The organism is Kumtagia ephedrae, from assembly GCF_003012745.1.
Lineage (GTDB): Bacteria > Pseudomonadota > Alphaproteobacteria > Rhizobiales > Rhizobiaceae > Kumtagia > Kumtagia ephedrae.
Genome location: NZ_PXYK01000019.1, coordinates 55908 through 140930, shown reverse-complemented (window position 1 = coordinate 140930; position 85023 = coordinate 55908). Strand labels below are relative to the sequence as shown.

The 85023-nt window shown below is 67.4% G+C and carries 78 protein-coding genes (1 of these 78 cut by a window edge); 47 read left to right on the top strand and 31 right to left on the bottom strand.

The window, feature by feature from the left end:
- Positions 1-546: 546 nt before the first annotated feature.
- Positions 547-762 carry a hypothetical protein gene (locus C7I84_RS19475; RefSeq protein ID WP_106773882.1) on the bottom strand — a complete coding sequence of 72 codons (216 nt, stop codon included), beginning with the start codon at positions 760-762 and terminating at the stop codon, positions 547-549.
- 126 nt (positions 763-888) lie between these two features.
- Between C7I84_RS19475 and C7I84_RS19470 the strand changes: the two genes are divergently transcribed.
- The 3 genes from C7I84_RS19470 (at position 889) to C7I84_RS19460 (ending at position 3920) form a co-directional block, all read left to right on the top strand.
- Complete coding sequence (locus tag C7I84_RS19470) at positions 889-1440, top strand: MaoC family dehydratase (protein WP_106773881.1); 552 nt, start codon at positions 889-891, stop codon at positions 1438-1440.
- Between the two features lies 1 nt (position 1441).
- Positions 1442-2605: a CaiB/BaiF CoA transferase family protein gene (locus tag C7I84_RS19465; protein WP_106773880.1), complete on the top strand. Its 1164-nt coding sequence runs from the start codon at positions 1442-1444 to the stop codon at positions 2603-2605.
- Positions 2606-2783: 178 nt separating this feature from the next.
- The gene (locus tag C7I84_RS19460; RefSeq protein WP_106773879.1) at positions 2784-3920 is read left to right on the top strand and encodes an extracellular solute-binding protein; all 1137 of its coding nucleotides are present in this window, start codon (positions 2784-2786) and stop codon (positions 3918-3920) included.
- A gap of 90 nt (positions 3921-4010) precedes the next feature.
- Here C7I84_RS19460 and C7I84_RS19455 read toward each other — a convergent pair whose 3' ends face one another.
- Genes C7I84_RS19455 through C7I84_RS19440 form a run of 4 tightly spaced genes read right to left on the bottom strand, consistent with a single transcriptional unit; the run spans position 4011 to position 6281 of the window.
- The gene (locus tag C7I84_RS19455) at positions 4011-4298 is read right to left on the bottom strand and encodes an addiction module antidote protein (protein WP_106773878.1); all 288 of its coding nucleotides are present in this window, start codon (positions 4296-4298) and stop codon (positions 4011-4013) included.
- On the bottom strand, positions 4299-4586 hold the full coding sequence (locus C7I84_RS19450; RefSeq protein WP_106773877.1) for a type II toxin-antitoxin system RelE/ParE family toxin: 288 nt from the start codon (positions 4584-4586) through the stop codon (positions 4299-4301).
- A gap of 34 nt (positions 4587-4620) precedes the next feature.
- Complete coding sequence (locus C7I84_RS19445) at positions 4621-5457, bottom strand: amidohydrolase family protein (RefSeq protein WP_106773876.1); 837 nt, start codon at positions 5455-5457, stop codon at positions 4621-4623.
- A gap of 38 nt (positions 5458-5495) precedes the next feature.
- Positions 5496-6281, bottom strand: coding sequence for an IclR family transcriptional regulator (locus C7I84_RS19440; RefSeq protein WP_106773875.1), 786 nt, complete (start codon positions 6279-6281; stop codon positions 5496-5498).
- A 171-nt stretch (positions 6282-6452) separates the two neighbouring features.
- Here C7I84_RS19440 and C7I84_RS19435 point away from each other — a divergent pair, with 171 nt between their 5' ends.
- The 13 genes from C7I84_RS19435 to C7I84_RS19375 all read left to right on the top strand — a co-directional run bounded on the left by C7I84_RS19435 (position 6453) and on the right by C7I84_RS19375 (position 19077).
- Positions 6453-7769 (top strand): ABC transporter substrate-binding protein, encoded by a 1317-nt coding sequence (locus tag C7I84_RS19435; RefSeq protein ID WP_106773874.1) that lies wholly within the window; start codon positions 6453-6455, stop codon positions 7767-7769.
- Between the two features lie 321 nt (positions 7770-8090).
- Complete coding sequence (locus C7I84_RS19430; RefSeq protein WP_106773873.1) at positions 8091-8987, top strand: carbohydrate ABC transporter permease; 897 nt, start codon at positions 8091-8093, stop codon at positions 8985-8987.
- Between the two features lies 1 nt (position 8988).
- Positions 8989-9855 (top strand): carbohydrate ABC transporter permease, encoded by an 867-nt coding sequence (locus tag C7I84_RS19425; protein ID WP_106773872.1) that lies wholly within the window; start codon positions 8989-8991, stop codon positions 9853-9855.
- A 161-nt stretch (positions 9856-10016) separates the two neighbouring features.
- On the top strand, positions 10017-11114 hold the full coding sequence (locus C7I84_RS19420) for an ABC transporter ATP-binding protein (protein ID WP_106773871.1): 1098 nt from the start codon (positions 10017-10019) through the stop codon (positions 11112-11114).
- 13 nt (positions 11115-11127) lie between these two features.
- Complete coding sequence (locus C7I84_RS19415; protein ID WP_106773870.1) at positions 11128-12249, top strand: mandelate racemase/muconate lactonizing enzyme family protein; 1122 nt, start codon at positions 11128-11130, stop codon at positions 12247-12249.
- A 2-nt stretch (positions 12250-12251) separates the two neighbouring features.
- On the top strand, positions 12252-12581 hold the full coding sequence (locus C7I84_RS19410) for an L-rhamnose mutarotase (RefSeq protein WP_106773869.1): 330 nt from the start codon (positions 12252-12254) through the stop codon (positions 12579-12581).
- A gap of 246 nt (positions 12582-12827) precedes the next feature.
- Positions 12828-13895 (top strand): Gfo/Idh/MocA family protein, encoded by a 1068-nt coding sequence (locus C7I84_RS19405; RefSeq protein ID WP_106773868.1) that lies wholly within the window; start codon positions 12828-12830, stop codon positions 13893-13895.
- A 1-nt stretch (position 13896) separates the two neighbouring features.
- Positions 13897-14358 carry a MaoC/PaaZ C-terminal domain-containing protein gene (locus tag C7I84_RS19400; protein WP_106773867.1) on the top strand — a complete coding sequence of 154 codons (462 nt, stop codon included), beginning with the start codon at positions 13897-13899 and terminating at the stop codon, positions 14356-14358.
- Positions 14359-14370: 12 nt separating this feature from the next.
- The gene (locus C7I84_RS19395; protein WP_106773866.1) at positions 14371-15102 is read left to right on the top strand and encodes an SDR family oxidoreductase; all 732 of its coding nucleotides are present in this window, start codon (positions 14371-14373) and stop codon (positions 15100-15102) included.
- A 91-nt stretch (positions 15103-15193) separates the two neighbouring features.
- Positions 15194-16039 carry a fumarylacetoacetate hydrolase family protein gene (locus C7I84_RS19390; protein WP_106773865.1) on the top strand — a complete coding sequence of 282 codons (846 nt, stop codon included), beginning with the start codon at positions 15194-15196 and terminating at the stop codon, positions 16037-16039.
- Positions 16040-16136: 97 nt separating this feature from the next.
- Positions 16137-17420 (top strand): L-fuconate dehydratase, encoded by a 1284-nt coding sequence (locus tag C7I84_RS19385; RefSeq protein WP_106773864.1) that lies wholly within the window; start codon positions 16137-16139, stop codon positions 17418-17420.
- Between the two features lie 157 nt (positions 17421-17577).
- Positions 17578-17973, top strand: a complete 396-nt coding sequence (locus tag C7I84_RS19380) for a DUF2314 domain-containing protein (RefSeq protein ID WP_106773863.1) — start codon at positions 17578-17580, stop codon at positions 17971-17973.
- Positions 17974-18309: 336 nt separating this feature from the next.
- A complete protein-coding gene (locus C7I84_RS19375) occupies positions 18310-19077 on the top strand; it encodes a hypothetical protein (protein WP_133170122.1) in 768 nt (255 codons plus the stop codon).
- 6 nt (positions 19078-19083) lie between these two features.
- On the opposite strand, the gene C7I84_RS19370 is transcribed toward C7I84_RS19375, so the two are convergent.
- The 5 genes from C7I84_RS19370 to C7I84_RS19350 all read right to left on the bottom strand — a co-directional run bounded on the left by C7I84_RS19370 (position 19084) and on the right by C7I84_RS19350 (position 25527).
- A complete protein-coding gene (locus tag C7I84_RS19370) occupies positions 19084-20241 on the bottom strand; it encodes a fumarylacetoacetate hydrolase family protein (RefSeq protein ID WP_106773861.1) in 1158 nt (385 codons plus the stop codon).
- A 175-nt stretch (positions 20242-20416) separates the two neighbouring features.
- The gene (locus C7I84_RS19365) at positions 20417-20965 is read right to left on the bottom strand and encodes a GNAT family N-acetyltransferase (RefSeq protein WP_106773860.1); all 549 of its coding nucleotides are present in this window, start codon (positions 20963-20965) and stop codon (positions 20417-20419) included.
- 372 nt (positions 20966-21337) lie between these two features.
- The gene (kce, locus tag C7I84_RS19360) at positions 21338-22273 is read right to left on the bottom strand and encodes a 3,5-dioxohexanoate:acetyl-CoA acetone transferase (protein WP_106773859.1); all 936 of its coding nucleotides are present in this window, start codon (positions 22271-22273) and stop codon (positions 21338-21340) included.
- A 10-nt stretch (positions 22274-22283) separates the two neighbouring features.
- Positions 22284-23654: an aminotransferase family protein gene (locus C7I84_RS19355; protein ID WP_106773858.1), complete on the bottom strand. Its 1371-nt coding sequence runs from the start codon at positions 23652-23654 to the stop codon at positions 22284-22286.
- Positions 23655-23895: 241 nt separating this feature from the next.
- Positions 23896-25527 (bottom strand): N,N-dimethylformamidase beta subunit family domain-containing protein, encoded by a 1632-nt coding sequence (locus tag C7I84_RS19350; protein ID WP_106773857.1) that lies wholly within the window; start codon positions 25525-25527, stop codon positions 23896-23898.
- A gap of 211 nt (positions 25528-25738) precedes the next feature.
- On the opposite strand from C7I84_RS19350, the gene C7I84_RS19345 reads away from it, so the two are divergent.
- From C7I84_RS19345 to C7I84_RS19335, 3 genes are all read left to right on the top strand, one after another.
- Entirely contained in the window at positions 25739-26653 is a 915-nt protein-coding gene (locus C7I84_RS19345) for a MurR/RpiR family transcriptional regulator (protein ID WP_106773856.1), read from the top strand.
- Between the two features lie 101 nt (positions 26654-26754).
- A complete protein-coding gene (locus tag C7I84_RS19340; protein ID WP_106773855.1) occupies positions 26755-28071 on the top strand; it encodes a M20 family metallopeptidase in 1317 nt (438 codons plus the stop codon).
- Between the two features lie 122 nt (positions 28072-28193).
- Entirely contained in the window at positions 28194-29405 is a 1212-nt protein-coding gene (locus tag C7I84_RS19335) for an amidohydrolase (protein ID WP_106773854.1), read from the top strand.
- 358 nt (positions 29406-29763) lie between these two features.
- Here the strand turns inward: C7I84_RS19335 and C7I84_RS19330 are convergent, their stop codons facing one another.
- The 5 genes from C7I84_RS19330 to C7I84_RS19310 are packed head-to-tail and all read right to left on the bottom strand — an operon-like array spanning position 29764 to position 34394.
- Complete coding sequence (locus C7I84_RS19330; RefSeq protein WP_106773853.1) at positions 29764-30804, bottom strand: branched-chain amino acid ABC transporter permease; 1041 nt, start codon at positions 30802-30804, stop codon at positions 29764-29766.
- Positions 30801-31679: a branched-chain amino acid ABC transporter permease gene (locus C7I84_RS19325; protein ID WP_106773852.1), complete on the bottom strand. Its 879-nt coding sequence runs from the start codon at positions 31677-31679 to the stop codon at positions 30801-30803. The genes C7I84_RS19330 and C7I84_RS19325 overlap by 4 nt, the downstream gene beginning before the upstream one ends.
- A 7-nt stretch (positions 31680-31686) precedes the next feature.
- Positions 31687-32403: an ABC transporter ATP-binding protein gene (locus C7I84_RS19320; protein ID WP_245428502.1), complete on the bottom strand. Its 717-nt coding sequence runs from the start codon at positions 32401-32403 to the stop codon at positions 31687-31689.
- Positions 32400-33137 (bottom strand): ABC transporter ATP-binding protein, encoded by a 738-nt coding sequence (locus tag C7I84_RS19315; protein ID WP_106773851.1) that lies wholly within the window; start codon positions 33135-33137, stop codon positions 32400-32402. The genes C7I84_RS19320 and C7I84_RS19315 overlap by 4 nt, the downstream gene beginning before the upstream one ends.
- Positions 33138-33140: 3 nt before the next feature.
- Positions 33141-34394: an ABC transporter substrate-binding protein gene (locus C7I84_RS19310; protein WP_106773850.1), complete on the bottom strand. Its 1254-nt coding sequence runs from the start codon at positions 34392-34394 to the stop codon at positions 33141-33143.
- 178 nt (positions 34395-34572) lie between these two features.
- Here C7I84_RS19310 and C7I84_RS19305 point away from each other — a divergent pair, with 178 nt between their 5' ends.
- From C7I84_RS19305 to C7I84_RS19255, 11 genes are all read left to right on the top strand, one after another.
- Positions 34573-35403 carry an alpha/beta fold hydrolase gene (locus tag C7I84_RS19305; protein ID WP_245428501.1) on the top strand — a complete coding sequence of 277 codons (831 nt, stop codon included), beginning with the start codon at positions 34573-34575 and terminating at the stop codon, positions 35401-35403.
- A gap of 203 nt (positions 35404-35606) precedes the next feature.
- Positions 35607-36056: a D-erythrulose-4-phosphate isomerase gene (derI, locus tag C7I84_RS19300; protein WP_106773848.1), complete on the top strand. Its 450-nt coding sequence runs from the start codon at positions 35607-35609 to the stop codon at positions 36054-36056.
- A gap of 259 nt (positions 36057-36315) precedes the next feature.
- On the top strand, positions 36316-38964 hold the full coding sequence (locus C7I84_RS19295; RefSeq protein ID WP_106773847.1) for a caspase family protein: 2649 nt from the start codon (positions 36316-36318) through the stop codon (positions 38962-38964).
- 64 nt (positions 38965-39028) lie between these two features.
- The gene (locus C7I84_RS30095) at positions 39029-39325 is read left to right on the top strand and encodes a hypothetical protein (protein WP_165816135.1); all 297 of its coding nucleotides are present in this window, start codon (positions 39029-39031) and stop codon (positions 39323-39325) included.
- A 78-nt stretch (positions 39326-39403) separates the two neighbouring features.
- Entirely contained in the window at positions 39404-39913 is a 510-nt protein-coding gene (locus C7I84_RS19285; RefSeq protein WP_207771037.1) for a PAAR domain-containing protein, read from the top strand.
- A gap of 136 nt (positions 39914-40049) precedes the next feature.
- Positions 40050-41381, top strand: coding sequence for a type VI secretion system baseplate subunit TssK (tssK, locus tag C7I84_RS19280; RefSeq protein WP_106773846.1), 1332 nt, complete (start codon positions 40050-40052; stop codon positions 41379-41381).
- Positions 41378-43003, top strand: coding sequence for a type VI secretion system protein TssL, long form (gene tssL / locus C7I84_RS19275; RefSeq protein ID WP_106773845.1), 1626 nt, complete (start codon positions 41378-41380; stop codon positions 43001-43003). The genes tssK and tssL overlap by 4 nt, the downstream gene beginning before the upstream one ends.
- Positions 43004-43243: 240 nt before the next feature.
- A complete protein-coding gene (gene tssM, locus C7I84_RS19270) occupies positions 43244-46855 on the top strand; it encodes a type VI secretion system membrane subunit TssM (RefSeq protein WP_106773844.1) in 3612 nt (1203 codons plus the stop codon).
- A gap of 1 nt (position 46856) precedes the next feature.
- Complete coding sequence (gene tagF, locus C7I84_RS19265; protein WP_106773843.1) at positions 46857-47528, top strand: type VI secretion system-associated protein TagF; 672 nt, start codon at positions 46857-46859, stop codon at positions 47526-47528.
- A 49-nt stretch (positions 47529-47577) separates the two neighbouring features.
- On the top strand, positions 47578-48366 hold the full coding sequence (locus tag C7I84_RS19260; RefSeq protein WP_106773842.1) for a PP2C family protein-serine/threonine phosphatase: 789 nt from the start codon (positions 47578-47580) through the stop codon (positions 48364-48366).
- Complete coding sequence (locus C7I84_RS19255; protein ID WP_165816134.1) at positions 48356-50608, top strand: serine/threonine-protein kinase; 2253 nt, start codon at positions 48356-48358, stop codon at positions 50606-50608. Before C7I84_RS19260 ends, C7I84_RS19255 begins: the two co-directional genes overlap by 11 nt.
- 237 nt (positions 50609-50845) lie before the next feature.
- On the opposite strand, the gene C7I84_RS19250 is transcribed toward C7I84_RS19255, so the two are convergent.
- From C7I84_RS19250 to C7I84_RS19230, 5 genes are read right to left on the bottom strand one after another with little or no spacing between them, the layout of a single operon-like run.
- Positions 50846-52456 carry a hypothetical protein gene (locus C7I84_RS19250; RefSeq protein WP_106773840.1) on the bottom strand — a complete coding sequence of 537 codons (1611 nt, stop codon included), beginning with the start codon at positions 52454-52456 and terminating at the stop codon, positions 50846-50848.
- A complete protein-coding gene (locus C7I84_RS19245; RefSeq protein WP_106773839.1) occupies positions 52453-52881 on the bottom strand; it encodes a biopolymer transporter ExbD in 429 nt (142 codons plus the stop codon). Before C7I84_RS19245 ends, C7I84_RS19250 begins: the two co-directional genes overlap by 4 nt.
- The gene (locus C7I84_RS19240) at positions 52878-53315 is read right to left on the bottom strand and encodes an ExbD/TolR family protein (RefSeq protein ID WP_106773838.1); all 438 of its coding nucleotides are present in this window, start codon (positions 53313-53315) and stop codon (positions 52878-52880) included. Before C7I84_RS19240 ends, C7I84_RS19245 begins: the two co-directional genes overlap by 4 nt.
- Before the next feature lie 3 nt (positions 53316-53318).
- Positions 53319-54026: a MotA/TolQ/ExbB proton channel family protein gene (locus C7I84_RS19235; RefSeq protein ID WP_106773837.1), complete on the bottom strand. Its 708-nt coding sequence runs from the start codon at positions 54024-54026 to the stop codon at positions 53319-53321.
- A 40-nt stretch (positions 54027-54066) separates the two neighbouring features.
- Positions 54067-54492 carry a hypothetical protein gene (locus C7I84_RS19230; RefSeq protein WP_106773836.1) on the bottom strand — a complete coding sequence of 142 codons (426 nt, stop codon included), beginning with the start codon at positions 54490-54492 and terminating at the stop codon, positions 54067-54069.
- Between the two features lie 256 nt (positions 54493-54748).
- Here C7I84_RS19230 and C7I84_RS19225 point away from each other — a divergent pair, with 256 nt between their 5' ends.
- Together C7I84_RS19225 and C7I84_RS19220 are read left to right on the top strand one after the other, a co-directional pair.
- Complete coding sequence (locus C7I84_RS19225) at positions 54749-55174, top strand: DUF1036 domain-containing protein (RefSeq protein WP_245428500.1); 426 nt, start codon at positions 54749-54751, stop codon at positions 55172-55174.
- 187 nt (positions 55175-55361) lie between these two features.
- Complete coding sequence (locus tag C7I84_RS19220; protein WP_106773835.1) at positions 55362-57707, top strand: peptidoglycan DD-metalloendopeptidase family protein; 2346 nt, start codon at positions 55362-55364, stop codon at positions 57705-57707.
- Positions 57708-57743: 36 nt separating this feature from the next.
- On the opposite strand, the gene C7I84_RS19215 is transcribed toward C7I84_RS19220, so the two are convergent.
- From C7I84_RS19215 to C7I84_RS19165, 11 genes are all read right to left on the bottom strand, one after another.
- Positions 57744-58172: a hypothetical protein gene (locus tag C7I84_RS19215; RefSeq protein ID WP_106773834.1), complete on the bottom strand. Its 429-nt coding sequence runs from the start codon at positions 58170-58172 to the stop codon at positions 57744-57746.
- 37 nt (positions 58173-58209) lie between these two features.
- The gene (locus tag C7I84_RS19210; RefSeq protein ID WP_106773833.1) at positions 58210-58686 is read right to left on the bottom strand and encodes a hypothetical protein; all 477 of its coding nucleotides are present in this window, start codon (positions 58684-58686) and stop codon (positions 58210-58212) included.
- Between the two features lie 164 nt (positions 58687-58850).
- On the bottom strand, positions 58851-61595 hold the full coding sequence (gene tssH, locus C7I84_RS19205; RefSeq protein WP_106773832.1) for a type VI secretion system ATPase TssH: 2745 nt from the start codon (positions 61593-61595) through the stop codon (positions 58851-58853).
- Positions 61592-62623: a type VI secretion system baseplate subunit TssG gene (gene tssG, locus C7I84_RS19200; protein ID WP_106773831.1), complete on the bottom strand. Its 1032-nt coding sequence runs from the start codon at positions 62621-62623 to the stop codon at positions 61592-61594. Before tssG ends, tssH begins: the two co-directional genes overlap by 4 nt.
- Positions 62620-64572 carry a type VI secretion system baseplate subunit TssF gene (gene tssF, locus C7I84_RS19195; RefSeq protein ID WP_106773830.1) on the bottom strand — a complete coding sequence of 651 codons (1953 nt, stop codon included), beginning with the start codon at positions 64570-64572 and terminating at the stop codon, positions 62620-62622. The genes tssG and tssF overlap by 4 nt, the downstream gene beginning before the upstream one ends.
- Before the next feature lie 7 nt (positions 64573-64579).
- Positions 64580-65128, bottom strand: a complete 549-nt coding sequence (gene tssE / locus C7I84_RS19190) for a type VI secretion system baseplate subunit TssE (RefSeq protein ID WP_106773829.1) — start codon at positions 65126-65128, stop codon at positions 64580-64582.
- A 104-nt stretch (positions 65129-65232) separates the two neighbouring features.
- Positions 65233-65721, bottom strand: coding sequence for an Hcp family type VI secretion system effector (locus C7I84_RS19185; RefSeq protein WP_106773828.1), 489 nt, complete (start codon positions 65719-65721; stop codon positions 65233-65235).
- An 86-nt stretch (positions 65722-65807) separates the two neighbouring features.
- Entirely contained in the window at positions 65808-67304 is a 1497-nt protein-coding gene (gene tssC, locus C7I84_RS19180; RefSeq protein ID WP_106773827.1) for a type VI secretion system contractile sheath large subunit, read from the bottom strand.
- 36 nt (positions 67305-67340) lie between these two features.
- Positions 67341-67880 carry a type VI secretion system contractile sheath small subunit gene (gene tssB / locus C7I84_RS19175; RefSeq protein WP_106773826.1) on the bottom strand — a complete coding sequence of 180 codons (540 nt, stop codon included), beginning with the start codon at positions 67878-67880 and terminating at the stop codon, positions 67341-67343.
- A 78-nt stretch (positions 67881-67958) separates the two neighbouring features.
- Positions 67959-69275, bottom strand: coding sequence for a type VI secretion system protein TssA (locus tag C7I84_RS19170; RefSeq protein ID WP_106773825.1), 1317 nt, complete (start codon positions 69273-69275; stop codon positions 67959-67961).
- Between the two features lie 100 nt (positions 69276-69375).
- Positions 69376-69900 carry an OmpA family protein gene (locus C7I84_RS19165; protein WP_106773824.1) on the bottom strand — a complete coding sequence of 175 codons (525 nt, stop codon included), beginning with the start codon at positions 69898-69900 and terminating at the stop codon, positions 69376-69378.
- Positions 69901-70207: 307 nt separating this feature from the next.
- Between C7I84_RS19165 and C7I84_RS19160 the strand changes: the two genes are divergently transcribed.
- The 15 genes from C7I84_RS19160 to dhaK form a co-directional block, all read left to right on the top strand.
- Positions 70208-72007 (top strand): type VI secretion system Vgr family protein, encoded by a 1800-nt coding sequence (locus C7I84_RS19160; RefSeq protein WP_165816133.1) that lies wholly within the window; start codon positions 70208-70210, stop codon positions 72005-72007.
- Between the two features lie 14 nt (positions 72008-72021).
- Positions 72022-72570 carry a DUF6931 family protein gene (locus C7I84_RS19155; protein WP_106773822.1) on the top strand — a complete coding sequence of 183 codons (549 nt, stop codon included), beginning with the start codon at positions 72022-72024 and terminating at the stop codon, positions 72568-72570.
- A gap of 134 nt (positions 72571-72704) precedes the next feature.
- Positions 72705-74075 carry a type VI secretion system-associated FHA domain protein TagH gene (gene tagH, locus C7I84_RS19150; RefSeq protein ID WP_106773821.1) on the top strand — a complete coding sequence of 457 codons (1371 nt, stop codon included), beginning with the start codon at positions 72705-72707 and terminating at the stop codon, positions 74073-74075.
- A 376-nt stretch (positions 74076-74451) separates the two neighbouring features.
- Entirely contained in the window at positions 74452-75783 is a 1332-nt protein-coding gene (locus tag C7I84_RS19145; protein WP_106773820.1) for an ABC transporter substrate-binding protein, read from the top strand.
- 131 nt (positions 75784-75914) lie between these two features.
- Entirely contained in the window at positions 75915-76847 is a 933-nt protein-coding gene (locus tag C7I84_RS19140) for a carbohydrate ABC transporter permease (protein WP_425351362.1), read from the top strand.
- Positions 76844-77791: a carbohydrate ABC transporter permease gene (locus C7I84_RS19135; protein ID WP_106773818.1), complete on the top strand. Its 948-nt coding sequence runs from the start codon at positions 76844-76846 to the stop codon at positions 77789-77791. The genes C7I84_RS19140 and C7I84_RS19135 overlap by 4 nt, the downstream gene beginning before the upstream one ends.
- Positions 77792-77939: 148 nt before the next feature.
- Complete coding sequence (locus C7I84_RS19130; RefSeq protein ID WP_106773817.1) at positions 77940-78143, top strand: hypothetical protein; 204 nt, start codon at positions 77940-77942, stop codon at positions 78141-78143.
- A gap of 4 nt (positions 78144-78147) precedes the next feature.
- Positions 78148-79245 (top strand): ABC transporter ATP-binding protein, encoded by a 1098-nt coding sequence (locus C7I84_RS19125; RefSeq protein WP_106773816.1) that lies wholly within the window; start codon positions 78148-78150, stop codon positions 79243-79245.
- Positions 79238-80254 (top strand): ABC transporter ATP-binding protein, encoded by a 1017-nt coding sequence (locus C7I84_RS19120; RefSeq protein WP_106773815.1) that lies wholly within the window; start codon positions 79238-79240, stop codon positions 80252-80254. The genes C7I84_RS19125 and C7I84_RS19120 overlap by 8 nt, the downstream gene beginning before the upstream one ends.
- Positions 80255-80591: 337 nt before the next feature.
- Complete coding sequence (gene dhaL / locus C7I84_RS19115; RefSeq protein WP_106773814.1) at positions 80592-81200, top strand: dihydroxyacetone kinase subunit DhaL; 609 nt, start codon at positions 80592-80594, stop codon at positions 81198-81200.
- Positions 81201-81590 (top strand): dihydroxyacetone kinase phosphoryl donor subunit DhaM, encoded by a 390-nt coding sequence (gene dhaM / locus C7I84_RS19110; RefSeq protein WP_106773813.1) that lies wholly within the window; start codon positions 81201-81203, stop codon positions 81588-81590.
- 16 nt (positions 81591-81606) lie between these two features.
- On the top strand, positions 81607-81909 hold the full coding sequence (locus tag C7I84_RS19105) for an HPr family phosphocarrier protein (RefSeq protein WP_106773812.1): 303 nt from the start codon (positions 81607-81609) through the stop codon (positions 81907-81909).
- Between the two features lie 177 nt (positions 81910-82086).
- Entirely contained in the window at positions 82087-83742 is a 1656-nt protein-coding gene (gene ptsP, locus C7I84_RS19095; protein ID WP_106773811.1) for a phosphoenolpyruvate--protein phosphotransferase, read from the top strand.
- 3 nt (positions 83743-83745) lie between these two features.
- Complete coding sequence (locus C7I84_RS19090) at positions 83746-84204, top strand: hypothetical protein (RefSeq protein WP_106773810.1); 459 nt, start codon at positions 83746-83748, stop codon at positions 84202-84204.
- A 365-nt stretch (positions 84205-84569) separates the two neighbouring features.
- Positions 84570-85023: the start of a dihydroxyacetone kinase subunit DhaK gene (gene dhaK, locus C7I84_RS19085; RefSeq protein WP_106773809.1), read on the top strand. It continues 533 nt past the right edge of the window; 454 of the gene's 987 nt are visible here — the first part of the coding sequence; its start codon is at positions 84570-84572; the stop codon falls past the right edge of the window.

The following is an 85023-nucleotide window of genomic DNA, read 5'->3' as shown; positions in this document are numbered from 1 at the left end:
AACATGGTGCGCGCCGCAAACGACAAGCACAGCCTCAAGGTCAGACGCAAAAAGGCAAACCTCAATCAGCACTACCTCGAAACCCTCCTCAGGCAGACCCAGAATTAACCTGAAGCGATTCCCCTGGCGGCGATTTCTGGACGCCAGCATACCCAGGGCGCGGTCCTCGCCACGCCCTGCTTTTGCAGTCTGGCCATTGAAGAGAAGTGCGGGAAGCGGGGCGCGGGGCCGAGCCTCTCAATTAAAGTACGTGGCGCGGTGACCCGCGCCCCGCCGGCGTTCTTGCCCGTCCGCTAGCGCTGCATTTCCGCAGGTGTCGCGGCTGGGGCCCGGGTCTCCAGCTCTCGCCAGCCGCGCTACCGATTGCGCGACCGACCCGGCGCCGACGCTCCCTCCTGATACCCGGTGCGCACCAGATTCCCGCAAGGGAGCGGCTTTCACGGACAAGTATAGGCCAAGCGAGAAGGAGGGGATAAAACGCCCGCGAAAAGCGGATTCCGTCAGCCGCGACTTCGCGGCGGGCGAGAGGTAAGTGCCGGGGACAGTTTACTTTTTTCCGCCCGCGCGAACCTTGAAGCGCCACTGCTTTTCTGCGGAAAGAAAGTAAACTGTCCCCTGTTTTCCGGTCGTCTCCATCGTCGGCGAGCCGAAATGAAGGCGCGGGGCTTCTGCTCCGCCGGAGCAGAACGGATGATGATCCGAATGCGATCCATGGCAGATGTCCGGCGCGCCTTTGCAGATATCGGCGACCGGCCGCGCCATCCCTGCGCGAGCCCTATCACCTCTTCCGCGCCGCCTTGCAAACTTCATGCATATGTGAAAAAGATATTCATGGAGAAAAGTTCGGGAGGACATGATGCCGAGCCACGCACCGGAAGGCGGGCGCCGATGACGACGTTTGCCCCCACCGTCGGCGTTTCGTCGACCAAGCCGACCGACATGCCCGCCGAGCACGCCGAGCTGCCGGTGTGGAATGCCGAAAACTGGTTCTACGAGGACTGGCCGGTCGGCCAGAAGATCCGCTCGTTGCGCCGGACCATCGCCGAGGGCGACAGCCATTTGTTCAACACGCTGGTGGTCGACATCCACCCCTATGTGCAGGACCAGATGTTCGCCGAGCGCGAGGGCGTGTTCGGCCGGCGGCTGGTCGCCGGCGCCTTCGTCTTCTCAGCCGGGCTCGGCCTGGTCGCCACCAACTGCGTAAACGCCTTCTCCTACGGCTATGACCGGCTGCGCTTCATCAAGCCGGTGTTCATCGGCGACACCATCTACACGATCCGCACCAACCTCGACAAAAGGCCGCGCTACAAGGATCTCGGCCTGATCCGCGCCAGCTACGAGGTGTTCAAGGGCGAGGGCGAGCTGGTGCTCTACTGCGAGCACCTGCAGACGGTGAAATACAAAAACCCGGCGGATTTCGCCGGCAAGACCGAGAAGTGACATGAACGAAGAAACCGGACTGCCGCTTGCCGGCCTCGTCGTCGTCGACATGAGCCAGTTCCTGTCGGGGCCCTACTGCTCGCTGCGGCTGATGGATCTCGGCGCCCGCGTCATCAAGATCGAGCGGCCCGACGGCGGCGACCTGTCGCGACGGCTCTATCTCAGCGACACCGAGATCGGCGGCGACTCCACCATCTTCCACGCCATCAACCGCGCCAAGGAGAGCTTTGCCGTCGATCTCAAGGACGAAGGCGACCTCGCCGCGCTGCGAGGATTGCTGGCGAAGGCTGACGTGCTCATCCAGAATTTCCGGCCGGGCGTGATCGAGCGCCTCGGCCTCGACTACGAACGGGTGAAGGCGATCAACCCGCGCCTGGTCTACGCCTCGATCAGCGGCTATGGCGAGGAGGGGCCGTGGGTGAAGCGGCCGGGCCAGGACCTGCTCGCGCAGTCGCGCTCCGGCATCATGTGGCTGAACGGCGACGAGGACCAGGGCCCGGTGCCCTTCGGCCTGGCGATCGCCGACATGCTGGCGGGCGCCGCCTGCGCCCAGGGCATTCTCGCCGCCCTGGTGCGGCGCGGCATTACCGGCAAGGGCGCGCATGTCGAGACCAGCCTCTTGGAGGCGCTGATCGACTTCCAGTTCGAGGTGCTGACCACGCATCTCAACGACGGCCGGCGGCCGCCGCGCCGCGCCTCCTTCCGCAGCGCCCACGCCTATCTGTCGGCACCTTACGGCGTCTACCCGGCCAGCGACGGCTACCTGGCGATCGCCATGACGCCGATCCCGAAACTCGCCGCCCTGCTCGGGCTCGAGGCCGAGCTTGCCGCCTATAGCGGCGAGCCGGCGACCTGGTTCACGGCGCGCGACGACATCAAGGCGATCATCGCCCAGCGCATCGCCACAAAATCCATCGACGACTGGCTGGCGGTGCTGGAACCGGCCGACATCTGGTGCGCCAAGGTGCTGACCTGGCCGGAGCTGATGGAGAGCGACGGCTTCAAGGTGCTGGATATGCTGCAGACGGTGACGCGCGAGGACGACGTCTCCATCCTGACGACGCGCTCGCCGCTGCGCGTCGACGGCGTGCGCGCCAGGGTGGACCGTGCCGCTCCGCTGATCGGCGAGCACAGTGCCAAGATTCGCGAGGAGTTCGGGTTGTGAGTGTCGAAGCGCCCCCTCCACCACGCTTCGCGTGGTCCCCCTCCCCCGTAAACGGGGGAGGATCCAGGGCGTGCCGGCGGCTCCGCTGCGGCTCCTCCCCTGCGAAGCGGGGGAGGGGGACCACGCGAAGCGTGGTGGAGGGGGCGGCTAGCAATGAATCCTTCTCAAGGCGCGCGTCATGACCATCCTCAAAGGCATGACCTGGAGCCATCCGCGCGGCTACGACCCGATGGTCGCCTGCTCGGCGCTGTGGAAGGACAGGACCGGCTTCGCCGTCGAATGGGACAAGCGCTCGCTGCAGGACTTCGAATCCTTCCCGGTCGAGGAGCTGGCGCGGGCCTACGACCTGATCGTCATCGACCATCCGCATGTCGGCCAGATCACCGCGGAAGGCTGTCTGGCGCCGCTCGACGTGGCGGGGCGCGAGGCCGAGCGCGACGCACTTGCGCAAGGCAGCGTCGGCCGGTCCTATCCCAGCTATATGTGGCAGGGCCGGCAATGGGCTTTTCCGATTGACGCAGCGGCGCAGGTGCAGGCCTGGCGCCCCGATGCGCTGGCCGCGGCGCCGGCCTCATGGGCGGAAGCGCTCGATCTCGCCCGGCAAGGCAGGGTGCTCCTGCCGCTCCGGCCGCCGCACACCTTGATGTGCTTCTTCACGCTGGCCGCCAATCTCGGCAGGCCGTGTGCGGCGACGGGGCCGGGCGACCTGATCGGCAGCGACGGCGGCGAACGGGTGTTCGAGCTGTTGCGCGAGATGGCGGCGCTGGTCGACCCGGCCTGCTTCGACATGGACCCGATCGTGGTGTCCGAACAGATGGCGGAGCCGGGCTCGAAAATAATCTGCGCGCCGCTGATCTACGGCTATGTCAGCTATGCCATGGATGGTTTCCGGCCGAACCGCCTGGCCTTCGCCGACATTCCCGTCGCCGGCGGCGAGGGCCCGGTCGGCTCGGCGCTAGGCGGCACCGGCATCGCCGTCTCGTCCTTTTCCACGGCAAGGGACGCGGCTATCGACTTCGCCTATTGGGTGGCGAGCGGGGAAGTGCAGCGCGGGCTCTATGCCGCATCCGGCGGCCAGCCGGGCCACGCCGCGGGCTGGGAGGACGAGGCGGTCAACGCCGCCACCGGCGGCTTCTACAAAGACACCCGCGCCACGCTGGAGGGCGCCTGGGTGCGCCCCCGCCACGACGGCTACATGGGTTTCCAGCAGGCCGCCTCCGACCGCATCAATGCAAGGCTGAAGGATAGGCATGCCGCCGGCGCGGTCGTGGATGACCTCAACCGGCTGTTCCGGGAGAGTTTTGCCAAGGGGTAGGGCCGCTTGAACGAAGCGGAACGCAACGGCGCAAGGCAATTGCGCCGAGGCAACGGCGTCAGCAGAACAAAAGTGACCTATCCAGGTCCGCTACTCGGCGGCGAGAGTGGAACTCTTGATGCCGAGCCGCTTCAATACGTCCAGCAGCGTGTTGACGTCGGGATTCTGGTCGTCGGCAAGCGCCGCATAGAGCGCTTCGCGCGGCACGCCGGCCTCTTCAGCGATGCTGGTCATGCCACGCGCGCGAGCGACAACACCGACCGCGTGGGCAATGTAGACCGCATCGCCGGTTCCCATCGCATCGGCAAGCAATTCGCGCTGCGATTGGTCGTCGCCGAGGTAGCGCGAACTGTCGAACGGATAGGTCTTGAGCGGCATTCATTTCTCCTTGGCGAGCTGAAGCGCGCGTCGGATATCACGGTGTTGCGTGGACTTGTCTCCACCGCAAAGCAGGATGATGAGTCTACTCCCGTGTCGGATGAAGTAAAGGCGGTAGCCCGGCCCGTGATCGATGCGCATCTCGCCAATGCCGTCGAAATATTTGACGTCGCCCAGCAGGCCGGCTCGCGCCCTGTCTATTCGTTGCAGAATACGCTGTCTGGCGCGAATGTCGGCGAGATCGCCCAGCCAGGCCATGAACTCGGCTGTCTGGACGATCTCGAACATCGGGAAAACCGCCTTCCTACGTTGAAACCTGCCGCTACAGCCGCCAGATCCTCCGCGCATTGCCCGAAAGCAGCTTCGCCTTCTCTTCCACGCTGGCGCCGGCGACCAGCGCGTGCGTCGCGGCCAGCCAGGTGGACAGGCCGCCGCCCAGCGTGCAGACCGGCCAATCGCTGCCCCACACCACGCGGTCCCAGCCGAACACGCCGATCGTGTGCTCGACATAGGGGCGCAGCGTCTCGACCGTCCAGCTTTCGGCATCGGCATAGGCGACGACGCCGGAGATCTTTCCGACCACGTTCGGGCGCCTGGCGATCTCGGTCATGTGCTCGCGCCAGGGATGCTCGGCGCCGTCCTTGATGTCGGGGACGCCGCAATGGTCGAGCACGAACTGCACGTCGGGCGCCAGGTCGATTAGCGCGATCGCCTTGGGTATCTGGTGCGGCAGCACGCAGAGATCGAAGGTCAGTCCGGTCCCCTTCAGCCTCCCGATGTTTTCCCGGAACAGCGCGCCCTCGGAAAGGTCGTCCGGGACGACGTGCAGCACGCGGCGAAAGCCCTTGACGAACAGCGTCTCGCGCGCCCGCTCCAGATATTCGGCGAAGCCCGGGTCTTCCGGTCTGCAGGCGGCGATGGCGCCGCGCAAAAGGCTACCGGGCTTGCGCGCTTTGCGCGCCACATAGGCCGTCTCCGCCTCGATGTCGGCCGGGTCGACGTCGACCTCCATGTGCAGCGTGTCGGAGATGCCGCCGCGCCGCGCCTCGCGGGCGTAGTCCTCGTAGGAGAAGTCGCGGTCGAGCGCCGGCGTGCTCTTCAGCCAGGGATAGCTCAGGGCCCCGCGGTCGACGATGTGCAGATGCGTGTCGATGATCATGTGGTTCCTCCCGGCGGATCGTTGACGGGTGCGCGGCGTCAGCCCGTGTGCTTCACGTCCGAGCCGGCGAGCTGCGACAGCTTCTCCGCCGTCGCCAGCACCAGCTCGATCGTCTGCGTGATATCGGGCGCCGACGGCTGGTTGACCAGCGTGATGTAGGGGATCGTCAGCGCCGCGATCGCCCGCTCGTCCGGCCCCAGCACCGGCGCCGACAGGTTGTAGACGCCGGCCGTCTGCAGGCTCGCCATCATCTCGTAGCCGCGGTCGCGGATCTGGTCGAGGCGGTCGTAGAACGCCTGCGGCTGCGCCGGCTTCTCGGTGCTGCGCAAATGCTCGGCGATCATCATCTGCCGCTCCTCCGGCGAGCGGAAGGCGAGCAGCACGTGGCCTGATCCGGTGTCGAACAGGCTGATATGCGAGCCGACGCGGATCGAGATGCCCCAGTAGCCGGGCGCCTCTTGCTGGGCGATGACGACGGCCGAGCCGCGGTCGAACACGACGAGCTGGTTGGCCTGCCGCGACGTCTCGGCCAGCTCGCGCATCAGCGGCGTGGCGTAGGAGACCAGCCGCCGCACCGGCGCGTGCAGCTGCGCCAGCCCGAACAGCTTCAGGGTCAGAGAATAGCGGTCGCCGTCCGGCTTGGTGACGTAGCCGCGCCTCACCAGCCGGTCGAGCATGCGGTAGAATTCGTTGGGGCTGCGGCCGAGCCGCTTGGCGATCTCCGCCTGGGTGAGCCCGCCGTCGACGCCGGCGAGCAGTTCGAGGATGTCCAGCCCCTTGTCCAGCGCCGGCGCGCGGTAGCGGTCCGAATCGTCTTCTTCCACGGCGGCTCTCCCTCCCCGGTGAATACTGGCCTGCATATGCGCAGAACGCAATCCGGCGGCCGACTTTGCGCTTGACCGATCCATGAAAATAATCTTTGTATATGAATGAAGCATTCGTCAACGGGTGCTTGTTGGTTTCGCGGGCTGGAGGCCCGCCTTCGGGAGGATTGGATGAAAAGACTGCTTTCCGGCGTATCCGCCGGTGTCATCGCATTGGCGTTCGGCGGCGTCGCCTTCGCTCAGGAGCTTCCGGGCAAGTTCGAGGGCGTCACCATCGACGCCAAGCTCATCGGCGGCCAGCAATACGAGGCGCTCTACGCGCGCATCGCCGAGTGGGAGAAGGCGACCGGCGCCAAGGTCAACGTCGTCTCCAAGAAGAACCATTTCGAGCTCGACAAGGAGATCAAGTCCGACATCGCCACCGGGTCGCTCTCCTGGTGCGTCGGCTCCAACCACTCGTCCTTCGCGCCGCAATATCCGGACATCTACGCCGATCTGTCGGCGCTGCTGCCGAAGGCCGAGATCGACGCCTTCGTGCCGGCCAACATCGCCGCCTCGACGCTGGGCGGCAAGCTGGTGATGCTGCCGCGCGCCCAGTTCGACGTGTCGGCGCTCTATTACCAGAAGAGCCTCTACGCCGACGAGGCGAAGAAGGCCGCCTACAAGGAGAAGACCGGCGCCGAGCTGACGCCGCCCGACACCTGGGAGGAGGTGGCCCGGCAGGCCGAGTTCTTCGCCGCGCCGCCGGATTTCTACGGCACCCAGTTCGCCGGCAAGGAAGAGGCGATCAACGGCCGCTTCTACGAAATGCTGGTGGCCGAGGGCGGCGAATATCTCGACGCCGACGGCAAGCCCGCCTTCAATTCCGAGGCCGGCGTGCGCGCGCTCGACTGGTTCGTCAACCTCTACAAGGCCAAGGCGGTGCCCGCCGGCACCACCAACTATCTGTGGGACGACCTCGGCCAGGGCTTTGCCTCCGGCACCGTCGCGATCAACCTCGACTGGCCGGGCTGGGCCGGCTTCTTCAACGACCCGAAGTCGTCCAAGGTCGCGGGCAATGTCGGCGTGAAGGTGCAGCCCAAGGGCTCGTCCGGCAAGCGCACCGGCTGGTCCGGCCATCACGGCTTCTCGGTGACCGAGAGCTGCGCCAGCAAGGAGGCGGCCGCGTCGCTCGTCTGGTGGCTCACCAACGAGGACAGCCAGAAGCTGGAGGCCGCCGCCGGCCCGCTGCCGACCCGCACCGCCGTGTGGGAGTGGGACATCGCCCAGGCGTCCGGCGACGCCTACAAGACCGAGGTGCTGAAGGCCTTCCAGGAAGCCGCGCAGAATGCCTTCCCGGTTCCGCAGACCGCCTCCTGGATCGAGATCTCCAATGCCGTCTATCCCGAGCTGCAGGCCGCCATCCTCGGCGACAAGACGTCGAAGGAAGCGCTCGACGCCGCTGCCGAAAAGGCGACCGCGATCCTGGAGGACGCGGGCGAGCTGTAAAGGAAATGGGGTGGGGCGGCTTCGCCGCCCCAAGTGGTGGAGGGTACCCCCACCCCTAGCCCCTCCCCTCAAGGGGGAGGGGACTGACTGGCATCTGCGCTTGGCGCCATCGTCGACGGTTTTACGTGGCATGGCGGCCGCAAAGTCCCCCTCCCCCTTGTGGGGAGGGGCTAGGGGTGGGGGTACGGGACGCCGGACTCCGTGCCGTGTGCCATAGGCGATAACCCCGATGGCCAAGGGGAGAGATGTCCGACAGGACAGTGAGGGGCGGTGCGGCGGCAACAGATCGCTGGGTCCCAAGGAAAGAGAAACCCGAAGCCAATGAAGTTCCCGCGGCCTTCCGCCCCGACCCTGCTCCTGCTGCCGGCCTTCATCGTGCTGGCGGCGGTGGTGGTCGTGCCGCTGCTTCTGTCGCTGTGGTCGAGCTTCACACCGTTCCGTCTGACGAAGCCTGACTCGATCTGGATCTTCGTCGGTCTGCGCAACTATGCCAACCTGCTGTCCGACTGGGAGTTCTGGGTTGCCTTCGGGCGCACCGTGCTGCTGCTCACCGTCGCACTCAACCTGGAGATGTTGCTCGGCCTCGGCTTGGCGGTGCTGGTGGAAAAGGCCTCGCGCGGCCAGCGCGTCCTGCGCACCATCATGATGTTTCCCATGATGTTCTCGCCGATCCTGGTCGGCTTCCAGTTCAAGTTCATGTTCAACGACAATATCGGCCTGGTGAACAACGCCCTGCAGGCGCTGGGGCTGACCGACCGCGCCATCCCCTGGCTGATCGACGGCAATCTCGCCTTCATCGCCATCCTCGTCGCCGAGGTCTGGCTGTCGACCGCCGTCTTCGCCATCTTCATCCTCGCCGGGCTGATGGCGATGCCGCGGGAGCCGATGGAAGCGGCGCGCGTCGACGGCTGCACGCCCTGGCAGACGTTTCGCTACGTCACCTGGCCGTTCGTCATGCCCTTCGCCTTCATCGCCATGACCATCCGCTCGCTCGACATCGCGCGCGCCTACGACATCGTCAAGATCATGACCGACGGCGGCCCGGCCAAGCGCACGGAGCTGTTGTGGACGCTGATCGCGCGCACCGGCTATGCCGATTCGCGCATGGGCATGGCCAACGCCATGTCCTATTTCGCCATCATCCTGTCGATCGTCTTCACCTTCTATTTCTTCCGCAAGCTGGCGGCCGCCCGCCAGCAGATCGGCGCGGAGTGGTGAGATGAACGAGAACGCCGCCCACCGCCTGAAGCGCCGCGCGCTTTCCATCGGCCACTCGGTCGGCCTGTTCCTGGCCATGGCGGTCATCTGCCTGCCGGGCCTGTGGATCGTGCTGTCGTCGCTAAGGCCGACCGTCGAGATCCTGGCGAAGCCGCCGGTGTGGATCCCGCAGGAGATCTCCTTCGACGCCTATGTCGCCATGTTCTCCGGCGTCGGCCAGGGCGGCATCCCGGTCCTCGACTATTTCCGCAACTCGATCGTCATCTCAGTCACCTCGACGGTGATCGCGCTCGCCATCGGCATGGCCGGCGGCTATGCCTTCGCCCGCTACCGCTTCAAGGGCAAGTCCGGCATATTCCTCGGCTTCATGCTGACCCGCACCGTGCCCGGCATCGCCCTGTCGCTGCCGCTGTTCTTCGTCTTCGCCCGGCTCGGCATCATCGACACGCATTTCGGCTTGATCCTCGCCTATGTGGCGCTCAACGTGCCCTTCACCATCTGGCTGATCGACGGCTTCTTCCGCCAGGTGCCGAAGGATTTGGCGGAAGCCGCACAGATCGACGGCTGCACGCGCTGGCAGGCGTTCTGGCAGGTCGAGTTCCCGCTGGCGCGCCCCGGCATCGCCTCGGCCGGCATCTTCGCCTTCCTCACATCCTGGAACGAGTTCGCGCTCGCCTCCCAGCTCACCCGCTCGACGGCGTCGAAGACGCTGCCGGTCGGTCTGCTCGACTACACGGCCGAGTTCACCATAGACTGGCGCGGCATGTGCGCGCTCGCGGTCGTCATGATCGTGCCGGCGCTGACGCTCACCTTCATCGTGCAGAAACACCTCGTCTCCGGCCTGACCTCGGGCGCGGTGAAGGGGTGAGCATGAGCGAGCACGTCAAATCACCCCCACCCCTTACCCCTCCCCTCAAGGGGGAGGGGGATTCTGAGGCGTCGATGCCCCCCTCCCCCTTGTGGGGAGGGGTAAGGGGTGGGGGTGGGTTCACGCTGCTCCGGCCGAACTCGGAACAATAGGGCTCGATCATGGCCACTGTCACCCTGCGAAAACTCGAAAAACGCTACGGCGCCACCCCGGTCGTGCACGGCATCGACCTGGAGGTCGCCGACCGCGAGTTCATCGCGCTGGTCGGCCCGTCCGGCTGCGGCAAGTCGACGACGCTTCGGATGATCGCCGGGCTGGAGGATATTTCCGGCGGCGAGATCAGGATCGGCGGGCGCACCGTCAACGACCTGCCGCCGCGCTCGCGCAACATCTCCATGGTGTTCCAGTCCTATGCGCTCTATCCGCACATGACGGTGCGCGAGAACATGGGGTTCTCGCTGAAGATCGCCGGGCGCTCGCAGGCCGAGATCGACAAGGCGGTCGCCGAGGCGGCTTCCATGCTGAGCCTCGAGCAGTTGCTGGAGCGCCGGCCGTCGCAGCTTTCGGGCGGCCAGCGCCAGCGCGTCGCCATGGGTCGCGCCATCGTGCGGCGGCCGGAGGTCTTCCTCTTCGACGAGCCGCTGTCGAACCTCGACGCAAAGCTGCGCAGCCAGGTGCGCACCGAGATCAAGAAGCTGCACGCCCGCATGCAGACAACCATGGTCTACGTCACCCACGACCAGGTCGAGGCGATGACGCTGTCGGACCGCATCGTCATCATGCGCGACGGCCATATCGAGCAGGTCGGCACGCCGGAAGAAGTGTTCCGCCGGCCGGCCACGCGCTTCGTCGCCGGCTTCATCGGCTCGCCGCCGATGAACCTTCAGGAAGCGCTCGTTTATGACGGTGCGCTCGCCTTCTCCGGTGGCGCGACGCTGCCGATCCCGCCGGAGTTCCGGAATCAAGTGACGGCCGGCCAGAAAGTGGTCTTCGGCCTGCGCCCGGACGACATCTTCCCGGCCGGCCACGGCCTGCATTCCGGCGATGCGGCGGCGGTGCACACCGTCGAGCTGCCGATCGCGATCACCGAGCCGCTCGGCAACGAGACGCTCGTCTTCGCCGACTTCGACGGCAGGGAATGGGTGTCGCGCATGCTGAACCCGAAGCCGCTGAAACCCGGCGAAAAAATCGCCATGAGCCTTGATCTCGGCCGGGCGCATCTGTTCGATGCCGATACCGGCAGGACGCTGCGGAAATAGGGAGGAGGAGCGGATGGCGAGGATCGAGAAGGTCGAACTGCGCATGGTGGACCTAAAGCCCAAGGTCAAGCGCACCGACGCCATCCAGAGCTTCGTTTCCCAGGAGACGCCGATCGTCACCATCACCGATTCCGACGGGGCGACCGGCACCGGTTATTCCTACACCATCGGCACCGGCGGCTCGTCGGTGATGCGGCTGCTCGCCGACCATCTCGCCCCGCGCATCATCGGCCGCGACGCCGACCAGATCGAGGCGATCTGGCACGAGCTGGAATTCGCCACCCACGCCACGACCATCGGCGCCCTCACGGCGATCGCGCTGGCGGCGATCGACACCGCGCTTTGGGACCTGCGCGCCAAAAAGCTCGGCCTGCCGCTGTGGAAGCTGGCCGGCGGCGCACGCGACCGCGTGCCGCTCTACACCACCGAAGGCGGCTGGCTGCATATCGAGCCGCAGGCGCTGGTCGACGACGCCGTGCAGGCCAAGGAAAAAGGGTTCCGCGGCTCCAAGGTGAAGATCGGCAAGCCGCACGGCGCCGAGGACTTCGCCCGGCTGTCGGCGGTGCGCAAGGCGGTCGGCGACAGCTACGAGATCATGACCGACTGCAACCAGGGTTTTGCCGTGGACGAGGCGATCCGCCGCGCCGAGCGACTGCGCGAGCTCGACCTCGCCTGGATCGAGGAGCCGCTGCCGGCCGACGACCTCGATGGCCATGTGCGGCTAAACCGCTCGACCGCGACTCCGATCGCCGTCGGCGAGTCGCTCTATTCGATCCGGCACTTCCGCGAGTACATGCAGAAGGGCGGCTGCTCGATCGTGCAGGTCGATGTCGGCCGCATCGGCGGCATCACGCCGTGGCTCAAGGTCGCGCACGCGGCGGAAGCCTTCGACATGCCGGTGTGCCCGCATTTCCTGATGGAGCTGCATGTCAGCCTGGTCTGCGCGGTGCAGAACGGCAAATATGTGGAGTACATTCCGCAGATCGATGATCTTACGGGCAGGCACATGCAGATCGTCGACGGCCAGGCGATCGCCCCCTCCGAGCCCGGCATCGGCATCGACTGGGACTGGGACGCGGTCAGGGGCATGAGCATCGCCGAGTTCACCAGAGAGATCACGGCAGGGGAGGCCTGACGATGCAGCGCATGGGTTTGGTTCTCGGCATCAAGCCGGAGCACATAGCCGAATACAAACGGCTGCACGCGGACGTATGGCCCTCGGTGCTGGCCAAGATCGCCGATTGCAACATCCGCAACTACTCGATTTTCCTGCGCGAGCCCGAGAACCTGATGTTCGCCTATTTCGAGTACCACGGCAGCGATTTCGCCGCCGATTCCGCCAGGATGGCCGCCGATCCCGAGACCCAGCGCTGGTGGGCAGTCAACATGCCGCTCCAGGCCCCGCTCGACACCCGCAAGGAGGGCGAGTGGTGGGCAGGGATGGAAGAGGTGTTTCATGTGGATTGAGCGCCGCCTCTCCCTCCCCCTTGAGGGGAGGGTGGCCGCGAAGCGGCCGGGTGGGGTCGCCGCGGCAGTGCGCGGCGCCCCTTCCTGCACCGCCGAATCAGAAGGTCGGCGCGCGGCCGCACCAACCCCCTCTGGCCGCTACGCGGCCATCTCCCCCTCAAGGGGGGAGAGGAGGTCGGCGTCCGGGCGCTCGGACCCCACCCGGCCCTTCGGGCCACCCTCCCCTCAAGGGGGAGGGAATGCGCGATGACCTTCTCCCCATCCTCCCTCGCCCAATCCTGGCCTCTTCCCGCGAGCCCGCGCCCGATCGTCACCTTCGGCGCCGGTTCGATCGTCGGCGACGCGCATTTCCCGGCCTACTGCAAGGCTGGCTTTCCGATCGCCGGTATCTACGACCCCGACATCGCCAAGGCCGAGACGCTGGCCGCCGAATGGGGTGTCAAGGCCTACCGCAACCCGGAAGAGGCGGCGTCGGTCGAAGGCGCCATCTTCGACCTTGCCACGCCGCCGCAGTTCCACGCCGCGGTGCTGAAGGCGCTCCCCGACGGCGCGCCGGCGCTGATCCAGAAGCCGATGGGCGCCGACCTCGCCGGCGCGACCGAAATCCTGAAAATTTGCCGGCAAAAGAAGCTCGTTGCCGCCGTCAATTTCCAGCTCCGCTTTGCGCCGATGATGCTGGCGCTGAAGGATGCGATCGCAAAGGGCTGGCTGGGCGAGGTGGTCGATTTCGACGCCTGGCTGGCGCTCGACACGCCGTGGCAGCTCTGGGAATTTCTCTTGAAGGCGCCGCGGGTCGAGCTGGCGCTGCATTCGATCCACTATCTCGACCTGATCCGGCAGCTGCTCGGCGATCCGAAGGGCGTGCACGCCAAGACGCTCGGGCACCCGAATCACGCGATCGCCCAGACCCGCACCAGCGCCATCCTCGACTATGGCGATACGGTGCGCTGCGCGCTGTCGATCAACCACGACCACAAGTTCGGCCGAAAGTACCAGGCCTGCGAGTTCCGCGTCTGCGGGACCGAAGGAGCCGCCTATCTGAAGCTCGGCGTCAATCTCGACTATCCCCGCGGCGAGCCGGACATTCTCGAGATCTATCCCAAGGGCGGCGACGGCTGGGTGTCGGTGCCGCTGCAGGGCGCGTGGTTCCCGGACGCCTTCGTCGGCCGCATGGCCAATCTGCAGCGTTTCGTGGCCGGCGAGGATGCCGAACTGGTGAGCTCGGTCGAGGACGCCTGGAACACCATGGCGCTGATCGAGGCCGCCTACCAATCCAGCGCCGCGCCCGCCACGCCGCTTGCCACAAGGCCCTGACATGGAACAGACCACCTATTTCGAGGAGTACGAGATCGGCTTCTCGCGCACGACCTTCGGGCGCACCATCACCGAGACCGACTTCGTCGTGCATGCCGGCCATACCGGCGACTTCTTCCCGCACCACATGGACGCCGAGTTCATGAAGGCGACGCCGTTCGGCCAGCGCATCGCCCACGGCACCATGGTGTTTTCGATCGGCGTCGGGCTGACGGCGAGCGTCGTCAACCCGGTCGCCTTCTCCTACGGCTACGACCGGCTGCGCTTCATCCGTCCGGTGTTCATCGGCGACACGATCAAGACCCGCGCCACCATCTCGGCCAAGGAGGACGATCCCCGGCGTCCGGACGCCGGCCGGGTCATCGAGCGCGTCGAGGTGCTGAACCAGCGCGACGAGGTGGTGCTGGCGGCCGATCACATCTATGTCGTCGAGCGGCGGCCGGTCGGCGCTAGCAAGGATTGAAAGGGAACTTCCATGGCAAACCTCGAAGGAAAGACCGTTCTGCTGACGGCAGCCGCGCAGGGCATCGGCAAGGCGAGCGCGCTCGCTTTCGCGCGCGCCGGCGCCATGGTCCACGCGACCGACATCAACGAGACCGCGCTGGCCGGGCTGCGCGGGCAGGAGGGCATCGCGACACGCAAGCTCGACGTGCTCGACGAGGCGGCGGTGAACGCCGCGGTGGCCGAGATCGGCCGCGTCGACGTGCTGTTCAACTGCGCCGGCTTCGTCCATGCAGGCTCGATCCTGGAGATGAAGGACGGCGACCTCGAATTCGCCTGGGACCTCAACGTCAAGGCGATGGTGCGCACCATCCGCGCCGTGCTGCCGGGCATGCTGGAGCGCGGCGACGGCGCCATCGTCAACATGGCGTCCGTTGCCTCCAGCATGAAGGGCGTGCCCAACCGCTTCGCCTACGGCGTGACCAAGGCGGCGGTGATCGGGCTGACCAAGGCGGTGGCGGCCGACTATGTCGGCAAGGGCATACGCTGCAACGCCATCTGCCCCGGCACGGTCGAAAGCCCGTCGCTGCAGGACCGGCTGCGCGCCCAGGGCGACTACGACGCGGCCCGCGCCGCCTTCATCGCCCGCCAGCCGATCGGGCGCATGGGCACGCCGGAGGAAATCGCCGATCTCGCCGTCTATCTGGCCGGCGCCACCTACACGACCGGCCAGGCCTATGCCATAGACGGCGGCTGGACGATCTGAGAGCCGGCCGGAACTCGCGAAAACGGCTCGATTTCCGTCGTCTTTTCGCGAATTTTGCACCAGTTCTGAACCGAAAACCGGGAGACAATCGATGAAATTCATTCGTTTTGGAGAGGCAGGCCGCGAAAAGCCCGGCGTGATCGACGCCGACGGCAGCATCCGCGACCTGTCCGGCCATGTGCTCGACCTCGCCGGCAGCGAGCTCGACCCGGCCTCGCTCGCGGCGCTCGGCAAGATCGATCCGGCCTCGCTGCCGCTGGTCTCCGGCAATCCGCGCATCGGCCCCTGCGTCGCCGGCACCGGAAAATTCATCTGCATCGGCCTCAATTATTCCGACCATGCCGCCGAGACCGGCGCCACCGTGCCGCCGGAGCCGATCATCTTCATGAAGGCGACTTCGGCGATCGTCGGCCCCAACGACGATGTGCTGATCCCGCGCGGCTCTGAGAAGACCGACTGGGAGGTCGAACTCGGCGTCGTCATCGGCAAGACCGCCAAATACGTCAGCGAGGACGAGGCGCTCGACTACGTCGCCGGCTACTGCACGGCCCACGATGTCTCCGAACGCGCTTTCCAGACCGAGCGGCACGGCCAGTGGACCAAGGGCAAGAGCTGCGACACCTTCGGCCCGATCGGCCCGTGGCTGGTCACCAAGGACGAGGTGCCGGACCCGCAGAACCTGCCGATGTGGCTGACGGTCAACGGCCAGACCATGCAGAACGGCTCGACCAAAACCATGGTCTACGGGGTGAAGTATCTGGTCTCCTACCTCAGCCAGTTCATGAGCCTGCAGCCCGGCGACGTCATCTCGACCGGCACGCCGCCCGGCGTCGGCATGGGCCTGAAGCCGCCGCGCTATCTCAAGGCCGGCGACGTCGTCGAGCTCGGCATCGAGGGGCTCGGCACGCAGAAGCAGACTTTCGTTGCCGATGCATAAGGCAGTCGGCAATAGGCAATAGACAGCAGGCTACCGCCTGCTGCCGCCAATTCGTTCCTACTGCCTATCTGCCTATTGCCTACTGCCTGGAGTTCCCATGACCCGCATCATCGGCCTTCGCACCCACGATCTGCGCTTTCCGACCTCGCAAAGCCTGGACGGCTCGGATGCGATGAATCCCGATCCCGACTATTCGGCCGCCTATGTGGTGCTGGAGACGGATGGCCGGCTGGAGGGGCACGGGCTCACCTTCACCATCGGGCGCGGCAACGACATCTGCTGCCGCGCCATAGAGGCGATGCGGCACCTGGTGGTCGGCCTGGAGCTGGACTGGATCCGCGAGGACCCCGGCCGGTTCTGGCGGCATGTGACCGGCGACAGCCAGCTTCGCTGGATCGGCCCCGACAAGGGCGCCATGCATCTCGCCACCGGCGCGGTGGTCAACGCGGTGTGGGACCTGCTCGCCAGGCAGGCGGGCAAGCCGGTGTGGCGGCTGGTCGCCGAGATGAGCCCGGAGGAGATCGTCAGGATCGTCGACTTCCGCTATCTCACCGACGCGATCACGCCGGAGGAGGCGCTAGAACTCCTGCGCCGCGCCGAGCCGGGCAAGGCGGAGCGCATAGCCGTGCTCGAGCGCGAGGGTTATGCCTGCTACACCACCTCGGCCGGCTGGCTCGGCTATTCCGACGAAAAACTGCGGCGGCTGTGCCAGGAGGCCGTCGACGCCGGCTTCACGCATGTGAAGATGAAGGTGGGGCGCGATCTCGACGACGACATCCGCCGGCTGACCATCGCCCGCGAGGTGCTCGGCCCGGACCGCTTCATGATGATCGACGCCAACCAGGTGTGGGAGGTCGAGCAGGCGATCGACTGGGTGAACAGGCTCGCCTTCGCAAAACCCTATTTCATCGAGGAGCCGACCAGCCCCGACGACGTCGCCGGCCACAAGAAGATCCGCGAGGCGGTGGCGCCGGTGAAGGTGGCGACTGGCGAGATGTGCCAGAACCGCATCATCTTCAAGCAGATGATCGCCGGCGGCGCGATCGACGTGGTGCAGATCGACGCCTGCCGTATGGGCGGCCTCAACGAGGTGCTGTCGGTGCTCTTGATGGCGGCCAAATACGGCCTGCCGGTGTGGCCGCATGCCGGCGGCGTCGGCCTGTGCGAATATGTCCAGCACCTGTCGATGATCGACTTTGTCGCCGTGTCGGGCAGCAAGGACGGCCGCGTCATCGAATATGTCGACCATTTGCACGAGCATTTCGTCGAGCCCTGCGTGATCGACAACGCCGCCTACATGCCGCCGAAGCTGCCGGGCTTTTCCATCGAGATGAAGGCGGAGTCGATTGCCGCGTATGAGTTCAAGCCGAAGGCGGTTTGATCCCTCGGCTCAAGGGACGTCGCTCTTCGCCCAGCACCCCTCATTCATCCAAGCAGGGTTCAGGTTTGCACTTCCGCAATTGGCGGAAAGCGGAATGTCGGCTTTCCGATAAATTGTAGCACCTTGCGGACATCCGGCGCGGAGCTAAGATCGTGTTATGCGTGAGCCAACCTTCGAAATCGACGGATGGTCCCTTGAAGATGGGGAGACTTACCACGCCGCAGCACCAGAAACCTTTTGGATACCTTCAAGGCAAAAGCGAGAAAGCCTTCAGCCCGGAGACCTTGTCAAGCTGATCTTTCGGATCAGCGTTGACGACGCCGATGAGAGTATCGCGGTGGAGCGGATGTGGGTTCTCGTCAGAGAGCGCATAGTGGGCGGGTATCTTGGTATGCTCAACAATGAACCCAGCGCTATTGCCGCGAATGAAGAATTTTGGCTCGGTACGGAGCTGCCTTTCTCGGCAAAGCACGTAATCAATATCGAGGAGAAAGACGAGAACACGGTCGCACTCGCCCGTGAGGAGCCGCGTAGGCGTTGGCCAAAGCAGTAGCTTGCGGCGTCCATGCCGCCGAAGCTCCGGGCTTTTCCATCGAGATGAAGCCGGAGTCGATCCGGGCCCATGAGTTCGGGAAGGCGGGTTGAAGGCGCGTCCTTCGCGTCTCGCCCGTCAATCAAACCGGCAAGCAGCGACGAGCGGCGGTTCTTTGTATTCACGTTTGATTATCGGAAATGCGATACGACGTTTAGGCCGTCTGTCCGAGCGATCGGCTCGGCGTGGAATGCACCTTGAGACGCCACGACCATGCAGATCTCATCGCAGCTGATCCATATCCCGCACGCCATCGTCACCAAAACTTCGTACTCCGCTTTGGCGGCGGGGCTGACCATGTCGGCGACGGACAGGGACGAGCCGGTTATCAGACCCGGCGCGCCTGTCGACCCCAGCCAGACCGAATATGACGAATTTGGAGCTTTCGGCGCCGCGGCCGCGCCGGCGAACGAGCTCGGCGCCTCGAAGACCGTCGGCGAGAAGCCCGTGGATGTCCCGATGCAAGCCGGCAAGGCCAGCTACCAAGAGCTCTATGAGGAGTATCGCAACTTCATAGGCTCCGTGGTGGAGGCCGACCGCGCGGGCGGAGATTCGACGTTCAAGCGCGGCTTCGTGCCCGCCGGCATGACGCAAGAGGCCGCGATGGCGATGGGCGACTACGACTACATGTGGGCGCTCGAAGACGAGATGAAGGCGGCGTTGCGCCGGGATCCGGAGTGGCAGGCGCAGTCGCGGCTCGCGCAGCAGGAGGCGACTTACGGCGAGACGGGACGCACGACGTCGGACGCCCTCGAGCGCTTGCAGAAAGCGTTGCCCCATCTGAATACGGGCGTCATGCTCAACGCCGCCGACTACCTGTCGGAACGGCGCGCCGCCTTGTCCGGCGATGACGCCTTCCAGGTGAGCAGCGAGCGCAACGCGCTCGAGTTGAAGCGCCAGCTCAGCTACGTCAACGACATCATTCAGGGATTGAAGGATGTCGGCCGGGTGGAGGGCGACATCCTGAAAACGAACGATGACGGCAGCTATGAGCTTGGCGTCTTCTCGATCCATTTCAGGGATCGCCTCGTCCTCACCTCGACGGATGCAGCTTCGCTCGCGTAGCGTCCCTCAGATCAGCCTCGCCTTCGCCAGATCCCGCATCAGCCGGCTGGTGCCGTAGGTCCAGGGCGGGCATTCGGTCGACAGCTTTACCCGGTTGGTGAGCGCGCCGAGCGTCTCGGTGGAGATGGTGACGATGTCGCCGGTCTTGTGGGTGAAACCCTTGCCGGCCTCGCCGCGGTCCTTGGACGGCACGAACATGGTGCCGAGATAGAGCGCCATGCCGTCGGGATACTGGTGGTGCGTGCCCATGGCGGCGGCGACCAGTTCTTCCGGCGAGCGGCTGATCTCGGCCATCGAGCTGGAGCCTGCGAGCTCGAATCCGTCCTCGCCGGTCACCGACAGGCTGACCTTGGCCTGCTTCACGTCGGCCAGCGAAAAAGTGTCGTCGAACAGCCGGATGAAGGGGCCGAGCGCGGCCGAGGCGTTGTTGTCCTTGGCCTTGCCGAGCAGCAGCGCCGAACGGCCCTCGACGTCGCGCAGATTGACGTCGTTGCCGAGCGCGGCGCCGACGATGCGGCCCCTGCTCGAGGCGATGACGGCGATCTCCGGCTCCGGATTGTTCCAGGTCGAGATCGGGTGCAGGCCGACATCGGCGCCGAAGCCGACCGAGGCCAGCGGCTGGCATTTGGTAAAAATCTCGGCGTCGGGGCCGATGCCGACCTCCAGATATTGCGACCAGGCGCCGCGCGCGATCAGCTTCATCTTGCAGGCCATCGCCTCCGGCGAGCCGGGCTTCAGCTTGGACAGATCGTCGCCGATCAGCTCGGCGATGTCGGCGCGGATGCCCGCCGCCCGCTCCGGGTTGCCGCGCGCCTGCTCCTCGATGACGCGCTCCAGCAGGCTGACCACGAAGGTGACGCCGGACGCCTTGACCGCCTGCAGGTCGACGGGCGACAGCAGATGCGGCCGGCCGGCGTCGCGCTTCGCCTGAAAGCTGTTTTCTGCGATGGCCGCGAGCGTGCCGATCGGGCGGCCTTCCGCGCGGCCGACATAGCCGGCCGGATCGTCCATCTCGCAGATGTCGCGCACGGTCGGCGCCTCGCGCGAGGTGATGTCGACGACGGCGTCGCCGCGCACGGTGACGACGAGCGGATGGGCCGTGCCCGGCGCCGCCGCCCGGCCGACAAAGGCGCCCTCGTTGGGGAGTTGCAGCAGCTCGGTCATGGGTTCCTCCGTCAGGTGCTTCGGCCGTGTTGCGCGGCGCATACCCCAGTTCGGCCGCCAAGGCGAGGGCCTGGACGAGCAATCCATGCCGCGGCGTGACCGCGGCCGGCCGCCCAGCCGGGACGTTCGGAATGGAGCGGGAGCGGCGCACAGGCGGCGCGGGCGCCGCAGGCTTTCATGTCTGCTTCCCGGTCCTCTTCAGGGTCCCGCCCGGCGGGCTGTCGGCGGCGGCGAGGTTGAGAAAGGTCTCGCCATAGGCCGCATGGATTTGTTCCGTATCCGAAACGGTGATGTCGATGCGTGTATAGAAGGCCTGCGCGGCGCTGTTCTGGACGTCGACGGAAAGCCGCAGATACGAGCCGCCACGGTCGCGGATGATCGCCGCGACCCGTCGCAGCAGCTTCGCGCCGACGCCGAGCCCGCGAAACGCATCGTCGACGAAGAGATCCTGCACATAGGCGCCGGGCCGGCCCTGCCAGGTCGAGAAGCTGCGGAAGAACAGGCACATGCCGGCATAGGCGCCGTCCACCTCGGCGATGACGGCCTCGAAATGCGGATCGGGGCCGAAACCATAGTCGATCAGGTCGGCGACCGTGCAGCGCACCTTGTCCACCCCGTCCATGACACGGGCAATTCCGAGGACGGAGGAGTGGATCCGTTCCGCATCCGCAACGGTGGCCGGACGGATGAGGATTTTGGGAATGGGGTCTTCGGTTCTGGTCATCGCCGGCGCGCCCCAGCGCTGCCCCCTTCTGTCCTGAGCTTGCTGGACGGGCCAGGCACCTCCCCCACAAGCCGGGCAATCGCATATGAGTTCACCCCCACCCCTAACCCCTCCCCACAAGGGGGAGGGGGATCTTGCTGCGTCCGCGCCGGGCGCCAATCGTCGATGGTTTCGCGTGGCATGGCGGCCGCAAAGTCCCCCTCCCCCTTGTGGGGAGGGGTTAGGGGTGGGGGTACAACGCCGCGGAACCGCTGAGCATTTCCCACATGCGATGGTCCTGCTGCCTCAAGGGGGAGATGCCCGGCCCGTTCGACAAGCGCGGGACAGTGGTAGGTAACGTGGAGCGCCGACATCGTCAGCCTGCAAGCATCATCAGAACGCCACCTTGTCGCCGCCCTTGAGCGCCAGCATCGCCCGCGCCTCCTCAGGTGTCGCCACCTCCAGCGACAGGCCTTCCAGGATGGCGCGGATGCGCTTCACCTGGTCGGCGTTGGAGCGGGCGAGGCCGCGGCCGTCGTAAAGGCTGTCCTCGAGCCCGACGCGGACGTTGCCGCCCATCGCCGCCGCCATGGTGATCAGCGGCATCTGGGCGCGGCCGGCCGCCAGCACGGAGAAGCGGTAGTCGTCGCCGAACAGCTTGTCGGCGATCCGCTTCATATGGGCGAGATTTTCGGGATCGGTGCCGATGCCGCCGAGGATGCCCAGCACGAACTGGATGAAGAAGGGCGGCTCGACCAGGCCGCGATCGCGGAAGTGTGCAAGCGAATAGAGATGGCCGACGTCGTAGCACTCGAATTCGAAGCGCGTGCCGAAGCCTTTCCCCAGCCGCTCGAGAATGGTCTCGATGTCGGCAAAAGTGTTCTTGAAGATGGTGGAGCGGGTCGCTTCCAAAAGCGTCGGTTCCCACTCGTGCTGCCATTCGCGCGGGCGGTCGAGCATCGGGAACAGCGCGAAGTTCATCGAGCCCATGTTCAGCGAGCACATTTCCGGCTGGGCTTGCGTGGCGGCGGCGAGCCGCTCGTCCAGGCTCATCAGCGAGGAGCCGCCGGTCGAGATGTTGATGACCGCGTCGGTCGCCTGCTTGATGCGCGGCAGGAACTGCATGAACACGGCCGGGTCGGCGGTCGGCCGGCCGTCCCGCGGATCGCGGGCGTGCAGGTGCAGGATCGCCGCGCCGGCTTCCGCCGCGGCGATCGCCTCGGCCGCGATCTGGTCCGGCGTCACCGGCAGGTGGGGCGACATGGACGGCGTGTGCACCGAGCCGGTGACGGCGCAGGTGATGACGACTTTTCGGGCTTGCTTCGCCATGTTTCCCTCCTCAGCCGGTTACGGGCAGGTCGAGATCGCGGGCGACCGCCTCTATGGCGTCGCCGAGGATCGACACGATCTCGGCGATGTCGGCGCGCGTGACGATCAGCGGCGGCGCGACCATGGTGTAGTCGCCCTGCACGCCGCCCTTCACCCGCCTGGAATAGACGATCAGGCCGCGCTCATAGGCGGCGTCGAGCACCCGCTGGCCGATCTTCCAGTCCGCCGGCAGCGGCGCGAAGGTCTCGCGGTCGGCATATTCGATCGCCGTCAGCAGCCCTTTTCCGCGCACGTCTGCAATGAAGGGGAAGCGCGCGGCCAGGCCGCGCAGCCCGTCCATTAGCACCTCGCCCATGGCCGCCGCGTTGTCGATCAGCCCGAGGCGGTCCATCTCGCCGATGATCGCCAGCCCGGCGGCGCAGGCGAGCGGGTTGCCTGCATAGGTATGGCCGTGCTGGAAGCCGCCCATCTTCAGCACCGGCTCGACGATGCGCCGTGGCGCGGCGAGCGCGCCGAGCGGAACGTAGCCGGAGCCGATGCCCTTCGACAGCGAGACGATGTCTGGCCGGCAGTGCCAGTGGTCGCCGCCGAGCAGCTTTCCGGTGCGGCCGATGCCGCTCATTACCTCGTCATGGATGAGCAGGATGCCGTGGCGGTCGCAGATCTCGCGGATGCGCGGATAATAGCTGTCGGGCGCCACCAGCGCGCCGGTCGCCGCGCCGCCGATCGGCTCCATGATGAAGGCGAGAACGCTTTCCGGCCCCTCGGCGACAATCCGCTCCTCCAGCATGTCGGCGTAACGCAGTCCGCGTTCCTCCATCGAAAGATTGTCGCGGTCGCGATAGGCGGTCGGCGCGGGCACGGTCGGCATCATGCGGATCTGCCCGGCGAAGCTGTCGGTCAAAAACCCATCGCCGGTGACGGCGAGCGAGCCGTAGGTGCCGCCGTGATAGGAGGGCATGCGGGCGATCACCTTCCAGCGGCCGCCCTGGCCGGTGGCGACCGCCCATTGCCTTGCCAGTTTTATGCAGCTTTCCACCGCCTCCGAGCCGCCGGAGACGAAGAAGATGCGGTCGAGCCCGGCCGGCAGCCGCTCGGCCAGGGTGGTGGCCAGTTGCTCCGCCGGCTCGTTCTCGAAATGCAGGCGGTAGGCGAAGGTGGTCTTCTCCATCTGCCGCCGCATCGCTTCCAGCACCGCGGGATTGCCGTAGCCGAGATTGACCGCCACCGGCCCGCTGGAGCCGTCGATGAAGCGGCGCCCGTCCCGTGTCCAGACATGGATGCCCTCGGCGCGGTCCACCACTGGCCGGTGCAGGCTGGCCAGGTAGAAGAGGTTGGAGGGGCGAAAGGTGATGGCTTCCTCGCGCGGGCTGATGCTCATGAACTGCGGACCTGCTTTCGATGACCCCGGTAAGCCCCCTCTCCGCCTCGCTTCGCTCGGCACCGCTCCCCCGCATGGCGGGGGCGAGGAACCGCCGCCGGAAGGCCGGTGCTCGTCCAGCTTGGGTACCTCGCCCCCACGAAGTGGGGGCGAGGTACCGAGCGAAGCGAGGCGGAGAGGGAGTTAACCGGGGCTCTCCTTGGCCAAGCTATTTCAAAGCCCTTGCTTCTGTCACTGATCGTTATTTCCCCAAATACCGGTCCAGCACGTTGCGGGTCACCTTCTCCACCATCGCATCGCTGCGCAGCAGGCCGGCGACCCACTCGCAGCTTCCGGCGTGGAACACCTCGCCATTGCCTTTGGAGAAGTTGACGATCATGCCGTTGCCGCGCTTGACCTTGTCGATGGTCTCGGGCGTCGCCTCGCCGTGCAGCGTCTCGGCGGTGAAGACCGCGTCCTCGTCGTTCAGCCAGCCGGGCGCCACGCCGGGGCTTTCCTCGACCAGGGAGGCCATGCCCATGGCGAGGATCTGCACGCCGTTGGGCGGCGAGCCGATACCGGTCGGCTCGGGCAGGCCGTTGCGCACGATGCAGTCCAGCCCGTCGACCTCGTAGCCGTAGATGTGGCTCTCGGCGCCGAGCACGTCGCCGTAGTAGAGCCCGGTGCCGGAAAAAGCCCAGTGCTCCGGGCGGTAGACGGGGAAGCCGCGCACGCCGCGCGGCAGGCAGCCGCCCCAGCCGGCATAGACGCCGGCGGTCGCGTTGAGGCCGAAGGTGAGCGCGCCGGGCCGGCCGACCTCCGGCGCTTCCCAGGCATTGGTGGTGCGGCTGGTGTCGGCGCCGCGACCGACCGGGTCCTCCTTGCGCGCCCGGTATTTGTAGCAGACCTGTCTATGCCCCTCGTCCTCCAGCCGCGTCTGCCAGAGGAAGTTGCCGGCGAAGCGCGCTGCCCGCCCACCCCGCTCGACGAAGGCGTCAACCGCGTCGCGCATCTCCCAGGTCCAGTATTCGTCATGGCCGACGAACACGGCGCAGTCGTAGCCGTCGAGGATTTCGGGCGAAAAGTGCAACTCGTGCTGGGTGGCGAGATCGACGGCGTAGCCTTGACGCTCGGCCCATCGGAAGAAAAGCCCGTCATAGCTCGCCCAGCCGGCCGAGGCATATTTCTTCGAATGCCCGGTGGCGAACGCCCATTCCATGTGCGGATAACGCGGCTCGGCCAGCGGCGGCACGATCGCCTCGACGGGCACCCGCGGCGCGCCTTCAGGCAGCACGACGAAACCCCGGCACCATGGGCGCTGCGTGCTCACATGGGTCGCGAACTGGTTGCGCGCAGGCCCGGTGATGCCCTGGTAGTGGTTGGAGCCGCCCCATGTGTTGTAGGCCGTCCACGAGCCGGTCGCCGCGATCTGCAGGATGCGTCCAGGCCTGCGGCCGAGGGGCGGACGGACGATGAAGAGATGATGCGAGGCGATGGGCCGGCCGTCCCGCCCTTCGGCCGTCAAGGTCAGCCGGTAGGCACCGGACGGCCAGCTCTCGTCGATCGTCACTTCCAAGGCCGCGCTCCAGCCGCAGCCCTCGACCGAGCACTGGTCGGGCGTGTCCTGCCAGGACGCCGCGATGCCGCGCCGCTCGAACACCTTCACCAGCCCGGCGCCGTCGCGGGCGACTTCCAGGTCGAAGCGCGGCGCGGTCGCGCTGACGAACAGGACGGCGGTCTCGCCCGGCGCATAGGAAAACCGGTCGGAATAGCACCAGATCTCGCCGCGCCCGCCGTCCATGCCCGGATATTCGTAATAGTGGCCGTACACCGCCTCGCGGCGCTGCTCGGGGGTGAGGCCGAAATCGGGATAGTCGGTCGGCAGGCTGGGCATGGCGGCTCTTCTCGGATTGGCCGGCAGAATGGGCAGACCTTGGTCCGCCGATCAAGAGCGAGGTGAATGGTGCTGGCTCGCCCGTGAGGCCGCGACCGCTCCATGCCTCGCTCCGGCTGTCGCCGGGCGATGTAGAAAAAATTCCAAAATTGACAAACCGCATCAGTCTTGTAACTTCTTCATCAACGGCACGGAGATGCAGGGAGGAGCGGTGTCGATCCGCGAAGAACTGGCGCATACGCAATTGGCCCTGACCGCGGCGGAGCAGAAGATCGTGCAGGTGCTGCTGGCCGACTACCCGATGTCGGGCCTGGGCACGGCGACGCGGCTCGCCCGCCAGGCCGGCGTCAGCGATCCGACCGTCATGCGCCTGATGATCAAGCTCGGCTACGGAAAATTCTCGGATTTCCAGTCGAAGCTGCTGGAGGAGGTCGAGTCGCGGCTGCATTCGCCGCTGCTGATGATGGAGGCGAAGCGGCCGGCCAATGCCAGCGAGGGCACGGCGCTGGGCTATTACAATTCCGTCGCCGGAAGCCTCGAGCGCACGCGCACCCAGACACCCTCGCAGGCCTATACCCGCGCGGTCTCGATGATCCTCGAGGCCAAGGGACAGGTGGTGCTGCTGGGCGGCCGCTTCAGCCGGCATGTCGCCTCGATGCTGGCCGGCTACCTCGTGCAGATGCGCAGCGGCGTCCGCGACATGGAGAAACTGTCGCCGGCGGATTTCGACATGCTGCTCGACCTGGGCAAGCGCGATCTTCTGGTGGTGTTCGACTACCGCCGCTACCAGGCGGACGTGGTCGGCTTTGCCCGGCAGGCGCATGAGCGCGGCGTCGGCATCCTCTTGTTCACCGATCCATGGCTGTCGCCTATCGCCGAATTCGCCGACCAGACCATGGTTGCAGCGATCGACGCCGATTCGCCCTTCGACACCTCGGCTTCCTGCGTGGCGCAGATCGAGGCGGTGGTGGCGCATGCGCTCGGCCTGCACGGCGCCTCGATTCGCCGCCGCATCGAGGACATCGAGACGATCCGCAGCGCCAATGCCGTGACGCTCGACGGCGGCGAGGATACGGAGCGCGGCAAAAGCCCCGGCGACCGCATCGCGACGGCGACCAGTCCGTGACGTCCGGCGGTTTCATGATCCCCGCAGCCCCGCGCCGCCAGCCGTTGCCGGGCGAACCCACACGCTAACCGGCCGCTGAGGCCTCGATCCGAAAGATACCCATGTCCGACACCGAAGCCACCATCAAGGCGCTGCAGGATTTCATCGAGAAGGACCGCGACTTCGTCGTCAATCTGACGCGCGACCTCGTCCGCATCCCGTCGGTCAATCCGAAATTCGAAACGGCGGATGGGCTGAACCGCGAGGGCGACGTGCAGGCACTGCTGGAGCCGATCCTCAAGGACGAGGGTTTTGCCACGGAAAAATTCGACGCGCTGCCAGGCCGGCCGAACCTGATCGGCGAGAAGCCCGGCACGGAGGAGAAAAGTCTGATCCTGTGCGGGCACATCGACGTGGTGCCGACCGGCGCGCTGAAGGACTGGACGGTCGACCCCTTCGGCGGCGAGATCCGCGACGGAAGACTGTATGGGCGCGGTTCGATCGACATGAAGGGCGGCGTGGCGGCCTGCGTGGCAGCCATGCGCGCCGTCAACCGCGCCGGTATAAGATTGGACGGGCGGCTCGCCTTCCACTCGGTGGTGGACGAGGAGGCGGGCGGCGGCGGCGCCATCGACAACGTCCGGCGCGGCAAGCTCGCCAAGGCGGTCCTGGTGGCCGAGCCGAGCTGGGGCGACGTGTTTCCCGCCGAAGGCGGTCTGGAATGGGCGCGCGTCACCATCCGCGGCCGCAACGGCCATTCGGCCTTCCGCTTCAACGAGATCTATCCGCAGCAGCACACGGCGGATCGGCTGGTACCGGCGGTGAACGCCATCGACATCGCCGCGCGCTTCATCGAGGCTGTTCACCTGTTCGAGCAGAACCGCGTGCGCGCCCGCTCGCATCCGCTGCTGCCGGCCGGCATGAACACCATCAACATCGGCGTCATGTGGGGCGGCACCGGGATCGGCGAGAACGGCCTGCCGACGGTGATGACCAACCCGGCGATCATCCCCGACGCGGCGGTGCTGGACCTCGACATGAAGTTTTTGCCGGACGAGACCTCGAAGCAGTACCGCAAGGATTTCGAGGAATTCGTCGCCAGCTTCTGCGCCATGGACGACTGGCTGAGGAAGAACCCGATAAAAATCGACTGGGATTTGGGCGGCCTGCATTTCCCGCCGATGAACACCGCGCCCGACCACCCGCTGGTCGTCTCGCTGATGAAGCGGGCGGCGGCCGCCGGCAAGGCGCCGACGATGAAGGGTTTCATCGCCGTCTGCGACGCGGCGCATTACGCCGGCGCCGGTGTCGACGGCGTGATCTACGGCCCCGCCGGCGACGGGTTCCATTCGACCGACGAATATGTCGACATCGAGTCGCTGGTGAGGAGCGCAAAGGTCATCGCGGCCAGCGTGATCGACTGGTGCGGGGTGAGGTAGACGCTGCGGCAAGTGCCGGGGACAGTTTACTTTTTTCTGCAGACAAGCAGTGCCGCTTCACGGTTCGCGCTGGCGGAAAAAAGTAAACTGTCCCCTGAGTTTTCCCGCCGAAGGAGGCACAAATGAGCTCATCTCCCCTCGACAACAGCCTCGTCGAAGAGGCGACAAGGTGGCGGCGGCATCTGCATGCCCATCCCGAGACGGCCTTCGACGAGCATCGCACCGCCGACTTCGTCGCCTCAAAGCTTGAGGAATTTGGCATCGAGGTGCATCGCGGGCTCGGCGGGACGGGCGTGGTCGGCACGCTGAAGCGGGGCACCAGTCCGGTCGCAGTCGGCCTGCGCGCCGACATGGACGCGCTGTTCATCCAGGAGGAGAACGCGGTCGACCATCGCTCGACCGTGGACGGCAAGATGCACGCCTGCGGCCATGACGGCCACATGGCGATGCTGCTCGGCGCGGCAAAACACCTTGCCAGGAACGGCGATTTCGATGGCACGGTGCACTTCATCTTCCAGCCGGCGGAGGAGACGGGCGACGAGCGCTGCGGCGGCAATCTCATGGTCAAGGACGGCCTGTTCGAAAAGTTTCCGGTGCAGGCGGTGTTCGGGCTGCACAATCTGCCGTCGGCGCCGCTCGGCAGCTTCATGATGCGTCCCGGCCCGATGCTGGCGTCGATCGACACGTTCGAGGTCCGCATCGGCAGCGCGCTCGCCCATCCGGCCACCCAGTATGCGGTGGCGGACCCGCTGCTGATCGCCGCCGGCATCGTGCAGGACATGCATGCCTTCAAGGCGCGCTACGTCAACCCGGCCGAGCCGGTGGTGCTGTCGATCACCCAATTCCAGAGCGGCAACCCGGCCGACCGGCAGAGCGTGCATGTGACACCGGACAGGGCGGTCGTTCGCGGCACCGTCTATACGCTGAACGACGCGGTGCGCGACCAGTTCGAGACCGGGCTGGAACGGCTGGTGCGCAACGCTGCCGAAGCCGGCGGCGCCAGGCACGAATTTTTGTTCGAGCGCGGCTATCCGGTGCTGCGCAACACGGCCGACGAAACCGAGTTCGCCGCTTCAGTTGCCCAGGAGGTTTCTGCGGCCGTGAATGCGGCGATGCAGCCGGTCATGGGCGCCGAGGATTTCGCCTTCATGCTCGGCGCGGCTCCAGGATGCTATGTTTTCCTTGGTTCCCGCAATGAACGAGAAGCGGCGCCGCGCCAGCTTCATAACCCGCGCTACGATTTCAACGACGAGGTCCTGCCGGTGGGCATCCGCTACTGGGCGACGCTCGCGGAGCGCTATCTGACCGAGGCCGGGTCTAGCGGTCGGCAATGATCTGCTGAGGCACAAGCGACGGAAATATGAATGGGCCGCCGCCACGAGTTCGAGCCTGCGCGTCACCCCTCACTGTCCTGCCGGACATCTCTCCCCGCTTGCGGCAGGCCAATCGCATATGGGATTTCAGGAACTGCCGCTCGGCCCCGTACCCCCACCCCTAGCCCCTCCCCACAAGGGGGAGGGGGACTTTGCGGCCGCTATGCAACGCATAGCCATCGACGATTAGTGCTCGGCGGAGACGCCAGCCGGTCCCCTCCCCCCTGTGTGGAGGGGTTAGAGGTGGGGGTAATCTCATATGCGATCGTCCTGCCGCTTGCGGGGAGAGATGGCAGGACAGTGAGGGGCAGCGCGGAGGTCAGGAAGGTGGAGACCAACGCCGCGAAAACACGCCCGTTGCGCTCTTCAGCATGCCGAAAATGCCGCCGGGATAGGCGAGCATGACGACGAGGATGAGCACGGCGGTGATCATCGGCCGCCAGGCGCCGAAATCGGCCATTGCCTCGGAAAACACCGTCAGCACGAAGGCGGCGATGATCGCTCCGTAGATGGTGCCGGTGCCGCCGAGCAGCACCATCGACAGGATGATGGTGGCGAGGCTCATGCCGAACACTTCCACCGAGGCGTTGCGCTGGTAGGCGGCATAGAAGGCGCCGGCGACGCCGGTGAAGAAGGCGCTGGCCGCCAGCGTGATCAGCCGCTGCCTGACCAGCGAGATGCCGCGGCTGACCGCATATTCCTCGTTGTCGCGCAGCGCCACGATGCTGATGCCGGCACGCGAGCGCACGAAGGCGCGCAGGAAGACGGTGGAGAGCACGAGCAGGCCGAGCGCGATGTAGAAATAGGCGAATTTTGCGTCGCGCACCATGTTGTGGTCGAAGACGTAGAGCGTGGGGATGCGCACCAGCCCTTGCGTGCCGCCGGTATATTCGGACTGGCTGATGATGACCTGCATGACCAGTTGGGCGAAGCCGAAGGTGACCAGGATGATGTAGATGCCCTTCAGCCTGAGGATGGGGATGGTGACGGCGACCGCCGCGACGACGGCGGACACGCCGCCCGCCGCCATGGCGATCCACGGATCCATGCCGGCGAGCTTCGTCAGCAGGCTGTAGGCGTAGACGCCGATGCCGAACAGCGCGATGTGGCCGAAGTTGAAGACGCCGCCATAGCCGAGGCTGAGATCCCAGTTGGAGGCGACGACGGCGTAGATGAACACCATGATCAGCACGTGGCGGCTGTAGCTGTCGGTGAAGACGAAGGGCAGCAGCGCCAGCACGGCGAAGCCGACGAGCATCGCCACCGCCTCGCGCCGCCACGGCAGACGGCCGGGGCCGACGGGCGCCGCGCCGGCCGGCGCGCGCCGGTCCTGCGCGTCGGTAAGCTCGGCGGCGCTCATGCGAGCCCCCGGCTGCGCCCGCTGGTGAACAGGCCCTCGGGCTTGACCATCAAGGTCAGGATCAGCGCGGCGAAGAGCAGTGCCGGCGTCCAGTAGAGGCCGAAGTAATAGCTGCATATCGCCTCGAAGAAGCCGATCACGTAGGCCGCGAAGATCGGCCCGGAAATGCTGGAGATGCCGCCGAAGACGACGACGATGAGGGCTTTCAGCAGCGGGTCGGCGCCCATCACCGGGGTCATGAAGCGGTAGCCGCCGAGGAAGATGCCGGCGAGCGCGGCAAGCGCCGCGGCGATGCCGAAGGCGAGCGCGTAGAGCATGGTGACGTTGAGGCCGACGAGCCGGCTGGCGTCCTCGTTCTGCGCCACCGCCCGCAGCGCCAGGCCGAGACGCGTGCGGGTGAGGAAGAACCACAGGGCGGCGAGGATGATCGGGGTGATGACGATGATGGCGATCTGGTGCAGCGACACGCCGATGCCGCCGAGCGCGATGTTACCTTCCAAGAGCGGCGGGACCTGTTTCGAGCGCGGCCCCCAGACGACCAGCGCGCCGTTCTCGATCAGCGAGCCGGCGGCGAGCGTGGTGATGACGACCACCAGCACCAGGTTGGCGCGGCCGATCAGCGGCCGCACCACGGTCGCCTGCAGCAGCCAGCCGGCGCCGGCCATGACGGCGACGGCGAGCGGGAAGGCGACGTAGGCGGGAAGCCCCCAGGCGACGAACTGCCAGGCGAGATAGGCGCCGAGCATCATGAAGACGCCGTGGCTGAAGTTGAAGACGCCGATGGTCGTCCACACCAGCGCCAGGCCGACCGCCATCATGGCGTAGAGCGAGCCCTGGAACAGGCCGCCGAAAAGGATGTCCGCCGCGGTGTTCATGGGCTCGCTAGTGTCCGAAATACATGGCCATGATGTCGGAGTGGGCGAGGCTTTCGCCCGGCTTGATCTCCGTCTCCATCTGGCCGTGATTGATGAAATAGAGGTGCTTGCTGAGCTCCAGCAGGAACTCGACGTCCTGCTCGACGACGATCAGCGGCACGCCGCTCTTCGAGATGTCGAGCACCGACCTGCAGAGCTCGTCCTTGATCTTGGGCGCCAGGCCGAGCGTCGGCTCGTCGAGGACGAGCAGCTTCGGGTGGCTCATCAGCGCCGTGCCGATGGACACCATCTGGCGCTCGCCGCCCGACAGCGTGCGCACCCGCTGGCGCCAGCGCTCGCGCAGTTTCGGGAAGAGCGCCAGCACCTTCTCCTGGTTGGCGGCCTCGTGCGGCCTGGCGCGCGGCGAATAGGCGCCGAGCGCCAGGCAGTCGGCGATGGTGAGGTCGGGGAACAGCGTGTTGCCCTGCGGCACATGGATGAGGCCCTTGCCGACGATGGCTCGCGGCGACAGGCCGGTGATGTCCTCGCCGTCGAATCGTATCGAGCCGCCGCGCGGCTTCAAGAGGCCGGAGACGGCGCGCAGCAGCGTCGTCTTGCCGTGGCCGTTGGGGCCGAATAGGCCGACATTGCCGAAGCCGCCGGCCTGCATCGAGATGCCGCCCAGCACCGTGACGCGGCCGTAGCCGGCGACGAGCCCGGCGACGTCGAGCATCGGCGCGCTCACGCGGCCGCCCTGCGCGTGCCGAGATAGGCCTCGACGACGCGCGCGTCGGAAATCACAGCGCGCGGCTCGCCGAGCGCCAGCACGGTGCCCTGGTTGAGCACCAGCAGGTGCTGCGACAGGCTCATCAGGAAGGTCAGCACGTGCTCGATCAGCAGGATGGTGATGCCGCGCGCCGCGGTGCGCCGGATGAGCTCGATCGAGCTGTCGATCTCCGGCTTGGTCAGGCTGGAGGCGGGCTCGTCGAGCAGCAGCATCCGCGGCTTCATGGCGATCGCCGTGGCGAGCATCAGGCATTTGCGCTGGAACACGGACAGCTCGCCGGCCGGGCGGCCGAAATTTTCCGCGCCGAGCCCGACGAATTCCAGCGCCTCGGCTGCCGCTTCCCGCGCCGCGGCGGCCGGCTGGCTCGCCGCGCCGAAGCTCGAGCCCATCAGCGCGTTCTCGAACACGGTCAGCCCGTCGAAACTGGTCTCGCGCTGGAAGGTGCGGGCGAGCCCGAGCCGGGCGATGCGGTGCCCGCGCCAACCCTGGATCTCGGTGCCGTCGAAGCGGACGGTGCCGCGGTCCGGCCCGAAGGGAATGCCGGTGATGACGTTGAACAGCGTGCTCTTGCCGCTGCCGTTGGGGCCGGCGATGCCGAAGATTTCGCCGGCCTCGACCTTGAAGGAGACGCCGTCCACGGCCTTCAGCGAGCCGAAGGCCTTCGAGACGCCGTCAAGCTCCAGCAGTGCCATGCGTCACTGCATCCACGGCTGGATCTTGAACTCGCCGGTGGCGTACTGCGTCGGCGAGATCAGCGTGCGCTGGCCGTCCCAGATCTGGAAGAAGGTGATCGGGATGAAGTCGTCGCCCTGTATGGCGAGGTGCGTCGCAGGATCGAACTTCAGCCGGCCCGCGGCGACTTGCTTGTCGGTCTCGCCCAGCGCCTTCATGACAGCCTGATGATCGGTGGCGTCGCCGGCCTTCTTCAGCGCGTCGAGATACAGATAGACCGTCTCGTAGAGGGCGACGCCATAGGTGCCGCTCTCGACGCCGTATTTCGCCTTGTACTTGTCGGCGATCTCGGCGGCGCGCGGGTTCTTCGGCGTGGTCAGCGGCCCGCCCAGCAGGTTGTAGATGATTCCGGTGGAGTTCTTCTTGGTCAGCTCGACGAATTCCGGCACGCTCGGCGCGTATTGCAGGAACACCAGGCTCTTGGTCGGCTGCTCCATGAACTGGTTGAGGAAGGAGGCGGAGTTGCCGGGCAGGTAGTCGGTGTTGATGACGACGTCCGGCACGTTCTCGCGCACCTTGGCCAGGATGGCGCGCCAGTCGGTGACCTCGCCGAACGGCACCAGCTCGTCGACCGTGATGGTCCAGCCCTTCTCGGTAAAAGTCTTCTTCATGCCTTCCGAGATGGTCTTGGAATAGGCGTTGTCGGAGGAGATGATCGCCACCTTCTTCGTCGGCAGCTGGATCTTGCCGTCGGCCGCGAGCTTCTCCACGAAATAGGTGACGTCGGTGTTGTAGGCGTCGAAGGACGGCGTCAGCGACCAGCAGCAGCCGTATTTGTCGGGCTCGGGCGCGATGATGTCGCGTGTCTGCTGCGAGGTGGCGGAGATGACATAGGGCATCTCCGCCTCGGCCATGTTGTCGATCTCGAAATTGGTCAGGCTGGCGTAGCCGGTGGTCATGAAATGCACCTCGGGATCGCCGAGCAGCCGCTCGACCGCCGAGGTGACGTTGCCGGCCGACTGGTCCTTCACGTCGCCGACCACCAGCTCGAAGGTGTTGCCGTCGAAGCCGCCGGCGGCGTTGATCTCGTCGATGGCGAGCTGGGCGCCGCGCTGGAACTCCTGGCCGTCGGCGGCGGCCGGGCCGGTGAGCGGCGCGAGCAGCCCGATCTTGATGGTGTCGGCGAAGGCGGCGGTGGAGGCGGCCGCGGCAAGCGCCGCGACGGACGCCCCCAGGACCAGTTGGCGGACCCGGCGGCCCACGGCGTTGCAGATCATGACACGTTCCCCTGTTGCGTGTGTTTGCTAGGTTGAATGATTGACAATCTATGCACATGCGGGACAATCTGAAAAGATATTTTCATACTCTTCGCGCAGTTTTGCCTATCCGGCGGACGCGTGCCGGTGTGTGATGGATTTGTGGGCAACCGCCCGAACGGGAACAATGGAGGCTGGGGTGGCGACGAAGAAATCCAGGATCGAGACCAGTCACGGCATCCTGGCCGTGCGCGAGACCGACGGCGCCGGCATCCCGGTGCTGATGATCCACGGCAACTCCTCCTGCGGCGAGGTCTTCCGCAACCAGTTCGATGGACGGATCGGGCGGGATTTTCACCTGATCGCGATCGACCTGCCGGGGCATGGCGAGTCCGACGATGCGCTCGACCCCGACCGCACTTACAACATGCCGGGTTATGCCGACGCCTTCACCGAGGCGATGCTGAAGCTGGGCCATGAGCGGGCGGCGATCTTCGGCTGGTCGCTGGGCGGCCATATCGGGCTGGAGATGATCGGCCTTTACAAGGGCATGCTCGGCCTCATGATCACCGGCACGCCGCCGGTCTCGGCCGCCGATCTCGGCAAGGGATTTTTGCCGAGCCCTCATATGGGGCTGGCGGGAAAGGAGCATTTCTCGCCGGAGGACATCGACGCCTATGCCCGCAGCACCTGCGGCGAACCCTACGACCAGTTGCTCTACGACGCGGTGAAGCGCACCGACGGGCGTGCGCGAAAGCTGATGCTGGGCAAGTTCGCCGAGGGCGTCGGCCGTGACCAGAGCCGGATCATCCTGGGCGACACGCCGCCGATCGCGGTCTTCAACGGCGCCGACGAGCCCTTCGTCAATGTCGCCTTCGTCGACACCATCCCCTTCTCCAATCTGTGGGAGGGCAGGAAGCACGTGATCGACAAATCCGGCCACGCGCCGTTCTGGGATTCGCCGGACCGTTTCGATCCGGTCTTCGACCGGTTCTTGAAGAGCCTGGAAGGAGAATGGCGGAAAGGCTGAGGGGTTGCCGACGGAGCGGGCCGGCTCCGTGAAGGTCACGGCCCCGGCGATGGGATCGTTCCCACCCGCCGGTTCGAGGGTCCGGCGCTGGCATGTCGCCGCCGGCCTATTGAACCGCGGCCCGCGGCGGAATATCTCGACCGGTGAATGCAATCGCCGCCGGACGGCAGCGCCGCTCCGCCGGGCCAGTGAAGGAGAATAGCATGAAGGTCGTCCTCGGAGCCGACAGCGCCGGCAAGCCGCTTCTCGACGTGATCGCCGCGCATCTGAAGAGCAAGCCGGAGATCGAGGTGACCGACCTCAGCCAGTCCGGCTTTTATGCAGACCTTGCCGACAAGGTCGGGCGCGGCATCGTCGACGGCAAGTTCGACCGCGGCTTCCTGTTCTGCGGCACCGGCATCGGCGTCTGCATCTCGGCCAACAAGGTGCCCGGCATCCGCGCCGCCCTGACCCACGACACCTATTCGGCCGAGCGCGCGGCCAAGTCGAACAACGCCCAGATCATCACCATGGGCGCCCGCGTCATCGGGCCGGAACTCGCCAAGGCGATCGCCGACACCTGGCTCGCCTCCGAATTCGACCCGAAGGGGCCGTCCGCCGGCAATGTCGAGGCCATCGACCGGCTGGACGCCAAAAAGGCCGTCCCGGCCTGACGGGCCGTATAGACAAGTACAACGCAGAAACAATTTGCGGGCGTGCAACGAAGGTTGTGCGCCCGCAAGCTTTTTCAATCACCGCGTGTCAAGTTTCGGCAGGAAAGCGAAAAAAAGCGATTCCCAAGTCTGCAACGAGAGCGCGAGATTCCCGATGCTCGCAACAAAAATAACGCGGAGCGACACCGTTCTGAATCATCTTTATGTGAGGCTGCAAAGGGCGTAGATTTACAGCTGCTTTCCGGATCGAGGTGACCGGATGGAATTTCTGCCTGCCTCCTGCCGGTCATGGTTGGCAATACTTCGTATTGCAACCGTGTTCCTTGCCCTGATCGCGCTGGCGGACCTGGCCGCCGATCCCGCGCTTGCCGCAGGCGAGCCGGTGCACGGCCGGCGCGCCGCCCTGGTGATCGGCAATTCCGGCTACGCGAACCTGCCCAAGCTGCCGAACGCCGTCAACGACGCCGAGCGCATCGGCGCGGTGCTGCGCGACGCCAATTTCGAGGTGACCATCGGCAAGGACGTCGACAAGGCCGGCCTCGAGCGGACGGTGCGCGAATTCCTGCAGACGCTGAACGACGGCGACGTGGCGCTTTTCTACTATAGCGGCCACGCGGTCCAGGTCGCCGACCAGAACTTCATCATTCCCGTCGACGCCAGCCTGAGCTCGTCCTACGACCTTGAAGTGCAGAGCTACAACGTCAACAGCCTGCTCGACTACATGCGCGCCACCTCGGGGCTGCAGATCCTCGTGCTCGACGCCTGCCGCGACAACCCGTTCCGCAACCAGTACTACTATCTCGGCGACAAGAAGATCGACGTGGCCGGCAAGAAGGGCCTCGCCTCGCTGACGCCGAAGCAGGGCTCGCTCATCGTCTATTCCACCGCCCCCAACGACGTCGCCTATGACGGCGGCGGCGATTTGAGCCCGTTCGCCGGCGCCTTCGCCGAAAAGGCGCTCAGCCCCAACAAGGAGGTGCGCGAGGTCCTGACCATGGTGCGTACCGCGGTCATGGACAAGACCGGCGGCCGCCAGGTGCCGTGGGACGTCTCCAGCCTCACGTCGCAGTTCTATTTCGTCTCGGCGCAGGAAGTCCTGGTGCTCGGCGAGAGCGTCACGGAAGTGCGCGTCGGCGCCGATGCCACCCGCGTGGCGCTCAACATCCAGCCGCCGATCGCCAGCAGCGGCATGACGCTGACCGCGACCTTCGAGAAGGCGCCGCGGGCCGGCATCCTGCTGCTCGACGACAAGACGGTGCAGCCTGGCACGCCGATCGCCGCGGACCGCATCGACGACATCGTCTATGCCACCGATGCCGGCCAGAAGCCGGTCGAGCTGCTGCCCTATACGATCAAGTCGGACACCGGCCAGAGCGCCAACGGCGCCGTCGCCATCGTCTTCGACGCCAGCGTTCCGGCGACGGCCGAGAAACCGGTTGTCGTCGCCTCCAACGACGACAGCGCCAGCATCACCAAGGCGATCACGCCGGTGAAGCTGACCGTCAGCAGCGACGTCGGCACCGGCTTCACGCCGGTCCCGACGCTGGAGCTCGGCGCCGGCCGGCCGACCGGGTGGCTGCGCGTCGAGCAACGCGACCCGTCCGCGCAGGTCGCCGTGGGCGGCGAACTGCTGGTGCTGGGCGATCTGGTCAAGGCCGAGGACCTGCCGAAGGTGCGCATCCGGCCGGCGATCCATCGCAGCGACGCCGAGGCCGCGATCGTGCTGAAGTCGGTCGTCACCGCGCCCGAGGCGAAGCCCGTCGTCATCACCGTCGACGCCGAGGTCAATGCCTGCGACCGCCTCGCCGCCGAGCCGCTCGACATCCAGGCCGTCACCGAGGGCGTGCTGCCCAACGACATCGCCATCGACGAGGCGCTGGCCGCCTGCGGCGAGGCAGTGGCGGATTTCCCGGAGATTCCGCGCTTCAAGTTCCAGTACGGCCGCGTGCTTTATGCGAAGGGAGATTTTCCCGGCGCGCTGAAGATGGTGCGCGAAGCGCTCGACGGCGGCCATGTGCGCGCCGGGCATTTCCTCGGCCGGCTCTACCAACTCGGCGCGGCGGTCGAGCTCGACCCGAAGAAGGCGATCCCGCTGTTCGAGGCCGCCGCCCGCCGCGGCGATCCCTATGGCCAGTATTCGCTCGGCCGTGCCCTGCTCGACGGCAAGGGCGTCAAGGCCAATGTCCGCCGCGGCATCGAGCTGCTCAACAAGGCGGCCGAATCCGGCCACACCTATGCGCTCAATCAGCTTGGCGCCGAGTACCGATACGGCAACCGGGTGCCCAGGGACATCGAGCGCGCCTATGTGATGTTCGAGACCTCGACCAACCGCGGCGACATCTGGGGCGAGGTCAATCTCGGCATGATGTATCGCGACGGCGTCTTCGTGAAGGAGGACGCGGCGCGTGCCTACAGGATGTTCGACGAGGCGAACCGCAAGCTCCACCCCTATGCCGGCACGCTGATGGCGCTGATGGACCGCAAGGCCGGCAAGACCGACCAGGCGGCATTGCTGAAGCTGTTCCGCGAAAGCGCGGTGCGCGGCGACGGCTGGGGCGCCTTCTACGCCGCCGAGATCGTCAGCGCCGAGCCGTCGCTCGCCGCCGATCCGGACGAGGCGCTGCGGCTCTACGGCCTGGCGGTGGCGCGCAAGGCCGGCAAGGCGTCGGACGATGCCCGCGCCAGGCTGGCGGCGATGCCGCGCGAGCGGCTGGTCACCGAGTTGCAGAAGACGCTGGTGCGGCTCGGCGCTGCCGGCGTCGACGTCGACGGCAAGCTCGGCCCGAAGGCCCGCGCCGCCGCGGCGGATGTCCTGGGAAGCAAGCCGCCGTCCGATCCGGTCGACCTGTTCGCCGAGATCGTGCGGCACGAATGGGTCCAGTCGACGCCCCGGCTGGACATGCTCTGACCGACCGTCAGGCGATTTGGAGGCAGTCTCGATGCGCAGGTTCTTGACTTATTTCGTTATGGGAATGGCAACGACCGCGCTGGTCAGTTGCGCAAGCGTCGAGGACACGATCCTGTCGCCGTTCAAGCAGCAGACGGTGGCCCCGAAACCCGTCTACTACGCGCCGCAGACCACGCAGAAGCCGAAGGCCAAGCGGCCGCGCAAGGCTGCGGCGACGCCCGCGACCGCCAAGCCGATGCGGCCAAAGCCGAAGATAGCGACGGAACGGCCCGGCGGCGCCGGCGGGGGCGGTGCTGGTGGCGGCGGCGGCGGTGGTGGTGGTGGCGAAGGCCCGGGCGGTGGCGGCTGGGGCGGTGGCTGAAGCCACGGCCGCTTCAACGTTTCACCCTACGCTTGCTGCGTCGGAGAACGCCGGAACCCTCCAGATCGGAGCTGTCAAATGCCGATGGGCCCTGCTGCCAGGACGCTCGATCCGGTGATTCACCTGCTGCCCGGCATGCTGATGCCGGGGCCGGGCGCGATCACCGTGCTGATCGGCAAGAAGCCGGCATGGCGTGGCATGCCGCTGGCCGCCGCCGCGGGATTACAGGCGGCGAAGGCGGCGTCGGATGCACGTGTGATCGGCTACCAGGCGGCGACCGTCGCGGCGGCCGGGACGCCGGGCCTGCCGGCCGCCAAGGCCGCCGAGGAAGCGGGCAAGGCGGCGGAGGCGGCGGCGATGAGCGCGGCGATCCTGGCCTCGGCCGGCGGCGCCGACATCCACGCCTGCGTGCACATGGCGCCGATCCCGCTGCCGCCGCCGCACGGGCCGGGCGTCGTCGTCACCGGCTCGCCCACCGTGATGATCAACGGGCTGCCGGCGTGCCGGGCCGGCGACATGATCCTGGAAGCTTTCGGCCCGCCCGACTTCATCGCCATGGGCGAGCCGACCGTGATCATCGGGCCATAGCCGTGGCGTCTTCCCGATACCGTGCAGATCAGGGGCAGTCGATGCCAGAAGAACATTCCACCAAATCGCGAGCGGATTCTTCGCGATTCTGATACTGTAGCGAAAGCGAGCTTGCCACTGGAGACCGACCGCCAAGATGTCATGGTATAGCAAGGTAGCGTGGTCGGAAGGGCTGTTTCTTCGCCAGCATCATTTCCAGCAGAACGACCGCTATTTCGAGCGCCTGCTTGAGAACAGGGTGCGGCAGATCGGTGCCTATCCTTGGGGTTTCGCGCAGATCGAGATCGATCGCGACCTCGCCCAGCAGAACAAGTTCGCGCTGCGGCGCGCCAGCGGAATCTTCCAGGACGGCACGCCCTTCGACATGCCGGGCTCCAGCCCGCTGCCGGAGCCGATCGACGTGCCGGCCGGCGTCGACAAGCAGGTCGTCTGGCTGGTGCTGCCGGCGGCGGTGGTGAACGGCCGCGAGGTCGACATGGCCGAGGGCACGTCGGGCAGCCGCTATGTCCGCGACATCGAGACCATCGTCGACTCCTCCTCGGGCATGCATGTCGAGCAGGAGATCGAGGTCGCCCATCCGCGCGCCACCTTCGAGATCCGCAAGACCGCCAAGCCCGGCGCGCATTGCCTGCGCGTCGCCCGCATCCTCGAGGTGCGCGACAAGACCATCGTCTTCGACGAGACCTTCGCCCCGCCGGTGATCGCCACGCAGGCGCATCCGGTCGTCGCCGGCTGGGTCGAGCGGGTGATCGGCTGGATGGACACCAAGCTGGAGACGCTGTCGCGCTACGCCGCCGACCCGAGCTCGGGCGGCGGCCTGCAGACCTTCGACTATTTCATGCTGCAGATGCTGAACCGCGAGATCAACGTGGTGAAGCACATGCGCGCCTCGCAATTCGTCCATCCGGTCGAGTTCTACAAGGAACTGCTGCGCATCTCCGGCGAGCTGTGGACCTTCTCGGCCAAGCGGCTGGCTCCCGAATACGCCGACTACGACCAGGACGCGCTCGACGCCGTGTTCGAGCCGGTGCTGTCCGACATCCAGCGCCTGCTCAGCCTCGACATCGGCCGCGCCATCCGCCTCAACCTGGTGGAGAAGGCGCCCAACGCCTTCGTCGCCACCGTGCCCGACCGCCAGCTCTTCCGCAACGCCACCTTCGTCGTCGAGGTGGCGGCGGCAAAACCGCTGTCGCAGGTGCAGCAGCAGTTCCCGGCGCTGTGCAAGATCGGCCCCAACACCAAGATGAACGAGATCGTGCAGACGCACCTGCCCGGCATCGAGCTGGTGCACATGCCGACGCCGCCGCGCCAGATCCGCGCCATCTCCGACCACGTCTACTTCTACCTCGACAAGTCGTCGGCGCTATGGCCCGAGTTCAGCGTGGCGAGCGGCATGGGCCTGCATTTCGCCGGCGACTGGCCGGGCCTCGTGCTCGACCTGTGGGCGATCGTGGAAGACCGCAGATGAGCGGCAAGGACGACCCGTTCGGCTCCGGTGGCAAGACGGTCATCCGTCCGAACCCCGCGGGCCGTCCGCGGCCGGACCCGCTGCGTCCCGCGCCGGGTCAGGCGGGCGCGGCACCCGTCCCCGGCCCGCCGCCGTCCTCCAGCGCCACCGTCATCGCCACGCCGTCGCCGCGCGCCCCGCAGCAGCCCGCTCATGCCACGCCGGCGCCGGGCATGCCGCCGCGGTCGCCCTATCCGGCACCGTCCTATCCGCCCTATTCGCCGATGCCATCGACTGGCGACCAGGCGCGCTATGGCATGCCCGATCCCGACGACTGGATGCGCGCGGCGCGCGCCAACGTCTTCTTCCCCGATGCCGGCCAGCCGCAGGAGCCCGTCACCCCGCACGAGAAGATCCCGCTCGACGTGGCGCTGAACGCCCGCGACGGCGGCGAATACGCGGCCGCCAATCCGCTGACGGCCGCGGCCGCGCCGCTGCTCATCCTGCTCGGCCGTCTCAGGCTGATGATCATCGACATGCAGGCCGTGCCGCTGATGAGCCATGTCGCGCAGGAGATCCGCGACTTCGAGAAGAAGGCGGGCGAGGCGGGGGTGGCGCCGGAAGACATCATGGTCGCCAAATACGCGCTGTGCGGCACCGCCGACGACATCGTCCAGAACCTGCCCGGCACCGACCGGCATGTGTGGATGCAGTATTCCATGCTGGCGCAGTTCTTCCAGGTGCGCACCTCGGGCGTCGGCTTCTTCGAGGAACTGAAGAAGATTCTTGCCAACCCGGCGCCGCGCTACGACCTGCTGGAGCTGATGCATGCCTGCCTGTCGCTCGGCTTCGAGGGCCAGTACCGGGGTGCGGCGGGCGGCGACGTCGAATTGCAGCGCTGGCGGCGCGACGTCTACCAGACGCTCAGGCATCTCAGGACCCGCAACGACGACGACATCTCGCCGCGCTGGCAGGGCATGGCCAAGCTGATGAAGAGCGTCGGCGCGGCGATACCGCTGTGGGCGATCGCCGGCGTCGTCGGCGCAGCACTTGTCGGCGTCTATCTGCTGCTGCGCTTCCTCATCAGCGCCGACGGCGAGGCGCTTGCGGCGCGGCTGATCGCGCTCAACCCATCCGAGCCGGTGACCATCGAGCGCGGCGCCTTCGCGCCGTTCGAGGGTCCGGACCTCGGCAACACCACGCAGCTGCAGCGCATCCGCGCCGCGCTCGCCGGCGACATCGAGGCCGGCGGCCTCGACGTCGTCGCCGTTGGCGAGAACATCGTGGTGCAGGTCAACAATCTTCTGCTGTTCGCCTCCGGCCGCGCCGACGTGCGCAAGGAGTTCGCGCCGGTCGCCCAACGCATCGCCGCCGCGCTCGACCGGGAGCCGGGACCGATCCACGTCATCGGCCACACCGACAATGTGAAGCCAAAACCGTCCGGCGCCTTCAAGTCGAACTTCGACCTGTCGGTGGCGCGCGCCAAGGCGGTGGAGAAGGTGATCGCGCCGACCCTTTCCGATCCCCGCCGCGTCAGCGTGGCGGGCCGCGGCGAGGACGAGCCGATCGATAACAACCGGACGGCCGAGGGCCGGGCCAAGAACAGGCGGGTGGAAGTGATGATTCCGCGCGCGGAGGAATAGCGGGATGAGGGCGGAGGCGCACATCCCGTCGGAGGTGGTTTGGACGGATCGCGTTCGCTTGAGAACCGTTGCGCCGAACCGCCCCCTCCACCGCCTTCGGCGGTCCCCCTCCCCCGTGAATGGGGGAGGATCGGCGGCGCGGCGGGCCGCAACCTTGAATCCTCCCCTGCGAAGCGGGGGAGGGGGACCACGCGAAGCGTGGTGGAGGGGGCGTCCTGGGCGAGGCGCGAGGCGGCGGCCATGAGGAAATGGCTCATCCGAACCGCCATCGCCGTCGGCCTGCTGGCTTTCGCCGCGGCCGTCTGGTTCGCCGGCCCGCTGGTCGGCTACGAGGACATCCGGCCCTTCGACCCGGTCTGGGTGCGCCTGCTCATCATCTTCGTCGTCTTCGCCGCCGTCGGCGGCTTCTACGGCGTCCGCTGGTGGCTGCGCCGCCGTGCCGCCAAGGCGCTGGAGGCGGCGCTCGCCGAGAGCGAGGGCAGGCAGGGCGACGGCAAGGTGCTGGGCGAGCGCATGGCCGAGGCGCTGGAGACGCTGAAGCGCGCCAGCGGCAAGCGCAACTATCTCTACGACCTGCCCTGGTACGTCATCGTCGGCCCGCCCGGCGCCGGCAAGACGACGGCGCTGGTGAATTCCGGCCTGAAGTTCCCGCTCGCCGGACCCGATGGCGGCAAGGCGGTGGCCGGCACCGGCGGCACCCGCTACTGCGACTGGTGGTTCACCGAGGAGGCGGTGCTGATCGACACCGCCGGGCGCTACACCACGCAGGATTCCGACAGCGAGACCGACAAGAAGAGCTGGCTCTCCTTCCTGTCGCTGCTCAAGCAGCAGCGCGCAAAACAGCCGATCAACGGCGTCATCCTGGCGATTTCCATCGAGGACCTGCTGAAGCTCGACGGCCAGCAGCTCGGCGAGCACGCGACGGCGATCCGCAAGCGCCTGCTCGAACTGCACCAGCAGCTCAAGATCGACTTCCCGGTCTACGCGCTGTTCACCAAGGCCGACCTGATCGCCGGCTTCGCCGAATATTTCGGCAGCTTCACCGAGGCGCGCCGCCGCAAAGTCTGGGGCGCCACCTTCCAGACCGAGGACCGCCGGAAGAACATGGTCGGCGAGGTGCCGGCCGAGTTCGACCTCTTGGTGCGGCGCCTGACGGAGGAGGTGACCGACCGGCTGCACGAGGAGCCGGACCCGATCGCCCGCATCGCCATCTTCGGTTTTCCCGCGCAGTTCGCGCTCCTGAAGGAGCGCGTCGCCGATTTCCTCAACCGCATCTTCGAGCCGACGCGCTACCAGGCCGACGCCAATCTGCGCGGCTTCTATTTCTCCTCGGGCACGCAGGAAGGCACGCCGATCGACCAGGTGCTCGGCTCGATCGGCCGCAGCTTCGGCGAGACCGCGCATGCCTCCCAGCTGTCGGGGCAGGGCAAGAGCTTCTTCCTGCGCGACCTGCTGACCAAGGTGATCTTCGCCGAGGCCGGCTGGGTGTCGCGCGACATGGGCGCGGTGCGGCGCGCGGCTCTCCTGCGCTACGGTGCGCTGGCGGCGATGGGCCTCGTCGCGGCCGGTGCGCTCGGCGCCTGGGGTATGAGCTTTGCCAGCAACCGGCAACTCATCGCCGCCACCGACAGCTCGGCCGAGCAGTACCGCGTCAACGCGGCGCCCGAGCTCAAGACCAACACCGTCGCCGACGTCGAGCTCTCCAATGCCGCCGGGCTGCTCGACATCCTGCGCACCATGCCGGTCGGCTACGACAACCGCGACCTGCCGACGCCGATGCGCGAGAGTTTCGGCCTGGCGCAGCGTCCGCGCCTGGTCTCCGCGGCCGGGACCACCTACCGGCAGGCGCTGGAGCGCATGTTCCGCTCGCGCCTCATCCTGCGGCTGGAGCGGCAGATCGAGGCCAGCATGAACGACCCGCTGGCGCTCTACGAGACGCTCAAGGTCTATCTCATGCTCGGCGGCCAGGCGCCCAAGGTCGACGAGGACCTGGTCGAGACCTGGATGCGAAAGGACTGGGAGGAGAACCTTTATCCGGGCCCGAACAACCGCGCGCTGCGCGAGGACCTCGTCCGTCATCTCGGCGCCATGCTCGACCTCGGCTCCTCGCACAAGCCGAGCTTCGAACTCAACGGGCCGCTGGTCGAATCGGCGCAGCGCTCGCTGGCGCGCATGAACATGGCCGACCGCGCCTATGCGCTGATCAAGACCGCCTCCTACTCGGCACCGGTCGAGAATTTCTCGGTGATCGCGCGCGGCGGCCCGGACACCGCGCTGGTATTCGAGACCGTCGACGGCACCGAGCTCGACAAGCTGGCCGTGCCCGGCCTCTACACCTATGCCGGTTTCCAGGACTTCTTCATCCCGCAGCTCGCCGCCGTCGCCGACAAGATCGAGGGCGAGAAATGGGTGATGGGCGAGCTGGCCGAGCAGAAGGGCGTCGAGGAGCAGTTCGGCCAGCTCGGCCCGGTGCTGATCGAACGCTACGGCAAGGATTTCGTCGATGCCTGGAACGCCGTCATCGACAACCTCAAGCTGAAATCGATGTCTGCCGACAAGCCGCAATATCTCGCTTTGTCGGCGGCCTCGTCGCCGAACTCGCCGATCCGCCAGCTGTTCGAGGCTGTGAGCCTGGAGACGCAGCTGACGCGCGAGCCGGTCGAAGGCGAGCTGACGCTCGACCTGCCCGCCAACCTGCCGGATATCGGCGGCGACGCTGCCGATGCGGCCAGGACCGTGGCGAAATACGCCGCCGACCGGGCGGCGGCGCGCGCATCGGGCCTGGCGCGCATCGGCATCGATCTGGCGATGAAGAAGTTCGACAGCCGCGCCGGCGACACCTTCTCCGGCTCCGCCGGGGCGCGTCCGGTTCCGGGCGCCAACATCGAGGCGCAGTTCCGGCCGTTCCACGAACTGGTGAAGGGCGATCCGGGCAAGCGGCCGGTCGACGCGCTGGTGCAGAACTTCTACGAGGTCTACCAGAGCCTGGTGCTGGCCGCGACCAATCCGTCGCAGGCTGCCCGCGCCAACGCCAACATGCAGATGCAGGTGGTGAACCTGCGCGCCAACGCCTCGCGGCTGCCGCGTCCGGTGGCGCGCATGGTCAATGCCGCCGTCGACGATTTCGAGGGCGACGCGGCCGGCAACTCGCTGGCCCAGCTCAACCAGATGCTGAACAGCGAGGTGACGCAGGCCTGCGATTCGGTGATCGCCAACCGCTATCCCTTCGCCAAGGACAGCGAGCGCGACGTGCGCATGCAGGATTTCGCGCGCATCTTCGCGCCGAACGGCGTCATCGACCGCTTCTTCGCGCAGAACCTGGCCCCGCTGACCGACATGGGCGGCGGCGACTGGGTGTGGAAGGAGGACACCCGGCTCGGACGCGAGCTGTCGAAGGCGACGCTCAAGGAGTTCCAGCGCGCCGCCGAGATCCGCGATGCCTTCTTCCCGCAGACCGGTCCGATGCCGGCGGTCAGCCTCACCGTCACGCCGTTCTCGCTGAACGGCGAGGCCGAGATGGCGCTGTTCCGCATCGACGGCCAGCTCGTCCAGAGCACGCAGGTCGGCGGGCTGCCGCTGTCGGTGCAGTGGCCGTCGAGCATGTCGGGCGGAACCGCCAGCGTCGAGCTGACGCCGGACATTCCCGGCCGCGCCTCGGGCGTCGTCACCGAAGGCGACTGGGCGCTGATGCGGCTGTTCGAATACGGCTCGGTATCGCAGACGCCGGACGGCATGCGGGCCCGCTTCGTCATCGGCGGCCGCGACGTCGCCTATTCGATCCGGGTCGGCTCGGTGGCCAATCCGTTCTTCCTGCCGGCGCTCACCCAGTTCTCCTGTCCGAGCGGGTTGTGACATGGGTTTCGGTCTGTTCGGCAAGCTGCCGCAGAAGCGCGACTTCATCGCATTCGGCATCGCCGGCGAGGTGCTGTCGCCGCTGGAGACGTGGCTGCAGTCGGCCGTCGCGGCGAGCCGCAGCGAACTCGGCCGCGGCTGGGAGGAGGTCTACCTGGTCGCGCCGATCTGGCGCTTCTGGATCGGCGCCGACGTGCTCGGCGTCAATTGCGCCGGCGCGCTGATGCCCTCCGTCGACGGCATCGGCCGCTTCTTCCCGCTGCTGGCGCTCTATGCCTGCGAACCGGGCGAGAGCCTGCCGCCGCCGTCCTATTCGCCGCAGGAGAAGTGGTTCGCCGCGATCGAGGCGCGCCTGCTCGGTGTGCTCGAAGAGGGCGCGGCGCCGGCAGTCGAATCCGTGCTGGGCGGCCTGCCGGCTCCCGCCATCGACCGGCTGGTGCCGAATGCGCGCCGCTCCATGTTCAAGGGCGGGCCTCTGTGGCAGGCCGGGCAGGACATCGACACGCCGAGCTTCCTGGCGGCGATCTTCGAGGACGACTATCGGCAGGTGGCACGCGGCCGCAGCTATTGGTGGGTGCCGGGCAACGACGAGCGCGGCCCTCTGCTGCATGCCAGGAACGGCCTCCCCGATCCGTATTTTCATACGCGCATGCTGAAGGCCGTGGCCGAGTGACTGAACCGCCGGCAGCGCGGCGCGCGCCGGCCATCGCGGGTGACGAAAAGTGCACGATGCCGGTATCCGCTTCGAAAGTTTCGGCCTCACCCATCCCGGCCGGGTGCGCGATCTCAACGAGGACCGTTTCCTGATCGCGCCGCGGAGCGGGCTGTGGCTGGTGGCCGACGGCATGGGCGGGCACGATTCCGGCGAGGTGGCGTCGTCGGCGATCGTCGACTACCTGGCGACGCTCGGCGTGGCAAGCTCGGCGCCGGATCTGCGCGCCCGCTTCGAGGATCGCATCGTGCGCGCCAATGCCCGCATCTGGCAGATCGCCCAGGCGCGCGGCGGCACCATCGGCTCGACGGTCGCGGCCCTGCTCGCCTTCGATCGCCAGTTCGCCTGCATCTGGCTGGGCGACAGCCGCGTCTACCTGGTGCGCGACGGCGTGCTGACGCAGCTTTCGCACGACCATACCGAGGTGCAGGAGCTGCTCGACCGCGGCGTGCTGACGCCGGCGGAGGCGCGCGTCTGGCCGCGCCGCAACGTCATCACGCGGGCTGTCGGCGCGGAGGAGGAGATATCGACCGACATGGAGCTTGGCCAGACGCGGCCCGGCGACGTCTTCGTCCTCAACACGGACGGGCTCACCGCCCACGTGACCGACGACGAGATACGCGACGCGGTGCTCGCGGCGCCGGCGGAGGCCGCCTGCCGCATGCTGGTCGACCGGGCGCTGGAGCGCGGCGGCACCGACAACGTGACCGTCGTGGTGGTGAAGTGCCACGCGGTGGGCGAGGACGACGAGCTTGCGGCCGCCCCGGCAAGCGGTTCGGACGAGCGCCATGTCCTCTGACGAAAAGACCATGCTGGTGGCGCTGCCAGAAGGGGTGGCGGTCGGCACGCAGCTCAGCGGCACCTACGAGCTCGACGAGCGCATCGCCGCCGGCGGCATGGGCGAGGTGTTCCGCGGCCACAACATCCAGACCGGCGACCCGGTGGCGATCAAGATCGTGCTGCCGGAATTCGCCCGCGACGCGATGATCCTGTCGCTGTTCCGCAAGGAAGCCTCGATCCTCAACCACCTGTCGCACGAGGCGATCGTGCGCTACCACGTCTTCGCCATCGACCAGGCGATCGGCCGGCCGTATCTGGCCATGGAGTTCGTCGACGGGCTGTCGCTGGTCGACATGTTCGCGCGCGGGCCGATGCCGGCCGGCGATGCGCGCGCCCTGCTGTTCCGGCTGGCCTCCGGCCTGGCCGCCGCGCATGAGGCCGGCATTATCCACCGCGATCTCTCGCCCGACAACATCATCCTGCCTGGCGGCAAGGTCGGCCGCGCCAAGATCATCGACTTCGGCATCGCCCGCTCGGCCACCGTCGGCGGCGAGACGCTGCTCGGCGGCGTGTTCGCCGGAAAGTACAACTTCGTCTCGCCCGAGCAGCTCGGCATGCATGGCGGCGAGGTCACGGAAAAATCCGACATCTACAGCCTCGGGCTGGTGATGGCGGCGGCGCTGCGCGGCGCCCCGCTCGACATGAGCGGCAGCCAGGTCGAGGTGATCGAGAAGCGGCGCGCCGTACCCGACCTCGCCGGTGTCGACGCTGAGCTGCGCCCGGTCCTGGAGGCCATGCTGCAGCCGGATCCGGGCGACCGGCCGGGCGGCATGGACGAGGTGGCAAGCTGGGTCGCGCCCGGCCGCGACGCCTGGCGGGTTCAGGAGCCGACGGTGACGGCGCCGCCGCCGCAGCGGCTCGCCCCGACGGCGGCCGAACCGACCGGCGGCCCGGCAAGGCCCGCTTCCGGCGAGACGGGGGCGACGCCGGAAGCGCCTCCGCCCGCCAGCGAAAGCCCGTTCGGCCCCTATCGCGGACCGGAGAAGATCGCGATTCCCGAGCTGAAGCCGGCGAGCGGCCTGCCCGGCACGGAGCCGGCCGCGACCGGCAGGCGGAGCCGCGGGCGCGGCGGGCTGGCGGCCGGCCCGCTGGCGCTGCTTGCCGCCAGCGTCGCCGCCGTCGTGTGGTATGGCGGGTTCGCCGACCGCTTCCTGCCGGTGCCGCAACCCCGGCCCGAGCCGACGGCGACCCCGGACGCCACGCCGGATGGTGGGGCGGCCGATCAGGGCACGACGCCCGACGACGACCGAACCGCGCCCGTCGACGCCGACGGCGCTCGACCCGCGGACAAGGAGACGGCGCCGGATGCGGGGCCGCCGGCGCCTCCGGACACGTCGCCCGCTCCCGACCCGCGGCCAGGCCCGCCGGACACGCAGCCAAGCGAGCCGGACACGACCGCCCCGCCGCAGGGCGACCCGCCGGCTCCGGAGGACGGAAAAGGCCCGACGGACAAGAGAGCCGAACCGGGCCCGGCGCCGCAAGGGCCGCCCCCCGACGTCCAGCCCGATGGCGACAAGCCGCAGCCGGAGCCGGTACCGGACACGCAAGCCGGTCCGCAGGGCGTCGACGCGGCCGCCGAGCAGGCGGAGTGGGTGAGGAGCTTTTCCGGCGGCGACTGCTTCTTCGCCAGCGCGACGTCGATGAACGGCAGGACCGTCGAGCTCGAAGGATTCGGGGACAGCGTCGAGCCGTTCAAGACCCTGCTCGCCGACTTCACGAAACGCTTCAAGACGGACCCCGAGATCGGCGTGCGCCTGATCCGGCAGAAACAATGCCCCGTGACGCGGTTCCTGGCCGGCCTCGCGCAGGCCGCCGGCGATCCGCCGGACCTGTCCCTGGTGAAATACGAGCTTGTCGACCGCGACCCGATGAGCGGCGAGGTGGAGATCGCTCCGTCGCGCCAGACCTACCTGCTGCTGGTCGACCATGACGGCATCGCCCACGATCTCGACCGCATCCTGAAGCGCGGCGACGGCAAGGCGACGTTCAGCATCGCGCTCGGGCTGGGCACCGGCAAGGGCGAAGACAAGAGCGCGGTGCCGCAGGTGCTGATCGCCTTAGCCACCTCGCAGGCGGTCGATGCCATGCAGGTCACCGGCCCGGCGCCGGCCGACGACCTGCTGCCGCGCATTCTCGCCGAGATCCGCGCCAAGAAGATGGAAGCCGCGGCGACGGCGCGGTATTTTCGCATCCGGGGTTGAGTCGGGCCGACCGTTGCCCGCAGAAGCGCCCCCCTCTCCGTCCCCCCTCTCCGTCTCGCCCTTCGGGCTCGCCACCTCTCCCCCACTCCGTGGGGGAGAGGAACCGCTGCCGCGATGCCGGCGCCTCTCCAGCCTGGGTTCCTCGCCCCCACGCAGTGGGGGAGAGGTGGCGAGCCTGAAGGGCGAGACGGAGAGGGGCAGCAGTACGGCAGTCTGGATCGGGAACAAGCCGGTTGTCTACCGCACCACGAACGAGGTGATACCGAAGGCGATGGAACGCTGATCGGCGACGATCTCTTCGGCAAGGCGATCGAAATAGTCCTCGGCCGGCAGGCCGGGTCGTTCCGGCAAGGTGCGCAGCGGCCCGTCCGAGGCGATGGCGACGAGCAGCTGCACGGAGGAGACCGGGCCCGAGGTGAGCGTCATCGGCGCCCGGAAATTCGTCAGCGTGACGCGCTGGCCGAGATAGGAGCTGACGAGCTGCGCCTTGCCCTCGTCGTCGACGACGATGAGATAGAGCGTGTCCTTGCGCAGTCCCGAGATCACCCCGGAGAGCGCCTGGCCGCTGGCGATCGTCGTTTCGGCCAAAGTGAGCCGCAGCGGAAAATCGGGATATTGGGCGAGGCTGCGGGCGAATGACAGCGCGCTGCACTGGTCTCGCGAGACGGGGCGCAGGGTGGCCTTGAGCGGCCGACCCGACAGCCGGTGGTAGTCGGCGCCGAGCCGTTCGACGGTCTCCGGCCTTGCCGCATAGGCATCGACGGCGGCCTGCGTCGGCCCGATTCCGGCGGGCAGCGCCAGCAGGCAGTCGTCGCCGCGTCCGGCGAGGAAATCGGCGATGCGCGGCGGGCCCGGCCGGCGCGGCGCGGGGAGCATCTCGCGCAGAACGTCCGGACGCTGAGGCACAGGCGCGGCCATCGCGGTTTCGGTTGGCGCGGCTGGCGCAAGCACCGGCCGCGCCGCGCGTGCTGCCGGTGCCCGGGGTGCCGCGACGGTGGCCATCCCATTGGTCCGCATGGGCGCTGCCCGTAGAGCCACGGCAGCCGATTCTTGCGACCGGGCCGATGCCACGGCCGAGATGTCGGCGGCCGGTCTTGTGGCGGCGATCGTGGATGTGGCCGCCGACGGTTCAATGGCGGATGCCGTCTCGCGCATCGGCGAGGTGGCAGGGGGGGCCGAGGGCGATTGTGCCGGGGCAAGGCCTGCCGCGCCGCCGACCGCGACGGTCGGCGTCCTGGCCTCGATCGCCGCGACCGTTTCAGCCTCGGTCCGGCTCGCCGCCGAGCCGGCCGGAGGGAGCGAGGAGAGCGCCGTCGGCGCTTCCGGGCGGAGGGGTGCGGCCTGCGCTATTGGTGGGGCAGGTGTAGTGCTGGCCGCAACGGCCGCTGCCGTAGCCGGCGCGGCCGCAGCCGGGGCCGCGACCTTGTCCGGCTCCGCGACCGCCGAGGCTTGCCCGCTCGGCTTGACGGCTTCCGCTCGCGCGGACGGGGCAGACGTCCCGACCGTCTTGTCGTGCAACGCGGCTTCGGCGCGCGTCGCGGTCACGGGGGCCGCTGCCTTGCTGTTCGGGGCAGGGCGGGCCGCAATCGTGGTCGGCGCGGCGGCCGGCTGCAGCGCTCCGCCGTTCCCGCGGATCGGCGCCGCTCGGGCGGCAGCCACGACCGCCGCCTTTTCGCTCCGCGCCGCCCGTGCCGTGGTTCCTGCCGTAAGTGTGGCGATGTCGATCTCGGTGTGGACCGGCGCCGGCGTGTCGGGCAGCGGCATGACGTAGATCGCCGCGCCGATGGCGCCGTGCAGCGCCAGCGAGCCGGCGACGGCAATCAGCCAGAGGCCGGGAGCGGCGCTCATGGCGCCGCCGCCCTTCCCTCGGGCTCATGCAGCGTCACGATCTGCAGCGGCACGTCGTTCGCACGCAGCGCCTCGGCGATGGCGAGGAAGGGAGCGGCGGCCATGTCGCGCTGCGCCAGCAGGCTGAGCGCCGTGCCGGTTCGGCCCGTGGCCGCCAGCGCCTTGCGCGCCGCTTCGACCAGCCGGGCGCGGGGCACAGGTCGGCCGTCGAGCAGCAGCGTGCCGTCGGCTTCGAGCAGCAGAAGCGGGCGCGGCAGCCGCTCCAGCGGCAGGTCGCGCGTGACCGGAACGGTCGACTGCGCCTCCTGGCGGTTGCTCAGGCTGCCGGTGGTCAGGAAGAACAGCAGCAGCAGGAAGACGATGTTGATCATCGCCAGCGTGAAATCGTTATGCCGGCGCGGTGCCGGATCTGGGATGATCTTCACGGCGCGTCGCTCCGGCGGCCGAGCACGGTGACGTTGCCGAGCGCCGCCTGCCTGCTCGCCTCGAGCACGGTGACGACGTCCTGCACCGTCGCCGTCGTGGCCGGCATCAGCAGGATCGACGTGGCGCCCTGCGCCTTCAGCGCGGCGAAGGCGTCGCCCACCTCGGCCATCGCGATGCTGTCGCCGCCGATGGCGACGCGCCCCGCCAGGATGCGCACGGCGATCGGCGGCGCCGATCGGGTCTCCGGTGCGCCGGCGGCGGGGCCTTCCGCCGCCAGCGGCCCGAGCGGCAGCAGCGAGAACGGCACGATCTGCGACGACACCATGAAGAAGATGACGAGCAGGAAGATGACGTCGATCAGCGAGGTCAGCACGAAGGAGGGCCGCCGGCGCCGTAGCGGCCTGGGCAGGATGGCCCCCGGCTGCTCGGCCATCGCCTATCCTCCGGCGGCTGCCGGAACCGTCGCCGGCGACGGGGCGAAAGCCGGCCTTGCCGCCGGCGCGGCGGCGCCCTGCGTGACCGGGGCGATGCTGAACAGCACTTTCGCGATCGCCGCCTCCATGGAGGCGCGCTCATGGTCGACCCGCGCCTCGAACCACATGGAGGCGAAATAGGCGGGGATCGCCACCGACAGGCCCGCCGCGGTGGTGATCAGCGCCACCCAGATGCCGCCCGCCAGCGCCGACGGATCGATGGCGCCGCCCTTGGCGGAAAGCTCGCCGAAGGCCGAGATCATGCCGATCACCGTGCCGAGCAGGCCGAGCATCGGCGCGGCCTGCGCCACCGTCTCCAGGAAGCGCAGGTGCTTCGACAGCGTGTTGAGCTGGCTGAGCGCGATGTGCGCGGCGACCTCGCGCGCCCTGTCGCGGTCGGCCGGGTAGGCGAGCAGCGAGGCCATCGCCCCGGCCACCGCCGCAGAAGCCGGGGAGACGTCCGCATTGGCCCGGCGCAGCCCGTCGTCGAAGGCCCCGGCGGCCCAGCGTGCCAGCGCGTCGTCCGTCCCCTCGCTGCGTCCGACGCCGAGGCGGGCGAACTGCATGGTCTTGAACAGGAAGATCGTGCCGGCGGCGAGCGAGATGACGAAGAGCGCGACCAGCACCGGACCGCCGGAGGACGCGAGCTGTTCGGAAATCAGTCTGATCATCTGTGCGGCTCCCGGGCATCGCGCCGGCCGACCCGGCAGGTCACAGCCCGAACTCGATCTTGGCGCGCGTCGACGTGGTCAGCGTGTCGATGCACACATCCGACGCCTTGCCGTCGACCGTGCACTCGGCGATGTCGTTGACGAGCAGCCGGGTGATCGTTTCGCAGGGCTGGTCGGGCAGGTCGAACTGCACGACCTTGGTCTTGCCCGCGGGCAGCCGCCCGAACTGGAAGGTCAGCGACGTGCCGACCTTGCCGGACGCGTCAAAGGTGACGACGTCGTAGGACGTCTTCTCGAGCAGCAGGCCGCTCTCGTTGACCGCGACGAAGACGAGCCGGCAGGCGGCGTCGACGGTGGTGGCATCGTTCAGCTCGATCGAGATCGACTTCTCCTGGGCGGTGCCGGAAACCGTTCCGCCAAGGATCAGCGCCGCCGCAAGCAAGGCCGGCCGCCGGCTTCGCGCCATTGATCTTCCTCCGCCCGTAACGCGTTGGCGAAAGCCTATCCCTCTGCGAGATTTAGTCCAGCATCGATGCATGACTTCTCCTGCCGCCGTGAGTTGCATCCCGAGATTCATTCGCCGTGCCATGTGTTCCGGCCAAGTTTAGGCACGGCTTCGTATCGAAATGAAGTCGAGGTGATTGGAGAATGATGCAACGCCTTGTAGAATTGCAGTGATTTTGCTGTGAGGCGGGAAGGTGAGGCGGCCGGGATTTGCGAAGGTGATCTGGTTGGCGCCGCTGCTCGGCGCAGCCCTCGTCTTTTGCGCGGCCGGCCCGGCGCGCGCCGAGTTCACCGTCTGCAACCAGACGCTGGACGTCGTCAATCTCGCGGTCGGCCAGGAGATGCGCGAGCCGAGCGAGGCGTTCTGGCAGACCGAAGGCTGGTGGTCGGTCGGCGCAAACCAGTGCGTCAACGTCATCCGCGACGAGCTGGTCAACCGCTACATCTACGTCTACGCGATCGACGTCTTCGGCCAGCCGCTGCTCAGCGGCTCGACCTCCATGTGCGTCGGCACGCGCCGCTTCGTCATCCGCGGCGACAAGGACTGCTGGGTGCGCGGCCACAAGGCGGCGCCCTTCTACGAGGTCGACACGCAGCAGATGGAGCGCTGGACCCTGTTCCTGAGCACCGGCGGCCTGCAATGATCGCCTTGTCGAAGGATGCCGCAGGGGACAGTTTACTTTTTTCGGCCCGCGCGCCTTCTGAACTGCTGCCGCCTTTCTGCCGAAAGAAAGTAAACTGTCCCCGGCTCTTGCGCGGTCGCCGTCGTCCCATGCCGGTTTCCGGTTGTCGGGTCGGTACGCCCGCTCCGCCGGCCCCCGGCTAGCGGCCATGCACACCATCGACGCCAGCTTTCGGCAGAAGAAGGAGGCGGCCGCCGCGCGGCGCCGCAAGGCCAGGCTGCGCAGGATTGCCGGGGCCGCGGCCGCGCTGGCCGTTGCCGGCATCGGGCTCGGCTACTGGCTCACCGCCGACAAGTGGTCGATCGAGGGGCTGGACAACGACCTGGTCGAGGTCGACACCGGTGAGCGGGACGCCGACGTCCCGGTGTTCGTCCCGGCGATCGTCGACCTCGCCGGCGATCCGATGACGATCAGCATCGGCGGCGCCGGCTCGTCCTTCACGCCGCGCCTGCGCCAGGTGCCGCGTCCGGCCGACCTGCTTGAGCCCGGCGTGGCCGAGACGGTCGAGATACTGTCGGACGTGATGCTGAGCACCAGCGAGACGCTGATGACCACCATCCCGTCCAGCCCCGAGGATTTCGCCTTCTTCCAGGCACAGCGCACGGCGTATGTGCCGGACCCGGCCATCCCTCCGCCGGCTGACGCGGCCAGCCAAACGGACGCGCCGGATGTCGAGACCCCGGCGGACGAGACAGCCTTCGCCGATCCGGCCGCCGGCTGGGGCGAGACGATCGGCGAGGGCGAGGAGAGCCTGCCGGCGTTCAGGAAGACCCGCATCGAGAACAATACGTCCGTCGCCCTGGTCTGGCCGGAGCGCGAGCGTGCCGTCGCCGCGGAGGATTTCGTCGACAAGGTGCTGGGGCCGCGCACGCTGGACAGCCTGGCGCTGGAGCACCGCTTCGGCGCCGAGGACGGGAAGGCGGCCGGCGAAGCGATGAAGGCGCTGTTCGGCAAGGACCGGCTCGATGCGGGTTATGTCGTAGCCATGCGCGGCATCAAGGCGGACGTGAAGGCGACAAGCCTCACCCTGGTGCAGGTGTCGATCTATGCCGACGCGCAATATGTCGGCACGCTGGCGCGCGGCGACGACGGCCGCTTCGTCGCCGGCGTCGATCCCTGGGTGCGCGAGGACCTGCTCCACTACACCGGCTTCGAGCAACAGGCCGGGCCGCCGCGCCAGTACCGGCTGCTCGACGCGATCTATTCCACCGCGATCCGCAACGGCGTTCCGGCCGGCGTGATTGGAGAGGCGATCATGTTCCTGTCGCGCGGCCAGGACTTGAATGCCTTCGCTACCCATGGCGACCGCCTGGTCCTGATCTATTCGGCCAGCGCGCGCGGCGGCGACGGCTCGTCGGGCCGCGTGCTCTACGCCGCCGTGCGCGGTTCCCAGAAGAACATCGAATGCTTCGTCTTCCGACCCTCCGGCTCGAACGATTTCGCCTGCGTCACCGAGGAGGACCAGGTCTATTCGCTCACCGTCACCAACGGCATGGTGACGCCGGTGAACGGCGTGATGACGTCGACCTTCGGGCCACGCAAGCACCCGATCCTGAAGACGGTGCGCGTGCACAAGGGCGTCGACTGGGCGGCTCCCGTCGGCACGCCGGTCTATGCTGCCTTCGACGGCATGATCGCCTTCCATGGCGACGGCGCCGGCTACGGCAATGTCGTGCGCATCACCCATGAGGGCGGCCGCGAGACACGTTACGCGCATCTGTCGCGCTTCGCCCAGGACCTCAAGGCCGGCATGGCGGTCAAGGCCGGCGACATCATCGGCTATGTCGGCACCACGGGCCTGTCGACCGGGCCGCATCTGCATTTCGAGCTCTATGCCGGCGGCGATGCGATCAACCCCCTGGAGACGCCGGCGGTGGCGGTTGTCGCCGGCACCGGCGACGCGGCGGTCGAGCTTCTGGTCGACCGCATCATCCGGGTCGAGAGCGGCGGCAGCGCCACCGCCAAGAATCCGTTGTCCTCCGCCACCGGCCTCGGCCAGTTCATCGAAAGCACCTGGCTCAGGATGATGCGCACCTACCGGCCGGACCTGGCGCGCACGCTGTCGCGCGAGGAGCAGTTGCGGCTGCGCTTCGACCCGACTCTATCGCGCGAGATGGTGCGCCGGCTGGCGCAGGAAGGCGAAGCCTATCTGCGCGCCCGCGGCCACGAGATCACCGCCGGCCGGCTCTATCTCTGCCATTTCCTCGGCATGGAAGGCGCGAGCACCGTCCTCTCGGCCGGCGACGGCGAGGCGTTGGTCGCCGTGCTCGGCCAGCCGGTCATCTCGGCCAACCCGTTCCTGACCGGCAAGACCGTGAGCTATGTGAAGATGTGGGCGGAGGCCAAGATGCGCGGCCGCGGCGTCCCGGCGACGCCCGCTCCCCCTGTCGTCGAGACCAGGAACGTCGCCAAAACCTCGCCGGAGTTCATAGCCTACAAGGCGGCGATCAGCGCGCTCGTGACGGCCAGCGCCGATGCGGGAGAGCCGGGGTAGGGCAGGGCGCAGGCATGCCCTACCGCGGGCGGCCGCCTACTCCGCCACCTCCGCCCCGGCGCCGTTGCGCCGCAGCCACTGCATCACCGTTTCGGCCTCCGCCAGCGGCCTCGTGCCGGCGCAGCGCGTGGTCGAGAAGGCCGCCCGTCCCGCAGCCGCCTTCAGATAGATCACGTAGGATTCTCCACGCTTGAACGCGACGGCGCAGGTGGTGCGCGACGATACCCGAAGGCGGCGCGGGACACGTTTCTTCCAGGCCTTGCCGACGCTGAGGATCGCCACGCCGCCGCCCTTCACCAGGAAGTCGCCCTCGACGCCGACGACCCGGCCGACCACCACGGCGTCGGCCTGCCGGTAGGCGCCGGCCGGCGTGAACTCGCCGCAGCGGCAGGCGAGCGCGACGCCGGGAACAAACATCGTGGCCGTGGCGAGCGCCAGCGGCAGGAGCATCGTTCTGCTGGACATGTCTTTGCCCTCCGTCGCACCAGCTCAGCGCTGGCTCCTAACCGCCGATGGTCGGGTCATAGGGCGTCCACGGATCGTCCACCCCGGACCTCAGCTCGGAGCGCCGGCCGAGGCCGCATTCCAGCACGGCGCGTTCCGCGTCCTGCGAGCCACCGTCGCCCGAGGCGCCGTTCACATGGGCGAGCTCGTGGACGAGCGTGGCAAGCACCGTCCAGCGGCCGATGCGGAAGGACCGCGTGGTGATCGCGATCTCGCTGCCGCCGACCGCGTCGGTATAGCCGAAATCGTCGGAGGAGGCGTGGTAGTTCACCCAGATCGAGCGGTCGTTGAGCAGGTCGGTGAGGCTGCGGCCGCCGCTCAGCGAGCGGAAGTAGACGGCTGCGCTGGCAATGGTGCGGGCGATCCATTTGGCCTTGGTGCGCGCCCACTGCGCCTGGCCGCGCAATTCGCGCGGAATGGCGATGAAATCCGGCTCGGAGCTGATATGGTCTCCAATGTTCAACTGTATCGACATGACATCCCCGTTGCTGTGGCCTGCATGCGGACAGGACTGGCCTGCGCGGACCGCACCCGGCGGGCCGCGCCCAGACGCTTCCGTTCCGGAGCGGCGGGCCGCACCGGTCGGCATTTCGGAGTGGGATGACTTGCCCCGGCTCTATCCCTGGCTGGGTAGAGCCCTCACCCGACCTCGTAGGCGAACGCGCCGTCCTTGATGTCGACGGCGGCGCGTGAAATCTCCAGTTTCTCCATCGCGCGGTTGAGGAAATGCCGCGAGAGCTCGGGCAGCAACGTGTTGGTGATGATGTTGTCGATCATGCGCCCGCCCGAATCCGGGTCCTTGCACTGCGAGACGATATGCTCGACGACCGCGTCCGAGTAGGTGAAGGCGGCGTCGTGGTTCTCGGCGATCCGTCTTTTTATGCGGTCGAGTTGTAACCGGACGATGCCGCCGAGCATCTCGCCGGACAACGGGAAATACGGGATTGTAACAAGCCGCCCGAGCAGCGCCGGCGGAAACACCTGGAGCAGCGACGGGCGCAGCGCCTGGTTCAGCGTTTCCGGGTCCGGCCGCGTCCTGCCCTCCTCGGCCATCTTCATGATCACCTCGGTGCCGACATTGGAGGTGAGGATGATCAGCGTGTTCTTGAAGTCGATGCGCCGGCCTGTGCCATCCTCCATCTGGCCCTTGTCGAACACCTGGAAGAACAGCTCGTGCACGTCCGGATGCGCCTTCTCGACCTCGTCGAGCAGCACCACGCTATAGGGTTTTCGCCGCACCGCCTCGGTCAGCCGCCCGCCCTCGCCATAGCCGACATAGCCGGGCGGCGCGCCCTTCAACGCCGAGACCGTGTGCGCCTCCTGGAACTCGCTCATGTTGATGGTGATCATGTTCTGCTCGCCGCCATAGAGCGATTCCGCCAGCGCCAGCGCCGTCTCGGTCTTGCCGACGCCGGAGGGCCCGCACAGCATGAACACGCCGATCGGCTTGTTGGGATTGTCGAGCTTGGCGCGGTTGGTCTCGATGCGCTTGGCGATCATCTTCAGGCCGTGATCCTGCCCGACCACGCGCCGGCCCATGATCTCGGCAAGCTGCAGCACCGTCTCGACCTCGTCCTTGACCATGCGGCCGACCGGGATGCCGGTCCAGTCGGAGACCACGGAGGCGACCGCCGGCTCGTCGACATGCGCGTAGATCATGCGGCTGTCCGGGCCGATCCCGTCGAGTTCGGCGAGCTTGCCGCCCAGCTCCGCCTTCGCTCCGCCCGCCGCGATGATCCCGCCGCCGGTGTCGGTGCCTCCGGATGGAATCGAGGCGGGTGCCGTCTCGGCATTGTCGTTGGCGGAGGCCGCGGACGCATCAGCGGCGCCCTCCGGCGCGGGCGAAACCGCAATCGCCTTCCGCAGCGCCATGATCTCGCCGACGATCGCCTTCTCCCGCGCGAAATCGGCTTCCAGCGCCGCCAGCTTCTCCTCGGTATCCTTGATCTCCGATTTGAGCTCGGCGATGCGCTCGTCGTCGGTTCGGCCGAGCTCGCTCTCGCGCTCCTGCGCTGCGAGCGCCCGGCGTTTCGCCTCGATCGCCGCCTTCAGGTCGGCGACCGCCGCCGGCGTCGTCGACTGGCTGATGGCGACCCGCGCGCAGGCCGTGTCGAGCAGGCTCACCGCCTTGTCGGGAAGCTGGCGCGCCGGGATGTAGCGCGCCGACAGCGCCACCGCCGCCTCCACCGCCGCATCGGAGATGCGCACGCCGTGGTGCTTCTCCATCGGCGCGAGGATGCCGCGCAGCATGGTGGCGCATTTGTCGATCGAAGGCTCGTCGACATTGACCGGCTGGAAGCGCCGGGTCAGCGCCGGATCCTTCTCGAAATACTGCCGGTATTCGGCCCAGGTGGTGGCGCCGATGGTCCTCAGCGTGCCGCGGGCCAGCGCCGGCTTCAGCAGGTTGGCGGCGTCGCCGGTGCCTTGCGCGCCGCCGGCGCCGATCAGCGTATGCGCCTCGTCGATGAACAGGATGATAGGCGCCGGCGAGGCCTGCACCTCGTCGATGACCGAGCGCAGGCGCTGCTCGAACTCGCCCTTCATCGAGGCGCCGGCCTGCATCAGGCCGATGTCGAGCGCGCACAGCCGCACCCCCTCGAGCTGCGGTGGCACGTCGCCGTCGGCGAGCCGCTGGGCAAACCCTTCCACCACCGCCGTCTTGCCGACGCCCGCCTCGCCGGTGAGGATCGGGTTGTTCTGGCGCCGCCGCATCAGCACGTCGATGATCTGGCGGATCTCGTCGTCGCGGCCGACCACCGGGTCCATCTTGCCGGAGGCGGCCGCCGCCGTCATGTCGACGGAGAAGCGGTCGAGCGCCGTTGTGCCGCGCGCCACCGGCGTGTCGCCCGCCGCCGCTCCCACCGGCCGCGCCGTCAGCCCGGAGCCGTCCATCGGCCGAAGATTCTCCTCGTCCGACTGCGCCCAGATGCGGCGCGCCTCGGCCGCGAGCATGTCGGCGTTGATCTGGGCGAGCTGCTTCGACAGTTGCTGCAGCGCGCGGCGCAGCTCCAGCGACTTGCAGGCGGCGAGCAGCAGGTGGCCGGTGCGGATCTGCGTCTCGCCGAAATAAAGGGTGGCGTAGTGCCAGCCGCGGTCGAGCACGTCGGTTATCTGGTTGGCGATGCCCGGCATCTCGGTCTCGTTCTTGCGCAGCCCGGCGACGGCGTCGGCGATGTCCTTGTGCAGCTTCGCCCGGTCGAGCTTGTAATGGTCGGCGGTGAGCGAAATGTCGGAGCGGTCGTTTGCCAGGATGTGCTGCAGCCAGTGGGCGAGCTCGACATTGCGGTTGCCGGCGCCCTTGGCCTGGCGCAGCGCCTGCATGAAGGCGTCGTAGCCGACGCGGTTGAGCTTTCCGGTCACCGTTTCGAGGCTGATGTCGCTCATGGCGTCCTCCCGGCCTGGTTCCTGGCGGCGGCATCGCGCCGCCGCTCCATCGGATCGAAGCGCGCATCGCGCAGGTAGGTCTTTCCCGGCTCGTCCGGTTTCATCGGCGCCATCCAGGACGTCCAGCCGAGCTCGCCCGACACGCCGAGCCTGACCGGCGGCGCCAGCTCGGCGGCCAGTCCCAGCTCCACGTCGAAGTCGAAGCGGTGGCCGAGATAGTGGAAGATCAGGTCGGCGAGGATCTCCGAGAGGTCGCCGGCCGGCAGCAGCCGGCGGTACTGATCGAGGCTTTTTGCGGTGATGCGCAGACGGATCTTGTCGTTGATGGAATAGGCGCGCACGCCGAGCGCCGCATCGACGCCCAGGCCGGAATGGCGGGCGCCGAGCGCCATCTGGTCGGACGGCTCGAACACCAGCCAGCTCCCGACCCGCTCCTCGATCTCCGCCACGACCTGAAGGATGCCTTCGATCAGTTGCCGCAGCCGCACCGCGCTCTTGATCCGCGACCCGGTCAGGCCGGCGAAGGAGACCTTGGCGACGTCGGCGACGCGGTCGCGGTCGAGGAAGGCGTCCGATCCCGTTCCGGTGAAGGCGCCGACATAGCGGATGAAGCGGTCGGCATCCGGACGGTCGGCCTGGGCGATCGGCCGGGCGTCCGCCCAGGCGCGGAAGAACAGCTGCAGGAAACGGTTGGCGAAGATGTCGGTGAAGTGGACGAAGGAGGGATCGTGCTGCGACGACCAGTGCTGGGCGTCGGCCGTGGTGCTGAGCGGCAGCGCGCCCTGCGGGCCGAAATAGCCGAGGAAGCGCGTCCTGATGCGCGCCCGCCCGGAAACGTCCTCGTAGCCGGTGAGGTTGGAACCCGGGAAGTCGAGGAACGGGTCCTGGCCGAGGCTGACGATCTCCTCCGCCAGCACGCTGTTCTCGCCGATGCGCGGCTTGTCCGGAGCCGAGCGCTCCAGCTCGCGCAGGGCGGCGAAGAAGTCGAAGCCGTGGGGGTCGGCGCGCAGGCCGTCGCGGTAGCTCATAGCGGCTCGCCGTTGCCGGCGCGCGGCGGCCAGCGCTTGACGATGCCGCGCTGCGCCGATTCGATCACCGTCTCGGTAAAGCTGTTGATCGAGGTGTATTCGGCGAAGAAGCGGTCGAGCGCCGCGCCCAGCAGCATGATGCCGTTGCCCTCGAAGGCGCGCTCGTCGAACCTGACGGTGATCTCGACGCCACGCGCCGCGTTGAAGCCGTTGGCCTGCCGCAGCCGCCTTATGATCGGCCGGCTCGACACGCCGAGGATGCCGCGGATGCGCCGCTCGGTGACGACGTCGGAGAGGTCGGCGAACAGGCCGAGCAGTTCGCGCAACCCGCCGGCGCGGTCCTGCGGATTGCGGTCGGTGAGGCCGAGATGGTTGAGCGCCAGCAGGTTGACCAGCCTCCAGGCGATCGTGCCGGGCGGCGTGCCGCCGCGCTGCCGCCGCTCCAGCGTGAGCACGGATTCGCGCGGTGCCGTCGGGCCGGCGAGGCATCTGAGCGGCAGCGACGTGTTGTCGACGAGATGGAAATCGGTGCCTGCCTCGCCCACCGGCAGCTGCTCGGTGAGATGGCGGTTGGAGACGAGCGCCCGCACGCTCAGCTCGCGCACCCGCTCCGTCTCGTCGATGTCGACGGGTTCGCGCAGCGACAGGAACACTTCCGAGCCGACATAGCCGGTGCGCGCCCCGACCCGCTGCTCCTGGATGGTCTCGCGCCGCGGCAGCCGCCGCACCGTGTAGGATAAGGCCTCGCCGAGCGGCGTGTTGTCGGTCGGCAGGCTGTAGAGCGGAAACACGCGCACCTTGTCGCTGCTGCCGCTGTAGTGGGCGAAGACGTCGAGCACGCTGCAGATTTCGTAGTCCAGCCAGTGGCTCCGGTCGGCGACCACATGGTGCTCCGCCTCGTTGCGGCGGATCGGCACGCGGCTGCACTGCATCTCGAACAGGTTGGCGATGGTGGCGCTGTAGAGGGAGAAGCTCTGCGGCCGCACTACTGAGGCCAGCCGCGGCACCGCCGCGTCGAATTCGAACAACAGGTCGAACGCAATCGCCCTGACCTGCGCGAGCGCCCGGCGCAGCCCTTCGAGCCGGAAGCCGAGGAAGTGCTGCGGGAAGGCGAAGAAGTCGCGCAGCAGCGAAAATCCCTGGAAGACCCGGCCGTTCTGGCCGAACAGCGAATCGTCCGCCTCGAAGCCGATCTGGCGCAGCGCCTCCGGCGGCAGCGGCACGAAATGCGGGTCGCCGAACTCGTCGAGATAGCGCAGCGTGATCCGCCGGCAGTTGGCGAAGAGCTGCTCGTAGAGGGCTACCGCATCGACCGCGGTGCCGACCAGGCGGATCGGCAGCGCGTCGAGCGAAAGCTCGCTCACCGGCGCGCCCGGCGGGGCGACGCCCGGCTTGTCGTCCTCCAGCTTGGTGGTCCTGCAGCGGAAGCCGAGCCGCAGCCCGGCCGTGACGCCCGGCAGGATCTCCAGCCCGAGCGCCTGCAGCGGCGGGGGTGCCGCGAAATACTGCGCCGCCTCCAGGTGCAGCGGCCAGATCGCAAGCGGATTGCACAGGCGGAAGCGGCAGGAGATCCGTTTCTGCTGCTCGACATAGACGGCGTCGACGGCGGAGCCCGCGTCGAAGCGGATGCCGTTCCGGAGATTGGCATCGTCGAAGGACGGCGAGACCTCGACCAGCGCTGCCGACGGGATCGGCGCCAGATAGTCCGGCAGCACCTGGTCGAGCAGCGCCGAGGTGAATTCGGAGAATTCGCTCCTGATCTTGAGTTGGACGCGCGCCGCCATGAAGGCGGCGCCCTCCAGCAGGCCGGCGATGCCGGGGTCCATCTTGTCCTCGATAAGCCCGCCGAGCCGGCGCGCCACGCCGGGATATTCCTCGGCGAACTGGCGCGACTTCTCGTAGAGCTGCTTCAACTCCAGCTGATAGAGGTCGAGGAAGTCACGGTTCATGGCCGGCCTATGTCGGAAGTCGCATGACGTTGACCTTGCCGGAGCTGACTTCCAGCTCGGCGACGAAGGTGACGGGAACGTCGACCGGCGTGCAGGCCATCTCGCAGGAGACCGTGAACTGCACCCGCTGATCGATCTCGTTGGTGCGCACCTCCTTGTCGACATGGATGGTGTCGGCGATGATGCGCGGCTCGTAGGTCGAGAGCGCGTGGACCAGCTGGTCGCGGATGGCGTCGACGCCGGCCTCCTCGCTGGTCAGGTGGGTGATGTCCGGCAGGCCGTAGTTGAGCACCGAATCGCTGACGTAGTGGAGCGTCTCGAGCGGCACGGTCGAGGCGAGGTTGATGGTGTTCAGCAGCGCCACCAGGTCGATCGACAGGTCGCGCTTCAGCGCCGGCTCGTCGCCGCGGCGCTGGCGCGGAAGGCGGCCTTCGATGACCCGTTCGCCGTCGACGATGCGCACGCGGCTGTCCTTGGCGTCGCGCGCCTCGAAAGCGTCGCGGAACGCCGACATCAGCGGCGCCTGGTACTGCCTGTCACCTCTGGCTTTTCGCATGGGGCATCCGCATCATCAGGGCGGCATCGCGTGCGGAAACCCGGGCTGCCGCCAAGACGGCAGCCCGGGAGAAAACGGCCTTGGCAAACGCCGTCGCCGAAGGGCTAGGCCATCGAGCCCTTGCTCTTGGCCATGTCGTACCAGTACTCGTCGGAGACTTCGAGATCGCCTCTCTTCGACTGCTGATTGTACTTGATCGTGTACTTCTTGAAGTTGAAGGTGACGTTCTCGGTCGTCCGGTCCTCGCCGCCGCTGCCGCCGGTCGACACGCTGGTGACGATCGCGTCCTCCATCTTGATCTCGAGATAGACGAAGGGTTTGCCGCCGGCCTTGCGGGCCTTGAATTCGACGGTCGGGAAGTGCTTGCCGTCGCACATGTGGCCCCAGATCTTCGGCGAGAGGACGTCGGTGTACTTGGTGAAGGAAAAGTCCTGCAAGCTCACCTTGCCGCCGCCCATGCCGCCGCCCTGGTGGGCGGTGCCGCTCTGCGCGCCGCCGAGCGACCATGCAAGCACGTCCACCCAGGCAGGAAATTGATCGTCCTGGGCCTCGCCCTTGAGGGTCCCGATCTTGATAAACATGTCTTGCGCCATTGCAGTCCTCCTGACAGGGAAACGGCGGCCTTTAAACGCCGTTCACATGGTGTCGATGCTCTCTGGATTCGGCCGAGGTCGTATGGTCACCCTGCCTTTGCGGGCAGCCGGGAAACCAGGCTCATGCCGATATCCATTCCTTCCAGTTGGAAATGCGGGCGTAGATAGAACCGTGCCCCGTAAAAACCGGGGTTCTCCGCATCTTCGAAAACGTCCACGCGGGCGGCCGCAAGCGGCTTGCGCGCTTTCGTCTGGACCGTCGAGTTGGCCGGGTCGGCGTCGACATACTGGTTTATCCAGCTTTGCAGCCAGCCTTCCAGTTCGTCGCGCTCCTTGGTCTCGCCGATCTGGTCGCGCACCATGCATTTGAGATAGTGGCTGAAGCGCGATATCGCGAACATGTAGGGGATGCGCGCCGACAGATTGTCGGCGGCGGTTGCTTCCTCCTTGTCGTATTTCTTCGGCCGGTACAGCGACTGCGCGCCGATGAAGGCTGCCTTGTCGGTGTTCTTGCGATGGATCAGCGGCAGCAGTCCCGACCGCGACAGCTCGTTCTCGCGGCGGTCGGTGATGGCGATTTCCGTCGGGCATTTCAGGTCGACGCTGCCGTCGTCGGTGGGGAAGGTGTGCGTCGGCAGGTTGATGACCTCGCCGCCCGACTGGACGCCGCGGATACGCACCGTCCAGCCATATTCCTTGTAGGCGCGGTTGATGTTGGCGGCCATGGCATAGGCGGCGTTCATCCAGGCGTATTTCTGTCCCGAATGTCCGTCCGTCTGCTCCTCGAAGGCGAATTCCTCGACCGGCAGCGACTTCGCGCCATAGGGCTCGCGGGCGAGCACGCGCGGCATGCACAGCCCGACATAGCGGGAGTTCTCCGAATCGCGCAGCGACTTCCACGCCGCATAGTCGGGCGTGTCGAAGACCTTGCTGAGGTCGCGCGGGTTCATCAGCTCCGTCCAGGAATCCATGCCCATCAGCGATGGCGCCGCGCCCGAGATCAGCGGCGCGTGCGCCGCGGCGGCGACCTTGCCGAGATCGCGCAGCAGCCGGATGTCGACCGCCGAATGGTCGAAATGGTAATCGCCGATGATGCAGCCGAAGGGATGGCCGCCGAGCGTGCCGAACTCCTGTTCGTAGACCGCCTTGAACAGCGGGCTCTGGTCCCATTTGGCATCGGGATAGAGGCGCAGGTCGCGGTAGAGTTCCTGCTTGGAGACGTTCATGACGCGCAGCTTCAGGGTCGCGTCCGTCTCGGAGTTGAAGACGATGTAGTGCAGCCCGCGCCAGGCGCTTTCGATCTGCTGGAACGTCTCGTTGTGCAGGATCTCGTTGACCTGTGCGCTGAGCTTTTCGTCGAGCCGCGCGATCATCTCGTCGAGCGTGTCGAGCACGTCGTCCTTGATCAGGCTGGAATCGGCCAGCGCCTGCTGGACCAGCGTGTTGACGGCGTTCTCGACCTCGGTGGCCGCACGCTCGCTGCGCGGTTTGAAGCTCTGCTTCAGGAGGGCCGAGAAATCGTCGATTTCCTGAAGGGCGGTGCCGCCGATTGCGGCCTTTTCCGGGGAAAGTTCGGTAGCCACTGTGTTTGCCTCGCCTGTTGTTCCGCCGCAGCGGCGTTATGCGTTGCCTTCAGCTTCGTCGGCCGCGCCGGTCATGGCCGTCGCATCGCGCCGCTCCTTCAGCGCCTGCATCATCTGCGGGTCGGCGAGCAGCCGCTTGATCTGATCCTCCGCGGCCACCTTGCCGTCCATGTAGCGCTGCAGGTTCGCGAGCTGCTCGCGCGCCTCCAGCAGCGCCCGCAGGGCGGGGATCTGCCTGGCGATCATGCCGGGCGTGAAATCGTCCATCCGCTTGAAGGTGAGATTGACGCCGAGCTGCTCGTTTCCGTCGCCGCCCAGCCTATTGGCGACCCGGAACGACACGGCCGGCTCGACGCTCGCCATGTAGTCATCGAAATTGTCCATGTCGACGTTGGAGAATTTCCGTTCGGCCATGGGAGGCTTGCTGACCTTCGATGCATTACCGGACAGGTCTGAAAGTATTCCCATAACGAAAGGAAGCTCGACTTGCTTCTCGGCGTTGTAAGGGTCCTCGTAGGATATTTGCACGCGAGGAGGACGATTGCGCTTTATGAATTTCTGCCCGCTGTCAGACATTGCTCATCTCCTCTTTAATTCGGAATGGAACACGAATTGTTCGCGGCTTGTCAAACGGATTCCGGGAAACGACTTGGGTCATTCGGAGTTCTTCTTTGGAAGGAGTTCCGCGATGATCGACTGGAAGCTCTGGCTCATGAAGCGCTCCGCGCGGCCGAGCAGCATGGGGATCGGGCTGGACGCCTCGACCGACCGGAAATAGGTGGCGACGCCGGCGAGCAGCGCGGCGGCCTCGGCGCGTGTCCCGGCGGAAAAAATCGTCTCGCTCCCCGCCGCCGGCTCCTCGGCAGCGGCCGCGAAATCGTCGGTGATCGCCCGCATCTTGGCCATGTTCAGCTCGAAGCCGGAAGCGGCGTCGACGACGATGGAGGCGTATTCGGCATTGTCGGGCATCAGCGCCTCGATCGCCGCGACCAGCGGCTTGCCAACCAGCAGGCGCGCCTGGTGGACCAGGATGAGCGCCGGCGAAGACGGCTCGGCCCGGCCGAAATACCGCTCGGCGGCCAGCAGCGCCGCCGCCGCCGCGGCGTGATCGCCGATGGCCACCGCCGCGGCCTTCGCCGGCGCGGCCGCGGGCACCGCGCCGATGGCGATGATCTCGGCCGAACCGTCCGGCGCGGCCTCGGTGACGGCATGGCCGTTGGCGCCGCCGAGATCGGGGCGCGCGCCCTCGATCAGCGCGAGCAACTGGCCGAGCACGCCCGAGAGCAGCTCGAAATCCGGCGAATATTGATAGTTGGTGCCTTCGTCGAAGGCCGAGCGGATCGTCGCCACCGCCTTCCTGGCGGACGACAGCGAGGCGTGCAGCGCGTCGATCTCGGCGCGGTGCGCCTCGCTGCGCAGCGTCTCCATGATCTGGTTGACGTCGAGCACGCGCTCGCCCTCGCGCGCCGCCGTTCCGGTCGCCACCGCGTGGTCGCGCAGGCTGATCGTCCCCGCACGCTGGTCGCGGACGAGCGGCGCGTATTGCAGCGGCAGCACGACCGTGGTGCGGTCCTCGAGCACGGCGACGGTGTTCTGGCGCAGCGTGAAGTCGCCGTCGAAACCCTTCGGATGCACCTCGTCCCAGAACTGGTCGAGCAGGGCGGCGATCGCCTGGACGCAGTCGCAGAAGCCGGCGATCTGGCCAGCGAGCGCCTGCAGGCGCGCCTCCAGCGTCAGCAGGCGCAGGTCGCGCGACTGCTCCAGGAAGCCGCCGATCGCCTTCGTCTCGGCCTTGAGGTCGATGCTCGTCCGGTCGAACGGCGTTCCCGTCTCCGAGTCCAGGTACCGACCCGGCATCCGGTTGTCGGCCCCCAGCACGTAGTTGAGGTACTGGTCGTCGCCGATCTCGTCGAGATCGGGCCCGCAGGGCGCGCTCTCCGAGACGGGAGTGAGAAGGCTGTCAAATCGCATGGCGGCCTTGGTCTCAAATCAGACGTCCGGAGGCCGGACGCCCGATCGGAACTTTACCGCACCTTGCGTATCAGCTTGGTGTCGGCACGACGCGCCGCCGTTACTGGATTTTGATTCGCATCTCGACGCGCCGGTTGACGGGATCGTACGGATCGGCGACGCGCGGATTGCTCTCGCCCCGTCCCGCCGCCTCCACCTTCTCGAGCTGGATGCCGTTGGCGAGCAGGAAGGCGGTCACCGCCTGTGCGCGCCGTTCCGACAGCCGGTCGTTGTAGCCCTCGTCGCCGGAGGCGTCCGTATAGCCCTCGACGACGAAGGTGGCCGAACGCAGCCTGTCGTCCTTCAGCGCCTTGGCGAATTCGTCGAGGTTGGCGCGGGCCTGCTCGGTGAGCTCGGCGGAGTCGAGGTCGAAGTTGATCAGCATGTCCAGTCCGGCAGGCGCCGGCTGATCCCTGCTGCATTCCTCGGTTGTACCGATACACAGTCCGCGTTTGGCCCCGAGGTCTGTCTCGTCGACGAAATGCTTGACGATCTGCTCCGATGTCAGGTTTGGGTCGGCTGCCGCGAAGTCCAGCCCGGACAAGCCAGTAACCGCGAGCACCGACGCAAATATTGCCTTGCGCATGGTATCTTCACTCCTTCTGGCGAAAACACGATCTTCAGGCGAAAAGGATAGAATTGGCGCGGGATTGTGTCAACGAAACCGACACCGTAACTTGCGGTAGAGATTTTTATCAGCGATCCGGAAGAAAGACGCCGGGCTCCCGGAGGTGCGGGCATGGATATCCATGGATACGAACGACCGGCGCCAAGACATCGGCCGGAAATGAAGCCGCCCTATCGTCGGTGCCCCGCCGGCTGCCCCGGTGGTCGAGCGGGCCATGGCGCGCGGCCGCATGCCGGAGCGCCGGCTTCAGGGAGAAGGCGCTGCGATGGCTAGCCCCTATACGCAAGATCGGCGCATCGGCAGGCTCGAAACGCCGCTCGGCAAGGATCGGCTGCTGCTGACGGGCTTCGAGGCGACCGAGAGGCTCAGCCAGCTGTTCGAGTTCCGCGTCGAGGCGATCAACACGGACAAGAAGATCCTCGGCTTCGACGAGGCGATCGCCCGGCATTGCACGGTCACCCTGCGGACGGTGGACGGCGGCGAGCGCATCTTCGACGGCATGCTGGCGGAGGCGCGCTGGCTCGGCACGCGCGCCGAAGGCAATCGTTACGAGTTGATCCTGCGGCCGTGGCTCTGGCTGCTGTCCAAGCGGGTCAACGCGCTGATCTTCCACGACCTGACCGCGCCGCAGATCGTCGAGCGCATATTCGGCGAGCATGGCGGCCTGGCCGATTTCCAGCCGGCGCTGTCGCGCAATTATCCGACCCTCGAATATTGCGCGCAGTACTGCGAAAGCGACATGGATTTCGTCTGCCGGCTCATGGAGGAGCACGGCATAAGCTATCATTTCCGCCATTCCGCCGGCGCCCACAAGCTGGTCATGGGCGACAGCGTCTCCGCCTACAAGCCCGTGCCGCGCGCCTCGCGCCCCTTCATCGCGATCGACGCGCAGCACAACCGCGACACCGAGCACCTGTCGCTGTGGCGCCCCGAGCGCAGGTTCACGACCGGCAAGGTCGCCATGACCGACTACGACTTCAAGAAGCCCTCGGCCAACATGAAGGCGGAAAAGACGGGCGACGCCGGATACGAGCAGGGCAAGCTCGAGAGCTTCGTCTTTCCCGGGCGTTACGTCAGCCAGTCGGACGGCACGGACTACGCCCAGGTGCAGCTCGACATGCGGCGCGCCGAGGACAGCCATTTTCACGCCGAGGGCGATTGCGCCACGCTCTATCCCGGCTCGCTGGTCGATCTCACCGGCCATCCCGACGACGGGCAGAACCAGCAATATCTCGTGCTCATGGCCTCGCACCGGTTCGACGGGCAGGCCTACCGGTCGGGCAGCGGCGGCGACCAGGTCTACACGGGCGTCTACGAATTCATGCGCGCCGATCAGCCCTTCGCGCCCGCCATGACCTCGCCGAAGCCCTGTATCCGCGGGCCGCAGACGGCGAAGGTGGTGGGCGAGGGCGAGATCGACTGCGACAAGTATGGCCGCATCCTCGTGCGCTTCCACTGGGACCGCAAGGGCGACCAGTCGCGCCGCGTGCGCGTCGCCCAGGTGTCGGCCGGCCAGAACTGGGGAGCGATCTTCACGCCGCGCGTCGGTCACGAGGTCATCGTCGACTTCCTCGAGGGCGACCCCGACCAGCCGATCGTCGTCGCCAGCGTCTACAATGGCGAGAACATGCCGCCCTTCGGCTTGCCCGGCGCCAAGAACATCGCCGGCTGGAAGACCAATTCGACCACTGGCGGTGGCGGCTACAACGAGTTCGTCATGGACGATTCCAAGGGTTCGGAGCTGGTGCGCTTCCATGCCCAGAAGGATCTCGATTCCACCGTCGGCAATGACGAGCGGCGGCTGGTCAAGAACGACCGCAAGACCAAGGTCAAGAACAACGACACGCTCGACGTGACCAACGAGCTGCTGATCAAGGCGGGGGCCAAGATCACTATCACCTGCGGCAAGAGCACGATCACGATGGACCCGATGTCGATCAAGATCGAATCCCCCAATGTCGAGATCAGCACCACCATGCAGTTCAAGACCGATTCCAAGCTCCTGTCGCAGCACGACGCCGGCGCCATGATGATCATCAATGGCACCATCGTGAAGATCAACTGAGCCGGACGAGAGCGATGAGCAACCGACTTCGGTTCAACACGGCGAAGGAACTCTTCGAGACCTTCCCGACCGCCTCCGAGGACATGACGGCGGAGCCGGCCGACCGGCCGTCGCTAGACTATCTGCGCGCCCTGGTATCGAGCCCGACGCCGGAGGACGCGATCACCTTCTGCGCCTATCTGCTGCCGCGTCGGGTGGCGGTGTGGTGGGGGCACCAATGCCTGGTCAACCTGCCGGAGGGCCTGGCGACCAGGGACCGCGACCTGCTGACGGCCGCCGAGGAGTGGGTGCGCGAGCCCGAGGAGGAGCGCCGCTACGCCGCGCTCGATGCCGGCATGGCGTCGCCGGTGAAGACGCCCGGCGCCTGGATCGCGCTCGCCGCCGGCTGGAGCGGCGGCTCGATGGCGCCGGCCGGCATGGCGCCGGTGGTGCCGCCGCCGCATCTGACGGCGCGCGCGGTGAACGCCGCCGTGCTCAGCGCGGTCGCCCGCGTGCCGCTCAAGCAGCGCGCCGCCGTGCTGTCGGCCTGCGTCTCCATGGGCATCCAGATGACGGAAAGTTGAGGGCGGAGGCTGCCACGCTCCGGCTCTATCCGCTAAGATCGCGCCTGCGCGCTAAGCTGTTGCGCAGCCGACGCCTCGCCCGGTAAGCTCCCGCGCGGCGTGCGGCGCGGAATGGAGGCGGTTGCAGCGGTCTGATGACGATCACGCTCACGATCGACAGCGTCGATTCCCTTCCCGATGGCGGCCCGATCCGCTTCCAGGCGCGCAACCGCGGTTTCGAGATCGGCCGCCAGCAGCATCTCGACTGGACCTTGCCTGACCCGGGCCGCCACATCTCCGGCCTGCATTGCGACGTCCGCTTCGAGAAGGGCGGCTACTGGCTCTACGACGTGTCGCGCAACGGCACCTTTCTCAACGGCTCGACGGCCAGGATGAAGAGCCCGCACCGGCTGGCGAGCGGCGACCGGCTGGCGATCGGCCACTATGTCATCCGCGTCGAGGTCGAGGACGAGCAGGCATCGGCCGGTGCGGCGGAGGATCCGTTCCAGCAGGCGCGGCAGGACTTCTCGACACCGTCCGACGACATCTGGGGGGCCGGCGAGCCGGCCCCGCCGCCGATCGACCGGCGCGAGTTGATCGCCCGGCCGGCCGGCCGGCGTCGCGACGCCGATTTCTCGCAGCAGTTCATCGCCTTCCCGGGGGCCCCGTCGCAGCCTGCCCGCCCCGATCCTTATGCCGCCGACGCGGGATTGCCACAGCCGGCGCCGCCCTTTGCCCCCGCTGCCAGGTCGCAGCCTGAACCGGCCCCGTCCCACCCGGCGCCGGTTTTCCAGCCGGCTCCGACCGATCCGGCACCGGCGCGCGCAAAGCCGCAGCCGGCGGCCGGCGAATCCTTCGCGCCGGGTCAGCCGGCGGCGGCATCCGCCTCGGCGGCGCCGTTCCCGCCGCAAGCCTTTCCGCAGCCGCCCGGCCCGGTGCCGGCAGGCGATCAGCAGGCCTTTGCCCGCTTCCTGCAGGGGCTGGCTGCCGGCGCCGGCGTGACGCCCGACACCTTCGCCGGGCGCGACCCCGCCGAGATCGGCCAGGAGGTCGGCGAATTCCTGCGCGTCGCCACCGAGCAGCTCGCGCAGCTGCTGCGCGCCCGCGCCGCCGCCAAGGCGATGACCAAGAGCGCCAGCCGCACCATGATCGGCGCGGCAGACAACAATCCGCTGAAGTTCATACCGACGGCAGCCGAGGCGATCGACGTGATGTTCTCGCGCCGGCGGCCGGGCTTTCTCGGTGCCAGGGCCAGCCTGGAAGCCGGCTTCGCCGACCTCAAGCGGCACGAGCTCGCCACCTATGCGGCCATGCAGAAGGCGCTTGACCGGCTTCTCGACGAGCTGTCGCCCGACACCATCTCGGCCAAGGTCGGCAACTCGGCCTTTTCGTCTAGGAAGAGCCGCTCCTGGGAGCTCTTCGTCGAGCGCTGGGAGCAGAAATCCGGCCCGCACGACAACGGCATGCTGGACGTGTTCTTCGGCTATTTCGCCGAGGCCTATGACGAGACGAACAAGAAGGGGTGACGCGCCCGTTGGCGGATTGACCCGTTTCAATGCCTCGCGCTGCTCGGGGCGGGCTGCTCACCACATTCGATTTGTTTAGTTTTCTGGTTCGACTGCTTCGCGGCCGGCAGACAGGTCGATCTGCAAATTTCTGCCGATAATCAACGGCATGTCGCGGAAAAGGTCACGATGTCTGACGGAATTTGCCATCTCCGCGCAAAAAACATGCTGCGCCGCAGCATGCTTTTCCCCTTGCGATGTTTAGTAATTCCTGCATCACTAAACAAATTACTGAACAAGGCCGGCGCGGGAGGGGCAGCGTGCGACGGTCCGGCCCCGCGCCGCGCAGCCGGGCTCAGAACCGTCGCCGGACGTTTTCGCAAATGGGAGGTAGGCAATGAAATCGGCATTGAAGGTGACATTGGGAATGGCGGCCGCGCTGGCGGCCACGACGGCCATGACGGGCGTTTCGCAGGCCGAGGACCTGACGCTCTGCTGGGCGGCGTGGGACCCGGCAAACGCGCTGGTCGAACTGTCGAAGGATTTTACCGCGCAGACCGGCATCGGCATGAAGTTCGAGTTCGTGCCGTGGACGAACTATGCAGACCGCTTCCTCAACGAGCTCAACTCCAAGGGCAAGCTGTGCGACCTGATCATCGGCGACAGCCAGTGGATCGGCGGCTCGGCCGAGAACGGCCATTACGTCAAGCTCAACGATTTCTTCGACAAGGAAGGGATCAAGATGAGCGACTTCGTCGACGCCACCGTCGTCGGCTATTCGCAATGGCCGAAGAATACGCCGAACTACTGGGCGCTGCCGGCGATGGGCGACGTGGTCGGCTGGACCTACCGCAAGGACTGGTTCACCAAGCCTGAGCTGCAGAAGGAGTTCAAGGAGAAGTATGGCTGGGACCTCGACGCGCCAAAAACCTTCGAGCAGCTGAAGCAGGTGGCGGAGTTCTTCCAGAACCGCGAGATCGACGGCAAGAAGGTCTACGGCGCCTCGATCTACACCGAGCGCGGCTCCGAGGGCGTCACTATGGGCGTCATGGACGTGCTCTATTCCTTCGGCTTCAAATACGAGAACCCCGACAAGCCCTATGAGATGGAAGGCTTCGTCAACTCCGACAAGTCGGTGAAGGGGCTGGAGTTCTACAAGGCGCTCTACGACTGCTGCACGCCGCCCGGCGCCTCCAACAGCTACATGGGCGAAGGCGTCGACGCCTTCAAATCCGGCCAGGTGGCCATGCACATGAACTTCGCCTTCACCTGGCCCGGCCTGCAGAAGGACGAGGCGGTGGGCGGCGACAAGGTCGGCTTCTTCGCCAATCCGGCCGGCCCGGACGGTGAGCAGTTCGCCCAGCTCGGCGGCCAGGGCATTTCGGTGGTGTCCTATTCCGACAAGCAGGAATCGGCGCTGAAATACATCAAATGGTTCGCCGACAAGGACGTGCAGGCCAAATGGTGGTCGCTCGGCGGCTTCTCCTGCCTCAAGGCGGTGGTCGAGGATCCGAAGTTCCCCGACAGCCAGCCCTATGCGAAGACCTTCCTGGACTCGATGGCCATCGTGAAGGATTTCTGGGCCGAGCCGAGCTACGCCTCGCTGCTGCAGGCCTCGCAGAAGCGCTTCCACGACTACGTCGTCGCCGGCCAGGGCACGGCCAAGGAAGCGCTCGACGGGCTGGTTAAGGACTGGACCGAAGTCTTCGAAGACGACGGCAAGATGTAGGTCCTCGTCCTCCCAAGTCCGTCCCGCGCCGTGTTAGCATGGGCGCGGGACGGAGACCGCCAATCATGCAAGACCTGACCGGCAGAAGGCCCGTCGTGACGGACACTCACCCCTCCCTACTGGATCGGACGATGGAGGCAGCCGCCCGGGCGACGCCGGAGCCGCTGGCCACGACGGTCCGCGGCCTCTCCGACCGGATGGTCGCCTGGATATTCATCGCGCCGACCATCCTGCTGCTGCTCGCCATCAACATCTTTCCGCTGATCTGGACGATCCGGCTCTCCTTCACGAACTACCGCGCCAACCGCCCGAACGAGGCGGTGAAGGATATCGGCCTCTCCAACTACGCGCGCATCCTGACCGACAGCGACACCTGGATGGCGATGCAGACGACGGCGCATTTCGTCCTCTGGACGATCGTGCTGCAGACGCTGATCGGCTTCACGCTGGCCTATCTGATCGACCGGAAATTCCGCGGCCACGCCGTCTGGACCACCATCATCCTCGTGCCGATGATGCTGTCGCCGGCCGTCGTCGGCAATTTCTGGCGCTTCCTCTACGAACCGCAGATCGGGCTGTTCGCCTATATCGTGTCGTTCTTCACCGGCATTCCGCCCACCGAGATCCTGATGCTGTCCAACGTGACGCTGGCGCCCTGGGCGATCGTCATCGTCGACACCTGGATGTGGACGCCCTACGTCATGCTTATCTGCCTGGCCGGCCTGCGCTCCATTCCGGACTACATCTACGAGGCGGCGGAGGTCGACCGCGCCTCGAACTGGCGGCAGTTCTGGTCGATCACCCTGCCGATGGCGCTGCCCTTCATCATGCTCGCCGTGCTCTTCCGCGGCATCGAGAACTTCAAGATGTTCGACATGGTGAACCTGTTGACCGGCGGCGGGCCGGGCTCGACCACCGAGGTCGCCTCGATCACGCTGAAGCGCGAAGCCTTCGAGAAATGGCGCACCGGCTTCTCCTCCGCCTTCGCCATCATCCTGTTCGTCGCCGTCTTCGGGCTGGCCAACATCTATGTGAAGGTCCTGAACCGGGTGAAGAGCCGATGAGCGCCGCCGCCCATTCCGTCGTCGAGCCGAGCACGACGTCGAAGCGCGTCGCCGCCACGCTGGTGATCGTCTACGCGGTGGTGTCGATGATCCCGCTGTTCTGGATCTTCGCCACCAGCTTCAAGACGCCGCCGGATTCGATCGCCTATCCCCCGAAAATCGTCTTCACGCCGTCCATCGAGGGCTATTGCAACCTGTTCACGACCCGCACCCGCCAGACGGCGGAGTACATCAACGCGCTGCCGCCGGCGACGTCGTTCTGCGACGAGACCACGCGCAAGCGCAACATGGTGATCGCCGGCCCGTCCAACTTCCTGCCGCGCTTCCTGAACTCGATCGTCATCGCCTTCGGCTCGACATTCCTCGCCGTGTTCCTCGGCACGCTTGCCGCCTACGGCTTCTCGCGCTTCAAGGTGCCCCTGGCCGACGACCTCTTGTTCTTCATCCTGTCGACGCGTTTCATGCCGCCCATCGCCGTCGCCATTCCGATCTACCTGATGTACCGCGAGATCGGGCTTTCCGACACCGCGCTCGGCATGATCCTGCTCTACACCGCCGTCAACGTCTCGCTCGCGGTGTGGCTGCTGAAAGGCTTCATCGACGAGATCCCGCGCGAATACGAGGAGGCCGCGATGATCGACGGCTACACGCGGCTGCAGGCCTTCTGGCGCGTGGTGCTGCCGCAGGCTACCACCGGCATCGCCGCCACCGCCATCTTCTGCCTGATCTTTGCCTGGAACGAATACGCCTTCGCCGCCCTGCTCACCTCCGGCACCGCGCAGACCGCGCCGCCCTTCATCCCCACCATCATCGGCGAGGGCGGGCAGGACTGGCCGGCGGTGGCCGCCGGCACGACGATCTTCCTCGTGCCGATCCTGGTGTTCACCATCCTGCTGCGCAAGCAGCTGCTGCGCGGAATAACCTTCGGGGCGGTGCGGAAATGAGTTCTCCGGTGTTTTCACGCGTCGCACCCCCACCCCTTACCCCTTCCCTCAAGGGGGAGGGGGTTTCTGAGGCGTCGACGACCCCCTCCCCCTTGAGGGCAGGGGTAAGGGGTGGGGGTACGGAAGGCCTCGATGATGGAGGCTGCGCATGACTGCCGCGCCCGCCAAACGCCGCTCCGCCTGGCCCTCCATCCTCCGCCGCGGACCGATGGAAAACCTCGCCACCGCCGTCATCGGCATCGGCTTCCTGATGCTGTTCCAGCCCTTCGCGCTGGCGCTCTACACCTGGTCCTTCGTCACCATGCTTTTCGGCACGCTGATGTTCATCGTCGTCTCGAAGTTTCCGGAGTAGGGCGGTGGCCGAGATCCGCGTCGAAAATCTCAGGAAGGAGTTCGGCAGCTTCACCGCCGTCCAGAACTCCAATTTCGTCGTCGAGGACGGCGAGTTCTTCGTCATGCTCGGCCCGTCTGGCTGCGGCAAGACGACGACGCTGCGCATGATCGCCGGGCTGGAGCTGCCCAGCAGCGGAAAAATCCTGCTCGGCGGCGAGGACGTGTCGCAGAAGCGCGCCCGCGAGCGCGACATCGCCTTCGTGTTCCAGCTCTTCGCCCTCTATCCACACATGAACGTCAGGAAAAACATAGGCTTCCCGCTGCTCGCCCAGGGCATGCCGCGCGCCGGGATCCGCCAGCGCGTCGAGGAGACGGCAAGGCTGCTCAGGATCGACCATCTGCTCGACCGGCCGGTGTCGGGCCTCGCCGGCGGCGACCGCCAGCGCGTGGCGCTCGGCCGCGCCATCGTGCGCCGGCCCAAATGTTTTCTCATGGACGAGCCGCTCGGCACGCTCGACACCGAGTTCCGCGACCTGATGGTCCATGAGCTGCGCGAGCTGCACAACCGCATCCGCGCCACCACGGTCTACGTCACCCACGACCAGTTGGAGGCCATGGCCATGGCCGACAAGATCGCGGTGATGAACCACGGCGTCATCGAGCAGTTCGGCAGCCCCCGCGAGATCTACGATCGCCCGGCCACAATGTTTGTCGCCGACTTCATCGGCTCGCCGCCGATGAACTTCTTACCCTTCGCCGGCGCTCTGCGGCGAGGTGCGAAGGAAATCGTCGTCGACGGCGCGGCGGTCGCCGTGCCCGAGCTGCGCGAGGACGTGGCGCCGGCCGACATGGCGCTCGGCTTCCGGCCCGAGCACATCCGCTTCGACGGCGGCTCGACGCTGCGCGGCGCCGTCTACGGCACCGAATATCTCGGCACCACCCAGATCGTCGCCGTCGAGACGGCGGGCGGCATGGTCAAGGCGCGCGTCCCGGCCGACATCCGGCTGACGGCCGGCGAACCGGTCGGGCTGACGCTCAACGCGGCGCGCCTGTCGCTGTTCGACAAGGCGTCGGGCCGGGCGATCCGCACGGCGCTCTATGAAGGAGCGGCACATGGCTGACGTCAGGCTGAAAGGCGTTGCCAAGGCGTTCGGCGACAAGCAGGCGGTCAGCGGGCTCGACCTCGCCATCGCCGACGGCGAATTCGTGGTACTGCTGGGGCCCACCGGCGCCGGCAAGACGACGACGCTGCGGCTCGTCGCCGGGCTGGAGCGTCCGGACACCGGCAGCGTCCACATCGCCGGCCGCGACGTGACGCGGCTGGAGCCGTCGGCGCGCGACGTCGCCTTCGTCTTCCAGCAATATTCGCTCTATCCGCACCTCTCGGTCTTCGACAATCTCGCTTTCCCGCTGCGCTCGCCGGCCCGCAGGATGAGCGAGGCTGACATCCGCCGCCGCGTCGCCGAGGTGGCGCGGCTGGTGCGCATCGACCACAAGCTGGAGAACCGCTCGACCAAACTCTCCGGCGGCGAGATGCAGCGCGTCGCCATCGGCCGCGCGCTGGTGCGCAAGCCGTCGATCTTTCTGATGGACGAGCCGCTGTCCTCGCTCGACGCAAAACTGCGCGGCGAGCTGCGGCTGGAGCTGAAGCGCATCCAGCGCGAGCTCGGCGCCACCGTGCTCTACGTCACCCACGACCAGATCGAGGCGATGACCATGGCCGACCGCATCGGCATATTGGCCGACGGTGAGCTCGTCCAGATCGGCACGCCGCGCGCCATCTACACCGAGCCGGCGAACCTGCATGTCGCCGCGCGCCTCGGCCAGCCGGCGATCAACCTTCTGCCGCGCGGCCTGCTGCCGGATGCCGACGCGCCGCCCGGCACCGCCACCATCGGCGCCCGCACCGAGCACCTGGCGATCGACAAGGCCGCCAACGGCCATGCCGACGGCGTGGTCGACTGGATCGAGCATCTCGGCGACCAGAACCATCTGCATCTCATCGTCGGGGGCAGGAAGCTGATCACGCTGGTCGATCCCGACACGCCGTTCGGCAAGGGCGACAAGGTGACTATCCATTTTCGCGACCCGCTGTTCTTCGACGCGAGCGGTCAGAGGATCGGAGGGTAGGAAAGATGCTCCTTTTGCGACTGCCACCCCCACCCCTAACCCCTCCCCTCAAGGGCAGGGCAATCGCATATGGGATTTCAGGAACTGCCGCTCGGCCCTGTACCCCCACCCCTAGCCCCTCCCCACAAGGGGGAGGGGGACTTTGCGGCCGCTATGCAACGCAAAACCGTCGACGATTAGTGCTCGGCGGAGACGCCAGCCGGTCCCCCTTGTGGGGAGGGGTTAGGGGTGGGGGTAAACTCATATGCGATAGCCCTGCCCTCAAGGGGGAGGGGGGCGTCTACGCGGCAGAATCCCCCTCCCCCTTGAGGGGTGGGGGTAAGGCCGGGTGGATACCATGACGAACGTAGCTCCAGCCTCCCTCCCCACCCTCATCGCCGCCGCGGCCGACACCATCGCCGCGCACGCCGACGAGCTCACCGCCCTCGACCAGGCGATCGGCGACGGCGACCACGGGCTCAACATGAAGCGCGGCTTCGAGGCGGTGCGCGCCGAGGCCGATGCGTTCGCGGCGAAGCCGCTGCCCGAGGCGCTGAAGGCGGTCGGCATGAAGCTGGTGATGACGGTGGGCGGCGCGTCGGGCCCGCTCTACGGCACGCTGCTGATGACGCTCGGCAAGGAATGGCCGGCAACGCAGGACCGGGTGAGCGTGGCCGAGGCGCTGAGGAAGGCCGTCGACGCCGTCGCGGCGCGCGGAAAGTCGCAGGCCGGCCAGAAGACCATGCTCGACGTGCTCTATCCCGTCCAGGCGGCGCTCGTCGAAGGCAAGAACCTGCCCGAGATCGCCGCGATCGCCGATGCGGCCGCCGAGGCGACCATCCCGATGAAGGCGATCCGCGGCCGCGCCTCCTTCCTCGGCGACCGCTCGATAGGCCATATGGATGCCGGCGCGCGGTCCTCGGCGCTGCTTGTGCGCGCCGTCGTTGAAACCCTTGGAGACGTCTGAATGAGCAATGTCGGGATCGTCATCGTGTCGCATTCGCCGCTTGTCGCGGAAGGCACCGCCGACATGGTGCGCCAGATGGTCGGCGACGAGGTGCCGCTCGCCTGGTGCGGCGGCAACGGCGAGGGCGGGCTGGGCACGTCGGTCGGCGCCATCATGGAGGCGATCGACAAGGCGTGGTCGGAAGCCGGCGTCGCCATCCTCGTCGATCTCGGCGGCGCCGAGACCAACAGCGAGATGGCGGTCGAGATGATCGGCGAGCCGCGCGCTTCCAGGATCGTCATTTGCAACGCGCCGATCGTCGAGGGCGCCGTGATGGCGGCGACCGAGGCCTCGGGTGGCGCATCGCTGCAGGATGTCGTAGCCACGGCGCACGAACTGGCGCCGGCCTGAGCAACGGGAAAGTTTGATGTCGAACACCGCCCAAACCACGGTCCTCATCACCAACGAGGTCGGCCTGCATGCGCGGCCTTCGGTGAAGTTCACCAAGCTGGCGAAGACGTTTGCCGCCGATGTCGAGGTGGCGCTCGCCGCCGACGGGCCGTGGTTCGACGCGAAAAGCATCGTCAAGATGATGGCCGCCAAGGCGCCGAAGGGCACGGTGCTGCACCTGCGCGCCCGCGGCGAGACGGCCGCCGCGGCCGTGGCGGCGCTCGCCGCGCTGGTCGAGCGCAATTTCGACGAGGACGAGGCGCATGCGCGGACGGCTTAGCAAGCGGTCAGCATGAGAGAATCGGAGAAGGTCGTGCCTGGTCGCACCCCCCTCTGGCCTGCCGGCCATCTCCCCCGCAAGGGGGGAGATCAGCCGTCGCCGCCGCTTTCGCCCATCTCTGCCGGTGCAGAACGAGCGGCGAGACCGACGCTGCCAATCTCCCCCCTTGCGGGGGAGATGGCCGGCAGGCCAGAGGGGGGTGCGAAGGAGCGCGAGGTCGGAGCGGATGGGAAGGAACGCAACGCGACAGCGAATGGCTCGCTGTCGCTCGGCACTCCCGCCTCGCCCGGCTACGCCGAAGGCCCGCTCTTCCGCCTCGACCGTCCGCAGGCGACTTACAGCCCGAAAGGCTCGGCCGATGCCGAGAAGGCCGCGCTCGATCAGGCGATGGCCGCCGCGACCGATGGGCTCACCGAGCTTGCGGCACAAATGTCGGGCGAAGCCGCCGACATGCTGGAGTTCCAGATCGCCATGCTGTCCGACGATGCGCTGGCGGCGCCGGCGCTGGAGGCGATCGCAGCCGGCGAGCCGGCGGACATGGCCTGGCGCATGGCGCTGGATGCCGAGATCGCAGGCTACGAGGCTTCCGAGGACGACTATTTCCGCGCCCGCGCCGCCGACCTCGCCGACATCCGCGACCGCGTCCTGCGGGCGCTGTCCGGCGAAGGCGAGCAAGCCGCGCCGGCCGGCGCCATCCTGGTCGGCGAGGACATCACGCCGACCCGTTTCCTGCAGACCGACTGGAGCGCCGGCGGCGGCATCGCGCTGGCGGCCGGCAGTGCCGCAAGCCACGTCGCCATGCTGGCGCGCGGGCGCGGCGTGCCGATGGCGGTCGGTTTTGGCGAGAGCCTGGCCGGCGCCGGGGGTTTTGGCCTGCTGGACGCCGAGCACGGCCGGCTGATCGTGGATGCCGATCCGGTCGCCGCGGCGGCCTTCCATGAAGCCGCGGCGGGTTTTCGCCGAGGGCGCGAGGTCGCAAGAACCTATCTCGCCCAGCCCGCCGCAACCAGGGACGGCACCTCCATCCGCGTGCAGGTCAACATCGCCGACCCCTCCGACGTGGAAACCGTCGACATCGGCCATTGCGACGGGGTCGGCCTGATGCGCACCGAGTTCTTGTTCGGCAAGGTATTGCCGGACGAGGGGACGCAGCTCGCCGCCTATCGAAAGGTGCTGGAATGGGCCGGCGGCAAGCCGGTGACCATCCGCACGGTCGACGCCGGCGGCGACAAGCCGGTGCCGGGCTTCACGGTGGAGGAGACCAACCCGTTCCTCGGCCTGCGCGGCATCCGGCTGTCGCTGGCGCGGCCGGAGATTTTCCGCGTCCAGATCCGGGCGCTGCTGCGCGCCGCCGTCCACGGCAATCTCAAGGTGATGGTCCCGATGGTGGCGGTTCCCGGCGAATATGCGGCGGCCGCCGCCCTGTTCTCGGACGAAGCGGCAATGCTGGCGAAGGCGGGCGTGCCCCACAAAATGCCGCCGCTCGGCATCATGGTCGAGGTGCCATCGGTCGCCGTGGCGCCGGAGCTGTTTTCGGACGCCGCCTTCTTCTCGATCGGCTCCAACGATCTCACCCAGTATGTGCTTGCCGCGGCCCGCGACAACGGCCGCGTCGCGGCCCTTCACGACGTCGGCCATCCGGCCGTGCTGCGGCTGATCGGCAACGTGGCGGCTTTCGCGCGCGAGCAAAAAATCCCCGTCAGCCTGTGCGGCGATGCCGGCGGCGACCCGGCCGCTATCCCCGCGCTGCTCGCGGCCGGCCTGCGCGATCTTTCCGCGGTGCCGGCGCAGCTCGCCGCGGCCAAGGCCGCCATCGCGGCGGTCGAGCTCTGAGTGATGGCGGCCGACGAGGAAACGCCCGACGGCGCCGCGGCGGACGACGCGATCCGCGCCTACAAGACGCTGCTCGCCGAGATCATCGACCGCCGCCCGTCCGGCACGCGGCAGCGGCTGGCCGACGAGCTCGGCAAGAACCGCAGCTTCGTCACCCAGATCGCCAGCCCCGCCTATTCGACGCCGATCCCGGCAAAGCACCTGCCGGTGATCATCGCCGTCTGCCATTTCGGCCCGGCCGAGCGCGACCGGTTTCTCGCCGCCTACGAGCGCGCCCATCCCGGCAAGGCGCCGCTGCCGGCCGGCTTCACCCGCACGCGGCATCTGTCGATCGGCGTGCCGGACCTCGGCGACACGGCGAAGAACGCCGCCCTCGACCGCGCCGTCGCCGATTTCGTGCAGAGGATCGCCGATCTGTTTGAGAAGGACGGCAATACCGGCGGCCACAGGGGTGACCGATGAAGCAATCCCGTGATGGACCGCGGTTAGCGATTCCTCTCTCCCGGCAGGCAGGGCAATCGCATATCGGATTTCAGGAACTGTTGCTCGGCCCTCTACCTCCACCCCTGACCCCTCCCTCAAGGGGGCGGGGGACTTTGCGGCCGCTATGCAACGCAAAACCGTCGACGATTGGTGCTCGGTGGAGACGCCGCCCGGTCCCCCTCCCCCTTGAGGCCCCTTGAGGGGAGGGGTTAGGGGTGGGGGTGAACTCGTATGCGACAGCCCTGCCCGGGCAGGGGGAGGTGGCGAGCCCGAAGTGCTTTCATCGGGAGCCGTATGCGCGCCAGCCGATACTACCATAGCCAAGCCGATCGGGAGGAGGAACCATGAAGAAACTGATCAATTCCGTCGACACGGTGCTGACCGAGAGCCTCGACGGCTTCGCCGCAGCCCATGCCGACATTCTTGCGCTCGGCGGCGGCCACAAGTTCATCCGCCGCAGGAGCCTGAAGCCCGGCAAGGTGGCGCTGATCTCGGGCGGCGGCTCGGGCCATGAGCCGCTGCATGGCGGCTTCGTCGGACACGGCATGCTGGACGCGGCCTGCCCCGGCCAGGTCTCCACCTCGCCGACGCCCGACCAGATGGTCGAGGCCGCCGCCGAGGTGGACACCGGCGCCGGCTGCCTGTTCATCGTCAAGAACTACGAAGGCGACGTGATGAATTTCGACATGGCCGCCGAGATGTCGGAGGGAATCATGCAGGTGGTCACCAATGACGACGTGGCGGTGGAGGATTCGCTCTACACCACCGGCCGGCGCGGCGTCGCGGGAACGCTGGTGG

Coding starts and splice junctions, on each gene's coding strand:
- C7I84_RS19170 (WP_106773825.1), bottom strand. CDS start 69,275: ATGCGATTTGACAGCCTTCTCACTCCCGTCTCGGAGAGCGCGCCCTGC.
- C7I84_RS19475 (WP_106773882.1), bottom strand. CDS start 762: ATGGCGCGGCCGGTCGCCGATATCTGCAAAGGCGCGCCGGACATCTGC.
- dhaM (WP_106773813.1), top strand. CDS start 81,201: ATGAGCAATGTCGGGATCGTCATCGTGTCGCATTCGCCGCTTGTCGCG.
- C7I84_RS19415 (WP_106773870.1), top strand. CDS start 11,128: ATGGCGAGGATCGAGAAGGTCGAACTGCGCATGGTGGACCTAAAGCCC.
- C7I84_RS19285 (WP_207771037.1), top strand. CDS start 39,404: ATGCCGATGGGCCCTGCTGCCAGGACGCTCGATCCGGTGATTCACCTG.
- C7I84_RS19185 (WP_106773828.1), bottom strand. CDS start 65,721: ATGGCGCAAGACATGTTTATCAAGATCGGGACCCTCAAGGGCGAGGCC.
- tssB (WP_106773826.1), bottom strand. CDS start 67,880: ATGTCTGACAGCGGGCAGAAATTCATAAAGCGCAATCGTCCTCCTCGC.
- C7I84_RS19230 (WP_106773836.1), bottom strand. CDS start 54,492: ATGGCGCGAAGCCGGCGGCCGGCCTTGCTTGCGGCGGCGCTGATCCTT.
- C7I84_RS19105 (WP_106773812.1), top strand. CDS start 81,607: ATGTCGAACACCGCCCAAACCACGGTCCTCATCACCAACGAGGTCGGC.
- C7I84_RS19435 (WP_106773874.1), top strand. CDS start 6,453: ATGAAAAGACTGCTTTCCGGCGTATCCGCCGGTGTCATCGCATTGGCG.
- tssK (WP_106773846.1), top strand. CDS start 40,050: ATGTCATGGTATAGCAAGGTAGCGTGGTCGGAAGGGCTGTTTCTTCGC.
- C7I84_RS19325 (WP_106773852.1), bottom strand. CDS start 31,679: ATGAACACCGCGGCGGACATCCTTTTCGGCGGCCTGTTCCAGGGCTCG.
- C7I84_RS19380 (WP_106773863.1), top strand. CDS start 17,578: ATGCGTGAGCCAACCTTCGAAATCGACGGATGGTCCCTTGAAGATGGG.
- C7I84_RS19350 (WP_106773857.1), bottom strand. CDS start 25,527: ATGCCCAGCCTGCCGACCGACTATCCCGATTTCGGCCTCACCCCCGAG.
- tssF (WP_106773830.1), bottom strand. CDS start 64,572: ATGAACCGTGACTTCCTCGACCTCTATCAGCTGGAGTTGAAGCAGCTC.
- C7I84_RS19315 (WP_106773851.1), bottom strand. CDS start 33,137: ATGGCACTGCTGGAGCTTGACGGCGTCTCGAAGGCCTTCGGCTCGCTG.
- C7I84_RS30095 (WP_165816135.1), top strand. CDS start 39,029: ATGGCAACGACCGCGCTGGTCAGTTGCGCAAGCGTCGAGGACACGATC.
- C7I84_RS19365 (WP_106773860.1), bottom strand. CDS start 20,965: ATGACCAGAACCGAAGACCCCATTCCCAAAATCCTCATCCGTCCGGCC.
- C7I84_RS19220 (WP_106773835.1), top strand. CDS start 55,362: ATGCACACCATCGACGCCAGCTTTCGGCAGAAGAAGGAGGCGGCCGCC.
- C7I84_RS19210 (WP_106773833.1), bottom strand. CDS start 58,686: ATGTCGATACAGTTGAACATTGGAGACCATATCAGCTCCGAGCCGGAT.
- C7I84_RS19405 (WP_106773868.1), top strand. CDS start 12,828: ATGACCTTCTCCCCATCCTCCCTCGCCCAATCCTGGCCTCTTCCCGCG.
- tagH (WP_106773821.1), top strand. CDS start 72,705: ATGACGATCACGCTCACGATCGACAGCGTCGATTCCCTTCCCGATGGC.
- C7I84_RS19460 (WP_106773879.1), top strand. CDS start 2,784: ATGACCATCCTCAAAGGCATGACCTGGAGCCATCCGCGCGGCTACGAC.
- C7I84_RS19445 (WP_106773876.1), bottom strand. CDS start 5,457: ATGATCATCGACACGCATCTGCACATCGTCGACCGCGGGGCCCTGAGC.
- tssH (WP_106773832.1), bottom strand. CDS start 61,595: ATGAGCGACATCAGCCTCGAAACGGTGACCGGAAAGCTCAACCGCGTC.
- C7I84_RS19355 (WP_106773858.1), bottom strand. CDS start 23,654: ATGAGCATCAGCCCGCGCGAGGAAGCCATCACCTTTCGCCCCTCCAAC.
- C7I84_RS19470 (WP_106773881.1), top strand. CDS start 889: ATGACGACGTTTGCCCCCACCGTCGGCGTTTCGTCGACCAAGCCGACC.
- C7I84_RS19370 (WP_106773861.1), bottom strand. CDS start 20,241: ATGACCGAGCTGCTGCAACTCCCCAACGAGGGCGCCTTTGTCGGCCGG.
- C7I84_RS19395 (WP_106773866.1), top strand. CDS start 14,371: ATGGCAAACCTCGAAGGAAAGACCGTTCTGCTGACGGCAGCCGCGCAG.
- C7I84_RS19140 (WP_425351362.1), top strand. CDS start 75,915: ATGGAGGCAGCCGCCCGGGCGACGCCGGAGCCGCTGGCCACGACGGTC.
- C7I84_RS19400 (WP_106773867.1), top strand. CDS start 13,897: ATGGAACAGACCACCTATTTCGAGGAGTACGAGATCGGCTTCTCGCGC.
- C7I84_RS19340 (WP_106773855.1), top strand. CDS start 26,755: ATGTCCGACACCGAAGCCACCATCAAGGCGCTGCAGGATTTCATCGAG.
- C7I84_RS19165 (WP_106773824.1), bottom strand. CDS start 69,900: ATGCGCAAGGCAATATTTGCGTCGGTGCTCGCGGTTACTGGCTTGTCC.
- C7I84_RS19255 (WP_165816134.1), top strand. CDS start 48,356: ATGTCCTCTGACGAAAAGACCATGCTGGTGGCGCTGCCAGAAGGGGTG.
- tssE (WP_106773829.1), bottom strand. CDS start 65,128: ATGCGAAAAGCCAGAGGTGACAGGCAGTACCAGGCGCCGCTGATGTCG.
- C7I84_RS19455 (WP_106773878.1), bottom strand. CDS start 4,298: ATGCCGCTCAAGACCTATCCGTTCGACAGTTCGCGCTACCTCGGCGAC.
- C7I84_RS19240 (WP_106773838.1), bottom strand. CDS start 53,315: ATGGCCGAGCAGCCGGGGGCCATCCTGCCCAGGCCGCTACGGCGCCGG.
- C7I84_RS19250 (WP_106773840.1), bottom strand. CDS start 52,456: ATGAGCGCCGCTCCCGGCCTCTGGCTGATTGCCGTCGCCGGCTCGCTG.
- tagF (WP_106773843.1), top strand. CDS start 46,857: ATGGGTTTCGGTCTGTTCGGCAAGCTGCCGCAGAAGCGCGACTTCATC.
- C7I84_RS19215 (WP_106773834.1), bottom strand. CDS start 58,172: ATGTCCAGCAGAACGATGCTCCTGCCGCTGGCGCTCGCCACGGCCACG.
- C7I84_RS19390 (WP_106773865.1), top strand. CDS start 15,194: ATGAAATTCATTCGTTTTGGAGAGGCAGGCCGCGAAAAGCCCGGCGTG.
- C7I84_RS19425 (WP_106773872.1), top strand. CDS start 8,989: ATGAACGAGAACGCCGCCCACCGCCTGAAGCGCCGCGCGCTTTCCATC.
- ptsP (WP_106773811.1), top strand. CDS start 82,087: ATGGCCGGCAGGCCAGAGGGGGGTGCGAAGGAGCGCGAGGTCGGAGCG.
- C7I84_RS19450 (WP_106773877.1), bottom strand. CDS start 4,586: ATGTTCGAGATCGTCCAGACAGCCGAGTTCATGGCCTGGCTGGGCGAT.
- C7I84_RS19160 (WP_165816133.1), top strand. CDS start 70,208: ATGGCTAGCCCCTATACGCAAGATCGGCGCATCGGCAGGCTCGAAACG.
- tssL (WP_106773845.1), top strand. CDS start 41,378: ATGAGCGGCAAGGACGACCCGTTCGGCTCCGGTGGCAAGACGGTCATC.
- C7I84_RS19135 (WP_106773818.1), top strand. CDS start 76,844: ATGAGCGCCGCCGCCCATTCCGTCGTCGAGCCGAGCACGACGTCGAAG.
- C7I84_RS19120 (WP_106773815.1), top strand. CDS start 79,238: ATGGCTGACGTCAGGCTGAAAGGCGTTGCCAAGGCGTTCGGCGACAAG.
- tssG (WP_106773831.1), bottom strand. CDS start 62,623: ATGAGCTACCGCGACGGCCTGCGCGCCGACCCCCACGGCTTCGACTTC.
- C7I84_RS19420 (WP_106773871.1), top strand. CDS start 10,017: ATGGCCACTGTCACCCTGCGAAAACTCGAAAAACGCTACGGCGCCACC.
- C7I84_RS19335 (WP_106773854.1), top strand. CDS start 28,194: ATGAGCTCATCTCCCCTCGACAACAGCCTCGTCGAAGAGGCGACAAGG.
- C7I84_RS19410 (WP_106773869.1), top strand. CDS start 12,252: ATGCAGCGCATGGGTTTGGTTCTCGGCATCAAGCCGGAGCACATAGCC.
- C7I84_RS19295 (WP_106773847.1), top strand. CDS start 36,316: ATGGAATTTCTGCCTGCCTCCTGCCGGTCATGGTTGGCAATACTTCGT.
- C7I84_RS19430 (WP_106773873.1), top strand. CDS start 8,091: ATGAAGTTCCCGCGGCCTTCCGCCCCGACCCTGCTCCTGCTGCCGGCC.
- C7I84_RS19235 (WP_106773837.1), bottom strand. CDS start 54,026: ATGATCAGACTGATTTCCGAACAGCTCGCGTCCTCCGGCGGTCCGGTG.
- C7I84_RS19310 (WP_106773850.1), bottom strand. CDS start 34,394: ATGATCTGCAACGCCGTGGGCCGCCGGGTCCGCCAACTGGTCCTGGGG.
- C7I84_RS19130 (WP_106773817.1), top strand. CDS start 77,940: ATGACTGCCGCGCCCGCCAAACGCCGCTCCGCCTGGCCCTCCATCCTC.
- C7I84_RS19375 (WP_133170122.1), top strand. CDS start 18,310: ATGTCGGCGACGGACAGGGACGAGCCGGTTATCAGACCCGGCGCGCCT.
- derI (WP_106773848.1), top strand. CDS start 35,607: ATGAAGGTCGTCCTCGGAGCCGACAGCGCCGGCAAGCCGCTTCTCGAC.
- C7I84_RS19145 (WP_106773820.1), top strand. CDS start 74,452: ATGAAATCGGCATTGAAGGTGACATTGGGAATGGCGGCCGCGCTGGCG.
- C7I84_RS19385 (WP_106773864.1), top strand. CDS start 16,137: ATGACCCGCATCATCGGCCTTCGCACCCACGATCTGCGCTTTCCGACC.
- dhaL (WP_106773814.1), top strand. CDS start 80,592: ATGACGAACGTAGCTCCAGCCTCCCTCCCCACCCTCATCGCCGCCGCG.
- C7I84_RS19330 (WP_106773853.1), bottom strand. CDS start 30,804: ATGAGCGCCGCCGAGCTTACCGACGCGCAGGACCGGCGCGCGCCGGCC.
- kce (WP_106773859.1), bottom strand. CDS start 22,273: ATGGCGAAGCAAGCCCGAAAAGTCGTCATCACCTGCGCCGTCACCGGC.
- tssM (WP_106773844.1), top strand. CDS start 43,244: ATGAGGAAATGGCTCATCCGAACCGCCATCGCCGTCGGCCTGCTGGCT.
- C7I84_RS19465 (WP_106773880.1), top strand. CDS start 1,442: ATGAACGAAGAAACCGGACTGCCGCTTGCCGGCCTCGTCGTCGTCGAC.
- C7I84_RS19090 (WP_106773810.1), top strand. CDS start 83,746: ATGGCGGCCGACGAGGAAACGCCCGACGGCGCCGCGGCGGACGACGCG.
- C7I84_RS19155 (WP_106773822.1), top strand. CDS start 72,022: ATGAGCAACCGACTTCGGTTCAACACGGCGAAGGAACTCTTCGAGACC.